Source organism: Archangium sp. (assembly GCF_057119385.1).
The window spans coordinates 114235-227363 of sequence record NZ_DBNGVP010000001.1 but is presented as its reverse complement, the minus strand read 5'-3'; the positions used below and the strand labels follow the sequence as shown (position 1 = coordinate 227363).

The window sequence follows — 113129 nt, the reverse complement described above, 5'->3', positions numbered from 1 at the left end:
CCTTCCTCAACCCGTCCCAAATCACCCGGCAGTACTCGATGATGCCGGACGGCACCTCGTACTTCTGCTTCGCCAAGGTGCAGCTGCAGCCCATTGAAGGCTCCATCGTGCGCGGCACGGCCTACTCCATCGGCCTGGGGACGCACGCGGAGAACGCCAAGTACCTGGCGTACGGGCTGCCCACCACGGATCTGCGCAAGGACGCGGTGCCCAGCGGCATCTCCTGCCGCTTCTGCGAGCGCACCGACTGCAACCAGCGCGCGGCGGCCAGCTACCGCTTCGCCTTCTCCTTCGACGAATACACCAAGAAGGATTGCTTCTTCTCGCCCCTGCTGGTGCACGAGGCCGGGCGCGGCAATGGCGAGCACCGCAACGGAAACGGGGACCCGGGCCGTGCGGATTCGCTGGACAAGCAGTCCCGCCGACGCAACAAGGGCGAGGAACACTGAGCCCCCACATGAGCCTCTCCGATTCCGAACGCGCCCACATCCAAGAAGCCCTGCAGAACCAGCGCAACGCGCTCGCCGTGACGCGCATCACCGGAGACCCCGCGGAGATCGGCAAGGGGCTGGTGCACCTGGCCGAGCTGCACGGCATGCTCGAGGACCACGCCGAGAGCCGCCGCCACTACGAGGAGGCGCTGAGCAGCTTCCAGACGGCCGGGGACAAGTACGGCCAGGCGCAGGCGCTCTTCGGGCTCGGGGTGGTGAGCGCCCACTTCGAGGACCATCGGCGCGCCATCGAGCACATCTCCGGAGCCACGGCGCTCTTCAACGAGCTGAAGGATCAGGAGAACGAGGCGCTGTGCCGGGCGGCCATCGGCGAGTCGCTGCGCTCGCTGGGCCATGCCAAGGCGGCCGAGGAGAAGTACCAGGAGGCGCTGCTGCTGTACCGGCAGGCGAAGAACGGGCCGCGGGTTGCCCAGCTGCTGCTGGACATCGGCGACATCCGCATGGAGGCGGGCGAGTACGAGGCGGCGCGCAAGCGCTTCTCCGAGGCACTGCCCCTGCTGGAGAAGGAAGAGGATCCGGAGCCGCTGGCGCTGTGCCGGCTGCTGCTGGGCGAGGCCGAGGGCCTGCTGGGCAACCACGAGGCGGCGCGTCCGCACCTGCACGCGGCGGCGGAGCTGTACGAGCAGCTGCACGATCATGCCTACGAGGCGCGGGCGCGGTGGGACCTGAGCATCGCGTGCACCTTCGTGCAGGACTGGAAGACCGCGCGCGCCGAGCTCGAGACGGTGATTCCGCTCTTCGAGGAGCAGGGACGCGCCGACGACGTGGCCAAGGCCCGGAAGGTGCTGGCCCACTTCGACGCGCGCGGGGTGTGAGGGAATCCACTTCTACGTACGTAGAAGTGAAAGCGGTGCTCGACCGTCAGGCGTGGAGTCCCGCGCCCACGGCCACCGCGAGCAGTCCCAGGACTCCGGCGGCGTAGAGCGCGTACTTCCACTCGCCCCGGAGACCCAGGCTGGTGCCGGCCACCACCAGCCGCACCACGGGGGTCACCAGCAGCGCCGAGGCCGCGCCCTTGCGCAGCACGTCGATGCCCACGTGGACGGTCTCGGAGCGGGGCAGGAACTCCAGTCCCAGCGAGGCGAGGAAGAGCGCTCCACTGCAGAGGGCGCCTCCCCGGAGGAGCCGGGAGATCCACTGCTCGCCCGCATCCGCGCGCCCGGCGGTCTCCGGACTGCCCGCCACGTCCGGGATGACGGGCACCTCGGAGGCCGTCCGGGGCAAGGGAGGTGCCGTCTTCGCTCGGACAGCACCCTCCAGGTTGATGGGAATGGCCCCCGTCACCACGGGGGATGCTGCACTCGTCGTCATTTCGGCAGGCTCGGCCACAGTCCCTCCCCTCCCTTCCACAGCATCTGTGCCGCCACCACCAGCAGCACCAGAGCGAACAACCGCCGCAACACCGAGGTGGGCACGCGCGGCATCAGCCGGCTGCCCACGGACGCGCCCGCCAGCACCCCCACCACCAGCGGCGCCACCAGGTCGAGCTTCACGTGCCCGCGCCAGGCGTAGGCGGCCACGCTCGCCGCCCCCGTCACGCCGATCATCAGGTTGCTGGTGGCGCTGGCCACCTTGAAGGGCACCCCCATGCCGTAGCTCATCAGGGGCACCTTGAGCGGACCCCCGCCCACCCCCAGCAGCGCCGACAGGCTCCCGGCCACGAAGGAGCCGGAGATGCCCAGCGGGTAGTTGGTGGGCACGTACGTCTCGGTGCACTGCTCCGGCCGCGGGCTGGACAGCAGCATCTGCGCCGACACGTAGAGGGTGAAGAGACCGAACACCAGGGCCACCCACGCCGGCGCCAGCAGGCCCGCCACCATCCCTCCAGCGATGGCCCCCATCACCGTGGCCAGCTCCAGCGTCAACCCGAGGCGGATGTCACTGAGCCGGCGCTCCACGTAGCTGGCGGCCGCCCCACAGGAGCTGGCCACCACACACATGAGGCTCGCGGGGACGGCGTCCTCCAGCGGAACCTTGAAGCCCAATACCAGGGCGGGGACGAGGATGACCCCTCCACCTACACCCAGCAGTGCGCCCGTGAGTCCCGCGAGGACACCGGCGGATATCAAGAGGAGAAGCGTCATACCCACGAAGAGGATAGGGGCCGCCTCGCGGATCGGATAGCGGCATTCCCCTTGACGTCCGGTGCTCGATCGGCCGGTTGCTCTTCGTGCGGGGAATGCTCATGCGGCGCATGCACCGATGGTGCCTTCGGGGAACTCCTCGAGGAAACGCGCGCGGGCACGCGGAGTGAAGATGCCGCGCGCCATGTACGCCAGCAGACGCCGCAAGACGGCGCGGGACTGATCCACCGCGAGCTCCACCTCGGCGGCGAAGTCGAACGAGTCGTTGCGGTACAGCTCCTGGAAGCTGAGCTGTGACCAGGCAGGCAGGGCACGCATCCGCCCCAGGGGGCTGGAGAGATAGAGGCCCGCGAGGTAGAGGCCCCGCGCCCACCCGTCCACCTGTTGTTTGGTGGGCGCTTGCTGCAGCGTCTCCTGCGAGGCCAGCCGCACCAGCTCGTAGATGCCGCGGCCGATGCCCTTCACCGGGAAGCCGGAGCTCTTCACCACCTCGAACTTCGAGCGCAGGCGCGGGCTGCCCACCAGATCCACCCCGTGCAGCTCGCGCAGGTAGAAGAGCGTCTGCGTCCATTCTATCTGCCGGTGCGCCGCGAGCGCGTGCTCGCCCCGGCGCCGGTGGCGCACCACCAGGCGGTCCACCCGTGGATGGAGCGCGCGATCCAGGGACAGGTGGGTGAAGTAGCCGGCCAGCAGCGCCAGTCCGGCCTCGGTGCCCACCAGGGCTCCGGCGGCGACCAGCTCGGCCATCTTCAGCCCCATGCCCACGGGCGCCTTCTCGTGGTACAGCCGCGCGAAGTGGGGCCAGTCCTGCCCCGAGTAGCAGGCGCGCAGCCCGCCTCGGACGCCCTCGCACAGGGGCAGGTCGGGCAGCGCCGCGCCGAAGCGCGCGTAGGCCAGGTCCTCGGCCAGGGCGCGCACGAAGTCCTCGGGCAGGTCTCCCGGGTTGGCCGCCAGTCTTTCGATCGCCGTCAGGTGCAGCAGCAACGAAGGCATGGGCCACCACGTAGCCGCCGGGCGGCGTCCATGCAATGACGGAACGCTCGACCGTTCTTGCCTGAAACATTCGTGGCGCTACAGTCGCCACCCCCTATTTCCAGGAGCCCGTGTCCCTCATGAACTACAGCTTCATCTCCGGCGAGGCCGCCCGCGCGAGCGGCGAGCTGCTCGTGATTCCCCTCTTCGAAGGCGAGACCGGGGACAAGCCGCCCGCGCCGCTGGCCGGTGTCGACACGGCCTTCGAGGGCCGGCTGCTCACCGCCGCCACCCAGGAGGGCTTCAAGGGCAAGGGCGAGCAGACCTTCGTGATGCACGCCCACGGCAAGCTCGAGGCCGAGCGCGTGCTGCTGCTGGGCCTGGGCTCGCGCAACAAGTACAACCCCGAGGTGCTGCGTCTGGCGGCCGGCCGTGCCGCGAAGACGGCCCAGCGCCTCAAGGTGCGCACGCTCGTGTTCACCGTGCCCGAGACCCAGGACGCCATCGCCGCCCTGCGCGCCGTGGTGGAGGGCCTGGAGCTGGGCGCCTACCGCTTCGAGCGCTACAAGTCCTCGGCGAAGGAGGAGAAGAACGCGCCCAAGCTGACCACGGTGCGGCTGGCGCTGCCCGGCGGCGTGGACAAGACGAAGGAGCATGATCAGGCGGTGGCGCTCGCGCAGCGCGTGGCCGAGGCCACCAACTGGGCGAGAGACCTGGTCAACGAGCCGCCCAACGTCGTCAACCCCGAGGCGCTCGCCCGCGCCGCGCAGGACATGGCGAAGGAGGCCGGCATCAAGGCCACCGTGGTCGGCCGCAAGGAGATCGAGCGGCTGAAGATGGGGATGTTCCTCGGGGTGGCGCAGGGCAGCATCAACGAGCCCAAGCTCATCCACGTGGAGTACACGCCGAAGAACGCGAAGCACGCCAAGAACGCCCCGGTGGCGCTGGTGGGCAAGGCGATCACCTTCGACTCGGGCGGCCTGTCGCTCAAGCCCACCGACTCCATGGTGGAGATGAAGACGGACATGGCCGGCTCGGCCGCGGTGCTGGGCGCCATGCGCGTCATCGCCACGCTCAAGCCGCCCTTCCCCGTGCACGCCTTCATCGGCGCGTGCGAGAACATGCCCTCGGGCACCTCCTACCGGCCCAGCGACATCCTCACGTCGCGCCTGGGCAAGACGGTGGAGATCACCAACACGGACGCCGAGGGCCGCCTGGTGCTCGGGGACGTGATGACGTGGGCCAACGAGCACAAGCCGGCGGTGATGATCGACCTGGCCACGCTCACGGGCGCGTGCGTCATCGCCCTGGGCAACTACATCGTGGGCGCCTTCGGCGAGCACGACGGCGCGGTGAACGACGTGCTGGACGCGGCGCGCGCGGCGGGCGAGGACATGTGGCGCCTGCCGGTGAGCGAGCTGCAGAAGGACGTGCTGCGCTCGGAGGTGGCGGACATGAAGAACTCCGGCGAGCGCTGGGGCGGCGCCATCAACGCGGCCCTGTTCCTCAAGGAGTTCGTCGGTGACACGCCGTGGGTGCACCTGGACATCGCCGGCCCGTCGGTGAGCCCCAAGGAGCGGGGTTACCTGGGCAAGGGCGGCACGGGCGTGGGCGTGCGCACGCTGGTGGAGTACGTCCGCCGCCGCGCCAGCCAGCAGGAGGGAAGCGAGGCCACCGAGGCTCCCGCTTCCAAGCCGGCGCGCGGCGGCAAGCCGAAGGCCTGAGCCTTCTTCAGGTCTGCTCGGGCGAGACGGGCAGCGGGCGGACGCTCTCGAAGAGGGCGTTCACCGTCTGCGCCACGTCCTCCGGTGCGGAGGCCGGCCAGGTGGCGAGCATCAGGAAGACGCGATCGGCACCGCCGTCGCGCACCACCACCCGGCCCCGCACGTTGTCCCCCACGGCGAAGTAGAAGCCCACGGCGCTGTCGGACATGGGCAGCGGCTCGATGTCGCTGGTGACGAAGCCCGGCTGGCTGCGCAGGCCCATCGTCAGACGCTCGGCGAACTGGACGGGCGAGGCCACCGCGGGCGCCACCTGCAGCACCACCTGCGCCTGGGTGGTGGGATCTCGCAGGACGACGGGAATGGCGAGCCCCTCGGGGGTCTGCTCGTCCGTCTGATCCAACTGCCACGTCCCACCGGGCTGGATGAGCTCGAAGCCCATCGACTCGTCCACGTAGCGGCGGGAAGCCAGCTCCTCGGAGTGCATGGACTGCCGACGGGCCGACACACCCGAACCACCCGTCCCCGGCTCCGAGGGCTCACGCACCGCCTGCTTCGCCCCGCTGCATGCCGTGCACAGCGCGAGCAAGCCCCACCCCAACAACCGCCTTGCGTCCATGTGTTCTCCCCGACCGGATGGCCTTGGGAGCAACCTGGGGACGGGGCCCCCCCATGGCCAGGGGAGTGTCAAATCCCGAAAGCGCCGCTGTCAGGCGGTGGAAACTTCCTCGGCGATGGAACGCGCGGCGCTCAACGGATCCACCGCGGTGTGGATGGGACGTCCCACCACGAGCAGATCCGCGCCCGCACGCACCGCGAAGGCGGGCGTCTCCGCGCGGCTCTGGTCTCCCTTGGCCGCACCCGCGGGGCGGATGCCGGGCGTGCACAGGAAGGGCGTGGGGCCCAGCTCGCGGCGGAAGGCCTCGGCCTCGCGGGGCGAGCACACCAGCCCGTCCACGCCCGCGCCCACGGCCAGCCTCGCCAGCCGCAGCGCCGCCACGTCCGGAGCGCCGGAGAGGCCCACCGCCGTCACGTCCTCGGCGGACATGGAGGTGAGCACCGTCACCGCGAGCACCCGGGGCGCCTCGTGGCCCTTCGCCCGGGCTCCCTCGCGCGCACCCTTCACGGCGGCCTTCAGCATGGCCTCGCCCCCGGCGGCGTGCACGGTGAGCAGGGACACCCCCAGGGCTCCGGCGCGCGCGGCCGCCAGCTCCACGGTGTTGGGGATGTCGTGCAGCTTCAGATCGAGGAACACCCGGGCGCCCAGCTTCTGGAAGGCGGCCACGGCGGCGGGGCCGTGCTCGACGAAGAGCGAGAGGCCCACCTTCGCGTAGCCCACGTGGGGCGCCACCTGCTGGTAGAGGCGCAGGCCTTCTTCCAGCGGGAGATCTGCGGCGAGCGCGAGCTTGTCGCGCGCCTGGGAAGCGTCCGTCACGAGAGTCCCTCCTGGAGCTCGCGGTAGCTGCGGTAGAGCCGCTCGGACATCTCGCCCGGCAGCACGTTGCGCGCGGAGAACAGCGCATAGGAGACGAAGGCGTCGAGCGCCTCGAGCGTCATGGCGCGCGCGAGCGCCTCCCCGCCACTGGAGACGTTCTGGCGGATGCGCGCCACGTCCACCCGGCCGTCCGGGCCGAGCGTCACGCCCTCGTAGGCCGACTCCAGGCCCTGCTGGGGCGACTCGAGGAAGCCCTTCATCAGGTCCGGGTTGGCGCCCGCGAGGCGCAGCGCGGTGTGGATTTGAGCGAGCAGCGCGTTGAAGCGATCCTCGGGGCCCAGGGGCGCCACGGGCGGCGGGGGCACCGCCAGGAAGGTGCCCGAGGCCCGCCGCATGGGCGGCGCCGTGGCGCTCTTCTTCTGCACGAGCAGCGCCCCATCCCGCGTGCGCTCCTCCACCCAGGTGAGGAAGGAGTAGAGGCTGCCCTCCCAGACGGAGCGCAGCGAGCCCAGCGTGGTGCCGTGGGCGGCCGTGGCGAAGAGGGCCTCCTCGCCGGGAGGCGGAGCCTCGGGGCCGGCCACCACGGACGTGTCGTCCGGGAAGTGCTTGCGCAGGCGCGCCACCACCTCGCCGCGCTTCATGCCCTGGAGGACCAGGTCTCGGGTGCGCTCCTGGAGCTTCACCGAGTCGCCCTCGGGCGGACGGCCCTCGAGGAAGAGGAAGCTGCCCTCGGACATCTCGAAGAGGTTGAGCACCACCTCGCGCACCAGGTACGTCATGGCGCTGTAGAGGTTGGCCTCGGAGAGGAAACCCTCGCGGGTGAGCACCGCGCCGATGCGCAGGGTGGGCGTCACCTTGCCGAGCGCCTGGTGCAGCTGCTCGGGCGTGACGAGCCCCAGCTGCACCACCACGGCGCCGAGCCGCTCATGGTGCACGCTGGAGACGGCGAAGATGGGCTGCCCGTCGCGGAAGCTGACGGTGCGCTGCACCAGGCCGTGTTGAAGGATGAGCTGGCCGCTGCGGATGCCGGAGAGGATGTGGCTGAGCACCTCTTCCACGGACAGGGAGCTGAGGCTGCCGGCGAAGAAGCCGGTGAGCGCGGCGGGCTCCCGCAACAGCACCATCCCCTCGGGTGCATGGAAGTGCGCCACGAGGGGACGGCCGGGGGACAGGCTGGCGGCGAGGGGGCGCTCCAACTCGAGCACGCCCGGCTCACCGCTCAACCCGACACGAGGCGTGGCCTTGGGTCGTTGCGCCACGCGGAGGGGTCCTACTTCTTCGCCTGGAGCTCGGAGTCGATGACGCTCTTGAACTCGTCGAAGGGCTGCGCGCCGGACAGCAGCACGCCGTTGATGAAGAAGGCCGGGGTGCCGTTGACGCCCACCTTCTTGCCGTCGGCCATGTCGGCCTGCACGATGGCGGCCTTCTCACCCGAGTCCAGGCACTTGTCGAACTTGCCGGTGTCCAGGCCCAGCTCCTTGGCGTAGCCCTTGAGCGCCGGCACCTCGAGCGCCTTCTGGTTGGCGAAGAGCTTGTCGTGCATCTCCCAGAACTTGCCCTGGTCCTGCGCGCACAGCGCGGCCTCGGAGGCCTTGGGCGCCTGCGCGTGGAAGTCCAGCGGGAAGTGGCGGAACACCAGGCGCACCTGGTTGGGGTAGGCCTTCAGCACCTGGTCCACCGTCTCGATGGCGCGGCTGCAGTACGGGCACTGGAAGTCGCTGAACTCCACGATGGTGATGGGCGCGTTCTCCGGGCCCTTGGCGGCGCCCGTGGCGGCCACCGTCTTCCGCTCGCGCGGCGGCTCGGGCAGGGTGATCTGCACGTTGGCGCCCTTCTTCAGCTCGGCGAAGAACTCCCGCGCGCGCTCCTGCTTCTTGGAGCCGCTGAGGAAGTCGACGATCTGCGGCTTCACCTGCTCGAAGGTGGTGCCCGGGGGCAGCCGCTCCTTGGCCTCGTCGTACATCTTCTTCAGCTCCGCCTCGGGCGGCTGCGGAACCTTGTCGTCGACCTCGGCCTTGATCAGCTGCTCCTCGGTCATGTTGCGCTTCTTGGCCTCGGCCTGCACCAGGCGCTCCACCACGAGCCCGTCGATGCCCTGCTTGCGCAGCTGGTACTTCTGCTTGTCCAGGTTGGCCAGCTGGTCCTTGATGCGATCGTTGAGATCACCGTAGGTGATCTTCTGACCGTCACCGTAGGTGGCCACGACCGTGTCCGGGCTGGGCTCGCCAGCGGCGGCGGGGGTGGGAGTGGTCGCCGTGGCAGCGGCGGCCGGGGCCTTCTCCTTGTTGCATCCGGAGAAGAGGGAGACCGCCAACAAGGCGGCCAGAAGCGTGGAAGTGGAGCGCATGAGCATGGGTACGGGTCCTTAGTCGAGAAAACCCCGTATCCGCAAAGAAATTTCTCATGCCCTCGCGGGCGCGCTTCTTGTCAGGCGACCAGCGGCTCGAGGCCGATCTCCGGCAGGCGCAGCTCGGGCAGCTCCAGGTGCTTGCGGGCCGGGACGATCTCGTAGCTGGAGGGGTCCGCCAGCACGGCCTTCACCAGCTTCTGGTTGAGCGCATGGCCCGTCTTGAAGGCCTTCAGGTGGCCCACCACCGGACGGCCGAACAGGGAGATGTCTCCCACGGCGTCCAGGATCTTGTGGCGCACGAACTCGTCCGGGAAGCGCAGGCCGTCCGGGTTGAGGATGGAGAACTCGTCCACGACGATGGCGTTCTCCAGCGAGCCGCCGCGCGCCAGGCCCATCTTCTTGAGCATCTCCACGTCCCGGAGGAAGCCGAAGGTGCGCGCGCGGGAGATCTCCCGGTGGAAGCAGCGATCGGAGAACTCCAGATCGAAGGACTGCCCGGTGATGAGCGGGTGCTTGAAGTCGACGGTGCAGGAGATGCGGAAGCGGTTGGCGGGCGAGAAGCTCGCCTCCTTGTCACCGTCCGTCACGGAGACCGTCTTCTTGATGACGAGCAGGCGGCGGGGCTCCTCCTGCTCGCGCAGGCCGGCCTCGGCGATCAGCGCGGCGAAGGGCGCGGCGCTGCCGTCCATGATGGGCACCTCGGGCCCGTCCAGCTCCACGCGCACGTTGTCCAGCCCCATGCCGGCCAGCGCCGACATCAGGTGCTCCACCGTGCTCACCTTCACGCCGTCCTTGCCCAGGGTGGTGGCCAGCGACGTGTCCACCACGTACTCGGTGAGGGCGGGGATGGAGACCGGGCGAGGCGTATCCGTACGCACGAAGACGATGCCGTGATTCACCGGCGCCGGCAGCAACGAGAGGTTCACCGGCGCGCCGGAGTGGAGCCCCACGCCCTGGCAACGGACGGGGTGCGAAAGGGTGCGCTGGTTGTACGAGGTGTAAGCCATGTTCGGTGTCGCCTCTGAATCGATGCGGGTGCTGCTCCGCCCTCCCCTACCCAGGGAGAGGCCCGTCAATGTTCACTGCCCATCTGACGCGCCGCGTATCGATGCAAACCACACGCCACTGAAGCCATGCTCCGGAGGGTCACCGCTGGGGTGCCCGGGGCTCTCCAAGTGTTGGAATCCACTGGAGTTTCTGGCTGGTTCGCCGGGGTGACCCGAGCTGCCCGTCACCCTTCCCCCCTCGACTCGCTGTGCACCTACCCCGTCACCGTGACAAATGTGTCAGAACTTCCACACGCCGCACCCCGTCATGGCGCATCATTGACGCGACCCCATAACGCAAGCAGATGCCTGGAATCAAACGGTTGACGAACGAATCCGTGACACAAGGCGTACTTACGGTGACGGATTCACGACAACGGTTTCACCGGGTGGCGGCGAGGAAGCGGTCCCGGAGCAGTTCGGCCTCGGCCCGGTCGAAGTTGAAACCCCGGAGCTGGGCGCGGCGGCTGACGGCGGCGAAGGTGTTCTCCAGCACCATGGAGAAGCCGCGCAGGTCCTCGATGAGGCGGGTGCGCACGGCGGGGCCCTCGGGCGGCCAGGGCAGCTCGGTGAGGAGCGCGCTGAACCGGTCGAAGGCCTCGTAGTCCACGTAGCGCAGCAGCTGGTAGCTGCCGTCCTGGAAGTAGCCGAGGAAGGCCACGATGCTGGAGATGACGGCCTCGGCGGAGGGGACGTCGTCGTTGCGCAGGTGCCCCTCGGCGGCGCGGCACAGCTGGGCGAAGACCCACAGATCCTTGCGCAGACGCTCGGCGGCCTCCATGGACGAGGAGAGCTGCTCGAAGGGGGCCTCGCCGGAGGCGGCGCCGGGAGAGAGCGCCTCGGTGAGGGCCACCACCTGGGTCTGGAAGAGCTGGGTGAAGGCGTAGGAGGCGCGGGCGGCGGCGGCGCGATCCCGGTCCAGCTCCACGAGCACGTCCCGGGCGATGCGCTCCGTCTCGCGGGCGATGTCACGGGCGGCGCGCAGGCACGCGGCCTGGAGGGGCTTGGGGCCGGCCTTGGGGGCCAGCTCGTTCTTCAGGTAGCCCACGAGCCCGATCGCCTCGCTGCGCACCAGGGCGAGCAGCACGCGCACACGGCGGGGGATGGGGCCCTGAGAGTCCTGGCTCACGTAGGCCAGGTAGTGCAGCAGGCGGAACAGGCCCAGGTAGGCGGTGGTGAAGAGGGGCCGCGTCTCCGGGGGCACCGTGGAGAGCAGCGACAGCAGGCGCACCGAGCGCAGCCGGTCATACTCCAGGCGGAACTCGGTGAGCCGGAAGGGCCGGAAGTAGCGGTTGAGGACGATCTCCCGCAGGACGAGGTTGCCCACGTCGTTGAAGAGGCTCAGTCCGCACACCGGCAGCTGCAGCAGGTGATCGATGAGGTTGCGCAGCGACTCGAAGGACTGGCGCAGGACGAAGAGGCTCTCCTGGGGCGTCTCCTGGTCCAGCTCGCCTTCGATGCGCGTGCGGCGCATGTTGTCGTCGGCGAGCTGCGTCTCGACGTAGCGGCGGAACTGGAGCTTCTGGTCCGAGTCCGGATCCAACAGGTGCCGGGCGAGGCGGATGGCCTGGCTGAGGGTGGCGCGGACGTCCTTGAGCTCCTCGCGGAAGTCGCGGGTGACGAGCGGCTTGTCCTGGGGATCGATGACGCCGTTGTCGTAGAGGTGGACGTAGCGCTCCACGGCGCGCAGGAGCATCTCGAACTCGAAGAGGAGCTCCTCGCGGGCCTCCACGGGCAGGGCGCGCAGCCAGCGCTCGCGCTCGGAGAGGAAACCGGCGCGGTTGCCCTGCGAGGCGCGGACGAGCTCCTCGTAGAAGTCACGGGGAACGCGGGACATGGAAGGAGCCGGGACGGCGGTGGCGGTGGTGCTCACCAGAGGGACCCCTGCCCACCAGAAGTGGGCGCCTTCTTGTTGAAATAGCTGTACGCATGGTGCGTGGCCGTGCGGCCCCGCGGCGTGCGCTGGAGGAAGCCTTCCTGGAGGAGGAAGGGCTCGTACACGTCCTCGATGGTATCGCGCTGCTCGCCCACGGCGGCGGCGATGGTCTCCACGCCCACCGGGCCCCCGCCGAACTTCTCGAGGATGGTGAGGAGGATTTTGCGGTCCATCGCGTCCAGGCCGGAGGCGTCCACGCCCAGGCGGGTGAGCGCCGTGGAGGCCAGCTCCTGGGTGATGCTGCCATCGCCCTCGACCTGGGCGAAGTCGCGCAGGCGGCGCAGCAGCCGGTTGGCGATGCGGGGCGTGCCGCGGGCGCGGGTGGCGATCTCCCGGGAACCATCGCGGTCCAACTTCACCCCGAGGATGCGCGCCGAGCGGTTGAGGATGAGTTCCAGGTGCTTGGGCTCGTAGTACTCGAGCCGCTCCTGGATCTGGAAACGGTCGCGCAGCGGCGAGGTGAGCAGGCCCGTGCGGGTGGTGGCGCCGATGAGGGTGAAGGGCGGCAGATCGATCTTCATCGCCCGGGCGGCGGGCCCGGTGTCGATGGTGATGTCCAGCCGGAAGTCCTCCATGGCCGGGTAGAGGTACTCCTCGATGGCGGCGTTGAGGCGGTGGACCTCGTCGATGAAGAGGATGTCGCGCTCGTTGAGGTTGGTGAGCAGGCCGGCCAGGTCGCCCTTGCGCTCGAGCGCGGGGCCACTGGTGACATGGATGCCCACGCCCAGCTCGTTGGCCATGATGTAGGCCAGCGACGTCTTGCCCAGACCCGGAGGCCCGGAGAAGAGGCAGTGATCGAGCGCCTCGCCGCGGGACTTGGCCGCCTGGACGTACACCTTGAGCTTCTCGACGACAGCGCTCTGGCCCACGTACTCGTCGAACGAGCGCGGACGCAGGGAGGCCTCGACGCGGACCTCGTCGTTGAGCGCCTCCTCGGAGAGTGTGTCGTCGGATTTCCGCTTCGCCTTCGCCATACCCCTCGTTCCTCTGCCGTCACCCTACCAGAACGGCCCCGGTGTCGCGGCTCCTCTCGTGGGGCTAGACTCGATGCCCCCCGCCGTCAGCCCGCCTGCCCAGGGAGCTTGCCCCGTGAAGGGACTCGTTTTCGACCTCTCCATCCCCCGGTACGTCCTCGCCAAGGGGGTGGGAGGCATGTACCCGAAGCTGCACTACGGACGCGGGAGCTGCCTCTCCCTGCGGGAGCTGGCCTCCCCCACCCTGCCCGGACCGGATTGGGTGCGGCTGCGGCCCCTGCTGACGGGGCTGTGCGGCTCGGACATGGGGACGATCTTCTTCAAGATGAGCCCCCAGATGGAGCCCTTCAATAGCTTCCCCGCGGTGCTGGGGCACGAGGTGCTCGCCGAGGTGACGGAGCTGGGGCCCGAGGCGCGCGGCGTGGAGGTGGGGCAGAAGGTGGCGGTGAATCCGCTGCTGCCCTGCCGCCTGCGGGGCATCCAGCCGCCGTGCAAGGCGTGCGCGGCCGGGCAGGAGAACGGCTGCGAGCACACGGCCGAGGGCTGCCTGGCGGCGGGGCAGATGCTGGGCTACCAGAAGGACCTGCCCGGGGGCATGGGGACGGAGATGGTGGCGCACCCCTCGCAGCTGCACCCGCTGCCGGAGGGGGTGGGCGACAAGGCGGGCGTGCTGGTGGAGCCGCTGGCGGTGAGCCTGCACGCGGTGCTGAAGGTGCCGCTGCGGGACGAGGACAAGGTGCTGGTGATTGGCGGCGGGCCGGTGGCCTTCGCGTGCCTGTGGGCGATTCGAGCGCTGGGCTCGCGCTGCCACGTGACGCTGCTGGCGGCCGAGGAGTACCAGCTGCGGCTGGCGAAGCAGCTCGGAGCGGACGAGGCCTTCCGGGTGATGCGGGACGACACCGCCGAGGCCGAGGAGGTGGCGCGGCGCACGGGGGCGAAGGTGTACCGCCCCATCCTGGGCCCGCCGGCGCTCACGGGCGGCTACGAGGTGACATTCGACTGCATCGGCAGCGCGGGCTCGGTGCAGGACGCGCTGCGCTACACGCGCTCGCTGGGGAAGGTGGTGCTGGTGGGGGCGGCGGGGATTCTCGAGCGGGTGGACTGGACGACGGTGTGGCGCAACGAGCTGACGCTGCTCGGCTCCTACGTGTACGGGCTGGAGAGCTTCCGGGGCGTTCGCCAGCACACCTTCGACGCGGTGCTGGAGTTGCTCGCCCGCCGGGAAGGCCCGGACCCGAGCATGCTGGTGACACATACCTTTCCGCTCGCGCGTTACCAGGAGGCCATCGAGGCCAACCTGGCCCGCGCGCGCCATCAGTCAGTGAAGACCGTCTTCGAGCTCACGGTGAACCCATGAACACGCCCTTCCGTCCCCTCCCCTTCCTCAACGAGGCCCGTGCCGAGCCGGTGTCCGGCGTGCGCCTGCAGAAGCTCCGCCGGGCAGCGCAGGAGGCGCGAGACGCCTTCACGGCCGGAGGCCCGGTGGCGGCGGTGGCCACGTGCGACCTGGTGACGTTCCCCTACCCGTCGCTGTTCGCCTTCAGCGGAGGGGCGCTGTCTCCGGCGCCCTACGTGATGATGACGAACCGGATGCAGGTGGTGCAGTACCTGGAGGACGGGGCGACGCGCACCCTGCTCTTCAACCCGAGCGACTACGAGCGCGGCCAGGAGGCGCCCTTCTTCAAGTCGCTGCGCGAGAAGTACGGCGACTTCGTCTCGGACAAGGTGATGACGCGGCGGTACGGGACGGTGCAGAGCCACCTGACGGCGCTGGGGTTGAAGCCGGAGGACGTGGACTACATCGCGTTCGATCACCTGCACGTGCAGGACGTGCGGCGGTGGCTGGGCGGGGATGGGGAGCCGGCGTACTTCCCGAGGGCGAAGCTGCTGGTGCAGCGGGCCGAGTGGGAGTCGGTGAAGAACCTGCACCCGATGGAGAAGGTCTGGTACGTGCCGGGAGGGACGGACGGGGTGCCGGAGGAGCGCGTGGTGCTGCTGGACGGGGACACGTGGCTGGGCCGGGGAGCGGCGATCCTGTCGACGCCGGGGCACACGATGGGGAACATGTCGCTGGCCGTGGCCACGGACAAGGAAGTGTTCGTGGTGAGCGAGAACGGTGTGGCGTCGGAGAGCTACACGCCGCTGCAGTCGAGGATTCCGGGAGTGCGCGCCTTCGCCGAGCAGATGGGCTGGGAGGTGGTGCTCAACGGCAACACCCGGGAGAGCTCGCTGGAGCAGTACACGTCGATGGTGGTGGAGAAGGTGTTCGCGGGCCCGTCGCGAGTGGAGGGGGCATTCGTGAACTTCCACCCGTCGTCGCTGCTGACGGGCTCTCTGGTGGCGCCAGGCTTGTCACCGACCATCACCCTGCCCGCGCCGAACCACGGGGACATCCGCCCGACTGCTGCCGCCCGCCGCGCGGCCTGAGTCCCCAGGTCACATTTCGCCCGAGTCCCCTGACCCGAGGCACTCTCCTTCCCACCGCGTCACAACCCCTCGCCCTCCGGGAGAGGGACAGGGTGAGGGTGCCACGGGCTTCAGGTTGCACCCGTGTCCTCATGGCCCGGTCCTCGCAGACCTCCACCAGTGCCAGCATCATGGTGGGGCAGATGAAATCCTGCCCATGCGTGGCCATCCACCGCACGCTCCAGCGCGAACACCGCGCACCGATATGGTAGCGGACGCACGGATTCTGGTCCGGGCCCCAATCCCCCCGCGGCCCGTCAGGACGCCTGATGGCCGGGCCGTGCGCGCAGCCAGGCCACGAGTTCGTAGGCCTCGGCCTGGGTGGAGACGAACTGGACCTTGGACAAGTGCGCCTCCTCCGAGCGTCCGGTCAGGTGAGACGCGAGGAAGATGCCCCGGGCCACCGCCTTGTTCCCGAGCCGGGCTCCGATGATGATGTTGGCATGGAGCCACGCGGGATCCGCGTGCTCGCTGAAGTAGCGCTGGACCTCCGCGTCCACCAGGGGGATTCCACTCAAGTCCACCAGCAGGAAGAAGCGCACCGATCTGCTCAGCTCCCGGTAGACGTCCACCACCCGCGTCGCATCCTCCAGGGAGATCTTCTCCCGGTACTCCACCCACAGAACGTCAGGAGGCTCGAAGCGAAGTCGATGCGTGCCGAGAGTCCACTCGCGCTGGCTCTCCATGAGAAGGTCTCCGCTCCGGCGCCTCCTGGCGTCCGCGAGCACGGTGACGAGAGCACGGACCCGTCGCTCTGGCAACCGGGTTGCATGAGTGTGCCGGGACACCGCTCCGAGCTGCGAGTCCTCGAGCGGGCGTCCCGGCTCGACCTCGGCGCCCCATCCCAAACGTTCTGCCGGAACGTGAAGCGTGCGAGCGGACAGGCGGGGCGGGGCCCGATCTCACGGGTCATCCCGGAGAGGCAGCCTTTCCCTCTCACTTCCGGCATCGGCGCTCCAGTGGGATGGGGTTCTCCCGCTTCTGACTGGCCATGGGCATGCATCCGCCAACCCAATGCATTGCATCCCTGCGAGGAATTTCCCTTCCAACCGGTGCCCGGCATGTCGTGGATCCGACACGCGACCTCGACTATGGTCACGGCCCCTCACCGCAGCACCTTCCCCAGGAGGATGAAGATGTTCGGAAAAATCGCCGCCGACGCCCTCGGACTCAGTGACATCGGCTCGGTCATCGCCCCGGCCGACTATGACAAGGTGGACGCCGATGACTACGTGATGCACGAGGACCAGGAGAAGATCTACTTCCTCATCAAGTCCAAGTCGGACGAGTACTGCTTCACCAACAAGGCACTCATCCACCTCGACGGCACCAGCGCCGCCAGCAAGAAGCGCATGCTGCGCCGCTACAACTACAGCACCCACCCCATCTCCAACGTGCTGCTCGAGACCGCTGGCAACATCGACATGGACGTGGAGATCAAGTTCCGCCTGGGCGCCAAAGACTACTCCATCGACGTGCACAAGAAGCACCTCGAGCAGGTCAAGGACCTCTACAAGGCCCTCATCCGCATCTCCGAGCTGATGCACGAGAACGAAGTGGCGCTCGGCCATGCCAAGGCCAGCATCGAGGTCGCCTCCACCACCCTCGGCCGCGGCCAGGCGGGATCCACCCCCATCGTCGAGTCCTTCAAGGAGCTCAATCAGGCCGCCTTCGCCTGGCTCACCGGCGCTCAGCAGAAGTACTGGGTGAAGGATTTCGGTTTCGTGTTCGAGCGCTACATCAAGGCATGACGGGGTGAAACCCAGACGGGTGGCGACCGTTCGCTGCCCGTCTTCCTGTCTGGGTTTTCTGAACCTTCGCTCGACTGGGGCCGTGTCGAGCCCGGCTCCACCCCCTTCCGAAAGATATCGGGACGCTGGAAGGGCCGTGTCTCGGCGGGCCCGCGCGACCGGTTTCTCAAAAACCAAGGCGCAGCCTGTGTGCCTGTACGGTGAGCATGTGTGCACCTGGGCACACTGAAAACGCTACTTTTCAGTTCAAGGCTCTTCGGGTATTCCTGTCTGTCTTGAGTAATCCCATCACAAGGAGGTCAGGTGCTTCGACGACTCATTCTGGGGGCCGCCCTGTGTCTGTCGGGGGAGGCTTTGGCCAAACCACCCGCGGGCAACGTTTTCTGCGCCACCTATCCCACGGCGCCCGCGTGTACCGGGCAGCAGCCGGCCTGTACCTACTGCCACGTCGCGCCGCCGCAGCGTAACGCCTTCGGCACCGCGCTCGAGGCCCAGCTGGCTCCCGGTGCGCCGCGCCCGCTGTCCGACGCGGATTTCACGTACGCACTTCCCACCGCGCTGAGGGCCGTCGAGTCGCAGGACTCCGACGGCGATGGCGTGTCCAACCTCGTGGAGCACCAGCGCGGCACCCAGCCGGCCGACCCCAACAGCGTCCCCGTGGAGACGGGTGGCTGCGTGGCGGGCTCCGACCCCCACAATCCCCAGTATGACGTGTGCCGCTATGACACACGCTTCGCCTACCGGCGCGTGCTGCTCGACTTCTGCGGACGGTCCCCCACCTATGCGCAGCTCAAGGAGTTCGCCGCGTTGAACGCCGATGAGCAGCGCTCTCGGATCGACGCAGAGCTCGACCGGTGCACCACCACCGAGTTCTGGCGTGGCAAGAACGGGCAATTGTGGAAGCTCGCGCACCCGAAGATCCGCCCGGTCGGCTCGCTCAAGGCCGGCGAGGACAAGGGCGCCATCCCCCTCGCGGACTACTACGACGACTACAACCTCTTCGCCTGGTCGCAGCTCGACGACCACGACGCGCGCGAGGTGATGACGGCGAAGTACTACGTGCGCCGCGACATCAACCCCACCCGCTACTCCGTCGTCCCGACGCTGCCCACGCAGTTCGTCGACGAGGCGCACCGCGCGGGCAACATCACCTCCTCGTGGAGCCTCATCTACTTCGTGATGTTCACCGCGCTCCCGCGCAACGCCGCGTCCCAGGCCTACCGCGCGTACCTCGGCCTCGACATCGCCAAACAGGAGGGCCTCTACAGCATCGCCGGCGAGCCCCGTGACTACGACGCCAAGGGCGTGAAGGCGCCCACCTGCGCGGCCTGCCACGCGACGCTGGATCCCCTGAGCTACCCCTTCCGCAACTACCAGGGCCTGTCTCTCACGGCCCGCAACACCTCGGCCCGCTACGTCCCCAGCCGCCTCGAGACGTACTTCCGTGACGTCGCGCCGGACATCACCCAGGTCCCCGAGTCCGGCTACCTCCTCGGCAAGCCGGTGGCGGACCTCGTGGAGTGGGCGCAGGTGGGCGCCAACAGCGACGCCTTCGCCATCGCCACCGTCACCGACTACTGGAAGCTGCTCATCGGCCACGCCCCCAAGCCCGAGGAGCAGGCCGAGTTCGTCTCCACCTGGCAGCGCTTCAAGGGCACGCATGGCTACCGCGTGCAGCGCATGCTTCACGATCTGATCCGCACGGAGGCCTACGGTGCGCCCTGACACTCTTCGCGTGTTGCTCCTGTCCGCTGCCTGCACCCTCACCGCCTGCCCGTCGCCCACCCCCTCGGTGCCCGACGCCGGCACGCCGCCTCCCGCCGACTCCGGGACTCCCCCGGAGGTGACGCGCTCCTCGCGCAACAACCTGCGCTTCAAGGGCCCGGAGCGGCTGGCGCTCGACTTCGCGACGGCACTGTCGCTCCCCGTCGAGCAGGTGTGCAACGAGCTGGGCCAGTACCCCTGCACCACCTCCGTGCACACCGTGGCCCTGGGCGGCGTCGAGCCCTACGGCCTGGGCTTCTACGAGCCCCTGCCCTTCACCGGCGTCACCACCCCCATCGCCGTGGACCGCGTGGCGCTGGCGGCCTGTGGCCAGCGCGTCACGCTCGACCTCACCACCCCCTCCACGGCCGTCATCTTCGGAGGCATCGAGCTGGACGCCCAGGGCCGCCTGGCGAACCGCGAGGGCGAGCCGGTGAAGAACGCCATCACCGCGCTCTACCAGCGCGCCCTGCTGAGAGATCCCACGGAGGCCGAGGTGGGCACGTGGGTGCAACTGGCCACCGGCATCGAGTCCACGGGCAGCACCACGCCCGGCCGCGACTGGATGAAGGCCGCCTGCTTCGCCGTCCTCTCTTCCGCCGAGTCCGTCTTCTTCTAAAGGGAAACGCCATGTCACTCCGCAACAATGGCCGGCTCTCGCGCCGGGAGATGTTGAAGGCGCTGTCTCTGTGCGCCGCGGGCTCCTCAATGGGCACCCTGCTGACGGGCTGCCGCGATTCGCTCCACACCCCCGAGTCCCTCGAGCGGCTCGGCGGCCTTCGCCGCGATCGCCTCGATGGCAAGCCCCGCTTCCTCATCGTGATCGGCGCCGCCGGTGGCGCCTCCATCGTCGACAGCTTCCTGGCCGTGCGCGCCTCGGAGGCCGGCGCCAACGCCTCGAAGCTCAACACCTTCGCCGACGAGCAGGTGCAGGGCGTGGACGGCTCCCCGTTCCGCGCCGTGAAGGTGAGCAGCCCGCGGCTGGGCAACATCCCCCAGGCGGTGAACACGGATCAGCTCCCCTTCGTGCGCAAGCACAAGGACTCCATGCTGGTGGCCACCTCGGTGGGCACCTCGGTGAACCACGTCATCGCCCAGAAGCGCAGCCTCACCGGCAACGCCGCCTGGCGCGGCCGCACGCTGCAGGAGTGCGTGGCCCTCCAGTACGGCGCGGGCTTCCCCATTCCCAACGTCAACATGGCCATGGGCGGCTACTCCGAGCGCGGCACCGATCACTCACTGCCCTCGTATTGCTACGGCGAGGTGGTGAGCAACGCCTCGCTCTGGCCGCTGGGGCTCGATGGCAGCAAGGGCCTCAAGGACGCGCCCCCGCGCGACGTGGTGGAGCTGGCCCGGCGCACGCGCAACACGCTCGACTCCCGGTCCGTCTTCGGGAAGACCTTCGAGAATGCTCCGGCGCTCCAGCGCTGGAACGAGCAGCGCATCGTGGGCCAGCCCGCGCTCGAGGCGAGGGATCTCATCAACCGCCTCAACGTGCTGCCCAACCAGCCGCCCTCGCTGCCGCTCTCCGAGTACGGCCTGTCCAGCTCGCCCGATGGGGACCGGCTGCGCGCGCTCTTCCCGGACTACCTGACGGACCCCGTGCAGAGCCAGGCGGCCCTGGCCTTCCTGCTGCTCAAGTACCGGGTGTCGGTGACGGTGACGCTGGGCCCGTCCTTCAACGTGGCGGTGGGCAGCACGCGCGAGCAGTTCATCGCCAGCCCTCCCCTCGCCTTCGACTTCAGCCACACCGAGCACCGCTCCGGCCAGGCCTTCATGTGGTCACGGGTGCTGGGCGTGGTGGACAAGCTCGTCGATCTGCTCAAGGCCGAGCCCTTCGATGAGACGAGCGGCGAGAGCATGTGGGACCGCACGTTGATCTACGTGGCGACCGAGTTCGGCCGCACGCGCAATCGGCCCAACGACGCCGTGGAGTTCAGCTCCGGGCATGACCTCAACAACGGCTTCCTGATGATGTCCCCGATGATCAAGGGCAACACGGTGCTGGGAGGCATGGACCCGCTCACCGGGCTGACCTACGGCTTCGACCCGCGCACCGGAGCGCCCGAGCCCGGCAAGATGACGACGAACGAGCCGGACATCTTCTCGGGAATCCTGACCGCGATGGGCGTGGACACCTCGGGCAGCGGGCTCCCCGACGCGAGCGGCTTCCTGCGCACCTGAGCCGCACACCCGAGCCGCTTCATCGTCCATACGTAGCGCCTCCTACTATCGCCCACCGGCGGCGTGCTCCATAACTCCCCAGGCCACACCCGCGTGCCCTCCTTGTTGCTCCACTGTCGACAGGCACGGGGAGCCGCGGTGCGGTCACACTCTCCGAGAAGACAGCGACGACAGCTCCGCCCGCGCTGGTACGCACCGTGCAATCGCCGCGTCTCATCCACCCCCGGAGAACCCGATGATGAGACGCTCTTCACTGCTGATGATCCCGGTCCTGTTTGGCCTCGCCTGTGGCGAGAACAGCACTCCTCCCCTTCCCGCCGAGGAGCTCGAAACCCGCTCCGCCGCGCTGTCGGCGGTCTTCTCGGGCACGGTCCTGGATGCCTTCAACCGGCCCGTCGCCAATGCCCGCGTCACGGTGAATGGCATCACCCGCCTCACCAGCAGCACCGGGGCGTACTCCCTCTCGGTAACGGAGTCGAAGACGGGCTACGTGCTCGACATCCGCAAGGATGGCTACGGGCCTGTGAACAAGCTCCAGATGTCGGGCCAGCTCAGCCAGGTGCACGTGCTCGGCAAGGCCTACACGCAGCAGGTCAGCCCCACCGTCAACACCGTCATCCAGGATCCGGCCTCCGGCATCCGCGTGGAGCTGCTCGCGAACACCCTGCGCACCGCGGCGGGCGCCCTGCCCTCGGGCGGCGTGCTGTTCTCCATCGTGCCGCACGGCCCGGACACGATGCCCGGTGACTTCACCGCCCGCAACGCGCTCGGCCAGACGGTGGCGCTCGAGACCGTGGGCGCGGTGACGCTGTCGGCCGTGGACGGCCTGGGCAACACGCTCGGACTGGCCGCTGGCACCTCGATGACCGTGCGCCTGCCCGTGCCCGCCTCGCTCGGGGGCACCATGCCGGCCTGCGTGCTCAACGCGACCTGCCGCACCGTCATGTGGCGGTTCAGCCCCTCCACGGGCCTGTGGGTCGAGCAGAGCGCGAGCCCCCAGTTCTCCACCACGGCCACGACGTTCCGCATCCAGGCCGCGCGGCAGGGCGGCGTCATCGACCCCGCGGATGGGTTGGGCACCTGGAACACCGACATCGAGAAGGTCAACCCGGCCTGCTCCATCGTCGAGTTCGTGAACATCCCCCTGGATTGCTACAACCCGCCGCCGGTCACGAGCCCCGAGCCCGGGCTGACCGTGGGCCTCTCGCAGACGTCCTCGGGCGGCGCGGTGTGGACGAGCAACGGGAACGTGCGCTCCACCGCGACGTTCATCGCGCAGTACAACCTCCCCCCGAATGCCCCCCTGCAGATCGCCGTGACGTTCCCGCCGGGTGCCCCCGCCTACTGCGCCGGCAACCTGACCCTGACCGCGGCCCCGGGGCCGTACACGGTCACGGGTAACGCCATCCAGTACAACTCGGGCGCGCCCGCTGGAGCGGCGGGCTTCCCGAAGGACTCGGGCGGCAACCCGATCGACTTCACGGACGTGGCCACCGGCGACCATCCGTGCAGCTCGCACATCTACATCGAGACGCACCCGTAAGGACGCGCTCGTGGCACCCGGCCCCCACCTGCCTCAGCGCTCGAAGCGGATGATGCGCTCGACGCGGTAGGTGGAGGGCTTCTCCAGGGGCTCGAGCAGCATCAGCTCCGCGGGCTGGCCGGGCAGCACGGTGTGTTGCTTTGGCTGAGCCAGCTGGAGGGGGTCCCCCACCTTCGCCGAGGCGGACAGCGGCACGGCGAACAGCCCGCTTCCCTCCACCGTCTCCAGCGCGCCCAGGACGCGCAGATCGCCCAGCTCGTCCACCTTGCCCACGAGGGCGATGGCAGGCCCCTGGCCGTTGTCGCGCACCGCGCGGGTGATGGAGAGGCCCACGTCCGCGGTGAAGGGCTTTCCATCCGCGCCGAACAAGCCCACGCCCTTGAGCATGAGGTAGACGAGGCCCGAGGAGTCGTTCTCCGGGATGGACTCGTAGCGCGCCACCTCCGCCTTCTCGGCCTTGCCGCTCGCCAGTGCATCCAGCGCGGTGGCGAGCGCGACGAAGTTGAGCTGGACCAGCGGCGCGTCCGGAGCCCGCGACGCCCAGGGTCCCGTCTCGATGAGGACGGAGGGCGTGCCCCAGCGCGTCATGTTGTCGCCGAAGGCGCGCGAAGTGAACGCGGAGCCCTCCTTTTTGGTGGTACGAGGAAGCGATACCCGCAGCGGGAGGAAACCAGCCATGACCCACCGTATCGTCGTGCTCCCCGTGGTGTTGACCCTGCTCTTCACCGGTGCATGCGGCAGTAAAGAACCCGCCCCATCCGCCGCCCCCCCTCCATCCGTCGCAGCCGCCCCGTCCTCCGTCACCGCCCCCCACGTCCCGCATGCTCCGATGCCTGTGAGTCCTGGCACCGGCCGCATTTGCACTCTGATCGGCTGCGAATCCGGATTCTGGCTGAAGGTTCCCGTCAACCTGCACTTCGAGCAACTGCGAGCGAGCACCGTGACCGTGTGCCGCAACGCGCTCTGCTACTCGAGCAGCCTCGCGACACTCGCGGAGCCCTCGGGTCCGGACTCCGGCAACCGCGTCACCTTCCCCGATCCGGCCCAGCGAGACACCCTCCATACTCCGCTGATCCATGCCGAGGTCCGGCGGGCCGCGAGTGGCGGGTACCAGCTCCATGTCTCGTACAGCCCCTGGGCGTCGGGGGAGCTTCGGAATGGAGACGTGTACGACGTGACCCTCACGGACAAGCGCGGCAGAAAGCCTCTCAAGGTGCACGAGACGGTCTCGTACGAGGTCAACCAACCCAATGGTCCTGAATGCCCGTCCACGTGCCTCGGTATCGAGATCGACAAGACGTAAGACCCGCAGTTTCTTCGCATGGCGCCCGTCTCCGTGCATGATGCGCCGCATCGGAGGAGTCGATGAAGAACCAGATTGTGATGGCAGTGGCGGCCCTGGGCCTCGCGATGACCCTGGCCGGTTGCAAGAGCGAGTGCCGTGTCGCGTGCGAGAAGAAGCAGGAGTGCGTGTCCTCTGGCCTCGACGTGGCGAAGTGCACGGACACGTGCGAGCAGAAGGTCAAGAAGGACAAGGACTTCTCGGCCCAGGCGCAGGAGTGCTCGCAATGCGTCAAGGGCCGGACCTGCTCCGAGACCATGAAGCAGTGCCTGGACGACTGCATCACCGTCGTGGGCTTCTGAGCCTCCGTCCACCACGGGAGCGGCCTGCGCCCCGGCTCGAAGTGGATCGCCCGTCCGCTCCAGAGTGAAGCGGCGGGCGCCACCTGGGAGCGCCCGGCTGCTCAGGTTCCCGGCGGCTTGCGCGGCAGGTCCACGCTGAGCGCGGCCTGCATCAGGTCCATCAGGCCCGGCCACGCCTCGGCCGACAGCCACACGCCGTCGGCGTCGTGCTCGGCGTTCACCACCAGCGAGGAGGACTCGAAGAGCCGCGCAGACACCGCGCCCTCCTTCGGCAGCGCCCCGGACACCTGGAAGCGCTGCCCGTCCCAGCTCAGCCCCTTGGGCATGACCTGATCCAACAGGGCGCGCAGCGCGGCCTTGCCTCCGCCCAGGCGCAACACGCCCTGCACCAGCGCCGAGGCCGCCCTCGACTCCTCCAGGTCCACCCGGCCTGGCGTCAGCAGCGTCAGGTGGTAGCGGCCCGAGGCGAGCTCCAACCGCTCCAGGGCCACCTCCACGCGCAGCTTCCAGCCGGAGACCTCCAGGCGCACGTCATAGGCACGGGGCCCGTACGCCCACTCGCCCACCGAGAGCGCCTTCACGTCCTTCAACGCCTTGCGCGCCAGCGCCTCCACCCGGGCGTGCGACAACCGCACCCGCTTCCGGGCCACGTCCACCGTCACCTGGCCGGACAGGCCCGAGGGCAACTTGCCCACCCACTCCCGCGCGCTCTCCCACCATCTCGAAGCACCGGACATCCCAGAGCCCTCCTGGCATTACACCGAGTCCCGTATCTGGCCCCGGACATGCCCTGGATTCAAGCGCACTGAACGGCCAGGCCGGTGTGCCCCCCAGGCCCCGTGTGATTAGATGTCCCCCAGGCATGACGATTGGTTCCAAAGAAGGCCCCCCGCCCCCGTGGCCGGACATCCACCGGACGGTCCTCTCCACGCTCGATGCGCTGGCTTCGTCCACTGGATGGATTCCCACCGCCGCCACGGTCGGCATCGAGCCCGTCTTCGAGCGCGTGCTCCAGCAGATCTGCCAGCCCCAGGGCTTCAGCCCCGAGGCCTACATCGACGTCATCACCCGGGACGCCGGGATGCGGCGGGAGGTCCAGAAGCGTCTGGCGCGGCTGATGGAGACCCCGGCGCTGGTGAACATGCGCCGCGAGGCCCAGCGCCGCGAGGCCGAGCACCAGCTCCACGTGCTGCACTTCGTCCTGTCCGGCCAGGAGCCGCCCGAGTGGGTGCTGTCGACGATCGACGAGGAGCAGCAGGCGCAGCTCCGGGACGCGGCGGAGTCGGGCGAGGAGAGGGATCCAGTGCTCCTCCCGCGGGTGCAGCGGGCGCTGCGGAAACTGGCCGCGAACCCCACGACGTACGGACAGTGCGAGGACTGCGGTACCACCATCCTGCTCGAGCGCCTGCAGCTCGTGCCGTGGGCCGAGTGCTGCGCGGCCTGCCAGCGCAAGCGCGAGGGCGTTCCGGACGTGGCGCCGGAGCCCCCGGTGGCCGTCACCTACTTCTGACCGCGGTGACGACCCCCGCCCTCTTCAGAGGGAGAGGGCGCATGCGTCAGGCTCCGGTGCGCAAGGACTTGAGGGCCTCGCGGAAGAGGGCCTGGAAGGCGGCCTCGGCGCCGAGCCGCTCGCTGGCGGACTCCGCGGCCTTCTCCGCCTGGGGCTGCTTGTAACCGAGGTTGATGAGCGCGGAGACGAGGTCCGCCCTCTGCGCGGACTCGGGGGCGGCGGGCTTCGCCTGGGCGGCCACCTGCTCCAGGTGCAGCGTCTTCACCTTGTCCCTGAGCTCCAGCACGAGCCGCTCGGCGGTCTTCTTCCCCACCCCGTGAATCTTGGTGAGGCGCGCCACCTCGCCCCGGCCCAGCGCGGCCACCAGCTCCGGCACCTCCATGCCGGAGAGCACCGCCAGCGCGAGCCTCGGCCCCACGTGCGACACCGAGTTGAGCAGGAGGAACAGCTCCTCCTCGGCGCGGCTGAGGAAGCCGAACAGCTCGAAAGCGTCCTCGCGCACCACGGTGCGCACCCGCACCTGCACGGGCTGGCCCTCCGCGGGCAGGCGCCCCAACGTGAGCGAGGAGAAGAACACGCGGTAGCCCACCCCTCCCACGTCGATGGTGGCCTCCTCGAGGCTCTTCTCCAGAACGTTGCCACGCAGTGCGGCGATCATCGCGCTTCCGGCCTCCTGTAGGACGGCGTCAGCTTGTCCGCGAGCTGCGCCTGCGCCGACTTGCGGCGCGTCTTCGAGGGCCTGGCGCCCGATACCGGCACGCCGGACCGGCCCTGGTTGAGGTGGCAGATCGCCACCGCCAGTGCGTCACTGGCATCCGCGCGATCCAACACCTCGACCTCGAGGAAGGTACATACCATGCGCGCCACGGCGTCCTTGCCGGCGGCGCCACCGGCGCCCACCGCGCGCTTCACCCGGGCGGGCGGGTACTCGTGCACGGAGAGCCCGGCCTGGGCGGCGGCCAGCAGCGCCACCCCGCGGGCGTGCCCGAGGATGAGCGCACTGCGCGCGTTGCGGAAGGTGAACACGCCTTCCACCGCCACGGACTGGGGCTTGTAGAGCTTCACGGCCGTCAGCAGCGCGCCGTGCAGCTCCTTGAGCCGCAGCTCCAGGGGGGCGCCGGGGTCCACCTTGATGACGCCATGGCCCACGTGGACCAGCCGGCCTCGCCGCTCCTCCACCACGCCATACCCCATGAAGCGGCTGCCGGGGTCGATGCCTAGGACGCGCAAATTCCTCTCCGGGGACAACGGAACAGGGGTTCAGCCTGCCCTATAACGCGCGGGCCGCCTCCGTGTCGATGTGCCCGTCTCCCCCACTACGCGGAGAGCGACTCCATGAGGGCCTCGTCCATCTCGAAGTTGGCGTGCACGTTCTGCACGTCGTCGTTGTCCTCGAGCAGCTCCATCAACTTGAGCAGCTTCTTGGCGTTGTCGCCCTCGACGCGCACGGTGGTCTGCGGGAAGTACGTCCACTTCTGCTCGCCCAGCTTCAGGCCGGACTGCTCCAGGCTGGAGGCCACCGCGTGCAGGTCCGCCGGGGCGGTGCGCACCTCGAAGCCCTCGGCGCCGTGATTGAGGACGTCCTCGGCGCCGGCTTCAATGGCCTTCTCCATGACCTCGTCCTCGGAGGGGCCGGGCTTCACGGTGATGAGGCCCTTCTTGTGGAACATCCAGTTCACCGAGCCTTCGGCCCCCAGGTTGCCGTCCTCCTTGGAGAACATGGAGCGCATGTCGCTGGCGGTGCGGTTGCGGTTGTCGGTGAGGCACTCCACGAGCATGGCCACGCCGCCGGGGCCGTAGCCCTCGTAGACGATCTCCTCGTAGCTCTCGCCCTCCAGCTCGCCGGTGCCCTTCTTGATGGCGCGCTGGATGTTGTCGTTGGGCATGTTGGCCTCGCGGGCCGCGAGGATGGCCACGCGCAACCGGGCGTTGTTGTCCGGGCTGCCGCCCCCCAACCGCGCCGCGACGGTGAGCTCCTTGATGAGCTTGCTGTAGAGCTTGCCCTTGCTCGCGCCCATCACGGCCTTGTACCGCTTGAGCTTCGACCACCGATTGTGACCGGACATGGCGCGTCTTCTAACCTCCGGCGTGGGACCGGTCCAGGCCCGCTTCAGGCCGCCCGGGAGGAGCCCGGCACCTCGAACGCCTCGGAGAAGGGCGCCTCCTCTTCCTCGAGGGCCCCGGAAGAGAGCACCGGCTCGAAGAAGGGCGGAATGGACTGGGGCACCGGCTCGCGCTCGGCGATGAGGTTGGCGGGCACCAGCACGCCCTGGGCGTAGAGGCACGTCACCACCTCCAGGGTGGTGACCTCGGGCAGGGAGCACTCCAGCAGGGCGGTGTGCACGGTGCGCTGGCCATCGAAGAGGCGGAGCACCGGGCCCACGTCATCGGGCAGGGACTTGAGGACGTCCGCCAGCCGCTTGAAGTCCACCACGAGCCGCGCGGACAGGGGGATGCCCAGGGCACAGAGGGCGGCGAAGCGCTCGGCGGCGGGCAGGAGCAGCGAGGCGTAGATCTTCAGGGTGAGCAGGAGCTTCCCCTCGGCGAGCACCTCGGCGAAGGAGACGGCGTAGGCGCCCGAGCCGAAGAGGAGCAGGCGGCGGATGGCGGTGAGGCCGCGCTCGCCCTCGAAGGAGGCGTCCACCACGTGGCCCTGGTGGAAGGAGAGCCAGCCCTCGTTGTCGCGCAGCTCGATGCGGCCGGAGCGCGAGCCACACAGCAGGGCGTGGAGCACCTGGGCCAGGGGCATGCGGACGGTATGGGCCTCGTAGGCGGGGGCGAAGGCGCTGCGGCCGGCCTTCAGACGCGCGAGGGACACCACCACCCGCGGAGGCAGGGGCTGCAGGAGGTAGTCATCCGCGCGCACGGCCTCGGCGCGGGGGCGGTGGTGGGGCTCCTCGTGGCGCGAGAGGAGGTACACCGGGAGGTGCTCGGTGCGGGCGTCGGCGCGCAGCCGCTCGCAGAAGGTGAAGCCGTCCAGCCCGTCGCCGAGGGGCACCACGGGAGCGATGACGAGGTGGGGCAACGGGCGGCCCTCGCCCAGCTCCCCGAGGATGTCCTCGAGGGCGGGGGCGGCGAGCACCTCGAAGCCGGCACTGACGAGGCCCAGGGCGAGGGAGGCGCGCGCGTCCTTGTCGGGCTCGACGAGCAGGACGCGGGGGCGGAAACGGGTGGAGCGCCGCCGGGGGCTGACGTCGGCGGAGACGGAGGAAGGGGCGGGCTCGAGGATGGTGGCGCGGTGCGAGCTGTCGGCCATGGGGAACTCCTGGAGCGGCGATCCTGGGAGAAGCCGGGCATCCACTACGGACAAAAAACTACGATACTCTGAGAAATAAGACTATCACGAAACGAGAGTACACCCGGTCCTATCTGACACGAGCCCGTGACGGGAAGCCAAGGGCTTGAAATTGTTGGGTAAGCGGCAGCAGGAGGGGCAGGAAACGCTCGACGGGCCGGGGGGCGAGGAGCCAGAGTGGGCGGCCTATGACGCGACTGATGCTGGTGTGTGTGCTCACGCCGCTGATGGCGGCGGCGCAAGAGACGACGGCCCCGACGGCGGAGGCGGTGAGGCTGGAGGAGAAGCGGGAGAACTTCGGAGCGGTGGTGGCGCCGGCGGCGTTGCCCGATGGGGCGACGGCGCTCTCCGGGTGGGTGGGGGTGCCGGAGGTGGGAGCGGCGTACCGGCAGGGGACGGGGGGCTGGGAGGTGGGGGGACGGGCGCGGTTCGACTATCTGCGGCTGGCGGTGACGGCGGAGGGGGTGGCGAGGCGGCAGGTGTGGACGAGCGGAGCGTGGGCGGTGGCGCCGGAGCTGGGGTTGGGGGTGACGGGGAACACGGGGAGCCGGTACTTCGACGAGCAGAACCTGGAGGGGTGGTTCCTGCGGTTGAACCCGGCGGTGGTGGCGAGCTGGAAGGTGGCGGAGACGGTGACGGCGGTGGGGCTGGTGGAGGTGCCGTACGAGCTGGGGCTGAGCCCTGCGGGGACGTGGAGGGTGAAGCCGATGGCGGGGGGCGGAGCGGAGATCTACCTGGGCGAGGACCTGTCGCTGTCGGCGGTGGGCGAGCTGGGGGTGGACGTGTTCAAGGAGCTGCGAGGGGTGCCGCAGACGAGGCTGGGCTACGGAGTGCGCCTGGGCCTGGGCGTGCGCCTGTTCTGAAACCGTAGCGAGGAGCAGTCCCCATCCCCTGGCTACCCACAATTCGCCGCCAACAATTTCCCCTCTCCCCTCGGGAGAGGGACGGGGTGAGGGTATCGAGCCCAACCGGGTTGGCTCGGAGGGCCTACTGAGGCTTCACCGCGCCCCCGTGCTCACCACTCCGGAATGGGGGTGACGCGGGGAGTGCCCAGAATCTCCAGCGTGCGCAGGGCCACGCGGATCAACGTCTGGGCACAAGGCTCACAACCCCCGGCACAGCACCGGGGCCAATGGCCCTCGGGGTTGCGCAGGAGGGGCCGGACACAGGGCTCGTAGTACGAGGGGAAGGACAGCTCCTGGCTGGCGAGGTGGAGCGCGGAATCCATCTGCTCTTCGGTGAAGTCGGCCACGAGCCTATTCAAGCATACCCAGGCCACGGGGCTCACCAGCGGCCCGCGCACGGAGGAGCGGACCTTCTCGCTCCGTTCGCGGAATCTCAGCGCACCGGGACGGTGAGTCGAAGGGCCAGAGGGCGGCAGCTGTCGCCGGGCTCGGGCCTGTCTCCACCATGAGCGCCGCATCGCGCTCGATGCGCACCTGGGCCTGGGCGCTGCTCTCCGAGCGGGTGTTGTAGAGCGTCACCTGCCGGCCCGCGGTGGCGAACTCGAGCGCGATGCCGCAGCCCATGGCACCACCGCCCACCATGCCGATTCTCTTGATTCTCCTGGATTCCATGGACGGAAGAATCCCCTCCCCAGGGTATGAAAGGCAACGCCCACGGCAGAGTTCAGGTATGCCGTCATTCCACTCCCTCTAGGCTCTCCATCTCCGGGCATCAAAGGGATGCTTGGAACACCACACCGGGAATCCTGCATGTCCACCCAAACGCTCGGACAGAAGCTCATCGCGTCGAGCCTCGGTCTTCTCCTTGTTGCCTGCAGCGTGACCCAACCCCTTGTCGCGGCCCAGGGACCCACCGGCCCGCATGACCTGGCCAGGTACGCGCTCATCATCCAGGAGACGCCGGATGGACGAATCACTCACGACTGGAAGCCGCTCAAGGACTTCGATCTGGCGAAATTCCAATCCGCCCTGAGCGCGATGAACTCAAACCGAGCAATGGTGCGCGTCTCCTCAATGGGGTTGGAGACGTACTGCGAAGGCCGACGAGTCCAGTGCGAGCAGGACTGCCTTGCGAGCAGCAGACCGATCCAGGTCGGCCAATGGAAGTACGATGATGTCAAAACCCAGCCGTGGCGCATCGCCAGAAGCTGGTGGTGTCCGAGGCATTGCCTGCAACAAGCGGTTCTATGTAACAAGGGAAGAGGCAGTTGGGCCGAAGAATACGCTGCGGAGTTCCATGCAATAGAGCCCGCGCTTGATTGGCTCAAGACCCACCGCGAGGAGATTCTCGCCGGCTCAGTCATCATCATCGCCGGAGTGGCCTTCGTTGCCGTAAGCACCGCTGCGGGAGCAGCGGCCCTCATTCTGATGCCGTTCGTGTTGTTCGCGGAGAACTCCTCGGGGTTCCCCTCCACCAGCGTCGCGGAGGTGGCCCCGTGAGCATCCATGATTCTCTCAATGACGCTGCACGCTTCGCCTCATCTCGGTGGCGCGCTGCGGGGCTCCAAGGCAAGAAAGAAGAACAGCGGCTCTGGGTCCAGGTGAAGGCGTACAGGGACTTCATCAGCGCAACGGGCCAGGCCTACCTGTTTGAGGACTACCTCAAGCAAACAGCCCCCCTGCCGCGCCCCCATGTGAGCACCGCGCTTGAAGAACGAAAGGATGCGGCGATCTCGCAAAGGGTCATGGAACTTCTCCTGAAGGCTTTCGACGAGACCCTCGAGCCCGAACAGAAGCAGGCGGCGCGCCTCATCATCCATCAGGTCAACTTCATCGCCGATACGGGACAGCTCGATGCTTGCGAGGACTACATCAACAACCGCCTCGATCATGCCCCGCTTGCCATTGCCTACTTCAAGACGCGCGACGAAGCAGAGGCATGGCTGAAGGGGCCCGCGGAACCACCCAGCCCGGCGAACATACTCATTGGCGATGAGTATTATCAGGCCGTGTATACTCGTGAGGACAACACCCGCTTCATCTACCGTGACTACATCATCGAGCCATACATCGGAGAACTGGCGGCAAGAGGAATACCTCCGACGACGCCATCATTTGAAACCCGTGCGGACGCAGAAACGTGGTTGAAGGAACACCCGGCCTCACCTTTCGACTTCGTGTCAATCGCCGGGGAGCACTACTTCGCGGTGCATCACAAGAGGTTGAAGAGACACACGCTCCACCATGTGGCCTCCGCCCTGAAGAAGTGGGAAGAGATGAAGAGCACTGCTGCTCAAGAGAAGGCGCAGGATGCAGCGGCGGAGACCGAGGACGAGGACGCGTAACCACCCGACGCCTGGGCCCAGCAGCAGACCCCTTCCGGCTTGTGCACCGCGCGGGGATACGCCTACGGTGGCCTCGTACCACTCCCCAATCGGAGGAACACGCATGCCAGCTGCGCTCGAAGAACTCGCCAGGCCTGTCATCATCGGCCGCTCGAGTTCACACTTCACGCGCGTCACGCGGATCTTCGCCGCGGAGATGCGCGTCGACTACTCCCTGCGAGTGGTGCGAGACCTCATGTCCTCCAATTCGGAGGATTACGGAGGCAACCCCGCGCTCAAAATCCCGAGCTTGCAGACGCCCCAGGGAGTCTGGTTCGGCTCTCTCAATGTCTGTCGCGAGCTATGGCGCCGGTCGAACCCCAGACCTCGCGTGGTCTGGCCGGAGGACCTCGATCAACCGCTGCTTGCCAATGCACAGGAGCTCGTTCTTCAGGCCATGTCGACGGAAGTGTCCCTGATCATGGGCAAGGCCGCCGGCACCGACAGCAGTACCCACCACGCGAAAATGCGGCAGTCGCTGGTCAACATGATGTCGTGGCTGGAGGAGAACGCGAGGCCCATCCTCTCCGCACTCCCGCCTCGGGACCTGAGCTATCTGGAGGTCACGCTCTTCTGCCTCGTGACCCATCTGGAGTTCCGAGACGTTCTGCCGACCGCCCCCTACTCCGCGCTGAACGAGTTCTGCCGGCAGTTCGCAACACGCGCCTCCGCCGGCGAGACCTCCTTCCGCTTCGACACGTGAAGGCAGACACGAGAGCGCTCACCGCACCGAGACCTCTCTCACCTGCTGTGACACCTCCTCGACCGAGACCTTCACGTCGAGGAAATGGGCGAACGTCTCGATCTGCGTCTGCGCATGCCCATCGAGAGGCAGCGTCCGGAACGAGCCCCCTCGGGCCAGCGCCAGCAGCAGCATGAGCTGGTCCGCCAGGTGTTCCCCCACGGGCACACCGGCCTCCAGGTAGACCCGCGCCTCCTCCGACACGGCCTCCGCGATGTCCTCCGCTCGCACGCCCCGCTCACCGAACCCGGTGAACACCTCCGTGACGTGCTCGCTCTCCACCTCCAGCCACACCACGTTCCCCGGCCCCGCCGAGCGCTTCAGCTCCTCCACCCGCCGCTCCTCGACCAGCCACCCGAGCTTCCTCCCCACCGTCTCCAGCTCCCGCTTCGCCACGTCGTACGGCACCTGCGCGATCATCGCCGTCGCCTGCCGCCGCACCACGTTCCCCCGCTCCATCAGATGCAACGGCTTCAGCGGCGCCGGCTGCACCAGCACCTCGAACCTCCCTCCCCCCGCCGGGAAGAAGCCATGCCGCTCCAGCGTGGCCTCCACGCCCGGCCCCATCCGCCGCACCAACGGCAGGTACGCCTTCGTCAGGAAGTCGAACGGCGGCGCCGCCGGGTTGTGCGTCCCTCCCTCGAGCACCAGCGTCGACGGCCCGCTCGCCGCCAGCAGCGCCGGCAGCACCGTCTGCAGCACCAGCGTCGCGCTCCCCGCCGTCCCCACCGCGAAGTGGTAGTCCCCGGACTGAAGGGCCTTCGGCCGGAACGTCAGCTCCTTCGAGTGCAGCGCCGCCCCCTCCAGCTCCGCCTCCCCCACCGCCGCCGCCGCCTTCACCGCCGTCAGGTGCTGCCGCAACAGCCCCGGCTTCGAGCGCCCCGCCCGGATATTCACCATCTGGAAGGGCTTCCCCGTCACCAGCGACAGCGCCAGCGACGTGCGCAGCACCTGTCCTCCGCCCTCTCCCTTCGAACCGTCGATGCGAATCATCTCGAAATCTCCCAGAACCCACTGCGACCCACGCAGCGTAGACCCTCACCCCAGCCCTCTCCCAGAGGGAGAGGGGGCTCCCGCACGTAGCGATGCCCGCTCCCTCATCCTGGCGACCGAAGTCTCGGAGAGAGCGGGCATCTCGATGTCTCTATCCCCTCATGTGGCCCTCCTTCGTCGGGAACCCCCTTCGTGCACTCCCCTCAACCCTTCACGCACACCACCTGACGCAGCGTGTGGACCACTTCCACCAGGTCCGCCTGCGCCGTCATCACCGCGTCGATCGGCTTGTACGCACCCGGCGTCTCGTCGATGACCTCCGCGTCCTTGCGGCACTCGATACCCGCCGTCGCCTTCGCGTGGTCCTCCAGCGTGAACCGCCGCTTCGCCGCCTCACGCGACATCACCCGCCCCGCCCCGTGGCTGCACGAGTGGAAGGCCTCCGCGTTCCCCTTCCCTCGCACGATGTACGAACGCGCCCCCATGCTGCCGGGGATGATCCCGAGGTCCCCCTCGCGCGCACGCACCGCACCCTTCCGCGTCACGAACACGTTCTTCCCGTAGTGGTGCTCACGCGCCACGTAGTTGTGGTGGCAGTTCACCGCCGCCTCGGTGAGCTCGAACTCCGGCAGCTCACCGCTCGCCTTCAGCGCCTCCACCACCGAGCGCAACATCAGCTCGCGGTTCATCGCCGCGTACTCCTGCGCCCAGCTCACCGCGTGCAGGTAGTCCTCGAAGTACTCCGTCCCCTCGGGCAGGTACGCCAGGTCCTTCTCCGGCAGGTGGATGAAGAAGCGCTGCATGTCCTCCTTCGCCAGCTCGATGAAGTGGCTTCCAATCCGGTTCCCCACCCCGCGCGAGCCGCTGTGCAGCATCAGCCACACCTGGCCGGACTCATCCAGGCACACCTCGATGAAGTGGTTCCCCGTCCCCAGCGTCCCGAGGTGACCCAGGTCCGGGCCACGGCCCAGGCGCGGGTGCTTCTCCAGGATGGCGTCATAGCCGGGCTTCAGGCGCGCCCACGCCTCGCGGTGCATCGCGGGCGCGTCCTGCCACGCACCCCGGTCATTGCGGCCGCCGTTGTCCGTGCGGCCGTGCGGCACCGCCTTCTCGATGGCCGAGCGCACCTTCCCCAGCGAGTCCGGGAGCTGCTCCGCGCGCAGCGTCGTGCGCACGGCGATCATCCCGCAGCCGATGTCCACGCCCACCGCCGCCGGAATCACCGCGCCCGCCGTCGCCACCACGCTCCCCACCGTCGCGCCGAAGCCGCGGTGCACGTCCGGCATCACGGCGACCCACTTGTGGATGAACGGCAGGGACGCCATCGCGCGCAGCTGCTTCTTCGCCTCGTCCTCGAACGGCACGCCCACCGTCCACGCCTTGATGGGAACCCCACCCGCCTCGTTCGACAGAACCTCGTAGTTGCGCTGCGTCTGCATGACCGTCTCCTTCAGTCCGTTCGCCCGGGCCGTCCCGGGCACGCGAGGAGGTAGAGCAGGGCGCGTGCCAGCCCCTTTCCGAGGGAGGGCCACCCTTCCCCGCCCCTTTTCCTATCCATTGGGATAAAGTCCTATCCGTATGGCGAAGACGCGGACGCGCGAGACGGTGGTACTCGGGATGCTGGGCACGACGCTGGACGCGGGGCGGGGGCCCAGGCGGTGGGAGAAGTGGCGCCCCACCGTGGGGCTGTGCCAGCAGGAGGACCTGCTGGTGCACCGGTTCGAACTGCTCTCGCTGCCGGGATATGCCGAGCTCGTCCGGACGGTGGTGGAGGACATCGCCCAGGTGTCACCGGAGACGCGGGTGCGCACCACCGAGTTGAACATCCGCAACCCGTGGGACCTGGAGGAGACGTACGGCGCGCTGCTCGACTACGCGAAGGCCTACCCCTTCCACCCCGAGCACGAGGACTACCTCGTCCACATCACCACCGGGACGCACATCGTGCAGATCTCCATGTTCCTCCTGGTGGAGAGCCGGCACATCCCCGGGCGGCTGATTCAGACCTCACCGCCCCAGGGCGTCCGGGACCAGGGGAGACCGGGCGTGCATGCCATCATCGACCTGGACCTCTCCCAGTACGACACGCTGGCCCGGCGCTTCGAGCAGGAGCAGCGCGAGGGCCTGTCCTTCCTCAAGGCGGGCATCGACACGCTCAACCCGGCCTTCAACCGGCTCATCGAGCGGATTGAACAGGTGGCCACGAGCTCGCGCGCACCGCTGCTGCTCACGGGGCCCACGGGGGCGGGCAAGTCGCAGCTCGCCAGACGCATCTACCAGTTGAAGAAGACACGGCGGCACGTGAGCGGCCCGTTCGTGGACATCAACTGCGCCACGCTGCGCGGGGATGGGGCCATGTCCGCGCTCTTCGGCCACGTGAAGGGTGCCTTCACCGGAGCGGTGGGGGACCGGCCCGGGTTGCTGCGCCAGGCGAACGGCGGCGTGCTGTTCCTGGATGAGATTGGCGAGCTGGGCGCGGACGAGCAGGCCATGCTGCTGCGGGCGCTCGAGGACAAGCGCTTCCTGCCGGTGGGCTCGGACAAGGAGGCGGAGAGTGACTTCCAGCTGATCGCCGGCACCAACCGGGACTTGCAGGCCGAGGTGGAGCGCGGGCGCTTCCGGGAGGACCTGTTGGCGCGCATCAACCTGTGGACCTTCCGGCTGCCGCCCCTGCGCGAGCGGCCCGAGGACATCCCGCCCAACCTCCTCTACGAGCTGGACCAGGCCTCACGGGTGCTGGAGACGCGGGTGACGATGAACAAGGAGGCACAGGAGCACTTCCTGCGCTTCGCCACCTCGCCCGAGGCGCGCTGGAGCGGCAACTTCCGGGATCTCAACGCGGCGGTGCTGCGAATGGCGACGCTCGCGCCCGGCGGTCGCATCACCCGTGAGGGCGTTGACGAGGAAATCGAACGGCTGCGCGCCGCCTGGGCGAAGAGCGGGCCGAAGCAGCAGGCGGCGGCGGTGAACCTCGTGGTGGAGGTGCTCGGGGAGGAGCGCACCGAGGCGCTGGACCGGTTCGACAGGGCGCAGCTCGCGGAGGTGCTCGCCGTGTGCCGGCAGGCGCGAACCCTGTCCGACGCGGGGCGGTCCCTGTTCGCGCAGTCACGGGCGCAGAAGAAGAGCGTCAACGACGCGGACCGGCTGCGGAAATATCTCACCCGCTTCGGACTGAGCTGGGCCGACGTGGCGGGACGCGGGGCCGCCGCGGTGGAGTGAGCAACCCGGCGGACAAGCGCCTATTGCGCACTCGACGCCGGGGCGCGGTCATGAGAAACGCCCGCGCGTGACGAACGAGACGGCCGTACACCCTGGGACGCCATCGGGACAACCCGCTCTGGGGCTGTTGCAGCTGACGTGGCCCATCTTCCTCGAGTTCCTGCTGTTCATGATGATGGGCACGGCGGACACGCTGATGCTCAGCGGTGTCTCCGACGATGCCGTCTCCGCCGTCGGCGTCGTCAATCAGTACATCTTCCTGTGCATCCTCATCATGGAGGTCATCAGCAACGGTGCCTCCATCGTCGTGGCCCAGTACATCGGCGCCCGGAGGGCTCAGGAGGCCGCACGGATCTCCGCCGTCGCCATCACGCTCAACTTCCTGCTCGGGCTCGCCGTCAGCGCGGGCCTGCTGCTGTTCGGCGACGCCATCCTGACCCACATGAACCTGCAGGGTCCGGTGCTCGCCCATGCGCGCACGTACATGGGCATCGCGGGTGGATTCCTCTTCATCCAGGCGCTCATCAACGTCTTCTCCAGCCTGATCCGCACCTACGGCTTCACCCGGCAGTCCATGTACGTCTCGCTGGGCATGAACGTGGTGCACGTGCTCGGCAACTCCCTGCTCATCTTCGGCAAGGCCGGCTTCCCGGAGCTGGGCGTGGCCGGCGCCGCCATCTCCACCGTGCTGAGCCGCTCCGTCGCGCTCGCCGTCTTCATCTGGATGCTCTACCGGGTGATGGATGTCCGGATGGCGCCTCGGGATTACGTGACCTTCCCCGGCGACTACATCCGGAAGATCCTCAAGGTGGGCGTCCCCTCCGCCGTCGAGCAGATGACCTACCACGCGTGCCAGACGGTGTTCCTGTACTACGTCACCTGGCTCGGCTCCGCGGCCCTGGCGTCCCGGCAGTACGCCCACGCCATCTCCCAGTATGTCTTCCTGTTCAGCCTCGCCATCGGCATCGGGACGTCCATCCTCATCGGGCGGCTGGTGGGGGCCAACCGCCGGGACGAGGCGTACCGGCAGGCCCTGCGCAGCCTGAAGTGGGCCGTGGCCATCACCGTCCTGGTGGACGTGGTCGCCATCTTGCTGCGCAAGCCCCTCGTCGGGCTGTTCACGGTCAATGACGACATCCTCCGGCTGACGTCCCAGGTCATCGTCCTGGGCCTCCTCCTGGAGACGGGGCGCTCCTTCAACCTCGTCCTGGTGAATGCCCTCCGGGCCGCCGGGGACGCCACCTTCACCGTGTACATGGGCTTCCTGTCCATGGCCTGCCTGAGCCTGTCCCTGGGCTACTTCTTCGTCTTCAAACTGAACCTGGGACTGGCCGGCGTCTGGCTCGCCGTGGCGGCGGACGAGTGGACGCGGGGCATCGTCTTCTGGTTCCGCTGGAGGAGCCGGGCCTGGGAGCGGAAGTCGCTCGTCGGACCGGCGGTCGAGCAGCCCGCCACGGTGGCCGCGGCCGGTTGAGGACCCCTTCCGTTTTGTGGGGGAACTCCCTCCGGCCTGTCTAGAATGGGTTTCCGATGCGAACGCGCAGGCCCCTGGTCGTCATCGATGCTCTCGCCTCGCTGGCCACCGCCTTCAAGGACATCTTCCCCGGCAGCACCACGTCCTCGCTCTCGTCGGACGAGCTCGCCGCGCACGTGGAAGAGCTCGGCCCGCGCGCCGCGCTCAAGCCCAAGGTGCTCCCGCTCGACGAGCGCCGCCTCGCCGCGCTCCTCTACTTCGATCAGCCCACGCCCCAGGCCGGACTCCTCATCGACCTGCGCCGCCCCGTGCGCGTGAGCGACAGCCACTTCGCCCGCTCCTTCTGCCGCGTCTTCAATGACGACCTGACCCACGTCAGCTCCGCGCGCTCCCTCGACGAGCACTGGGCCGCGCTCGAGCAGACGCGTCTGCGCCGCGCCGTGGCCCGCTACCTCAACTACCGGCCCCACAAGATGTCCAACTGGGTGCGCGCCATGGAGGACTCCATGGCCCTCACCTACGAGGGCCGCAACGTCCGCCACTGCCTCATCATCGCCCGCAAGGCCAACCGGCTCGTCCAGAAGCTCCAGAACAAGTTCATCCCCCTGCCCGGCGGCCTCTCCATCGAGAACGCCCTGCTGAAGGAGAAGTGGATCCGCACCGTCGTGGACGGCCGCCGCGTTGGCCTGCTCGCCAGCATGCAGTCCGGCTCCATCATCGGCTTCATCTCGCTGGCCGAGGTGGACCGCAATGACGCCGCCCTGCGCTACGCCCCCCACGAGACGCTCGTCCCCGTCCAGGCCGTGCTCGCCCATGCCGCCCACGACGTGGCGCTGGTGACCTCGCCCCAGAACGACCTCTTCATCCTCAGTGGCAAGGGCTCCGTCTTCCAGAAGTCCCACGGCCACTGGCGCGTGCTCGACTACGAGGCCCTCCACGAGCGCATCTCCGCGCGCTTCCGCGAGGACGTCGTCATCGGCGTGCTCCGCGCCGCCATGGACCTGGCCTACGAGCGCACCGGCGCCCTCTTCTGTCTGCTCGACTCGCGCCAGGAGCTCACCGATCTCATCCCCGACCACGGCCACCCCCTGGCCGCCAACAGCCACCTGCGGCGCAGTCTCCGCGGGCAGAACATCTCCATCTGGGCCCAGCGCCAGGTCATCACCGCCGCCGCCGCCACCGATGGCGCCGTCGTGCTCGACCAGGACGGCAGCGTGCTCGACATCGCCTGCATGGTCTCCAGTCCCAAGGAGATCGCCCGGCTCGGCGTGCGCGAGCCCAGCATGCCCGGGGCCCGTGCCCTCGCCGCCTGGCGCGCCAGCTTCCGCGGCGTGGCCATCAACGTCTCCGAGGACGGCCCCATCACCGTCTACGAGCGCGGCGCGGAGATCGGCCGCATCGGCTGAGCCGCCCCGCCCGCTCCCCGGGCTTCCGGCCAGGGGCCGTGTCCGTTCCGTCCGCGCGTCCCACCGGCGGCTCGGTTACGCTCCGCGCCCGCCTCGGGGCCCGTGCGCCCCCACCCGTCTGGAGCCGTCGTGAAGTCCTTCGTCATGGTCGCCCTGGGGACCCTCCTCTGGGGATGCTGGCCGCTCGTCCTGCGGCCCGCGGGGCTCTCCGGCCCTCAGAGCGCCCTGCTCGTCATGGCCGTCATGGCCCTGCCCGCCCCCTTCGTCTTCCGCCGCGAGGCCTTCCGCGACCGCCGCGCCACCCTCGCGCTCGGCGTCCTCGCGGTGTGCGATGCCGCCAACGCCGCCCTCTACTTCGCCGCCGTCCAGCGCGGGCCCGTCACCGTCGCCGTCCTCACCCACTACCTCGCCCCCCTCCTCATCGCCCTCGCCTCCCCCTGGATCCTCCACGAGCGCCGCTCCCCCCGCGCCCTGCTGGGGGCGCCGCTGACCCTCGTGGGGCTCGCCCTCATCCTCGGCACTCCCCAGGGCGGCCTCGCCGACCCCTGGACCGCCCTCCTCGGCGGCGCCAGCGCCTTCTTCTTCATGGCCAACGTCCTCGCCTCCAAGGAGGCCGCCCGCTCCTTCTCTCCCCTGGCCATCAACTCCCTCCACTCCGTCCCCTCCGGCCTCCTCCTGTTGCTCTTCTTCGGACGCGGCGCATTGCCTCCCGCACTCGACGCCCGTGCGCTTCAGGTCGCCGCCGGTACCCTTTTGTGCGGCATCGCCGGCAACAGCCTGTTCTATGCCGGACTCCGCCACGTCCCCACCGCCACCGCCGGCGCCCTCACCTACCTGGAGCCCCTCACCGCCGCCCTCGTCGGCGTGCTCGTCTTCGGCGAGGCCCTCGGACCCCTCGGGCTGCTGGGTGGGGTGATTGTCCTCGCCTCCGGCGCCTGGGTCGCCAGTGAGGCACGGACTCCTGTGCAACCTGTTGCGGCTCCCACGGGTACGGGGTGACCCGTGAGGTTCGGGGAAACGGAGTGAGGCACGGAGTGGAGAACGGGGACGCATACCCTCACCCCGACCCTCTCCCGGGGGGAGAGGGAGGAGTTGTTGAGTGGGGGTCTTGGGTGGGGATTCCTACTTCTTCAGTTGCTTCTCCAGCGCGGCCCGGACCTCCGCGGTGAAGCCCCCCAACAGCTGGCTCCCCGTGTCGATCAACGGTCTGCGCACGTGGTTCGGGTTCGCCGCCAGGTGCTTCACCAGCTCCTCCTCCCCCAGCGCCGCCAGCTCCCCCTTCCTCTTGGGGGCGATCAGCTCCCGGACCCCTCCCATCCTCGCCGCCAGCGCCCGGACCTCGGCCTCGCTCAACGGCTTCTTCACCAACTCCCGGACTTCCGCCCGCACTTCTTTCTGCGCGAGAAACTCCCGCGCTGACTTACAACCCGTTCAACCGTTCTTGATATAGAGCGTGATGGACATGCCTCCCGTGTAGCAGTCCCCTCGCACTCCCTCAATTCCCCGCTTGCGCTCCAGGCCGGGGGAGTGGTCCTCTTTGGCTGGCCCCGTCCGTGCCCGCGGGAGCAGTACCCTCATGGAACCCTCCGTCGATAGCCGCGAGTACCGCGTCGTCTTCTTCTGCCCGACCTCGAGCGCCCAGCTCGAGCACATCGAGGCTCCCGTGCGCCGCGTCCTCACGCGCATCTCCGCCCCACCCGCCGAGCTCGCGCCCCTCGAGGCCGCCGGCACGCTCGGAGAGGCCGGCTGGCGCGTCTACCTGGTGCGTTCCATGACCGAGCGCTCCGCCGCGCACGCCCTGGCCGCCCATGTCACCGAGGCCGCCTCCGCCATCGCCACCGAGCTCGACACCGAGGTGCTCGGCCTCTACGTGGACGTGGGCAGCGACTCGGCCCGCATCTGCCGCTGCCTCCCCGACGAGAGCCCCGAGACCTTCGCCGGCCGCCGCCGCAACGTGCTCGACCGCACCGCCGAGTGGCTCGACGTCAACCCGGCCAGCCTCTCGGCCCTCTTCCACCTCGGCCTGGAAGCCGACGAGGAGATGGACGCCGAGGACCGCTTCGTCGAGTCCAAGCTGCGCGAGGCCCGCGAGTTGATGCAGCGTTATCGTCAGGGCAAATGAGGTCCCGTACCCCGGCGGATCTCGCCGGCCGCTGTCCCGGTTGCTACCTGCCCACCGCCCTCTGCCTCTGCGCCGAGGTGCCCCGGTTGGAGACGCGCACCCGCTTCCTCGTCATCCGTCACAACAAGGAAGCCAACAAGTCCACCAACACGGCGCGGCTGGCGGGGCTCGCCCTCACGCAGTGCCACATCCTCACCTATGGGGCCCCGGGCCAGCCCCCCTTCGACGTCTCGGTGCTCACCGCGCCGGGCACCTGGCTGCTCTTCCCGGATGCCCAGCCGCCCCCTCCCGGCACGCCTCCGCCCGAGCGGCTGGTGGTGCTGGATGGCAACTGGACCCAGGCCCGGCGCATGTACCAGCGCCTCCCCGAGCTGCGCCGCCTGCCGGGGCTCTCCCTGCCTCCTCCCCGCCCGGAGTCCCGGCGCCTGCGCCGCTCGCCCCACCCCTATGGCATGTCCACCGTGGAGGCCATCGCCGGGGCCCTCTCCGTCCTCGAGGGCGAGGAGGTGGCCCGCCCCCTCTACGCCCTCCACGAGCTGATGATCGACCGGGTGCTCACCGCCCGGGGCCGGCTCGACGACGACGAGGAGTGAGCCTCGCCGCGGTGCGCCATGGCCGGCGCGGCCAGTTGACCGAGTGTCGAGTAGACGTCACGGACACACTCCCAGTGGTAGTGTGGGCGGCGCGATGCAGAAGCTCATCTTCGATTACACGGTGCAGAGCAATCTCCGGGTGCTGGGACAACCCGTACCGCCCGAGCACCTCTCCGGGCTGACGGCGCTGGGAGTCGATCCGCGCAAGCCGCTGCTGCCCGCGTACCCGGTGGAGACGTACACCGCGCTCATCGACTTCATCACCGGGCGGCTCTGGCCGGACATGCCCCAGGAGGAGGCGGGCTTCGAGCTGGGCCGGGCCTTCATGCGCGCCTACCAGGAGACGCTGATGGGCAAGGCGGTGTTCTCGGTGACGAAGCTGCTCGGGCCGCACCGCACGCTCGAGCGCATGAGCCGCAACTTCCGCAGCGCCAACAACTACACCGAGACGCGCCTGCGCAAGGTGGGGCCGAGCACCTACGAGCTGTGGTTCAACTACGCCCTGCGCACCGCCTACTTCCGGGGCCTGCTCACCGAGGCCCTGGAGCGGGCGGGTGCGAAGGGGATCTTGGTGACGCTCGCCGCCAGCGGTCCCAGCGGCGAGGCCACGTTCCGGATCTCCTGGACGGAGTAGGCCCGGCGACCTCCAGCCAGGAGACCCTCCGGGCCCGAGCGCGAGCAACTGGTCCGACTGTCGGACCAGTTGGTGAAGCGCGCGACCGGAGGGCGGGCTGGCTCAGAAGCGGAAGTTGCCGTCGTTGAGCGTGGTGGTGCTGCCGCAGGCCGCCGTGGTGGCCTCGCGGTTGCCGCTGGAGGTGGGCGCGTTGCTCTCCCACACCACGGCTCCCGTGCTGGCGTTGTACTTGATGTACTTGTACTGGATGGCGGTGGAGGGGCCGAGGTTCACCGTGCCGGTCCAGGTGGCGTTGGCGCCCGTGCCCTGGATGGTCAGCTTGAAGCTGTTGGCCGCAGTCCAGTTGCCGAGCTGCGTCTGGTTGCCCACCACGTAGAGATCCTGCCCGAAGGTGGTGTTGGCGTTGGCGATGCTGAAGGTCACCGGCACCGTGGTGCACGTGCCGCCACCGCCCGTGGTACCCTTGGTCCACACCGCGTAGCCCGAGCCCGAGGCGGCCAGCGTCCAACCCGTGCCCGGATCCCAGGCCGTGCCGCCGATCTTCATCGCCGTGTTGCCATTGATGATGGCCGCGTACAGGCCGTTCTCCGCGCGCTGGATGGCCACCGTGGACGTCGAGGTGATGCCCTGCGCCTTGCGCACGTCCATCAGCGCCTTGATGGCGGCCTTGAGGTTCCAGTCGTAGATGTGCGCGTAGTACACCGAGGGGATGCCCGGGTGCGTGAGCACGTAGGCATAGCCCTGCATCACCTTGTCACAGGGCACCGGCCAGTGGTTCTGCCCGTTGCCACAGGACTCGCTCGGGCCGGTGTCGTGGTTGTCCACGAACGTCACCATCTTCTGCGCCCACCAGCCGATGCCGCCCGCCGGCTTGCCCGCGGAGTCCTTGAGCCGGCCGTACTCGTTGTAGGTCAGCGCCTGGTTGAGCAGGCCCTTGGTGGTGAAGTCGAACGCGCCGCACGCGCCCTGCGTGCCGTCCACCCAGTTCACCAGCAGCTGCCGGTGCGCATCCACGTTGGCGTAGTTGAGGTCCGTCCAGATCTCCCCCACGCAGAAGTCCGGCTGCATGGCGTCGTGGTAGAGCTTCGCGTAGCTGGCGCCGTAGCCCTTGGAATAGTCGTAGCGGATGCCGGTGAAGCCCACGCCCTTGAGCCGGGTGCTCAGCCAGTTCTTGATGTCCGTCTGGACGACGGAGTTGGTGTGGTCGATGTCGCGCGCGGCGCCGTAGCTGTCGCCCGTGTCCGCGGCGCCCGTGGAGCAGTTGCACTCGTCACCGGCGGCGACGGCGTACGTGCCCCAGGAGGGGTTGGTGAAGTCGTACCAGCCGGTCGTCCCCACGCGGTGGTTGATGACCACGTCCGCCACCGACTTGATGCCCGCGTTGGTGAAGGCGGTAATGGCGTTCTTCAGATCGGTCTCGCTGCCATAGCGCGAGTTGAGGACGTTGAGCTGGCGCGGCAGGTAGCCCTGCGTGGAGCTCGCGTCGGAGGGCGGCGGGAGCCACACGTGGGTGAAGCCCATGGCGCCCAGGTCGCCCGCCTTGCCCTGCAGGACGTTGTACCAGTTGGGGCTGGTGGCGTTGGCCGAGTTCCAGTGGAACCCCTGGACCATGATGGCCGTACTGGCCTGGGCCTGCTGGGTGGCCGCGGTGGCTTGTTCCGCCGGAGCCAGCAGGGCAAGCGCCAGCGCGGCGCACGACGACAACGTGGAGCGGTTCATCGCGAGTCTCGAATGTCGGGGAGGGGGGGGAGCGAGGGCGAGCGGTCCCCGTTCACCACTTTCGCCGGGCGCCACTTGATAGGCGCACCCTGCGTGAAGTCAAGCGAGCCCCGGAATCTCGAGACCCCCAAAAAAGACCGCGGCCCGCTCCCCGATGCCCCCCGGCATCAAGAAGCGGGCCACGTAGAATCCCGCGTGCCCCCCCGGACCTCGCGGGAATCCGGAGGCGCCTCCCCCCTTTGTACTGAAAGGCGCCTCTGGGGTATGTCCGGCTCCGCAGTGCAAGCCCCCTCGCTCGGCGAAACCGCCCCCCGTTTCTGAAAGCACCTTCTCACGGCCCTACTTCCCGCGCTGTGAGTTGGCTCACTCCAACGGTGTGAAGCATTTCACACCCCCCTCCCCGGCCCACACCCCCGGTACGGGCAGGCAGGGGCCCGGCGGCGGAGACAACCCCCCGGAATCACACTCCCCACTTCGGTGGAAGGAGGCAGGTGCGATACCGTTGGGCTCCCGGACGGTCTTTTCCCCCAGGAAGGTACATGCTGCGCCCCCTTCTCACGAGTCTCGCGCTGGCCCTCGGCCTCGTCGCATTCACCGCGTCGGCGGCGGAGCCCACCCCCCAAGCCCTGCCCTCCCGGGAGGAGCGCCTGGAGAGCCTGGCCCGTTTGTGGGGTCAGGTGCGCTACCGCCATCCCGCCCTGGCCTACAAGAACATCGACTGGGATGCCGCGCTCGTGGCCGCCATTCCGAGGGTGGAGGCAGCAAAGGATCGCGCCGCCTACGCCGCGGCCGTGCAGGACATGCTGGACGCGCTGAAGGATCCCGCCACGCGCATCCTCCGCCCCGACGAGCAGCAGGAGGGCACGCAGAAGGCCCCCTCGGCCCCGGTGCGGGAGCTGCGCAGTTGGGAGTCCAAGGATGTGCTCGTGCTGGACCTGCGCGCCGTGAAGGACGCGGCCGTCGATTTGCGCCCGGACATCTCCAAGGCCAAGGCCGTCATCGTCGACCTGCGCGCCCGCGGCCTGGAGCCCAACACTGTCTGGTCCATGTCCGCGGCGCTCGGCAGGCTCCTGCCGTACCTGCTGAGCGAGGAGCTGCAGGTGCCCGGGGAGCGCACGGTGTTCCACTCGGGCTTCCGTCCCCAGTCGCTCGGCGGGACGAGCGGCGGCTACACCACCTCGTTCCTCACCACGGCGGGCGAGGAGCTCTCCCCCAAGGGCGATGGCAAGGCGCGCCCGGTCATCTTCCTGCTGGATGACAAGTCGTACCTGGACCCGCGCGCCCTGACGATGAAGGCCCAGGGGCTGGCGCAGCTCGTCACCGAGGGCCGGCTGGACGACGGCGCGGTGGTGGAGCAGACGCAGGTGGAGCTGGGCGCGGGGCTGACGGCCTCGGTGCGCCTGAGCGAGCTGGGCATCCCCATGCGCGCGGACGCGGTGCTGCCCAAGCGCGCGCGCTCGGACAAGGACGAGACGCTCCAGAAGGCGCTGGACCTGGCGAAGAAGCCGGCGAAGAAGGGCAAGGCGGCGCGCGAGGCGGAGCTGCCCCCCGCCCGGTGGCAGCCGGACCGCAAGTACGAGGAGATGCTCTACCCGAGCCGCGAGTACCGCCTGCTCGCGCTCTTCCGGGCCTGGAACGTCATCCACTTCTTCTACCCGTACAAGCACCTGCTCTCGCGGGACTGGGACGGCGCGCTGAGCACGTTCATCCCGAAGTTCGAGAAGGCCAAGGACGCGGCGGAGTACGCGCTCGCGGTGGCGGAGCTGAGCACGCTGGTGCAGGACGGGCACACCCACCTGCGCGGCCACCCCGAGCTGGAGAAGCGGGGCATCACCGGTGTGAACGCTCCCTTCGAGGCGATGGAGATCGACGGCGTGGCGGTGGTGATGAACGTGTGGAACGCCGAGGCGGCGCCGGGGCTGGCGCGGGGCCAGGTCATCGACACGATCGACGGCAAGCCGGTGGCGGAGCGGATGAAGGCGCTGGAGCCCTATGTGACGGCCTCGCACCCGGTGCACCTGCGGCACCGCCTGCTGGCCAAGGCGCTGGCGGGGCCCGAGGGCTCCCAGGCGACGCTGGGCGTACATGACGCCAGCGGGCAGGCGAAGCAGGTGCGCTTCACCCGGAGCATCCAGTCGCTGCAGAAGCCCAAGCAGGGCGAGCCGTACCGGATGCTGGCGGACAACACCGGCTACGTGGACCTCACGCGCCTGCAGACGTCCGAGGTGGCGGCCATGTTCGAGAAGCTCAAGGGCACGCGGGCCATCATCTTCGACATGCGCGGCTACCCGAACGGGACGGCCTGGTCCATCGCGCCGTACCTCAACACGCGCAAGGCGCGCCACGCGGCGGTGTTCGAGCGCAACGTCGTCTCGGCGTCCGAGACGAATGGCCGGTACAAGTTCATCCAGGAGCTGCCCAAGGCGGACGTGCCCCTGTACCGCGGCCGGACGGTGATGCTCATCGACGAGCGCGCCATCAGCCAGTCCGAGCACACGGGCCTGTTCTTCGAGGCGGCCAACGGCACCACGTTCATCGGCAGCCCCAGCGCGGGCGCCAACGGCGACATCACGGACATGGTGCTGCCCGGCGGCATCTCGATGATCTTCACCGGCCACGACGTGCGGCACGTGGACGGCCGCCAGTTGCAGCGCGTGGGCCTGAGGCCCCAGGTCTACGTGCGGCCGACGCTCGCGGGCATCCAGTCCGGCAAGGACGAGGTGCTGGACAAGGCGCTCGAGTACCTGAAGGGCAACAGCGCCGCGGTGGCTGGCGACTCGTTCCGGTAGCGGCACCGGCGCACCAATCCCCCAACCCCGGAGAGAGACATGCCGACCCTCATCCCCGCTCCCACGCGCGTCACCGCCGCGGGCAACAAGCCCAAGCTGATCGACGAGTACGTGGGGCGGGTGAACACGAAGCAGGCCGAGCTCAGCGTCGCCCACATGCGCAGCCCCGGCGGGTGGCTGGAGCCCGGTCAGACGCCCGAGTTCCGGGAGATCACCGTCGTCATCAGGGGCGTGCTGCGCGTGGAGCACAAGGGTGGCCAGCTGGACGTGCGCGCGGGCCAGGCCGTCATCACCGAGCCCGGCGAGTGGGTCCGCTACAGCACCCCCGAGGCCGATGGCGCCGAGTACATCGCCATCTGCCTGCCGGCCTTCTCGCCGGACACGGTCCACCGCGACAGCTGAGCCCGTTCACCCAGGTGCCCGAAGGGACCCATATCCCCTCTCCCCTCGGGAGAGGGGAAATTGGGCGCGGCTCAGCGCATGGGCCCACGCGCATTCCCCGCCATCAGTCGACCTTCTTCATCTCCACGACGAAGGAGCGCGGCTCGAGGAAGCCCGTCACCCTCGGGGCGCGCAGCATCTGCCCGTTGGACGAGATGAACGCCACCGTGGGCAGGCCCTCCACCCCGAAGCGCTCCATCAGCGCGTCCAGCGCGTCATCGCTGTTCGTCGCGTCCACCTTCACGTTGATGAAGCGCCCCGACTCGCTGATGACCTCGACGGCCGGGTAGGTCTCGCGATCCAGCTCCTTGCAGGCCGCGCACCACTCCGCGAAGAAGTCGATCATCACCGGCCGGCCCTCGCTCTTCGCACGGACCAGCACCTGCTCGAGCGCCTCGGGCGAGAAGCTCGCGCCCTTGGCCGGCAGCACCGCGTGCCACTCGAAGGTGGGCGCCTTGGGCGCCTCCATCAGCCCGAGCGACACCCACAGCGCGCCTCCCGACTTCGCGTCCATGGCGCCACCGCGCAGCACCAGCGCCACCACCACCAGCGCCACGCCGAAGCCCTTGAGGGTGAAGTCCCGCGCGCCCTCCTTGAAGGACAGGTGGATGGCCCCCACCAGCACGCCCACCACCGCCAGCACCGCCGCGATGAGCGCGCCCGGCGTCCGGCCCAGCTGCTCGGCCACGCCCTTCACCGCCCCACCCACCGTGGGGAAGCCGTCCCGGAGATACGAGATGGCGAGCGCCACCAGCACGATGCCCAGCACGCTCTTCACCCACTCCATCCACACCCCGCCGCGGGGCAGGCGCACGGTGAAGACGCCGATGAGGAAGAAGGGCACGCCAATGCCGAGCGCGTAGATGAAGAGCAGCGCCGCGCCGAGCCCCGTGCTCTGCGATTTGGCCACGAAGGCCAGCAGGCCCGTCAGCACCGGCCCGGTGCACGGAGCCGCGAGGAAGCCGGACACGCTGCCCATGAGGAAGGCGCCCGTGAGGCCCGAGCCGCCCACCGAGTTGAGCCGCTGCTGCAGCCCACCCGGCAGCGCCAGCTCGAAGGCGCCGAACATGGACGTGGCCAGCAGCAGGAGGAAGAGCGCCAGGCCCGTCACCACCACCGGACTGCCCAGCATCGAGCCAAAGGCCTGTCCCGTCTTCGCCGCCAGCACGCCCAACCCGCTGAACACCACCCCCATGCCGATGATGTAGGAGCTGGTCAGCACGAGCGCCTTGCCCCGGCCCTCGGCCTTGCGCGCCCCGAAGACGGACACGGTGATGGGGATGAGCGGGTAGACGCAGGGCGTCATCGCGGTGAGCAGACCCCCGGCGAACACCGCGGCCGCGCCGAGCGCGAAGCTGCCGGCCTCGAGGAAGCGCGCCGCGTCCAGCCCCGAGCTCGGGCCCGTGGGCAGAAGCAAGGGCACCACGGCCACGGCCAGCCCGAATACCGCCGCAATGAGTCCCACCTTCTTCTTCGCGTCCATGTCGCTCCTGTCGCCTCGCGCGGCCCCCTATATACGCGCGAGCGGCCGGTGGTTACACCCGAGGTTGCTCCCCAGGTGCGTGCCACCGCTCCTTCGTCCTACCCCCGCCCAGGCGGGCGGGCATCCCGAGGGGGCACGGCTCCTACACCCCCACGGGGGCCTACCCCTCCTTGCGCAGCACCAGCAGCTTCGACATGTACCAGCGCTCCGTCTTCACCGTCCGCAAACCGTGGCGCGCGAAGAGCTCCGGCAGGTTCAACCGCGTGTAGTCCTGGAAGTAGGGCTCGTTGAAGTACGTCTCGAAGTGCTCGAACGAGCCCTTCTCCTCGGCGTTGGCCTCCCCCTGCTGGATGGCATCCATGAACACAAGCGTCCCTCCGGGCTCCAGCACCCGCGCCATCTCCGCGGTGACCCGCTCGATGGCCGGCCGGGGCAGCTCGTGGAACAGCCAGATGCAGGTGACCAGGTCGAAACGGTCCGTCCACTCCGGCAGCATCTGCTCGGCGTTCATCTGCAGGAGCGTGGCCTTGCGGCGCAACAGCCGGGCCGCCTCCAGGTAGGACGGGGAGAGATCGATCCCCGTGTAGCGGTGCCGCCGGTTCTGCAACCACGCCTGGCTCATCCACGTCGCCGGGCCACACGCCACGTCGAGGATGTCCAGGTGGCTCCCCTCGGGAATCTGATCGATGACGCCCTGGCGCATGAGCCGGTTGGCGCCCATGAAGAGCAGGCGGATCTGCCACTCGTACGTCAGCGCCGCGCGCAGCGACAGGCCCCCGTTGGCCTGGTTGTGGAAGTCCGTGAGGTAGTAGTCCGGATAGGGGAACGCATCCTCCGGCTCCACCCGCAGCTCCTGCAGCCCGTAGCGCTGCTTGTGCCGCACGCGCCCGATGTCCGAGAGGATGGACCCGACGAACAGCGGCAGCGTGAAGAGATCCTCGCGCTCGGCCCGGGCCAGCGCCTCCCGCTTGCCGGGATCCGACAGCACGCGCTCGTGCAGCTCCAGGGCCCCGTTGAAGCTGTTCTTGAAGAAGGAGAGATCCACGCCATCGATGGGCAGCGCGGTGGCCCAGCCGGACATCAGCCCGCTCGCGTGAAGCCCCACCCGTCCCGCCGTGCGCAGGCGGGGCAGCACCTCCGCGAGCGGAGCTCCGAATTGCCCGAGTTGCGCCAATGAACGAGAAAGCGTGGAAATCGCGGTAGTCATGTGCCCCCAGTAACATTCCGGACTGACACGTCCAAGACAAACGTCACGGTCGCATGGAATGAGAAGAAGGGAGGAGCGCATGGGGCCAGAGAGGCGCTCGAGAGGCGCCTCGGTGCCAGGGGCTTGGAGCACCGAACGGTTCGAAGGCGATGTTCTGGATGGCGCATCGAGCTCCACGACAGCCCCAGGAGTTCCGGCTCGGGTCCACACCCATGGACAGAAATTTCCGATGGAGAACCGTCTTTGACGATTCCTGTGACGCTCGTGTGATGGTGTTCTTGAGATTGAGAGGAATTGCGAGAACGCGGTCCCGCGAAACGCAACTCCTCACACGGCCATCCGATAAGTCATTCAAGAAAGGACATCACCCACCATGAAGACATACGACTCGATCCCCCCCCCCTCCTGTCGCCGAAGGCGCCTGCCCCACCACGGCGCCTCTCCCCCCCACCACCGAGGCGCCCCTTCCACCGGAGTGGCGCCCTCCGCGGTGCAGCAGGCGCGCAACACCGATGCCTTCATCACCACGCCCGCCGAGGCGGTCCAGACGCCAGCCGCCACGCAGCGGCAGTGGACGTTGGCCCCCACCCTGGACAGCGTGCGCAAGGGCGGCGGGCTCGTCACCCTGAGACAGGGCATGGCGGGCGACAGTGTGATGGAGCTGCAGCGCATGCTCGGACTGCCCGCGGCGCAGCAGGACGGGAAGTTCGGCGAGGGGATGCGCGCGGCCGTGGACTCCTTCCAGAAGTCCGCTGGCCTCAAGGTGCCGCCCGGCCTGGAAGGTCAGGTGGGTGCCACCACCCTGCAGGCGCTGGAGAAGGCCGCCGTCGACCTGGACCAGGAGCTCGCCAGTCCCCGCTCCCTCATCTCCCGGGCCATCGGCCATGCCGAGGGCAACCTCGACGTCAAGGGCAACACCACCGGCGCCTACGACGGCCACACGGACGCGGGTAACGGCAAGCTGAACAAGGGAACCTTCTCCTACCAGCACGCAGCCACCACTCCGGAGCAGGCGGATCAGGCCCAGCTGGCCAAGTTCCGCGCCCAGCGGCCCACCTACGAGGCCGCCGCGCGCAACGCGGGCCTGGATCCCCACAACCCGCTGCTGGCCGCCGCCTACTTCGACACCTTCACCCAGTCCGAGGCCGCCGCCAACCTCCCCGGTGGCTTCCTGGATCAGCTGCCCGAGCTGGCACGCAAGGGCGTGACGCCGGAGAACATCATCGACATCCGCGTGCAGTCCTACGTGGACCCGTCCACCGGCCGGCTGGACGCGCCCGCTTTCGGCAATGATCCGGTGGATCTGCGCCGGGACCAGACGCGGCGCATGGACGCCATCGTTTCGGTGCTCCAGGGCGAGGGCAAGGGCGGCACCACCGGCCCCACCTCCCCGGCGCCGACGGGCTCGCCCTCGGCCTCCGGCCCGCTGTTGAAGAACGGTGCCACGGGCCCCGCGGTGGAGTCGTTGCAGAAGCAGCTCCAGCAGGCGGGCTTCGAGCCGGGCGGCACCGACGGCGTCTTCGGTCCGAGGACCGAGGCGGCGGTGAAGGCCTTCCAGAAGGCCAAGGGCCTCGACGCGGACGGCGTGGTGGGGCCGAGGACGAAGGCGGCGCTCGGCATGGCCCCCCAGGCGCCGTCCACCCCGTCCACCGGCGCCCCCTCGGCGGGTGGCACCACCCCGTGGACCCCGGCGCCGTCGCTGGCCGACGTGGCCAACGGCAAGGCCGTGCTCAAGCAGGGCATGCAGGGTGACAGCGTGAAGGACCTCCAGAAGCTGCTCGGCATCGAGGCGGACGGCAAGTTCGGCAAGGGGACGGCGGACGCCGTGGCGGCTTTCCAGAAGTCCCGCCTCCAAGTACCGCCGGGCATGGAGGGGCAGGTGGGCGGGACGACCCTGGAGACGCTCGAGAAGGCGGCGGCCTCCGGCCAGGTGGGAGCGGGACAGGGCTCCGTCAACGCCAACCACCCGCTCCTCCAGAAGCTGGCGACGGGCGCTCTGGACAACGGCCCCTACGGCATGTGCGTGGCGACGACGATCGGGAACATGGACAAGCTCGGGGTGCCGAACTTCCCGGGCGGCACCTCGGATGACCCCAACAACCCGCGCGGCGCGATGGTCCGGATGATGCGGGAGGGCGGCTGGACGTCGGTCCCGCTGCCCGGCTCGGAGCCCCGCAGAATCTCCAGCCCGGCGTTCGGCGACGTCACCGCCCATGTCATCCCGGCCGACGCGTACGAGCGGATGGCGCAGGCGGGACAGATTCCGAGCGGCGCCCTCATCTTCCAGACGCGGCATGGCTGGGACTACGACGGTGGCTCCACCGGCAACGACATGGGCATCGTGCGTGACAACGGCCGGGTGACGCACAACTTCGAGTCGATGGGCCCCATCATCTACGGCGACGCGAAGGAGGTCGTGCTCCTGGTTCCCAAGGACGCCCTCCAGTAGCACGCGGGCCGCCCACACGGAGCTCCAACACACCTCACCCGCCAGGGCCGCACCTGCAATGCAACCTTGCAGCTACCGCGTATGACGGACCGGCCCCACAGTCGAGGCATGGACGACCACACGCGCGCTCCTCGCCGTCTGCTCATGTTCCTGTCCACGGCCGTCGTGGCCATCGTGGTGCTCACGGGGCTCGTTCTCTCCACCCGCTCCACACCCAAGGCCTCGAGCGCCCCTGCTGGCCCCGGTGATCCGGTGCTGCGCGGCGAGACCGTCCGGCTGCTGATCGTCGGAGATCCCTTCGCGTCGGCGTTGGAGGAGGCGTCCACCGAGCTGGAGCAGCTCGCCGGGGGCAAGCTCGAGCTCGAGGTGGTCGGTTACGACGACGTGCGGCGGCTGACCCTTCGTAACGCCCAGGACAAGGTGAGCGCGTACGACCTGGTCAGCTTCGACGTGGTGTGGGCGGGCGAGTACGGCGAGCTGGGCGTGCTCCTGCCGCTGGAGGCGCTGATCGCCGGCTCGCGCACGCTGGTGGAGCCGGAGGACTTCCTGGACATCGCGTATGCCCAGAGCCGCTACCACGAGCACCAGCTCGGCCTGCCCATCCAGCCGCACCCGGAGCTGCTGTGGTACCGCGAGGATCTGCTCGCCGAGGACGGGCTGCGGCCGCCGCGTACCACCGAGGAGCTCCTCCAGGTGGCGCGGCACTACCACAAGCCGGAGGCCGGGCAGTACGGCATCGTCTGGAACGGACAGAGGGGCCAGGCCTTCGGCCAGCAGATGGCCCACTTCTATGCCGCCTTCGGCCAGCCGCTGCTGGACGGGTCGGGCCGGCCCACGCTGGACACGCCCCAGGGTGTGGCCGCGGCCCGTTTCGCACTCGAGCTGCTGAAGGTGTCACCGCCCGATGTCGTCAACACCGCCTGGGACCAGCGCCCACGGCGCATCGCGCAGGGCGCAGTGGCCATGACCTACGAGTGGGGTGCCCGTGCATTCCTCGTCGAGGAGTCAGCCGCCTCGACCGTGGCCGGGAAGATCGGCTACGTGGCGGCGCCCCATGCCCCCGGGGTGGACCCGGTGACGCCCATCGGCACCTGGAGCCTGGGCATCCCCGCCAACATCGGCCCCCGCGGGGAGCTGGCCTGGCGAATGCTCTCCTGGCTCACCTCGCGACAGGTGCTGAAGGTGCTGGCCCGGTATGGCAACGGCGGCATGCCGCGCAAGAGCCTGCTGCGCGACCCCCAGCTCGTCCGCCGCTACCCGGTGTTCTCCGTCGTGGACCAACTCTCCCAGGCCGGTCAGCTCCAGGACTGGATGCGTCCCGCCGTGCCCCAGTGGCCTCGGCTCGCGGAGCTCCTCGGGACCACCTACCACGACATGCTCCTGGGCCGGCTCACACCCGAGCAGGCGGCCGCCCAGGCCCAACAGCAGGCGGAGGCGCTGTTCACCCTCCGCGCCACGGGGCACTGAGATGACCCAGGGCCCTGCTGCTTCGCCCCGACCCGAAGGGCCCCCCCTCCCAGGACGTGCTCGAGCTCTTCCACACCCTGCTGCGCCGCTCGGGGGGGCTCTATGACGGCGTCAGCGTGCTGGAGCGCACCGGACAGGGGGAGCATCGAGTCGATGAACCGCTCGTCCAAGGGGTTGCCGCCGTAGAAAAAAGAAATACCGCTGGCGTCGTGACGATCCCCGTGACGCTCCCGTTGACGCGGGGGGGAGACAACGTTTTCCAGAGTGACGGACCTGTCCTGGCTGTAGCGCCTGGTACGGCTCTGGGCTCTGTCCCGCTGATGCGGCGGGGCCCCCCAACCACGGAGCGGAGAGCACATGAAGAAGATGACGAGACACATGACGATGGGCCTGGCGGCCACGAGGGAGCTCATCATGCACATGAAGAAGGGGTTGCTTTACGCGGCAGCGCTGATGTGTGTGTCCCAGGCGCTCGTTGGCTGCGGGACCGAGCCTGGCATCGAGGCGCAGCCCGCCACGGCCAGCGAGGTCCAGCAGCCGCAGCCCGAGGAGCTGGGCCAGCAGGAGTCAGGGCTGGCCGTGTCCGTGGGGGGCTGCGCCGGCAACCTGAAGTCGATCTATCGCTTCTACTCGTCGAGGCTCAACAAACACAATCACCCCACCACCGCCCTCCAGGATCCCTTTTACTGGGCTTACGAGTTCGTCATGGGTGCGCTCTTCGATGCGAACTTCGCGCCCTGCGGGGCCGTGCCGCTGTACAGCTCCTACGCGTACAGCAGAACTGACCAGCTGCTCACAACGAATTCGAGCGAGGGCGGCAGCTTCTACAGCACTCCAACGGTTGCTGGTTACTGCTTCCCGTTTCAGGCGCCGGGCACCATTCCCCTCTACCGCTACTTCAGCCCACAGGCGGCGGAGCACCTCTACACGATGAACTTCAACGAGTTGGGATACGGGAACGGCTACTACAATTACGAGGGTGTCACGTGCTATATCTACCCGCGTTACCAGTGCCCCACGACCGCGGATATCTGGCGGGGTGCAGGGCCCCAGGCCTGCGCGTGCAGCCCCTCCCAGGTCGCCGCCCATACCATCTGGGGGACCAACACCTACCTGGACTACTCCAACCCCTGCCAGGCGGCGGTGCACGCGGGCCAGCTGAGCAGCACCTACAGGCAAGGCACCATCCGCGTCACGCCCACCCCCGCGCAGTCGTCGTACCAGAGCTCGACGCAGAACGGCATCACCTCGAACGGCCATGGCTGGTATTACGGCAGCTTCACCGTCGCCGCTGAGCAGTGACACGCCGTCACGGCCTGGGGGAGGACTGGCCCGGTAGGGTGTCCTCCCCTGGGGTGTCCGCTCCGGGAAGGAGTCTGGAAGGTGTCGTCGGGAAGGTGTCGTCTGGAAGGTGTCAGGGGATTGCACAGTACACGCAAGCCATTGAACTCAATGGACAGGCGGAGTCCTCTGACACCTTCTTGCGGACTCAGCCGCGCCGCGGGGGGAGCTGGCTCTTGAGGGCCTCGAGCTGCTTGCGGTTCTCGATGGCCAGGGTGCGCAGCCGCACCGCCGTCTCCAGCGTGTCCAACAGCCGCCGCACGCCGCTGTCCTTGGAGAGGTAGCCAAACGGGCGGTGCTCGTTGATGACCTCGTACGGATCCTTCACGTCCTGGTAGGCGGAGTAGAAGATGACGGGCATGTCCGGCTGGCTCTTGCGTATCTCATTGCAGGCCCAGAAGCCGTCATGCCCCTTCATCTTGATGTCGAGGATGACGGCGCACACCTCGTCATCCACCGCGGCCACGCCCTCCAGGGCCGAGGCGAACAGCCGCACCTGGTAGCTGCCGGAGAGCAGCAGCGCCAGCGAGCGGCGGATGCCCGGGTCATCATCGATGATGACGACGCGGGGCAACTCGGAGGCGGCCGGCGTCTCGCGTGCTACATCCTGCCGTAGCAGCGCATCGAAGTCGTCGAAAGCCAAGGTTGCTCTCCAGGGGCGCCCCTCACGAGGGCCGTGAGCAACTCGTGACTTAACGTCCTCTCCCGGTACACGCAAGCCACAGGGGCTCGGCGCACCGCATCATCCCGCCAGCGCCTCGAGCACCTGCGAGACGAGCATGGGCAACTCGGGGGACCCGCCCGGCGGGCCAGACGCGCGCTCCCCCCCGAGCCGTCGCAGGACTCGCTCTCGGGTGACCGCGCTGGCCAGGGGGTGGGAGTGGATGGAGCGCAGGGCCTGCTCGAGCGGGGGCAGCGGCTCGGGCCGCGGGGACAGCTCCGCCAGGGCCACCAGCACCTCCAACACCAGCGGCACCGCGCCCACCTCCATGGCGGTGCGCAGCGCCCCGTCCAGGTGCGCCCGGGCCGCCGCCGGCTCGCCGCGCGCCAGGGCCACCCGCCCCAGTCCCAGCCGGGCCTCGGCCAGCCCCCGCCGCTCATTGAGCCGCTCGCACACCGCCCACGCCTCGGCGAAGCAGCCCCGGGCCCGCTCGGCCTCGCCGCGCAGCAGGGACACGGTGCCCTGGCCGCACAGCGCCGCCACCAGCGTGCCCGGGTGCCCCGTCTCCCGCCCCGCCCGCAGACAGGACTCGAAGCACGCCGCCGCCTCCTCCAGCCGCCCCTGCGCGGTGAGCACCCGGCCCAGCTCGGCCCGCGGGGGCACGCTGCCGCCCCCCGGCTGCTCCAACACCGCCAGCCCCTCGCGCAGGGCCCCCTCGGCGTCCTCCCACCGGCCCTCGAAGGCGAGCACCCCGCCCAGCCGCCCCAGGCAGGCGGCCAGCTCCCGCTCCTCGCCCAGGCGGCGGAAGGCCACCAGGCCGCGCGAGAGCAGGTGGCGGGCCTGGCGAGGCTCCCCGGAGAGGAAGAGCACCTCCGCCAGGTGGCGCCGGGCCACCGCCGCCCCGCGTGCCTCCCCCCGTGCCCGCGCCAGGGCCAGGCTGGTGCGCAGGCTCCAGCGCGCGGTGCCCAGCAGCCCCTGCGCCAGCGCCAGCCGTCCCGCGGTGACGAGCGCCGCCCCCAGCGCCGGGCTCGCGCCCCGCTCGCGCACCAGGCGCAGGCCCTCTTCCAGGAGGGCCGCCGCCCGCGCGTGCCCCGCCGACTCCAGGGCGAAGCGCCCCCGCCACACGAGCAGCCGCCCCCGGAGGAAGCGCTCCTCGGTGCCGCCCTCGGGCCGCACCCTCGCGGCCAGCTCCGCCAGCAACGCCTCGGCCTGTTGGAAGTGGCCCAGCTGCTCCTCCGCGGTGCACAGGCCCTCCAGCGCCCGGTCCACCAGCTCCAGCCGGCCCGCCTGGGCCGCCCAGGCCAGCGCCGCGCGCGCGTTCTCCAGCTCCACCGCCAGCGCCGCGAGCGCCTCGCCCCGCCCCCTGCCGTGCAGCTCCCCGCCCAGCCGCTCCAGCAGCGCGCTGTAGTGCTCGGCGTGCCGCTCCTGGGCGCGCCGCTCCTCCTCGGGTGCCGCCCGCAGGGCCTCTCCGGCATAGCGGCGCAGCAGCTCGTGCAGCACGTAGCGCCGCGTGGGCGTGCGCCGCACGAGGAAGCGCGCCGCCAGCGAGGAGAGCAGCGGCAGCGAGGCCTGCGCCACCTCCAGCGCCGCCGCCCGCGAGGCCCCACCGCGGAAGACGCTCAGCCTCCCCAACACCCCCTGCTCCTGGGGGGAGAGCCGCTCCCAGGCATGGAGGAAGACGGCGCGCAGGCTGCGGTGGCGCTCGGGGCCCGCCCGCGCGCCGGCCAGGAAGTCCAGGTCCCGCTCCACCTCCGCCGCTATCTCCTCCACCCCCAGGTGGCGCACCCAGGCCGCCGCCAGCTCCAGGGCCAGGGGCAGCCCCTCCAGCCGCCGGCACAGGCGCACCACGGTGGGCTCCTGCCCGGGCTCCAGACGGAAGCCGGCATTCACCCGGGTGGCGATCCGGACGAAGAGCTCCAGCGCGGCCCGGCCGGGCTCACCGGGCGCGGCGCCCTCCACGCACGGCAGGCCCTCGAGCTCCAGCTCCCACTCGCCCCGCACGCCCAGCCGCTCCTGGGAGGTGACGAGCAGCTCGAGCCCGGGGGCGCGCTCGGCCAGCTCCACCAGCAGCGGCGCCGCCCCGAGCAGGTGCTCCATGCCGTCGAGCACCAGCAGCAGGTGGCGCTCGCGCAGGTGCTCGAGGAGCTGGCCGAGGGTGTCTCCGTCACTGGCGGACTGAAGCCCGAGCGCCTCGGCGATGGCCGGCGCCAGCAGCTCGGCCGAGGTGACGGGCGACAGTGGCACCAGCCAGGCGCCGTCCTTGAAGCGGGGCGCCTGACGGCGGGCGGCCTCCAGGGCGAGGACGGACTTGCCCACGCCGCCGGGGCCGGTGAGGGTGAGCAGGCGGCAGTGCGGATCCTCCAGGCGCTGGGCGAGGGCGGCCAGCTCGGCCTCGCGGCCGACGAAGGAGGCCAGCGGGGCGGGCAGCGGGGAGGCGCGCGAGGGGCCTGGGGGCCTGGGCGGGAGGGGGCGGGAAGGGCCGCGGCCGGAGCGCAGCAGGGCGGCCAGCTCCTGCGTCTCCTGCTGGGGGTGCACGCCGAGCTCGGAGGCGAGCAGCGTGGCACAGGCCTCGTACTGTGCGAGGGCCCGCTCGTGCTGGCCGCACCCGGCATACAGGCGCATGAGGTGACAGTGGGCCTGCTCGTCCAGCGGCTCCACGTCCACCAGCCGCTGGGCGTAGGGCAGGGCCTCGCGAGGCTGCTCCGCCTGGACGTGGCGGGCGATGAGCTGCCGCAGGGCGTGGACGAGCCGGGTGTGCAGGTGCTCGGCCTGGGCGGCGTGCCACTCGAGGAAGGAGGAGCACCCGTCCAACTCCCGCTCGAAGCCCTGGAGGAAGTCGCCGCGCCAGAGGGCCACGGCCTCGGCGAGCTCCCGCGGGGAGGCGCTGGAGGCGCCGGTGAGCCGCTCGAAGCGCTCCACGTCCACCTCGACGGATTCACGGGCGGCGAGCTCCACGCTGGAGCCGTCCACGTCCAGCCAGTGCCCGCCCAGGGAGAGGTGGAGCTGCGACAGGGCGCCGCGCAGCGAGTCCATCCGCTGGGGGGCCTCGGTCTCGGGCCAGAGCAGGAGCGCCAGGGCCTCGCGGGTGTGGCGGCGGCGCGTGAGGGCCAGGTACGCCAGCAGCGCGACCGCCTTGTGAGGCACCCCCTCCACCGGGGTCCCTTTCAGCCGGAGCTCCAGCGGGCCGAGCAGGCGCAGGGCGAGGGAAGGCTGGCCCGCGTGGGCCTCCGCTCCTTGCGAGACAGCGGAGGGGGGAGGCGGGGCCACGGGCTCACGCCGCTCCCGGGCCACGGGCGCGGGGGGGGTACGGCCCTGGCTCAGCTCCGAGTGGAGGCGCCGGCACTCCTCTCCGGGGCGCACGCCCAGTTCCTCGGCGAGCGTGGTGCACAGCCGCTCGTACTGGCGCAGCGCCTCGGTGCGTTGTCCACTCCAGGCCAGCAGGCGCATGACGAGTGCATGGGCCTGCTCGTCGAAGGGCTCGAGGGCCACCAGCCGCCGGGCGAAGGGCAGGGCCCGCGCGAAGTGGCCTCGCGCGGCGTGGGCCGCGGCGAGCCGGCGCAGCACATCTCCCAGCCCACCGCGCAGATGCTCGGCCTGGGCCTGCTTCCACGCCTCGAAGTCCTCGCACCCCTTGAGCCGCACCCCCTGCAGCAGCTCGCCACGGTAGAGGGTGGCGGCCTCGGCCAGCTCCTCCAGCCCTTCCTCTGGCCCTGCTCCCTCCCGGAGCGAGCAGGCCGCGCGCAGTTGCTCGAAGCGGTGCACGTCCACCCAGGCCGTGGAGCCCACCGGCAGGGCCACCGTGTCGCGCTCCACCTCCAGCACCTCGGTTCCCAGCGCCTGGGCGAGCTCCCACAGCGCGGTGCGCAGCGAGGCGCGGGCCCGGGCCGGCTCGTGCTCGGGCCACAGCAGTCCCGCGAGCAGGGCGCGCTCCTGGCGCCGGCGCGTCAGCGCCACGTACGTCAGCAGCGCGAGGGCCTTGTGGCGGACGAGGGCAACCGGGGCGCCATCGCGCTCGATCCGGGGAAGCCCCAGCAGGTGAAACATGACAGCGGTCATTTCGGGACAATCTAATCGAGTCTCTCCCGGAAATCCCGGGAAGAGTCCCGAAAGGCGCCCATCCTGGTTTCCACTGGCGAATCCCTCACCGGGGTGGGGTGCTCAGTAGGTCCAGATTTCGTGGTCGCGCAGTTCCACCTCGGCCCAGCCACCGACGGGGCCCCAGAACTCGATGCCGCCGATGATGCCGCCCGAGTACCGCATGTCCGCGGGCAGCGGGGTGGGCAGGCGGCCCTCCTGCTGCAGGCGGCTGAGGACGGCGGGGAGGTTGATGGAGAAGTCGAGCCAGGGCGCGTCGTGGATGGAGTTGTAGCACCACAGCTGCGACGAGCTGTAATTGTTGGGCTTCACCCCCCAGGAGGCGCCGTTGACCTCGAAGGTGCGCTTCATCTCCTCCTTGATGACCGTCACCCCCGCGCGGGTGGCCAGGTACTCCTCGGTCTGCGAAGGGCCGGGATCCGGCATGCCCAGGGCGGGCGGCGCGCCGACGTACGTCAGCAGATCGATGGACACCTGGCCGTCGAGGCTGGGATTGGAGGGCACGACCCAGGCGAAGTAATACGGCATGCGGGCGTTGGAGTTCTGGTTGCAGTAGCGGGCGCGCACCTGGAGGTGCACGGAATGAACCCAGGAGACGTAGGGCCAGTGGTTGGTGTTGGAGAAGTCCCAGGAGGGGAAGCTCCGGGTGTTGTTGATGTACTGCTCGAGCCCCACGTACTGGTACCCGTTCTGGCCCGCTACCGGAACGGAGATGATGTGGGCCTTCCAGCGGCCGACGGACGCATCCCACTCCCAGTTGAACCAGTTGGGGCACAAGCCACCGGTCCCGTAGGTGTCGTAGCCCACGCCCCGCACGGCGCAGGTGCTCTCGCTGCTGCTGGCGACCGCGTAGCCCAGGGTGCTGGAGCAACCGCTTCCCTGACAGAAGCGGTGCTGCTCGGGGCTCTTCGTCCACGCGTTGGGAATGTTCAGGAAGGGGTCCCAGCCACGCGCGGTCAACGCCTGCGCGGCGCTGCCCAATGGCTCCTGGGGCTTCTCACCTTCGGGGACCCCGCACGCGCCAAGCGCGAGCAGGAGGGAGACGGCGGTCTTCGATGCGAGGCGATTCATCTGCATGGGGGTTCCATGAGGTACGGCCGTCACGGAAACCGTCACACCCGGCGCCGGCTTCGTGCGGCCGTCCGTCACGGGAGTTGACGGTTTGCGTGACGCTCTGGAGACGGCGGTGCGGCTGCGTTGACACGGCGCACCAATGCCGCGGGGGCGAAAAAAGAACCACTGCTGTCCTTTTGACGCTCCTGGTGACGCTCCCGTTGACGCTGGGGGGAGACAAGGTTTCCCGGAGTGACGGACCTGGCCCGGTTGTAGCGCCTGGCATGTTTCTTCGGACTGGCCCGTTCATGGGGCGGGCATGGACACAATGGGAGACACCGGCACATGAAGAAGATGATGCGACGTATGACGATGGGCCTGGCGGCCGTGGCGGGCCTGATGATGGCGGGCTGTGGTGGCGCCGAAGAGCCGCAAGCCCAGGAGGGCATGGGTGTGGACCCGCCTTCCGAGGAGACCACGGTGAGAGCTGCCGCGCTCTCGTGTGTCATGTTCAAGGGTCTGGACTTCAACGCTCAGCCTCACGGTTTCCAGCAGTGCGGCTCCTATGGGCAGTGGGCCCCCTCGACCTACTCGGGTTACCAGCAGCCCATGGTGGACGGCACCCTGCCCATGAATGGCATCTGGGGCTCCTACAACAACGACATCGTCCGCTACACCACCTCGGCGGCCACCCGGAACTCCTACTTCTCCAATGTCCCGAGCGGGCGGCTCTTCGGAAGCTGCACCGGTTGCGCCTTCTGAGGACGCAGGCCTGGTCCCGGTAGCGGCTCGCTCACCCACAGCCACAGCGGCCCGAGCACCGGGGCCGTTCGCGGACCCCCGGACCCGCCACACAGGATTCAACCCTGCTGCACCGCGAAACCTTCAAAGTGAAGTGAAGCCGTTCGCATCCGTTCATACACACGAGGACTGAACAACATGGCACACAGCAATTCTCCGTATTGGAAATGGACGTACAAGGCTGCCGGGCTCGCGGTGGCGCTCACGCTGGCAGGGTGGGGCACTGGAGCCGAGGCGATGGAGCCCGCGGCCCCTGGCCTCCAGGGCGCAGGGGCTGGTGAGGCTCCCGCGGTTCCCGGCCGCGGCAACTCGCCCAAGGTGCTCGATGACTTGCTGCTCGATGTGGGCGCTCAGGTGAGCTCTTTTGGTGGCATGTACCATGACGAGCAGGGGCGGCTGGTCGTGCGCCTCACCCGCGCCGAGGACAAGCCCGCGGCCCAGCGTGCCATTGCCGCCATCTTCGGTGTGGAGCGTATCCCCGCCGAGGGAATCGTGGCCGCCCCCGCCCAGCATAGCTTTGCCAGGCTCAAGGAGCTCCAGCAGCGCATCACCCCGGATGTCCTGTCTCTCAGGGGAGCCGTGTTGACGGACGTGGACGAAAAGACCAACCGGGTGACCATCGGTGTGTCTGATCTGGAGGCGCGGGGGAACATGGAGCAGCGTCTGAAGGCACTCGGGGTGCCCTCGGACATGGTGGAGGTTGTCGACGTCAATCCCATCTACCCCGCCTCCGTACAGGGGGGCTGGCGGCCGGTGCCGGGCGGAGTGCAGATCGAGTGGACGCCGGGCCGCTACTGCACGCTCGGTTTTACCGCCCTCTGGGGCGGTACGCTGGGCTATGTGACCAATTCGCACTGCTCGACGACGATGGGCAGCTTGGACTATGGCGCGTCTGGGCAACCCGCCCTGTCCTCGGTGGCGGGCTACGAGGCCGTTGATCCGGCTTTCCAGACCGGCGGGAGTTGTCCCGCTGGCCGCCTCTGCCGCAACAGCGACAGCGCCTTCTTCAGTGCCGCCGGCGGCGTTGGCGTCACCCCCCTCATCGCCGCGACCCCGGGTCCCAACCAGCTCAGCATCAACGCATGGCTGGAGGTGCCTGCCAAGGTGGACTACCCGGCTCAGGGGCAGTTCGTCTACAAGACGGGCCGTACGACTGGCACCACCGGTGGCACCATCAATTTTGCGTGCGCCACCGTCAACGCGGGAGGGGCGGTGCACACCTACTACTGCAACTACATCGCATCCAACTCCTACCAGGTGGCAGCCGGTGGCGACAGCGGCTCGCCGGTCTACATCCGCTCCGGCAACAACGCGACACTGGTAGGGCTCATGTGGGGTGCTGGCCCCACGGACTTCGCCTTCAGCCCGGTGGGCGGAGTGCGCGCGGATCTGGGTATCGTCCCCTACTGCCAGGGCTACAAGGGCTGCTGAGGGGTTGATGTGACGAGGGGCAGTTCCTCCTGAGGGCCCCTGTACCCCGTTTGCTTGCGGCGCATGCGCTCGCAGGCAAACGGAGTGCAGGGGCCCACGCCGTTGACGGTTTCCCGTGATGCCCTGGTGCGGGCGGACAGGGAGCGTCACGGTTTTCGCTGTCGCCCAGGCGCGGGCCGTGACGAATGGCGTGACGGTCCTCCGGCAGATTGCATTCCGCTCGAAATCACCGAGTCGTGGTGAGCAGCACCTCGCGCCACGAACCCTTCACCCCGAAGCACGAAAGTCCATCATGAACACGTCCCGTCTCTCGCCCCGTCTGCTGATGGCCGCGACTCTCTCCCTCGCGGTCTCCGCGTGCGGCGCTCCGGAAGAGGAAACGCCGGCGCCCGTCTCCGCCGACATCAACAGCCCCGCCCTCCCCACCACCTTCGAAATCGATGAGAACGGCCAGGTGGTGCAGCCCGTGGAGTCGGTGTGCACGCTGTGCTACACGAGGGGCTTTTACGACATGCAGGTCAACGGTGTCGCCAGTGGCTGGGTCTGCGGGCCCTCGCGCCCCAACAACATCTACAACGTCAACATCTACAAGTATGAGTACTACGGCTGGCGCCTCGTCGGCGCGGGCTACGCGAACCAGCCGCGTGATGCCGCCGTGGCCGCGAACTGTGGCGGCAACCCGAACCATGGTTTCTGGATCCAGTTCGCCCCGCAGGGCGCCGGCACGTACATGATGCACGCGACCGCGTCCGGCCAGTACGATATGCAGGCTACGCTCAGCGGCACCTGAGCCCTCCCCAGCGGAACGTCTCACGTTGGGTCTTGGGCGCCCGGTCCGCGGTGTCTCAGCCGCTGGACCGGGCGCCGCATCGCGGCAGGGTGAGGACGAAGCGCGAGCCTTGCCGCACCCGATGTTGAGCGGGCCCCACGGTGTCATGAATGCACTGGGGGCTGCCGCGTCATCTGTCTCAGTAGAGGTAGTACAGCGCAGTGAGGTCGGTGCTGGTGAACTCACCGGTCTCGACTTGCCGGTAGCAGGAGTTCATGAGCGACCCACCCCAGGTGGCCACGGCTGGCGTGCCGGGGATGAGGACGGAGCCCACGCCCTCGTCACCTTCGTTGATGGCGGCGCCGGTGCAGCTGATGGACCGATTGTAGCAGTCCGAGTGGCGGAAGCCGATGGTGTGGCCCAGCTCGTGGGTGATGACGTGCTCGACCGTGTCCACGGGGTAGTAGTTGTCGTTCATGAGGGTGCCGATGAAGAAGATCCCGTAGGGGTAGCCGCCCGAGGGGTAGCCCGCGTCTCCGCCGTCGCCGCTCCTGACCTCCGCGGTGATGTTCGCGGTGCACCCGGTGGTCGGGCCGCGCACGAAGTAGATCCGGCGGCCGTGCTCATTGTAGTTCTGGATGGCCAGATCCAGGCCATAGATGAATTTGGGGTAGCTGTTGAACGCGGCGGTAGGGTTGATGCAGATCTTCGACACGTGGAAGCCGACGAGGTTGTTGGTCCGGTACTGCTCCTGGCTCCCGCTGGTCTGCAGCATCTCACGGGACGCCTCGAGGGTGACGTGCGCGTCGCGCCCCACGTACACGGCCCCCTCGTGGATCATGATGTCGTCGGCCGGATAACCGGACTCGATCAGGTTGGAGATGATCTCCTGGTTCTCGGCCTCGCGGTCGACACCGCAACCCACGAGGGCAATACCGGCCAGCAACGCCATGGAAAGAGGACGACGGGACGAGAGACGGGACGTCTTCATGAGGAACTTTCGTGCTTCAGTGTGACGGTTTCGCGGTGCAAGGTGCTGCCCACCACGGCTCGGTGACTTCGAACGGAACTCAACCTGCCGGAGGACCGTCACACCATTCGTCACGGCCCGCCCCAGAGCCTCGCGAAAGCCGTCAATTCCCGTGACGCTCCTCCGGTGCGTGTGGCGGGGACGTTCGCTTCACTCGTTGGACCGGGCGCCGCCTCGCGGCAGGGTGAGGACGAAGCGCGTGCCCTGTCCCACCTCACTGTGCACCTGCACCGTGCCGCCGTAGAGCAGCACCAGCTTGCGCACCACGCCCAGCCCCAGCCCCACCCCCGTCTCCGGCTTGGTGGAGAAGAAGGGCTCGAAGATGCGCTCCAGGTTCTCTGGCGCGATGCCCGGGCCCGTGTCCTCCACCTCCAGCCGCAGGTGCTCGCCCTGCTCCACGGCGGAGATGCGGATGCACCGCGCGCGCTCGCCCGCCGTGTCCACCAGCGCGTCCCTCGCGTTGGACACCAGGTTCTTGAGCACCGAGTAGAAGTGCTCCTCCCGCCCGGTGAGCACCGCCTGCTCCGGCACGGCCAGCTCGGTGCGTATCGCGTGGGCGCGCAGCTCCTCCTGCATCTCGGCGGTGATGGAGCGCGCCAGGGCCGCCAGGGGCACGGGCTCTCGGCCGGGGCTCTCCCGGCCCAGCCGGGAGTACTCCAGCAGCAGCCGGGTGATGGCCAGTCCCCGGTCCACCTGCGCCACCGTGCCGCGCAGCGCCGTGTCCAACAGCGCCTCGTTGCCGTTGAGCTGCTGGAGCAGCATGGCCACCCGGGGACGCTCCTCCGGCGTCAGCCGCTCGCGCACCTCCAGGTACAGCTCCTTGAGCTTCTGGCTGTTGTCCGCGCACAGGGTGGAGTCGGCGGCGTCCGAGCCCAGCACACGCGAGAGCATCAGCCGGGCGCCCGCCAGGGCGTTGCGCATCTCATGGGCGAAGCCCCCCGCCATGCGCTGCTCGGTGGACTCGCGCTCCAGCTCCACCACGCGCGCCTGGGCCCGCGCGAGCGCCTCGGTGCGCTCGGCCACCAGGTGCTCGAGCTGGGCGTTGCGCCGCCGCAGCGCCATCTGGCGCACGCGCCCCACCAGCGCCAGCGCTCCCACCAGCGCCAGCACCGCCCCCAGGCGCGCCCACCACGTCTGCCACCAGGCGGGCCGCACGGCGAAGGCGAACCGCGTCACGGGCCCATACTCCCCATGCGGGTAGCGGGCGCGCGCGAGCAGCTCGTAGTCGCCGGGAGGCAGGCCCACGTAGCGCAGCCGCCCCTGCTCCGGCTCGGGGTGGAACTCCTCGTCCACCCCCACCAGCCGCACCTGCCGCTCCACGCTCCCGGGGTGCAGGAAGCCCATGGGGGCCACATCGAACTCGAGCGTGCCGTGCTGGTAGGGCAGCTCCAGCGGCCGTGGCGCCCGCAGCAGGTCCACCCCCCCCGCGGTGGCGGACGTGAGCAGCATGGGAGGGGCGGGCGGAGGGCCCCTGTAGCGCGCCCCCAGGAAGCGCCCCAGGCCGCCGCTGGTGCCCACCCACACGTCCCCGTCCGGCTCGGCCAGGAACGCCCGGGCGTTGCAGTCGTCCCCCGGCAGCCCGTCGGCGCTCGTGAAGCGCTCCACCACCCGGCCTCCCTCGATGAGGTCCATCCCCTTGCCAGAGCCCGCCCACAGCCGGCCCGCCGCGTCCTCGCCGAGCTGGTACAGGGTGTTGCTGGAGAGGCCGGAGTCGCGGTCCAGGTGCGTCCACCCGGAGGTGCGCTCCCCCTCATAGCGGAAGCAGCTCAGGCCCGAGCCCATGCGGTAGGCCACGCACAGCTCGCCATTGCGCCGCTCCATCACCAACAACACCTGGCCGGTGCGCAGGCCCTCGGCCGTCCCCAGGTAGCGCACCTCGCCGCGCTCGGGCCGCACCTGCACCAGCCCCATGTTCCCCGCGGCCCACAGCCGCTGCTGGCTGTCCACCAGCAGATCGTCCACCTGCCAGCGCCCCTCGTGCGGCGACCCCAGGGGCGGCCGGGTGAACCGGGGCACCACCGCCGAGGCCTCGCCGGCGAAGAGCCCCTCACTGGAGCCCACCCACAGCCGGCCCCGCGCATCCAGGGCCAGGTCGAAGATGGCGGCGTCGCGCGAGGCCCCCTCCAGGGCGAAGCGCTCCAGCCTCCGGGTGCGCGGCTCATAGCGGAACAACTCGGAGGTCACGCCCGCCAGCCACAGCCGCCCATCGGCCATCGGCTGCACGGCCATCAGGTGGATGGAGGGCACCTCCGGCTCCATGTGGAAGCCTGCCTCGGTGGCGCGTGCCAGCCCCCGTTTGGTGGCCGCCCAGAGCGTGCCGCCCCTGTCGCGCCCCACGGACCAGACCGTGCGATGGCCCAGCCCCTCCTCGGCCCCGTAGTGCCGCCAGAGCCCGCGGCCCACCAGCCGGTACAGCCCCAGCGAGCCCACCCAGAGCGAGCCCTCCCGGTCCACGAAGAGGCTCTGGAGCGGCTCCGAGGGCAGGCCCGCCAGGTTTCGCGGCCGGCCCTGCTCCAACGCGAGCAGCCCCTGGGTGGAGCCCACCCAGATGGTACCGCTCAGGTTGGCGGTGATGCCCGCGATCCACCGCTCCCTCACGAGCGCGGAGAAGTCCTCCACGCGCCGCGACCGAGGGTGGTAGGCGACGAGCTGTTGCTGGCCTCCGAACCAGAGCCGGCCGCTGCCGTCCGGGTGCAGGGCGTGGAGCCAGGTCAGCGGCGGCAGCCCCTCGGCCTGACTCAAGGTCCGCCAGCGCCCCTGCGCGGTCCGCTGGTGCAGCAACAGGCCTTCATGCGAGTACAGCTCGCCCTGGGGGGTGGAGAAGAGCACCTGCAGCGGCTGGCCGGGGGCGTCGGTGACGCGCTCGAAGTGGTCCGCCTCCCGCTCGCGGAAGAGGCCGGCATGAGAGGAGACCCAGGCCGTGCCCGCCGTGTCCGTCACCAGGGAGATCAGGGGGCCTCCCAGCTCGCGAGCCTCGTCCAGCACACGCCAGCGCCCCTGGTGCCAGTGCGCGGTGCCCCGCTGCATCACGCACCACATGCCGCCCTCGCGCCCTGGAGCCAGCCGCTGCACGAAGTCCGAGGTGAGCCCCGGTGGCAGCGGCACCGGCTGGAAGCGGTGCCCGTCATGGCGGTAGAGCCCATCATCCGTCCCCACCCAGAGCAATCCGGTGGAGTCCTGGGAGATGGCGCGGATGTTCCACTGGCCCAGCCCCACCTCCGCGCCATACGGAACGAAGGGCAGCCGGCCCGGAGGGGTCTGCGCCGCCGCCGGCGGGCACAGCAGCAGCCCCCACAGGAGCAGGCCCAGCAACGACCCCGTCAGCGAGCGCTCCAGGGGGGAGTGCGTTGCTTCGTGGCGGCACGCGGCGCCAGGCGAGGGCTGGTCAGGACCCATTGAGGGAGACAGTGTACAGGAGCTCCTGGACGCCGAGGGAGCCGTCCTCACCACCTCCCTGTCCGAGGCGGCGAAGTGGGCGGCGGCCTGTCTGGAGCGCGCGGGCCGGCCCCGCCCATGGAACAGCACGTGGGCTGAGCCGTGGCTCAGCGCGCGCCGAACGTCTTCACCATCTTGTTGTAGACGCCCATGATGAGCAGCGGGCCCACCCACATGCCCACGAAGTGGCTGGCCCGGTTCTTCCGTGACAGCTCCGCCACCAGCGAGAAGCCCATCGCGCACAGGCTGGCGAAGAGGAAGAAGTCCGAGGGAATCTTCGCGGTCTGCTGCTCCAGCAGCCGGGTGAGCGAGCTCTCGGTGTGCTCGGCGCGCATGACCGTCGCGGCCTGGTAGTCCTGGATCGATCGCCTGCTCGCGGGATTGATGTCCTGCTGCATGCCGCCCTCCTGTCCTCGGGTGGAGGCCCGTCCCCTGGCCCCGTGCGCCCCTCGTTGCGCCCAGCACCATATTGAGGACGTCCGATGGAGGAGGCGAGATGGGGGAGGCAGGCACAGCGGCGGGCGACGGCTTGTTCGGCGGGCTGCTCCACGCGACGAAGGGCAGCGGCCCGCTGCTGCAACGCGATTACTGGGCCATCATCGAGCGCTGCGGGTGCTCGCCCTCGGAGGTGATGGAGCTGGTGGCCTGCCGCTTCCCGGAGTTCGCCCCGAGGGAGCTGGTCATCTTCGAGCCCGAGCACGAACGGGACGGGCCGCTGGAGCCGGGCGATGAGCTGCGGGTGCAGATCCGCGGGGCGGGGACGTTCCGCGTACGCATCATCCACCGGGATCGCCAGAGCCTCACCCTGGCCACCCTGCCCGGGCACCCGGAAGCGGGACGCATCACCTTTGGCGCCTACCGCAACGAGCGGGGCGACGTCATCTTCCACATCCGCAGCCGGGCCCGCTCCGGCTCGCGGGTGAAGTACCTGGGGTTCCGCACCGGCGGCGAGGCCATGCAGACCAACACCTGGACCGACTTCGTGAACGCCGTGGCCCTCACCGTGGGCGAGGGCGTCATCGGCTTCCTCCACGCGGAGACCACCCTCATGCTCGAGGCGCACGAGAGCGCGGATGACATCCGGGGCCCCACCTTCCTCGCTCGCGGAGACGAGACATGACCCACGTCGATTGGCGCTTCCTGCGCGGCTGGTCGGCCGACGAGGTGCTGGCGCGGCTCGAGCAGGCCTCCACCCTCCCCCTCAACTTCGAGGCGGCCGAGGAGGAGATGACGCTCGACAACGGCTGGAACCAGGTGGAGTCGCGGGCCGTCATCGCGAGGGATCGCCCGGGTACGCCCACCGCGGAGGACGCGTTCGACAAGCTGAAGCACGCCCTCGTCTATTACGGGTTCTCCGACCCGCGCGTCGTGTACGGGCACTTCGACGCCGCCATGCCGATGGAGAACCGGCCGGTGCTGCTCGAGCTCAAGTCCATGGGCCTGCACTACCTCTGCCCGGTGCGCATCGGCGCCATCCGCTCCGAACAGGGGGAAGAGCGGACCCTGTACGGCTTCCGCATCGACACGCTGCGGGGCCACATCGAGGCCGGGCGGGAGTGGTTCCTGCTCACCAAGGACCACCGCAGTGGCGAGCTGCGCTTCCACATCCAGGCCTCCTGGCGCGAGGGCCAGTTCCCCAACTGGTGGAGCCGGCTGGGCTTCGCGCTGATGGGACGGCGCTACCAGCGCGCCTGGCACCACCTGGCCCACGCCCGGATGAGGGAGCTGCTGCGCACCGGCCACCTGGAGCGCCACCCCGATGCCGAGCAGCTGGTGCATGCGCACCTCGAAGTGGATGGGAAACCGGTGCAGTTCTACTCGCAGAAGAGCCTGGGCCGCCGGCTCGGCGGCATCGAGCAGGAGAGTGAGCACATGAGACGGGACGCGCTGTTGAACACCGTGGGCTTCGGAGTGCTGGCCGGAATGCGGAGCTTCAGCGCCCCCGCCTTCCTCAGCCACCAGCTGGCGCAACAGCCCGTCGACGCTCCCAAGGGGCGCGTGCATGCGCTCGCGTCCGAGCGGAACTCGCGCGTGCTGGCCGTGCTGGCCGCTGGCGAGCTCGTCGCCGACAAGCTGCCGTGGACTCCCGCGCGCACCGCACCGCCGTCCCTGGTGGCGAGGGCCCTCTCGGGGGCACTGGCGGGCGCCGCCGTGGCGGCTCCGCACCGGCGGATGACCGTGGGCCGGGCCCTGCTCGGCGCGGCGGCGGCCGTGGCCTCGTCCTTCGCCTTCTACAAGCTGCGGCAACTGGCGACCCGTGAGTGGGGCGTCCCCAACGTGGTGGCGGGGCTGGTGGAGGACGCCGTGGCCCTCGCGCTCGGGAACAGGCTGCTCGCCCGTATCGGATGAGCGGCCTGGAGTGAAACGACTTCATGCGAAGGAGGCGGTGATGGTGCGGCAGGGATGGAAGCGCCTCGCGCTGGCGGGGCTGCTCGGGGTGCTCGGCCTGGGCGTGGGCTGTAACGAGCGCGGGAACCGCACGGTGCGCGAGGAGGCTCGCAAGGCCGGGCAAGCCGTGGACCAGGCGGCCGAGGATGCGCGCAAGAGCGCGGAGGAGGCGCGCGAGACGACCCACGAGGCCGTGGAGGGCTTCAAGGAAGGCATGGGCGGCTCGGGACAGCAGCAGGAGCACGACGGCGAGCGGCAGGGTGGAGACAACGAGCGCCGCTGACACGGGCGCCGTGAGTCCTTCAGGGCCTTCCTCCTCGACCTCGACCCGGACCCACCGGGCGTGGCCGCTGGGAACGCCGAGCCAGGGAGTAAGCGGTTGCTCTGATCTCCCCCGGGCTCACGCGGGCCATGCGCAAATGGCATGAGCCCTCGGGTTTCCGGAGGTGTAGATAGGGGGTGCGCCAGCGGCACCTGACGGAAGGAAGCACGGACATGAACACGACCAGCACGACACTCGCTCCCCCCGCGAAGCTGCCCGGACCCAACGAGCCCTGCTGGTGCGGCAGCGGGAACAAGTACAAGAAGTGTCACCGCGGCGAGGACTCGCAGGCCCGCGCGCCCGCCCCCGCCGCCCGGCGTGTGCGTCCCGGCGCGGTGAGCCCCCGCAGGCCCGTGCCCGCTCATATCCCCCGGCCCGATTACGCGGACACCGGCCGCCCCGGCCCCGGTGCGAAGGGAGATCCCTCCACCCGCGTGGAGCGCATGCGCCGGGCCTGCCGCGCCGCCGCCGAGGTCCTCCAGGTCACTGGCGCCGCCGTGAAGCCCGGCATCACCACCGACGCGCTCGATGCCATCTGCCACGAGGAATACATCCGCCGCGGGGGCTACCCGAGCACCCTGAACTACCACGGGTTCCCCAAGTCCCTCTGCACCTCCGTCAACGAGGTCATCCTCCACGGCATCCCCGATAGCCGGCCCCTCGAGGATGGCGACATCGTCAACCTCGACGTCACCATCTACCTCGATGGCATGCACGGGGACTGCTCCGCCACCTTCCCTGTCGGGAAGATTGATGCTGCTTCCGAACAGCTGCTCCGCGTGACTCGCGAGTGCATGATGCTCGGGATTGAAGCCGTCAAGCCGGGGCTTCCCATCAACGTCATCGGCCGCGCCATCGAGGCTCATGCCAAGCGCTACGGCTATGGCGTGGTCCAGTCGTACTGCGGCCACGGCATCGGGGAGATCTTCCACCTCGAGCCGCAGGTGTCTCATACGTTCGACTACCACGCGACCGACATCATCCAGGAAGGCATGTTCTTCACCATCGAGCCCATGCTCACCATGGGCTCCACCCGCCACCTGGACTGGGATGATGGGTGGACCGTGGTGACAGCAGATGGGAAGCGGTCCGCGCAGTTCGAACACACCATCTATGTGACCCGGGATGGCGCGGAGATTCTGACCCAGGTGTCACCGTAGTGGCGGGATGACCCTCACCCTGACCCTCTCCCAGGGGGGAGAGGGGATTGACGCGGATTCAACCCAGGGGCCGGATACCCTCACCCCGACCCTCTCCCGAGGGGAGAGGGAGAGGCTCCTTCTCAGACGGCCTGGTCCTTCTTGACCGCCGGCACCTGCAGGCCCGCCGAGCGCGCCAGGCCCATGACGCCCTCCACCGCCGCCGCGATGTAGCCGAACGGGTTGGCTCCATCCACCGCCGTCACGTGCACCTCCCCCATCTTCTGCTGGAACGCCGCCGCCACCTGCGGCAACTGCTGCGCCAGCACCAGCTGGATCGCCTCCGGCGACAGCGTGTTGTCGATCTCCTTCAGCGCCCTCACCTTCGCCAGCTCCGGATCCTGCGTGATCCGCGCCTTGCGCGCATCCATCTCCGCCATCGCCAGCTCCGCCTCGGCGATCGCGCACCGCGCCTCCGCCACCTTCGCCTGCGCCCTCGCCCGCTCCGCCTCCTGCTGCAGCACCGCCATCATCGCCCCGTGCCGCGCCGTCTGCGCCTGCTGCTCCTGGTGCAGCTTCTCCAGCTCCGCCTCCGCCTTCACCGCCGCCATCTGACGCTCGTGCGCCAGCCGCGCCGCCTCCGCCTCCTGCTCCAGCTTCAGCCGCTCCAGCTCCGCCTGCGCCTTCGCCGCCGCCAACGCCCGCTCGTTCGTCAGCTTCGCCGTCTGCGCCTGCTGCTCCAGCTTCAGCTTCTCCAGCTCCGCCTGCGCCTTCGACGCCGCCAGGGCCCGCTCCTGCGCCAGCTTCGCCTCCGACATCCTCCGCTCCGCCTCCAGCTGCGCCAGCTTCTGCCCTTCCTCCGCCTTCGCCTTCTGCTCCCTCACCTCCAGCTCGGCGTTCAGCTTCGCCAGCGCCGTCTCGCGCTCCAGCGACACCTGCGCCTGCCGCGTGCTCCGCTCCTTCGCGACCCGCGCCTCCTCCACCCTCGACTCGACCGCCAGCGCCTCCAGCTTCGCCTGCTCCTCCGCCTCCTGCCGCTTGTGACGGACCTCCTCCTCCGTCGCCAGCCGCGTCAGCGCGGTCTGCCGCTCCGCCTCCGCCTCCTCCCGCTGGATGAAGCGCTCCTTCGCCAGCTCCGCCTCGCGCGCCACCCGCTCCTGCTCCTCGCGGAAGCGCGCCTGCATGTTCGCGAACACCGTCTCCGACAGCACCCGCACGTCCTGGATCTCAATCGTGTCCAGGACCACGCCCCATCCCGAGTCCGTCCGGTCCTCCGGCCGCCCCTTCCCCGACACCACCGGAGCGATCTCCTTCATCAGCTCCGTGGCGATCCCCTCCTTGCGCTTGGAGAGGCATTCCTCCACCGACAGGTTCGCCACCAGCCGGCGCACCGCGCCCACGAACATCTCCCGCAGCAGCTCCGCCAGCTTCTGCTGCGCCCGCTCCGGGAAGGAGAAGTTCAGCATCCGGAAAGCCACCAGCGGATCGACGATCCGGTACACCGCCAGGCCCGTCACCTGCACGCCGACCTTCTCGTTCGTCACCTGGTCCGCGGTGAACTGCAGCCGCTGCACGCTCGTCGGGACGATGGCCACCGCGTCGCCCGGCAGCTTGAAGCACGAGGCGCCCTGCCCGCTCACGTCCCGTACGCGGCCCCGCCGCATGTGGATGAGGAACTCGCTCGGCCTCGCCGTCACCAGTCCCCACTTCTTCATCTTCTCCGGGTCCTCCTCCGGCTTGCCCGCCCTCCACCCCGCCTGCGAGTACCGGCGCGGCTCGTCCCCCTGCGGCGGCTCGCCCCCTCCGCTCCGCACCAGCTCGTTCCTCCCGCCCACCGACAGCTCCATGGCCCCCACGGCGTTCAGCTTCACGGCCCGCTTCTCGTTCGTGCTCATCGGCGCTCCCTCCGAAATCTCTCGGAGTCCCCGAATTGCAGTCTGTCGGCCAACCCCTCGCTGCCCTGAAATCGCCCACTTGGCCGCACGGGGTGTTCCACCCTGGCGCACCTGTTCCGAAGTGGGGCGCTCCAGACCGGCTCACTGCATGAGGGCCAGACCGGCGCGGGTCACGCTCTGCCGGCTCACGCCTCGCTGGGCCAGCTCACTTCTTCTGGGCGTCGTACCAGAATAATCGGACCGGCTCGTTCGACACGAGCTCGTCCACCTCGCCCCATGGGTTCTGGTCCGCGTCGACCCATACACTCGAGCCGAGAATCATCACTTGTACCCAATCGTCCCCGGTACCGGTCACCTTGAACGTGACCAGGGCGGCGAGACGCTTGCCTCCCAATATCGTGAGCAACGGCTTCGTCAGCGTCGAGCCGGTCTCGAGCTCGTTTCTTTTCGACTCGAAGTAGAGCGTGCCCTCCTCCACCCGCGAGTAGTCGCCGAGGCGCACGACGGAGGCCAGTGTCGCCATCAGTTCCTTGGACGATTCCCGTGAATCCGGCGGCGCGGCACCCGTGCCAATCGTGCCATCGGTGACGGCCTCCGGCAGCTTCGCTCCCGTATCCGGCAACCGCAGTTCCGCCACAGCCGTCGTCAGGCCCGCCAGCACGTCGGCGACGGAGCCGCCCACCCAAGGCTGAAGCCGAGAGACGAGCACCGAAACCTCGCCGTCGCTCAGGTCGGGCGGAACAATGGAGAGAAACAGGTTCAGCGCGTCATCGGTGAGAACGGGACGATCCTTGCTGGTGCGGCTGAACAGGGCATCGAAGACCTTGCGCTTCGCCTCTGGGGCATCATCGATCTTCGCCTTCGCCGCCGTGCTCAATCCACCGCTCCTGCCGCGGTCCGCGTTGTTCCCGCTGCCGGACTTGCCGGCCTTCTTGGCCTCGAGCGCATTCTGGAGTGTCTGGACCGTCACGTCCGACGCGGGCAGGGCCGACCCCGCCAACCGCGTCATGCCCAGCAGCAGGGAGAGGTCTTCCGCACTGGAACGCTCCTGGTTGTCCTTGATGATTTGAAGGACCCTGCCGTTCAGTTCCTTCTGCGCCCGCGTCAGACCCTTCTTGCCGGTCATGGCGTCTTCGACCGCCCTCTTCAGCGTTGGCTCGTTCTCGAGCATCTGGCGGATCTCGGGCGGTACGGGTGTGCCCTTGTGCTCGAGCAACTTGAACAGCGCGGCCAGCGGCTCGTCGCCACCGAAGCCCACCCTCGCTTCCGCCCGTCCCGACTCGAGCAGGATGATCACCGCCATCGCCGACGCCACCGCATAGCCCGGTACCACCCTGCTGCCGAGCCTCTGCCCGAGCGCCCCGGCGAACCGTTGCAGGAGACCACTCTTCAAGAGCGCCGCGAGTGTCGTGAGGGTGGTGGCGAGGGCCGCCTCCTTCGTCCCGTCCATGAGCGCGTGATAGACCAGGACGCCACTGACGTTCTCGACGCGCATGTACAGAGCGCCGCCCAATGCATAACAGGGCCCCTTGGGAAACCAGCTCCCCGGACGAAAGGTGACGCCGCCGCACTCCATCTTCGAGCAGATGTCATTGGCGAGCTCGAGCTGCACCGCGAGCTTGCCCTTGCGGAAGGCCACACCCGAAGGAGTCGTGATTTCGTACATGGTCCTCTCGGTGAAATCCCACAGGTCCGGCTCGCCCGCGGCCATGCCCGATTTGCCCGTGAATCCCTCCTTCTTCAGACAGCGCAGTGCGCGGATCTGTTCCGGTCGTATTCCGGTGTAAGAAAGCCATTCCTTGTTGCGGCTGACCACATTCTCCTGATGCTCATCATTATAAATCTCCTGGATGCACAGCTCCGCCTGCCGCCACACAGGGAAGAGCGCGCCGACTGGAAGTGCGACCAGGGGGCACTGCACCGCGGAACACGTCCTCTGGCCGTCCCTTCCGCTCCATGAAGGCGGCCCGGACGCCCACACCCTGCCAGAGCCCATCAAGGAAGCGAGCACCAGGGCCAGGCTGGCGGCACGCACCCGTGCGCCCGGCACCATGAAGAGGCAAGTCAGGCGCACCGCCAACACCAGCGCATGAGGGAACTGCAACCGGGTTTGAGACATAACACCTCCGAGGACCCTGGTGGGCTTGCGCAGCCGGCACAACTGACTCCCATTCGTTGCCAATGAAGCCCCTGGATGAAGCTGCTCGTGCGTTTGGCACAATGGCGAAAGTCGAGTTGGCTGCTGGAGCCGTCTCCGGCCGTGCCGCTATGTTGAGGTGTATGTTCCCCGGACCCAACGACTGCTTCGAGAGCACCTTCGTTCCCGTCGCCGGAGAGACCGTGCTCCTGCTCGCCCGTCGCAGTGGTCTTGGCAGCGAGACCCGCCTCTACCGCAGCGACGACGCTGGCGCCACATTCACACCGCTCACCGCACCTGAGTGTATTCATACTGTCGTGGCTCGCCCGAACCGATGGCTCGCGGTGACTGGCGACATGCTGTACGAATCACGTGACGAAGGTGCCCGGTGGACCGCCATACCCCTTCCCGGCGAACGGGTCGGGGGAGCCGCCATCTTGCTGGGAGAGGAACTCTTGATTTCGGCCAGGAATCACGTGGTGGCCGTCACCTCGAGCACCCCGGTGGTCAAATGGCGGCTCCCCCACACCGGCTCCGAGCTCATCGCCAGACTGTTTCCCATGGGCACCAACGAGGTACTCGTCACCACCAACCGCATGCGCATCTACCGCGGCCATGCGGGCGAACCACTGCTGGAGGATTGGAGCCAGGGCTTTCCGCCACTCCTGGCCGGCTCCGGCGCGCCCATCATCAGCCGCGTCGGCGACGCATGGCTGGCCTTCCACGGCGGCCTGTACGCACGTCGCGAGGCCGATGCGGCCTGGACCCCGCTGCCGCCCGATGAGGCGCCCGACGGCTCCTGGCTCGACACCCTGCGCTGGTTGGCGCCGACAGAGGGTTCGCAGTGGGAGCCCCTGCCCTGGGCGCCCGGCGCATGGCTCGGCACCGATGGCATGACCCTGTTCATCGCCGGCCCCGAACGGCCTATTTCCCCTGTCTGGCGCCGCCCCATCGGCAACGTCTCCATCAAACACCTGAGTGCTGGCGCCACCGCCGTCTACATGTCGCAATACAACGCGACCCTCACCGCCACTGGCGTCGCCGTACGCCTGGACGGTGCGCACCTGCTGCACCTCGCCTGAGCGAAGGGCCTGTAGCCAGACCTGCCACCTGACGCCTCCCAGGCCCCAAGGGGCTCGGGAGCCCCTCGGACAGGTGCCAGGTGGGGGCAACCGTGTATAGTGGACTGAATCGGTCCGATTCGTGGTTGAAGAGGGCTGGAGCGCCTTCCCCTTATGTCGTCTTGACCGGGGGGGGCCCTCTTTTATATTTGACCGGTCCAGTCCACATTAGGTGTGTCCATGTAGGAGCACCTAGAGAGCACGCGGGGTTATCCGGCCCCCGCGGCGAGCGGCCGGACAGCCGCCCGGAAGGTTTACCGAGATGCTGAAGCTGCCCATCTACATGGACAACCACGCCACCACCCCGATGGATCCGCGGGTGCTGGAGGCGATGATGCCGTACCTCCGTGAGGACTTCGGCAATGCCGCGTCGCGCAACCACCCCTTCGGCTGGAAGGCCGAGGCGGCGGTGGAGCAGGCGCGCAAGCAGGTGGCGGCGCTCATCGGCGCGTCCGACAAGGAGCTCGTCTTCACCTCCGGCGCCACCGAGTCCGACAACCTCGCCATCAAGGGCGTGGTCGAGTTCTACAAGGAGAAGGGTGATCACATCATCACCCTGAAGACCGAGCACAAGGCGGTGCTCGACACCTGCAAGCGCCTGGAGCGCATCCGCCAGGAGCGGCTGGACGAGCTGAAGCTGATGCGGCTGGCCCAGCTCACCGGCGCGCCCGTGTCGCGCGACCACCTCGCCGAGCTGTCCATCAAGCACGACCTGGACAACGACGCCGTGTACCGGCAGTGGGCGGAGATGCCCACCGGCGGCGCGCGCGTCACCTACCTGGACGTGGAGAAGGACGGCCGGGTGGACATGAAGAAGCTCGAGGCGGCCATGACGGACAAGACCATCCTGGTCTCCATCATGCTCGCCAACAACGAGATCGGCACCGTGCAGCCGGTGGCGGAGATCGGCAAGCTGTGCCGCCAGAAGGGCATCCTCTTCCACTGCGACGCGGTGCAGGGCATCGGCAAGGTGCCCTTCAACGTGGAGGAGATGAACGTCGACCTGGCGTCCATCACCTCGCACAAGATGTACGGCCCCAAGGGCGTGGGCGCGCTCTACGTGCGCCGCAAGCCGCGCGTGCGCATCGCCCCCATCATCGACGGCGGTGGCCATGAGCGTGGTATGCGCTCGGGCACGCTGAACGTGGCGGCCATCGTGGGCTTCGGCAAGGCGGCGGAGCTCGCCCGCCTGGAGATGGCCGACGAGTCCGCGCGCCTGCTCCGCCTGCGCGAGAAGCTGCGCAAGGGCATTACGGACCAGCTGGACATGGTGACGGTGAACGGCTCGCTGGAGCACCGGCTGCCGGGCAACCTCAACATCTCGTTCGCCTACGTCGAGGGCGAGGCGCTGATGATGGCCATCAAGGACGTGGCGGTGTCCTCCGGCTCGGCGTGCACCTCGGCGTCGCTGGAGCCCTCGTACGTGCTGCGCGCGTGCGGCGTGGAGGAGGAGCTGGCGCACAGCTCCATCCGCTTCGGCCTGGGCCGCTTCAACACCGAGGAAGAGGTCGACTACGTCATCAAGCTCATGGTGGACAAGGTGAACCGCCTGCGCGAGATGAGCCCCCTGTACGAGATGGCCAAGGAGGGCATCGACCTGAAGAGCATCGAGTGGACGGCGCACTAGCCCCGTTTTGAGCCCTCCCCCGCTTGGAGGGCGAGCGGGCCCCCAGCCCCGGCACGGTCGCCGGGTAACGGACCCGGTGACACGGCTTCATATAGGTAGGGAAACACCATGGCTTACAGCGACAAAGTCATCGACCACTACGAGAACCCCCGCAATGTCGGCACGCTCGACAAGGCCGACCCGAACGTGGGCACGGGCCTGGTGGGCGCTCCGGCGTGCGGCGACGTGATGCGCCTGCAGCTGAAGATCAGCGACGAGGGCATCATCGAGGACGCCAGGTTCAAGACGTTCGGGTGCGGCTCGGCCATCGCGTCCAGCTCGCTGGTGACCGAGTGGGTGAAGGGCAAGACGGTGGACCAGGCGATGACCATCTCCAACAAGGACGTGGCCCGCGAGCTGGCGCTGCCGCCGGTGAAGATCCACTGCTCGGTGCTGGCCGAGGACGCCATCAAGGCGGCCATCGAGGACTTCAAGAAGAAGCGCGAGGCGCGGCAGCAGAAGGCCTGAGCAGGACGGGTTGAAGGAGGAGGCACGTGATGAACGAGCAGGCGACGACACAGACGAGCCAGACGCCGACGGCGCCTGCCGCGGCCGCGAAGCCGGCGCGGGGCATCACGCTGCACGAGAGCGCGGTGGAGCAGCTGAAGAAGCTGCTGGCGGAGCGGCAGACGCCCGAGGCGGGGCTGCGCATCGCGGTGCGGGGTGGAGGGTGCTCGGGGCTGGCGTACGTGATGGAGTGGGCGGAGAAGCCGCGCGAGAAGGACAAGATCTTCGAGCGGGACGGGGTGCGGGTGTTCGTGGATCCGAAGAGCTACCTGTATCTGCTCGGCACGGAGATCGTGTACGAGTCGACGCTGATGGCCTCGGGGTTCAAGCTGAACAACCCGAACGTGAAGGGCTCGTGCGGCTGCGGCGAGAGCTTCTCCGTCTGACCGCCCTCCCCTCTCCCCTCGGGAGAGGGACGGGGTGAGGGTATCGAGCATCCCGGGTTGAACCTCGGGATGAGAGAGTCACTGGGGGCTCGGCCGCGCAAAGCCGGGCCCTTTGATTTTCCCCCGGAAAGGGGCCACCGAAGTGAAGTGCTGGAACTGTGAGAAGGACACGCGGGGACGCCCCTTCTGTCCGGAGTGCGGGAAGATCGCCGCCCGGCCACCGGGAGCGACCCACTTCGACGTCTTCGGTCTTCCCCGGGCGTACGACGTGGACGTGGCGGCGCTGGAGCGCCAGTACCGGGAGCTGTCGCTGAAGCTGCACCCGGACCGCTTCGCCCAGGCCGAGGCGCGCGAGCGCCGGCTGTCCCTGGAGCAGACGACGGCGCTCAACGAGGCGACGAAGACGCTCAAGGACCCCACCCGGCGGGCCTTCTACCTGTTGAAGCTGCTCGGGGTGGACCTGGAGCGGGAGGACGCCGGAGCGCAGAAGGACATGCCCCTCGAGTTCCTCGAGGAGGTCATGGAGCTGCGCGAGGCGCTCGACGAGGCGATGGAAGCGAAGAATCTGGACCGGGCCCAGAAGATGGCCGCGGACGTGGAGACGCGCCGCAAGGCCGCCCTCCAGGAGGCCGTGGACACGCTGCGCACCCTGGAAAAGGGCCCCCCGGCCGAGTCATCGGTGAAAAAGGCGTCGCACGCGCTGGGACGGGTGAGGTACTTCACGCGCTTCCTCGAGCAGGTGGAGACGTTCGAGGAGGAGATGCTGTCGTGAGCAAGAACGGCTACCTGCAGATTCACGATCCCCTCAAGCCCAAGGGGCACGCGGTGGGGATCGACCTGGGAACGACGAACTCGCTGGTGGCGAGCGTCATCCAGGGCAAGCCCCGGTGCCTGGCGGCGGACGAGGGGGAGTCCAACCTCCTGCCCTCGGTGGTGCACTACGGGAAGGACGGGGGCGTGGTGGTGGGGGCGCGGGCGAAGACGCTCGCGGCCGAGCACCCCACGGACACCATCCTCTCCGTGAAGCGCTTCATGGGCCGCAGCCCGGAGGACGCGGAGACGCGCAAGCTGGGGGCCTACAAGTTCGCCAGCGGCGGCAAGGTGGTGCGCTTCGAGGTGTCCGGTGGCCAGCCGGTGACGCCCATCGAGGTGTCCGGCGAAATCCTGCGCGCCCTCAAGCGCCGCGCGGAGAGCTACTTCTCGGGCCGGGTGGAGCAGGCCGTCATCACCGTGCCCGCCTACTTCGACGACGCCCAGCGCCAGGCCACCAAGGACGCGGGCCGGCTCGCGGGCCTCGAGGTGCTGCGCCTGCTCAACGAGCCCACCGCGGCGGCGCTCGCCTACGGGCTCGACAAGGGCAGCCAGGGCACCTACGCGGTGTACGACCTCGGCGGCGGCACCTTCGACGTCTCCCTCCTCAAGCTGGTGGACGGCGTCTTCGAGGTGAAGTCCACCGGCGGTGACTCGGCCCTGGGCGGCGATGACTTCGACCGGGCCATCGCCCAGCGCGTGCTGGAGGCCCTGGGCCAGACCTCCCCCTCCCCGTCGCTGGTGGCCGAGGTGCTGGCAGCCTCACGCAAGGCCAAGGAGGCCCTCACCGGCGCGCCCGAGGTGGAGCTCACCGTGGGCTCGCACCGGCAGACGCTGAAGCGCTCGGACTTCGAGGAGTGGATCCGCCCGCTCATCCAGAAGACGGGCGTGGTGTGCCGCCGGGCCCTCAAGGACGCGGGCGTGACGGCCTCGGAGCTGGATGGCGTCATCCTCGTGGGCGGCGCCACCCGCGTGCCCGCCGTGCGCCGCTTCGTCGCCGAGCTCTTCGGCCGCGAGCCGCTCAGTGACATCGACCCGGACCAGGTGGTGGCCCTCGGGGCCGCCGTGCAGGCGGACCTGCTCACCAACGTGGACCGGCAGGACGAGGTGCTCCTGCTGGACGTCATCCCCCTGTCGCTCGGCCTGGAGACGATGGGCGGCCTGGTGGAGAAGCTGATTCAGCGCAACTCCACCATCCCCACCGCCGCGGCCCAGGTCTTCACCACCTTCAAGGATGGCCAGACGGGTCTGGACGTCCACGTGCTCCAGGGCGAGCGCGAGCTGGTGGAGGACTGCCGCAGCCTCGCCCGTTTCACGCTGAGTGGCATTCCTCCCCTGCCCGCCGGTATGGCTCGCGTGGAGGTGCGCTTCCAGGTGGACGCGGACGGCATCCTCGCCGTCACGGCCAAGGAGCAGAGCACCGGCACCACCCAGTCCATCACGGTGAAGCCCAGCCACGGCCTCACGGACGAGGAGATCGAGAACATGCTGCTCGACTCCATCGACCACGCCGAGGACGACGTGCAGGTGCGCCAGCTGCGCGAGCAGCGGGTGGAGGCCGAGCGTGTCCTCACCGAGGCTCAGCGGCAGCTCGGCGAGCACGGGGAGCTGCTGGCGGACGGGGAGCGGGCCTCCATCGAGGCGGCCATGGCGAAGGTGCGCGAGATGGCCCAGGGGAACGACCACCACGCCCTCAAGGAAGCCATCCATGCCCTGGACGACGTGTGCAAGCCGTTCGTCGAGCGGGTGATGAACCAGGCCCTGACGAAGGTCGTCGCGGGCCATTCGGTCGAGGAGTTCTGACGTGCCCAAGGTCCACTTCAAGAGCCCCCTGCAAGACGTCACCGTGGACGTGTCCACGGGGACCACCCTGCTGGATGCCGCCGAGAAGGCCGGCGCCCAGGTGGGTCACTCGTGCGGCGGGGTCTGCGCCTGTTCCACCTGCCACATCTGGGTGCGCAAGGGCCTCGAGTCCCTCTCCGAACAGACGGACCAGGAGATGGACCGGCTGGACATGGGGTTCGACGTGCGCCCGTACTCCCGCCTGTCCTGCCAGACCGAGCTGGGGAATGAGGACATCTCCGTGGAGATCACGGAGGAGTCCCTCACGGCCTACATGGATGAGAACCCCGCCGTCCGGCGCCGGCTCGAGTCCGAGGGGAAATGGCCGTTGAAGAAGTGATGTTGAAACATGTGCTTGACGGGGACGGTTCAGGCATCTATACACCGCTCCCGTCAACGCGACGCAACGCACCGCCGAGCGAGACGCACCGCCTGCCCAGGTGGTGGAATTGGTAGACACACTAGATTCAGGGTCTAGCGCCTGCAAGGGCATGGAGGTTCGAGTCCTCTCCTGGGCACTGAAGAAGGCCCCGACTGAAAAGTCGGGGCCTTTTTCTTTTTCAGCACTCCCCCGCGTCAGCCCGGGGTGTGGACGGGCTGCACGGCCTCGTGGGCCACGTGGCTGGTGGCCTCGCGTGCCAGGCTTCCGCCCTTGCGGAGGTCCTTCAGCCGGATGCCCCGGAAGCGGACGGAGATCGCCCCCACCGCCACCTGGCTCAGCACGGTGCCCAGCCAGGTGAGGATGGAGAAGGCCGCCGCGTCCTCGGGTGTGGCCCCCAGCAGGCCTCTCGTCACCCCGCTCGTCACCCCGAAGTAGATGCCCGTGCCCGCCGGCACCCCGGGGGCCTGGCCGAGCGCGATGGCGCCCAGGATGACGGCACCAGCGAAGAGGCCCCCGCGCACGCCGATGCCCCGAAGGGCCAACCCATAGGCCAGGGCGGGCGCCAGCACCGGCCCCACGGAGAAGACCAGCGCCTTGGCCATGCCCCGGAAGCTGCGCGCGGTGCCCAGCCCCTCGGACACGTGCCCCAGCAGGTGCCGGGCCCGCGGCAGCCGGTGCTTGCGCTCCAACCAGCGGGCCAGCGGCAGCGCGTAGTGGGCCAGCAGCACCACCAGCACCACCAGTCCCACGCACACCCCCACGGCGATCCGCAGCGGACCGGCGAACCCGGACATCGTCTCGCCCAAGGGCCCGAGGAAGGACACGGCCAACAGCCCCATCAGCGCGGCGAACTCCAGCAGCTTGCACACCAGCACCGAGCCGAGCGACTGCAGGAAGGGGATGCGCTGGGTGCGCGACATCAGGAACGAGCGCATGACGTCCCCGAGCTTCCCGGGCACCGCGTTGTGGGTGAAGGCGCCAATGGCCACCAGGTGGTAGCGCTCGAGCAGGGGGACGGGCTTGCTCAGCGTCCTCTGCCACTGCACCGCCCGCAGCGGGATGATGGCCGCGGAGAGCAGCATGAAGGGGATGAGCCACCGCAAGTGGCCCGGCAGGTCGCGGACGAACTTCTCCAGCGGGAAGCGTGGGACGAGCAGGGGCCCGGCCCCACGCGGGTTCAACTGGAAGAAGACGCTGGTGATGAGGGCGGCGGACAACGCCACCCCCACCCCCACCGCCAGTGCCTTGAGGAACGTCCGGCCCGCGGGGCGTTTCATGTCGCCTCCGCCCACCTCTCCTCCGAGTCCTCCGGCGAGTCCTCCGGACGCACCAGGGGCCGGGCGCCGTCGCGGTACACCTCGGACAGCCGGTCGTGCAACTGCGTGACGTGGCTCAGTCCGGACAGGTCCACCGGGAGGCTCGTGGGCCAGCAGATGACGCTGTTGGTCTCCGTGCGGGTGAGGCCGCCGTGCGAGCCGAACTCCCAGGCGAAGCCCACCGTGCCGCCCTTGGAGACCGCCTGGCCGTAGAGCACCAGGTCTCCCGCGGTGGGCATGTGGGGCAGCTCGCGCAGGAAGTCCGCCACCGCGCGGCGCGAGAACTCCGCGTCCAGCGGCGCGCTGTCGATCTCGTCCGGCCCGTACACCCCGCCGCCGATGATGGCCACCGCCGAGTCACCCCGGCGCAGCGCCACGATGGCGATGTCCGGATGGCCCATGGCCCTCGCGAGCACCTCCGGGTGGCGCGCCACCAGCTGCGTGGCCTCGAGCGGCTCGCGCTCGCGCGTCAGGTAGACATGGGAGAAGTTGCCGGACTCGATGACCACCGGCTCCTGCGGCGCATGGGGCGCGTCCACCGGGTGCGGGCGGCCGTCGAGCAGCGCCCGCGCGATGTCCTCGGACAGGGGCAGCGGCGCGCCGCGCAGGAGGATGTCCTCCAGGCGCTGGCGGCCTCCGCGCTGCTCGATGGGGTGGCTGTCCACGTGGCCGTGGTCCGTGAGGAAGACGAGGTCGTAGCCGGGCTCCACCGCCTGGGCCACGGCGTAGAGCTCGGCGAGGTAGGCGTCCACGCGCCGCAGCTCCGCCATGGCCTGTTCCGAGCGCGGACCGCGGCGGTGGGCCACCTCGTCGTAGTTGCCGTAGACGAGGTAGACGGAGGGCACGCCGCGCACCATGTCCACCAGGGCCTTGGTGTGGGCGAAGCTCCACCCGAGCCGCTGCAGCAGGACGCGGCTCATGAGGAAGCCGCTCTCATGGCGCCAGTCGCGGAGCGCGCGGGCCCAGCGGTAGATCTCCGTGAAGGAGCTCCACGCGTCGCGCCCGAGCGAGCGGATGTACGAGAACGGCGTCTGCGTGCGGGCCGCGAGGATGCCCTCCATCTCGTACTTGAAGCCGCGGACCATGACCTTGTAGCTGGCCAGCGAGCTCATGCAGAGACGATTGTTGGCCTCGGCCTGGAAGAGCGAGAAGTACGTGTGCCCGCCGCCGGACAGCAGACTGGAGCCGGGGCGGCAACCCAGCCGCGACTCCACGGCGATCGTGTCCGTGGGGGTGTTCATCTGCACCCTGCGGCCGAGCTCCCGGTCGAACCAGGTGTAGGCCGGCAGGTTGGGATGGCGCAGGCCGTAGAGGAAGCCCGCCTGGAAGAAGGGCGTGGAGGCAGGCGAGCCCCAGAACGCTCCGTCCAACGCATAGGTCCCCGAGGTCACCAGCCTGGACAGGAAGGGCATGCGTCCGGTGCGGACGGCCTCGTCCAGATGCGCCTTGGGCACGCCGTCCAGATGGACGACGAGCAACTTGCGACGGCGTGAAGACGACAATGGGCCGACCTTCGACCCCACACGCCACACGTAGTCTCGAGCCCACGCCTGCAACTGCGGGTTGATGACTTCTTTCACGGTCTCGTCTCCCCTCCCCCCAGCACCACGATGCGCCCCAGATATGCGCACGCGGGCGGACACCAGCCGGGTATTCCGGGGCGGTCCGCTGGAGAGCAGCCAGACGGGCATGGCCCCCGAACGTGAAGATGGTCCCATCCCTTCTTCGCGTGGCACCTTGGGCTGTGATGCTCACGACCGCGCTGCTGTTGACGACGCTGGCCACCGCCACGGCTGCTCCGCCGGATGCCCTTCCCGCTGCTCCCACGGCTACCGCTCCCGCGGAGCAGCCGGCGAAGAAGGAGAAGGGCATCGACGCCATCGCGATCCCCTTGTTGAGCTACAACTCGGACCAGGGCTTCACGTACGGCGGCGTGGCCGGCGCCTACCTGTATTCACCCGGCTACATCCCCTACCGGCACGCCATCTCCCTCCAGGCGATGTTCACCAGCCGGGGCCAGCAGAGCCACTACCTGCGCTACGACGGGCCGCGGCTCATCGGCCCCATGCGCCTGGAGTTCCGCCTGGAGTACCGGCGCGAGCTGCGCAGCCCCTTCTACGGAGCGGGCAACGTGTCCGCGCAGGACTTCAACGGCGATGAGACGCAGGAGCGCTTCAACTACACGAAGAACGCGCCGGGCGCGTGGGTACGCCTGCGCGGCCGGCCCTGGGGAGAGAACCACCCCTTCCAGTCCTACGTGGGTTACTCGTGGCGGTACACGGAGGTGGATCCGTTCGAGGCCTCGGTGCTGGCGCAGCTCAAGCCCGAGGGCATCCAGGGAGGAGCCACGGGGCAGATCACCGCGGGTGTGCTGTGGGACACGCGTGACAACGAGTCGGATCCGGTGCGCGGAGGCGTGGAGGAGGTGAGCCTGCGCGTGTCGGGCACCGCCACCGGCAGCCGCTACCAGTACGCGGGCGTGACGCTGAGCGAGCGGCGTTACTGGCAGCTGGGCCCGCGCTTCATCCTGGCGCAGCGGGTGACGCTGGACATGCTGTTCGGCCAGGTGCCCTTCTTCGAGTGGGTGAACACGGGGGGCGTGAGCTCCTCCGAGGGCATTGGCGGCATGAGCAGCGTGCGCGGCATCGAGCGCAACCGGTTCGCGGGCAACATCAAGGCGTTCACGAACACGGAGCTGCGGTACCGGGCCTTCGACTTCAACCTGTTCGGCTCGCCGGTGATCGCGGGTGCGGTGGGCTTCGTGGACCTGGGGCGGGTGTGGCACCCGGGCGTGGAGAACGGGCCGTGGTGGAAGTGGCACCCGGGAGTGGGCGCGGGGCTGCGGCTGGCGCGGCGAGCCGCGGTGGTGCGCTTCGACTGGGCCATGTCCCCGGAGACGGGCCGCCAGCGCATCTACCTGAACTTCGGCCACATGTTCTGAAGCACCAGACCCCTGAGGTTCCGAGCCCCAATATCCCCTCGCCCTCCGGGAGAGGGACGGGGTGAGGGTGCCACGCGTCCCGGGTTCACACCCGAGCCTCGTGCTCCTGTCCAACCTGCTGTGCCAACGCGAGGCTGAACGAGAAGATCGACCCCTTCCCCACTTCACTCTCGAACCAGATGCGGCCACCGTGCCGCTGGACGATCTGCTCGCACAGGTGCAGGCCGATCCCCATGCCTCCGCGGTCCGACTCGAGCCCGGCATGGGCGCGATAGAAGCGCTCGAAGAGTTGTCCCTGGCGCTCCTTGGGGATACCCATCCCCGGGTCGCGAATCGACACCACGCCCGAGCCCTCGCGGACCTCCACCCGGGCCTCGATGTCTCCGCCCTCGGGCGAGTACTTGATGGCGTTGTCGAACAGGTTGACGAGCACCTGCTCGATCCGCTCCCGGTCCGCGTCCACGAACACGTGGCCCTCCTGGTGCAACACGAGCCGGTGCCGGGAGGACACGCCCTGCATGCGCTCGAGCACATCCGCCACCAGCTCGCCCAGCTCGAAGCGCTGGCGCCGCAACGCGAGCCGGCCGAGCTGGAGCCGGGACACCTCGAGCAGCTCCTGCACCAGCTGCGTGAGCCGATCACTCTGGCGGTTGAGGATCCGGAAGGCCTTACCCTCACGAGGCTCGTGCCCGCCCGGCGTCCAGCGATCCAGGAGCTGGGCGTAGCCCTTGATGGTGGTGATGGGCGTGCGCAGCTCGTGGGCGGCGGTGGAGAGGAACTCATCGCGCATCCGCTCCAGGCGCTTGAGCCCGGTCAGATCGCGCAGCACCACCACCGCCAGCTCCGGCGCCCGTCCCGCTTCCGTGGCGACCGGGGAGGCCGTCGCGCTGATGTGGAGCAGCGCTCCGTTGGAATGCCGGGACAACAGCTCCTGCTCGCGGACCGTCTCGCCTCTCAAGGCCCGCTGACTGGGCAGCGCGTCCCAGGCGATCGGGCTTCCGTCGGGATGGCGGAGATCGAGCAGCTCGATGAAGCGCCGGAGCTCCGCCGGCATCCCGGGCGCCTCCAGTCCGAACAGTGTCAGCACGGCCTTGTTCGCCTCCACGATCCGCCCGTGGGAATCGACCAGGATGAGGGCGTCGGCCATGCTCTCCAGACTCGCGCGGTGGCGGGCCTCGGACTCGCGGAGGGCGGCGGTGTCCTTGCGGATGAGGGCGTACAGGAGGACCGAGGTGGCGGCGACGTAGAACCAGCCCTTGAGGATCTGCACCTGGACGAACGTGCCCAGGCCCCGCACCACCCCCGCGAGCAGGACGTCGGAGAGGATGATCCACGACCCGGCGACCACGGCGTAGATGGCCACGGGCCGCCAAGGAGTGGATGCACGCCCTGCTTTCAGCCCGGTGGACATGACACCTTGAAGCTAAACGGTGTACCGGAGCACGGTGAGGCAGGGACGGTCGCTCGCTCGGAGAGCGTGCGGGGGTCAGAGCCCCGGGAACCGCCGAAGCGAGGACCAGGGGAAGGGCTTCCAGAAGGGCGTCGCCACCTCGTCTCCTTCCAGTGAGAACCAGGGGCCGTCCTCACCCGGCGACAGGACGTGGAAGTCCTGAGCCGGGATGAAGCCCTGGCCGAGCAGCGCCACCCGCTCGCCCTTCGCGTTGCGCGCCACGTCCAGCACCAGCACCGCATGGCCCGGGCTGCCGCCCAGCACGAAGAAGTCGCCCGGCCGCACGTCGGCGCGCTTGGGGCGCTGCCGCTCGTTGGCCAGGGACAGCGTGCCCGCGTAGGTGAAGACCAGGTCCAGGTAAGCGCGGAACGAGGCCCGCGAGCCATCCACCGGCCCGCTCTTCACCCACGACACCTTGGAGCCGGACACCCGGGCGCGCTCGCCCGCCGCGTAGCGCGACCAGGAGGCCAGGTCTCCGCTGGTGAAGCGGTAGCCGATGCGCTCCTTCTGGCCGCGCGACCACTGCCACTCGGCGTGGAGGCGGATGATGGAGTCCGCGCACTGCTGGAGGTTGGCCGAGCCCACATCCAACTCGGCCACGGCCGCGAGGGCGGCATGGTCCCCGGCCAGGATCTCCTGTCCTCCGAAGTCATTCACCGGGGTGCCCGGGGGACGCAGCGGAAGGCCGCGCAACCACGCGCCGAAGGACCCGTCCTCGACAGCCACCCGCGTGTAGCCGGACGGAGGTGGAAGGGCCTCGGCGAGCGGGCGGATGGAGCGCTCCGCGGAGAGCCACGGGTAGCGGACCCGCTCCTCCTTCGTGGGCGAACGGGGCTCGGGGGAACCCGCCACCGCCCCACCCGGGAACCCCAGAAGGGCGGCGAATGACACGAGCAGCAACAGGCGATGGGGCAGAGTCCTCATGGGGTGCCCATCATCGCCCGGCGCGCTCCTCACCGCGAGGCGTCGAGCCATGCGCGCAGCCGCGCGTCCGGCTGGGCCTCGCCGCGCACGCCGGGCTCCACGTCGAGCTCCAGCGTGTGGAAGCCCCGCGCGCGGATGCCCTCGAGCAGCGCGGCCCGCTTCTCCGCGTCCGGGGCGAACAGGATGCAACCGTCCCCGCCTCCGGCACCGGACTGCTTGCCCACGCACCCGTACGCCGACGCCATCGCCAGCACCCGGTGCATCGGCTCGGTCTCCAGCGGACCCAACTCCTGGAGCAGCGCGTGCTGCTCGCGCACGGCCTCGGAGAAGGCGCGGAAGTCCCCGCCCCCGAGTCCTACTTCAATCTCGTGCCCCAGCGCGTCCGAGCGCTCCACGAAGGCCCGCCGCCCCGCCTCGCCCATCTTCGCCTCCACCTGCGAGATGAGCACCCGCGTCGAGGCGCTCTCCCCCGTGAAGGCATAGCCCAGCGACACCTTGGGCACTGGCAGCCGCCACACGTCCACCGTGGGCGCCGCGTCCAGCGCCGCGCGATAGCCTCCCGCGCTCGACGCCTCGATGAGCCCCGACACCTCGTAGCGCCGGTAGCGCACCACACCGCCCGCGTAGCTCGCGGCCACGTCACCGCCGCTGCCCTTCCCGCCCTGCGCCGCCGCGTGCGAGACGAGCGCCACCTTCAGCGCGTCGAACTTCTCCTCCAGCACGAAGCGCACCGCGTCCGCCGCCAGCACCGTGGCGCACGCGCTGCCGCCCATGCCCAGCTTGCGCCCGTTGGCATCCACCGCCGACGGCGACACCGCCAGGTCGAAGCCCACCGACTCGCGCCCGTGCAGCCGCAGCGCCTCGTCCAGCGTGCGCGCCACGAAGGAGAAGCCCGCCGGCACCTCCCGGTCCCACTTCACGCCCCGAGGCGTCGTCCGCCCCGACAGCGTCCCCTCCTCCACGCACACGTGCACCCGGCTGTCCGCCCGCCGGCTCACCAGCGCCGCCGTCCGCGGGCCCACCGCCGCCACGCGCGACACGCCGCCCCACAGCACGGCGTACTCGCCAGACACGAACAGCTTCCCCGGGGCCGAGAGCGCGCGCTCCATCAGAAGAGGTGCTCCGTCAGCAGCGTCGCGTCACCGCCCGGCACGCACCGCACCACCTCGGTGGCGCCGCAGGCCATCGCCGCCGCCTCGGCCGCCAGCTCGTGCGCCGCGTCCGTCAGGATGCAGGGGTTGGGGCCCGCGTCCAGCGTGAACCACACCGGCACGCCCTTCTTCCGCTGCTCGCGCAACGAGTGGATCAGCTCCAGCGTCTTCGGCATCAGGTAGCAGAGGGGCGGATCCGCCGCGAGCGACGTGGCGTGCATCCTCCACGCGTTGCGCTCGCACATCTCGCCCAGCGCCTGCAGGTCCTTCTTCGCGAGGTACTCGCGGGCGCGCACCACCTCGGCCTCGGCGTCCTTCACCCACGCCGGGTAGTACGGGCTCGTCTCCACGGCGTTCTTCATGCCGTCGCGCGACTTCACTTCCTTCTCGTCGCGGCTGACGATGGCCACCACCATGCGCAGCTCCGGCCAGTGCTTCTCGTCGAAGCGCTGCACCGCGTAGCTGTCCGTGCCGTCCGGGCGCTCGCCGCGCATCCACTCGCAGAAGCCGCCCTGCACGCTGCGGCACGCCGAGCCACTGCCCAGCCGGGCCAGCATGCTCGCCGCCTGGGGGTCCGCCGGCAGCCCCGCCGCCGAGCGCGCCGCCACCGCCAGCGCCGCGAAGCCCGCCGCGCTGCTCGCCAGGCCCGCCGACGCCGGGAAGTCCCCGCGCGACACCATCTTCGCCGGGCCCAGCTTCGCGCCCTTCGCCTCGGCGCGCACCGCGTCCAGCACGCGCAGCACGCGGTCGCGCTCGCTGCCCTTGGCCACGTACCCGTTGAGCTCCACCTCGTCCGCCGAGCCCACGCCGAAGGCCACCGTCGTCCGCACCGACAAGGGCGACAGCGTCATCGAGAGGCTCGACTGGTGGGGGAGGATGAGCGCGTCATCCCGCTTGCCCCAGTACTTCACCAGCGCGAGGTTGGGGTGTGCCCGGACGGTGGCCTTCATGCCGCCCCCCGGGTTCCCTCGGCGCGCGGGCCCGCGAGCTGGCTGTCGAAGCACCGGATGCCGAGCCGCGTCAGCTCGTGCACCACCGGCTCCGTCTCCGTGAACAGGCCGATGACGGCGCCACCGTCTCCACCGGCGCCCGTGAGCTTGGCGCCCAGCGCGCCCATGTTGCGCAGCCGGTGCACCATGTCGTCCAGGCCCGGCGAGGACAGGCCCAGCGCCGCGAGCAGGCCGTGGTTGACGTTCATCACGTCACCCAGCGCCTCCAGGTCCCCCTCCTCCACCGCCTCGGCGCCCTCGGACGCCAGCAGGCCGATCTCCCGGAAGATGCGCTGGTAGCGCTCGGACCAGCGCTTCTGGCGCTCGCGCAGCGCGCCCACCGTCTGCTTCGTCGGGCTGCGCGCGCCCGCCATCACCACCACCAGCTTCAGCGGCTTGGGGCTGTCCACCACCTTGGCCCGGCCATGCTCCGCGCCCGGCTTGCGGCGGTAGAGGATGAGCTGCTCCATGGCGCTCGTCGTGTGGTCCACGCCCGACGGCGTCCCGTGGAACTCCTGCTCCATCTCCCACGCCACGGCCGCCACCTCGGAGGCCGACGCCTTGCGCCCCGCCGCCTGCAGCAGCACCCGCGAGCACGCCACCGACAGCGCCCCGGAGCTGCCCAGTCCCATGGACAGCGGCAGATCCGTGTCGAACGACACCTTCACCCCGGGCTCGCCGCACGCCGCCATGGCCCGCGCGAAGGCCGCCTTCAGCACCTTGCGCTGCTCGGGCATGAGGGCATCCGGAATGACGAGCTGGCACTTGTTGGACGGCTCGCCCTTCGCCGTCACGCCACGTGACAGCGGGCCCGCGAGCGCCGGGTAGCCGTACACCACGCTGTGCTCGCCCAGCAGGATGACCTTGCCCGCGCCGAAGCCGGTCAGGGAGGAAGTGTTGTTCGTGTCCATGATGTCCTGTCATGACCAGGGCGAGAGGAACCCCTCGCCCCGGCCCTCTCCCGGTGGGAGAGGATGTTGTCACCCGTCGGTGCCGGTGGCAGCGCGGAAGTCCGACTCCGACAGTGATTCGATGATCTCCCGGGCCTTCTCCACCTTCACGTGGCCCGCCGTCACCAGCAGCTCGGCGATCTTCTCCACCCAGTCACCGCGCGCGCCCGCCGTCACCGCCACGCACCGCGCGTGCATCGCCATGTGGCCCTTCTGGATGCCCACCGAGCCCAGCGCGCGCACCGCCGCGAAGTTCTGCGCCAGTCCCACCGCCGCGAAGACCATGGACAGCTCGCGCGCCGACTCCACGCGGAGGATCCTCATGGCCACCTGCACGCCCGGGTGGATCTTGATGGGACCGCCCACCAGGCCCAGCGCCATGGGCAGCTCGATGCGGCCAATCAGGTGCCCGTCCTCCACGTGCCACGTCGACAGCGGCCGGTACTGCCCATCCCGGCAGGCGAAGGCATGCGCACCCGCCTCGATGGCGCGCCAGTCCTGGCCCGCGGCGATGGCCGCCGAGTCGATGCCATTCATGATGCCCTTGTTGTGCGTGGCCGCCCGGTAGGGATCCGCCAGCGCGAACCGGCTCGCCTGGTAGATGCCCTCGGCGATGCTCTCTCCCGGCATGTCGAAGTCCGCCAGCAGCGCCACGGGAATCCGGCACGTGGCGCGCGCCAGCCGGCGATCCGCCAGGTTGGAGAGGATGCGCAGGAACACCTTGCCGCCCGTGAGCTGCTCGAGCAGCGGGGCCACGCCCTCGGCCATGGTGTTGATGAGGTTGGCCCCCATGGCCTCCTGCGTGTCGATGATCAGGTGGACCACGAGCAGCGGCTCACCGCGCGGACCCTCGGGGGCCGGCAGCACGCGCACCTCGATGTCCTTGCAGCCACCGCCCCGCTTCACCATGGACGGGTGGAAGCTGTTGGCCAGCGCGAGGATGGCCTCCTTGGCGGCCATGATGCGCTTGGTGGCCTCGGTGGGGTCCCCGTAGCGGGTGAGCTGCACCTGGCCGATCATGATCGGATCATCGGCCTCGGCGGTGAAGCCACCCGCCTCGCGGACGATCTTCGAGGCGAACGACACCGCCGCCACCACGGACGGCTCCTCCACCGCCATGGGCACCAGGTAGTCGCGGCCGTTGATCTGCAGGTTCAACCCCAGACCCAGCGGCAGCGAGAACGTGCCCACGGCGTTCTCGATCATCTTGTTCGCAAGGCCCGGCTGCAGCGCGCTGATGCCCTGGAGCTGCGCCAGGTCCATCTCGTCCAGGCCCAGCATCTGGGAGAGCTTCTCGTGGCGCTCGACCATCGACAGCTTGTGGAAGCCAGACAACCGGGACGTCAGCGATTCGGACATTCGTTTCTCCACGACGGAAGGCAATTCGGAGCCGCGGGAATAATCCCTACAGTGCCGCGAGCCAGTCCTTCAACTCCCCCACGATGATACGGGGCTTCTGGCGCAGCTCCGCGCAGGTGCGGCTGCCGGTGAGCACGAGCGCCTGTCTCAAGCTGGTGAGGATGGTGGCGAGTGCCTGCTCGGCCGCTGGCAGTCCGCCCTGCTGCTGCGCGCGGAAGAGGGGCAGGGCCATGCCGCCCACGTCCGCGCCCAGGGTGAGCACCTTGGCCACGTCCAGGCCCGTGCGCAGTCCGCCCGAGGCCACCAGGCGGGCGTCCGGGCCCACGGCCCTGCGCACGGTGGCGATGGCCGCCGCCGTGGGGATGCCCCAGCTGGAGAACTCGGCGCCCACCTGGGCCTGCACGCCCGAGGCGCGCAGCTGCTCCACCCGCACCCACGAGGTGCCGCCCAGCCCGGAGACATCCAGGTTGCGCACGCCCAGCTCCACCAGCCGGCGCGCCACCTCGGGGCCGATGCCGCACCCCGTCTCCTTCACCAGCAGGCGCGCGCCGAAGACGCGCACCAGCCCCTCCACCACCTTGTAGCCGCCGCGGAAGTCCCGGTCGCCCTCGGGCTGGGTGAGCTCCTGGCCGGCGTTGAGGTGCAGCGCCATGCCGTCCGCGCCAATGGCCTCGGCCAGCCGCCGCACCCCGTCCACGCCCAGCCCCACCGCCTGGTACAGGCCGATGTTGCCCAGCACGGGAATCGTGGGCGCCACCTGCCGCACCTGGAACGTCGCTCCCAGCTGGGGGTTCTCCGCCATGGCGCGCTGACTGCCCACGCCAAAGGCCAGCCCGTGCCGCTCGGCCAGCAGCGCCATGTCCCGGTTCACCGCCCCGGCCCGCTCCGTGCCACCGGTCATGCCGGTGATCAGCAGCGGGTAGCGCAGCTTCTTGCCGAGGAACTCCGTGGAGAGATCCACCTCGTCCACGGAGAGCTCCGGCATCGCGCAGTGCACCAGCCGGACGCACTCCAACAGCGTGCTGTTCTGTGCCGGCTCGACGTCTCCGGTCGCGCACAGGTCGAGGTGATCGTCCTTGCGCTTCGCCGTCGACTCCTCACCCATGACGTCTCGCCTGCCCTGTGTAGGAACCATGTGCCTGGAAATTTACAAAAACGCGGAGAGTGTCCGATATCCCCGATTCCCTAGCAAGTAGGGCAAGCAGGCGCAAGCCACGGCTGTTCAACGGGAGCGGACGGGGAGTGCGGGTGGACGGGTGGGAGGGTGGACGGTATGAGGGCCGCGTGAGTACTCCCGCGCCCAAGGTGGTCGTCTTCCTGCACAGCGGCGATTACGACCGCGTGCACCAGGGGCTGGCCATCGCGGCGGCGGCGGTGGCGTCGGGCCGGAAGGCGGAGGTGTACCTCTTCTGGTGGGCACTGGAGCGCTTCCTCGAGGGCCGGCTGGATGACCCGGACTTCGAGCCACCGCGCGAGGACGTGGCGGACCGCTTCGAGACGCGCCGCATCCCGACGCTGCGCCAGCTGCTGGAGCACGTGCGCGAGTCCGGGCTGGGCACGGTGCAGGGCTGCACGGGCTCTCTGGGCGCGCTGGGGGCCGAGCACCTGGCGGACAAGGGGCCGATCGACGGCTGGGTCGGCTGGAGCGCCATCCTGCAGAGGACCGCGGGCGTCGTGGACCGCTTCTACCTCTGACGAGCGCCGGGGGTTCCGGGTGCGTTTGACGCGCCCCGCCGCCTGCTTAGGTTGATCCAGAACCCGAGAGGGGAAAGGAAAGGCAAGGCAACGTCATGAGTGCTGGCGGGAGGTATGGCTCGTCGATGCCCCAGGGGGGCGTGCGCGGGAGCGGCTGGGGACACCGGCTGGGCAACGCGCTGAAGACGACGGTGCTGCTGGCGGGACTCACGGCGCTGATGTTGTTCGTCGGCGAGCGCCTGGGCGGCCCGCAGGGGCTCGTCGTGGCGGGCTTCTTCGTCGTGGTGATGAACTTCGGCTCGTACTGGTTCAGCGATCGGATCGCCCTGGCGATGCACGGGGCGCAGCCGCTGGAGTACGCGGAGGCGCCGTGGCTGCACCAGATGGTGGAGCGGCTGGCGGCCCGGGCGGGGATGCCCAAGCCGAAGCTGTACCTGCTGCCCACCCGGACGCCCAACGCGTTCGCCACGGGCCGCAACCCGGAGCACGCCGCGGTGGCGGTGACGGCCGGCATCCTGGACATCCTGGATCAGCGGGAGCTCGAGGGCGTGCTGGCGCACGAGCTGGCGCACGTGAAGAACCGCGACACGCTGATTGGCACGGTGGCGGCCACGCTGGCGGGCGTCATCAGCTACGCGGCGCAGATGCTCTTCTGGTTCGGCGGCTCGCTGCTCAGCCGCGATGACGACGAGGAGGGGCTGGGGCACGCGCTGGGCAACCTGGGCGTGCTGCTGGTGGCGCCCATCGCCGCCACGCTGCTGCAGCTGGCGGTGAGCCGCTCGCGCGAGTACGGCGCGGACGCGACGGGGGCGGAGCTGTGTGGGGATCCGGATGCGCTGGCCAATGCGCTGCTGAAGCTGGAGCGCGGCGCGGAGCTGATGCCCTATGACCGGGCGCCGGCCACCTCGCACCTGTTCATCGTGAACCCGCTGTCCGGCGGCGCCATCATGGGCCTGTTCTCCACCCACCCGCCCATCCCCGAGCGGGTGCGGCGCCTGCGCGAGATGGGGGCCAGCATGGGCTCCCGCGCCTGGCGCAACGCCTGGGCGTAGCGGGAACCCGGGGGGACTACCCCGCGGCGGACACCGGCGGCTTGACGTCCGCCGGCACCGCGGGGGCCACCTCGTCGAGCTTGTCGAAGTGCTCGAAGGGGTTCTCCAGCATCTCGCGGAACGTGTTGGCGAGGATGCTGGCGTGGAAGCCGTCGATGAAGCGGTGATCGAACGAGGCATTCACGTTCATCAGCTTGCCGGGCACCACCTTGCCGTTCTCCACCACGGGGGCGTCCTTGATGGCGCCCGGGGCGATGAAGATGGGCACGCGCGTGTAGGGCACCAGCGGCACGTACGCCGTGTCCAGCCCCAGCGAGCCCACGTTGGTGATGATGGCCGAGCCGAACGCGTCCCGGGGCATGCCCGCCCACGTCATGTCCCAGTTCAGCGTGTACATGAAGAAGGAGATGAGCCAGGTGAAGAAGTTGAGGAAGGCGTAGGGCAGCGCGTGGATGGTGCCCTTGCTCTTCTCCAGCGCCTCGTCCCTGCGCTGGCGGACCTTCTGCACGGCGGCCTCGAGCTCGGCGGAGATCTCCCGGAGGGACTTCTGCTCGGCGTCGTCGATCTTCGCCGAGGTCAGGTCCACCTTGCCGCCGTCCGTCTGCACCACGAGGGTGGAGATGGTGATGCGCTTGCGCAGGTAGATGCGGTTGAAGCGGAGGATGGCGTTGGCGTCCGGGCAGCGGCGCAGCGCCTCGGCCATGGCCTTGGCCAGCAGGTGGGTGACGGTGAGCCGGATGCCCGTCTTCACACGGAAGGCCTCGATGTAGGCCAGGGCCTTGTCCATGCGCAGCGTCATCGTCCCGTAGACGGTCGGGTCGTACGCCGTCTTCCAGCTGCCGATGGCCAGCTTGCGGAAGCTGGAAACGTTCTCCTTGGGGATGAGCTCCAGGTGAGCCATGACGCGGGGTTCCTCCAGGACGGTGCGCGAGCCCCCACCTTTACGTTTTTCCCGGTCCCGGAGAAAGCCCCCCTACCCTGCGCGCCACCGTACGGGCTTTCCGGCACCCCGGCACCCTGGCCCCTAACTTGAGCAGCGGGTCCCCACCTCGCAGGAGGGAGCGGGCGGGGTGGGGCCTGTCCTGACGGCCGGAGGGCGGGCAACGAGACCTATTGACGTGCCGCCGCCGGACGCTAGGCTGCGCCGCTTTTTGCATCATCCCCGGAGGTCACCCCCGTGTTGGAAGTTCTGCTCGTCGTCGTGTCGGTGCTCTTCCTCGCCACGCTCGCCTACGTGTTCTTCGGCCAGAAGTCGGCCGCGGCGCTCCCCTCGTCGTCCTCGCCCACGGCGCGGGCCGAGCTGGAGTCGGACAGCAAGGCGCGCGCGAAGCTGGAGGCGGAGCTGGATCGCAGGCGCAAGGAGATGGATGAACAGCGTGCGCAGCTGCAGGAGGTGAAGGAGCAGCTCAAGCAGGCCAAGCGCAAGCTCTACGAGCAGAAGGAGGGGGAGAAGGGCGAGAAGGATCTGGCCAAGGCCCGCGCCGAGGTGGAGCGCAGCGCGTCCCTGCAGCTGGAGGTGGTCCGGGGCGAGCTGGCCCAGGCCGAGGCGGAGATCGCCCGCCTGAAGTCCGAGGTGGAGATGGGCGGCAAGGGAGGCCGCCGTGGCGGCGCTCCGGCGCCCGCTGCCGCTCCGGCGGTGACGGCCCCGGCGCAGGCGCAGCAGCTGTCGGCCCCGGCGCAGCCGGAGGAGCGGGTGGTGAACACGAGCACGACGGTGGTGCCCGCCGCCGCCGCCGAGCCCGCCGCGGAGAAGGCCCAGCGCCGTTACCGGGACCTGAACGACGCCGACCGCGAGAAGATGGAGCGGCTGGAGCAGACGGCGAACAAGGAGCGCAGCCGGGCGGCCGATCTGGAGCGCGAGCTGAAGCGCGTGAAGGGCCGGGCGGACTCGCAGCAGCGCATCTTCGCGGCCAGCAAGAACGAGCTGGAGCTGGTGAAGGACAAGTACAAGGCGCTGGAGAAGCGCCTGAACCGCACGCTGCTGGAGCGGGATCTGCTGCGCCGGGCGATCAAGGACCTGGAGAAGAAGACGGGCATGCTGGCCGAGCGCACGGAGCTGACGCCGGACGAGATGGCGGCGAGCGACCGGAAGGTGGAGGAGGCCGCGCAGGCCCGTGCCACGGCGGAGGCGGCGCAGCAGCAGGCGGTGGCGGCGGCGAGCGAGCCGGCGGCGTCGGGCGAGCAGCCGGCGAAGACCGAGCCTCAGCAGGACGAGAAGGCCCAGACGCCCACCGCGTAACGACGCTCCCGAGGCACGCCGCCTCCCACTGGGAGGCGTAGCGTGCCTGGGTTCTGCACCTGGGCGCAGGCGACGCCATTGCCCTCGGCCCTGGGCCTCAGCCGCCCAAAATACGCGGGAAGGCAGAGGCCGACAGACGTCCGCGCATCTCCCGGGCCTGCGCCAGCCCGGCGTGCTGTCGCTGAGTGAAGGCCCGCGTCTGGAGTTGGCACGCCCCCTGGCTCCGCAGGAAGAGCTCCAGCGCGAGCATGTGCCGTCGCCGCATGGGGCCTCGCTCCAGCTCATCCAGCAGCCCATCCAGACTGAACGCGCGTCCGCGCAGGTAGCGGGTACCGCGGGCGAAGTCCTTCCGGGCTTCCTTCCACCACGCGGCCACCGCCTCTCTTGCTGGCACCGGGAGCGCATCCTCCGGCTGAGGCTCCAGCTCCCGTGAGAGGTCCTCCTCCAGCGGGGGCAGCGGCTCTTCTTCCTCCTCCCCCCCTACGAAGGTGCCCTCCAGCTTCAGCCCGGTGATGGCGCTGAAGGACTCGCCCGCCAGTGCCGCCACGGGTCCAGGCCCCATGAACTCCAGACATGCCTCGGCAGCCTCCACCCGGCCACTGAAGCCCAGGGCCCAGAGGGAGTCCTCGCGCATCGCCTCCACCCCAGTGCACGCCAGCAGCCGCACCAGGTCACGCTCGTCTCCCCCGAGCGCCAGCAACACCAGCGACGTCCGGTCCACCCTCGTGCGTGAATCCACCACCTTGCGGCATGCATCCCAGGCGGCGTTTATTCCAGACATCATCCCCGCCGTGATGACGGCTTCCCGCACGCCAGGACGGGCGTCCACCAGCAACCGGGGCAGTTCGCGCGAGGCCACGTCCCGGGGCAAGGACGGCATTGCGCGAAGCACGGCCACCACTACCCGGGCGTCCGGGGAGCCGAGCACCTCCACTTCGATACCGCGAGGGAGCTGTCCCCTGGCGGCGAGGACCTTTGGCGGCGAGGACCTTGAGCGCCCAGGCTTGAAGCAGGGGCTCCTGCGCCTTCAACAATGGCAGCAGGGCCTCGCCCACCTCCGGCCGTCCGTTCAGTTCCAGCGCCCGCCGGAGGGCGGCGAGCGGCCCTTCGGGAGCGGCGGCCCGCACCTGCTTCACCAGTTCCGCCAGTTCCATGCGCACGGGTTCGGCCAGCAGCGCCCAGAGCGCGGCGGAGATGCGCGGCGGGTCCTCCGAGTCCAGCGCGGGCAACAGCAGTTCCCTGGCCACGGGCTCGCCGCCCACCACCAGTCCGTCCAGGTGCGCCAGAAGCCGCTCATCCAGCGTGGCCGCGTCCTCCAAGTTGTAATCCGGCGCCACCAGGGCGCGCTCCCACTGCACCCAGAGGAAGCTCGCCTCGTCCAGGTGCTCCTCGTAGATGTCCATCAGCAGGGAGGCCATGGGTCAGTTCACCTGCACCGCGCCACCCTTGATGCGGTGAGTGCCCGAGGCGTGGCTCTCGAGCTGGATGCCCTTGATGACGACCCGGCCATTGCGCCGCAGGGTGATACTGGCCTGGCCACACCTCAGGACGATCTCATCCTGGCCCTCAATGACGACCCGTTTGCCATCGACATGGGCCTCCATGGGTTGTTCCTCGGTGGGAGCAGGCTGCGCGAGCACCGCGTCCAGTAACGGCGTGGGACTGGGTGTCTGCTCCAGCCCCACCACCAGCGGCATCAAGGGGTCTCCATTTTCGACGAGCAATACCGCGCGCTGACGGGTAGCAATGGCATCCTGTAGCGTCTCGGGCTCCAGCGGAACTGTCCGCCGGGCGGCCAACGGGCGGCCCGCGCTGTTTCCCTCGAAATCCACCAGCACCCATCCCGCCTCGTCCATCCCAACAATCCACCCCAGCCTGCTTCCCCAGATGGGCTCGCGCATTCCGTCGTCCGACCCTGCTCCCAACGAATTCATGGGCATCTTCATCCGGTACATCCTCCGATTGTGGTGGAGCCCAGCCCTCACCTCGTCTGGTTGGAACCAGCCCAACAGGCGGGACGCCTTCTCCAGCAGGCCCTACCATCCGCCATCTGAGCAACTGGAACGCTGGGAGCCCACACCTACAACGTTTGACACATTCGTCTGAATTTACCTAACGTCGCTGCTCCGGTGTGGGGTGTTGAATCAATGTGGGCACTGAAGAATCGCACAGCTTACGCTGCGGAGCGGAACTGGACGCGCGACAAGGACGGGGTCCACTGGTGGCTCGTCGCGGTCAAGGCAACGTTCGACATCGCTCCCGGGGGACGGCTCATGCTAGCGGACGAGCAACTGCCCCCGGTGCTGGCGCCAGAGTATTTCGGCGAACCAGGCCGGTCGAGCTTGCGCTACGACTCGGATCTTCTCGCGGCGAAGCCGGGCACGGACGTGTTGGTCATCGCGCACGCGCACGCCCCTCATGACAAGCCCGCTCCGACAGTGCCAGTCTCTCTGCATGTCGAACGGCTCCACAAGGAACTGCTCGTCCATGGGGATCGCCTCTACGACCGGGGGTTGCTCAGCGTGACGGTGACCCGGCCGCAGCCGTTCACCAGACGCCCCATCCGATACGAGTTCGCGTTCGGTGGCGGCGATCTGACCGACCCCGCTCCCCAGAAGCATCGCATCGACGAGCGGAACCCGATCGGGCGCGGCTTCGCACGGCGGGCAGCTCACGTCGTTGGGCAAGTGGCCCACGCGATAGAGTATCCACGTGGCGAGCCAGCGGAGATGGGTCCGGCGGGGTTCGGCCCGATCGATTCCTCATGGATGCCGCGGCGCAAGCTCGCGGGGACATATGACGCACGGTGGGAGCAATCGAAGAAGCCCTTGCTGCCTGATGACTTCCATCCCTCCTTCGCGTTGAGTGCCCCCACGGACCAGCGGACCGAGAAGCCCCTTGTCGGCGGAGAGCGTGTCGAGCTCCTGAACATGACCCCCGACGGTGTCCTGCGCTTCGAGCTCCCGCGTATTTCGCTTGGCTTCACCACACGCATCGGCACGCGGCGCGAGCAGCACGGCCCGCGCGTGGTGACGGTGCTCGTGGAGCCCGAGGAGAGGCGCCTCTGCCTAGTGTGGCAGAGCGTGCTGCGAGTTCCCGCCCCTGAGGCAGACTATCTCGACGAAACGGAGATCGTCGAACGAAGGAGCACGACGTGAACGCCCAGGTCGATCTGGTAGCCGTCGGCGCGCGAACCCCGGTCGGGCTCACCGCCGAGAGCAGCGCGGCGGCCGTGCGCGCTGGCATCACGCGGTACGCCGAGTATCCCTTCATCGACCCTCGCGGCGAGCCGGTCGTGGTCGCCGCCGACGGGCTGCTCGCGCCCAGACTCGAGGGACGAGACCGTCTGGTGCCCATGGCCCAGAGTGTTCTCGAGGAGATTGAAGCCAAGATCGATCAGAGGATCCTTTACGGAGGCAGGCTCCGTGTGTTGCTCGCACTGCCAGAAACCCGCCCGGGGTTCTCCGAGAACGACGCGGCCTGGGTGACGGACTCCCTGGCCGTGCACTTGCGAGCGAAGACGTCCAACACGCACGTCGAGATTGCCGGACGCGGGCACGCCGGGGCAATCCGGGCGGTCGAGCAGGTGAGGCGGGAGTGCTCCGAGAGCCATGACGAGCTGTTCCTGGTCGTTGGCGTGGATAGCTATCACCACGCGGACACGTTCGCATGGTTGGAGCGCGACCGCCGGTTCGCACAGCCGGGTATTCGCAACGGGTTCACCCCTGGAGAGGGAGCTGGATGTCTCGCACTGCTCAGCGCGGGACTGCGCCGTCGCTTGCGCCTCCCCCAACTGGCTGTCGTACGAGGGGCGAGCACCGCACAGGAGCGACTCCTGCGTGACAGTGACACGGGCTCGTTCGGCGCCGCAATGACCCAGGCCGTCGAGGGCGCCATCGCCAGGCTCGACCGTCCCCGCGAGAGCGTCGATGTTGTGTACACGGATATCAACGGTGAGCGTTACCGCAGCGAGGAGTGGGGTTTCACCGCGTTGCGTGCGCCGTCGGTTTGGAAGACACCTGGGTACAAGGCTCCGAGCGACTGCTGGGGTGACGTGGGCGCCGCGTCTGGGGCGCTCGGAAGCATCCTGGCGGTCCAAGCGTTCGCACGGGGCTATGCGCGGGGCCCGCGGGCGCTGGTGATGGCCGGTTCCGATGGCGGACTGAGAGGGGCCATGCTCCTGCAAGCTCCGCAGGCATCATGAGGAGACAATCCGAATGTCGAAAGTCACTGTGAATACGCCGAAGACCCCGGTGACCGAGGGGAGCAACGGAGTCGCCGCGGCGACGGTCCCCAACGTGTGCAAGATGCCGGGGCCTCCGGCGCCGTTTGTCCCCACCCCGCTGCCCAACATCGGCAAGAGCGGAACAGACCCGAAAAACTACTCCAAGAGTGTCACCATCGAAGGAAAGAAGGTGGCGATCAGGGGCGCCACCTTCGGTTCCATGGGTGACGTGGCCAGCAAGGGAACAGGCGGAGGAATCGTCTCCTCGAACGTGGAAGGGCCCACGAGCTTCGTGGGTCCCGGGTCCATCGACGTGAAGATCGAGGGGAAGAACGTCCAGTTGCTCGGCGACCCGATGCTCAACAACTGTGGACCGAGCGGGAGTCCAGCCAACGCAGCGACGATGATGGGCGTGCTCCAAGCGACCGGGTTCGTCACAGCCGTCACTGGAAAGGACGCTTGCCCCCTGTGCGGCAAGCAACATGACGCACTGGAAGAGACGGAAAAGACGAAGGTCGGCGCTTCAGAATTGGCATCGAAGCTCGACACGATGGTGGGAGCCAAGAAGGGGCGCCGCCTGGTGACGATGCTGGGTGTGGTCCAGTGCAAGTGTGGACAAAAGTATGCAGACCAGTCGGCCGTGACGCTCCTGGAGGTCTGCGATGTCATCAAGCACCTCGGGTGGCACGCACCTACAGGTTCTCTATCAATCGATGCCAGAGATGAAGACGACAAGACCTACACCGCCACGCGAGAACGGGTTCACTCACACCTTCTAAAACGCCTCGGAGAAACGAACGTGAATCCGATATGGGACAGAGCCGATCGCCGAGCCAAAAAGAGTGACCGCGACCGAACAGGACCCGCCGCCTATCCGCCGGGAACATGTGCTGCCCAAAAAACGCTCTTGCTCGCTCTGGATGGGGGCGCCTACCCAGGTGGCCTCACAGAACAGTTCTTCCACAGCAAGGGCAAGCCGACCGGGGCGCCGATCCAGTTCTTCGATGAGAGCCAAGGGCAGGTGGTTGTCAGAACGTTTGAACACGGCACGACCGTCCCACCGTGTAGGACCTGCGAGCTCATCATTCCGTTGATGCTTTGCCCTGGAGACAAGGAGGAGAAGTGCCAGCACAAGGACTAGAACTTGAGATGGAGGAGTTACTCCTGAGAAGCGTACCCGGGCTCGCCGAGCAGTGGAAGGGCAGCACGCCAGACGAGATCGCGCAGATCGAGCGGCTTGCAGGCCGCCCCTTGCCTCCATTCTATAATTGGTTTCTGACCCGCATGGGCCAGAGCATGGGCCCTCTGGCCTATCCGAGCCTGGACTTCTCAGCCCAGCGCGTGCTCGCCTGTTATGCCGAGAAGCTGGTCGTGCCTCATCCCCGATTCCTGCTCATCGCACATGAGTCCGACGAGATGATGCCTCTGCATGTCTTCTACGATCTCGACGCGCCGGCTCGATCGGATGCGAGAGTAACCAAGCGGCATGCGCGAGGCGGTGAGCTTCATGACCAATTCGAGACTTTGCGCGAGATGTTGGCGTGGGGTGCATTCTTGAGCTTTCGACTTGGCAAGATGCCGCAGCAGTGCGAGGGCATTTTCGCCAGCGACGAACCCGACGTTCTCTCTCGCCTCGACCCGTTGATGAGCAGTTTTGGGTTCACGAAGCCGATTCCCACCGGGCCCTTCTGCGGACTGTATGAACGCTCCGATGCGGCAATGATTTGCAATAGCACCCTGAGGGAAAAACCCGCGGGCATCCAGACCTTCACGCTCGGGGGGGAAAACGCGGGAACGCTCAGGAAGCTCCTGGGTGAAATCGCAACGACGTCCTCGCTGAAGGTCGAAGTCGACGAGTGGACTCCGGCGCTTGAGTGACATGCCAGGGCCGGTGAGTGTCAACGAAGCCCAAGGGCGAGCTGAAAGAGAGGTGAAGAGGACTTGTCAGCCCACGAGAGCGCGCCGCGAAGCACGGTTCGGGGCCGGATTGTCGGCCTCCGAGGCGATTGCTGGGTCCTCCATCCACCTCACCCATCGGGTGCGTGGTGACCCCGTGCCGAAACCACCGCTGAGGCGGAAGATCCGGCCTCTGAGCGCCGTAGGCGGGATGCTTCGTGAATCAAGGTGGGGTCAGTCCAGCGGAGCCGGCATGTAGATGACCAGGTCGTCCAGCGTGGTGCGCTGGGTGCCGGTGTCCTCCACGCCGCCCGCGATGAGCACCGAGCCATCCCGCAGCACCGTGCACGAGTGCTGGTGACGCGGACGGTCTAGGGGCTTCAACCCGAGCAGAGCCGGAGCGGCGCCGTCCTTCCCGGGAACGAGCATCTCCGCGTGCGAGTCGCTCACGAACGCCCCCGCGTCGTACCGCAACCCCCCGAAGGTCAGCACGCGGCCATCCGGGAGCGTCACCGCGCACAGCCCGCTCCGGGCGAACACCTGGGGACCCGGGGACACCTGCGTCGCCGCGCCCGGGGAGAGGACCTCCGAGGAGGCCAGGAAGCGCGCGTCCTCCCCTCCACCCGGCGAGGCATTCCCTCCCACGTACAGCAGCCGCTCCGGCCCGCCGAACGGCACGAGCGCCGCATCGCGCCGGGGCTCGCGCAACCGCGCGCCCTCGCCCACCGGGACGAAGGAGCCAGCCTGGAAGGAGAAGAACAGCACCTCGGGCCGCAGCGACGTCCCGTCCGAGCCGCCCACCACCGCGATGTTCCGGCCATCCCGCACCGGCATCACCGACATGCCCACGCGAGGCACCGGCGTGCTCACGGGGAGCACCTGGCCCGTGGAGGGATCATACCCCTCGGCCTCGGCCACCACCTCGCCGCCGGCCCCCACTCCGCCGACGAACAGCACCCGTCCGCCCGAGTCCACCGCCGCCGCGTGATGGCTGCGCGCCGCCTTCAACTCCACCTCGGTGGACGTGTTCGAGACCAGGTCCAGCACCTGGGCGCTCCGCAGGGGCAACGAGCCCTCCACCGACTCCACCTGACCGCCCGCCAGCAGCACCTTGTCGCCCGGCAGCAACGTCGCGGTGTGGAACGCACGCGGCGCCCACAGAGGCGCGCTCTCAACCACCGCCTCCACCAGGCCTGACAGCGACCCGACCTGCGGCCTATAGGGCCCTGGAGGGGCTGGCAGCGGAGTGAAGATCTCCACCTGGGACACCGAGGTGTCGCGGCCGTCCGGGCTGGACTGGAAGCCTCCGGCCAGCAGCACCCGGCCGTCCTCCAGCAGCGTCGCGGTGTGCGCCGCACGAGGCTGAGCGAGCGAGAGTGACGCGCACTCGCCATCCTCGACGCCCTGCCGCCCATACCGCACGTACTCATCCACCCGACGGACGGCGACGTGGACGCCCGGGAAGCCCTCCCCGGCCTGCCGCGCCTGGACCTGGAAGGGCGCTGAGCGTCCCAGGGCCACCACACGGCCCCCCGAGCGAGGCAGATCCGTATAGCCACGCACCTCCAGGACACGACCCTTCCCAAGGGGGACGGGGGGCAGCAGCGGCTGACGCCGCCTGAGATACTCGGACACGTCGTCCCCCTCCCTCAGGACGTAGCGCTCCACGGGCTCGTAGCGCTCCACGGGCTCCATGTCCTCGCCGGTCACGCGCAAGCGCAGGTAGCGGACGCCCTCCAGGGCCGGAGTGCCGCTACACGTCCTGAGGTGGTTGATCTCCACCGCGTAGATCTCCTCCTTCGGCCCGCAGGCACTCAGGAGACCCAGCGCCACCATCCAGGCCTTCCCACCTGATGACCGGGCCCTGCCCTGTCCCCTGCCCCGGCGGGCGGACGAGGTCCACCCGTTGATACTCCGCCTCATCGTGTTCCCCTTTTGCGGTCTCAGGTCCCGGCGAAGGCTAAAGATGGGCTTGCGCTCGGACCGTCCCGAGCGTAGCGATGGGCTCCGTCCGTGGTCAACGCGGCCCCCGCCCCCTGAATGAAGCTCTCGCTCGCCACCCGCATCTTCCTTGGTTACGCGGTGGTGCTCGCCACCTTCGGCGCGGTGTCGCTCTTCAGCGTGGCCGAGCTGCACCGCAACCGGCTGGAGATCCGCCTGGTGAGCCAGGGCTACCTCCAGCTGTCGCAGGACGCGGCCGCGCTCGAGTCCTTCCACACCAACCAGGAGAAGGACACCGAGCGCCTGCTCGAGGAGGGCAGCGTGGAGACACGGCGGGCCCTCATCCGGCTGGCCCGGCTGTACTTTCCCTCGCTCATGGCGGAGCGGCTGCAGGCGGCCAAGGCGAGGGCCAGCGAGGTGCGCACCCTGGCGCCTGGCGGCGAGGTGCACTTCGTCCAGGACCTGGAGTCGCGCCTGGGGGAGCTCGCCAACCGCTACCAGGCCTACGGGCGGGCGGCGGAGGCCGTCTTCACGGTGCTCTCCAACGAGCAGCCCCTGGCGGAGGAGGTGGCACGGGCCACCGCCGAGCTGCGCCAACAGGAGTCCTCCATCGGCCGGGACATCCGCTTCCTGCGCGCCGCGCTGAGCAACCGCATCCGCGAGCGCGTGGACGGGGCCGAGGACCGCGAGCGGCGCACGGGCCTGGCCATCATCACCCTGTCCGTGCTGGCCATCGGCGTGGGCCTGGGCGCCACCGCCTGGTCGGCCCGCACGCTGCGCCCGGTGCGCACCCTCATCGAGGGCGTGTCGCGCATCGGCCGCGGCGACTACAGCGCCCAGCTGGGCGTGCGCGGTGACGACGAGGTGGCGGTGCTCGCCCGCGAGTTCGACGCCATGGCCCGCTCGCTCCAGGCGCGCGAGGCCCAGCTCAAGGCCCAGGCCGAGGCCCTCATGCGCGCCGAGCAGCTGGCGGCCGTGGGCCGCATCTCCGCCCAGGTGGCCCACGAGGTGCGCAACCCCCTGTCCTCCATCGGCCTCAACGTGGAGCTGATGCAGGACGCCTTCGAGCGCGCCACCTTCGAGTCCCCGGTGGATGCCCGCGAGGCGCGCGAGCTGCTCGCCGCCGTCACCCGCGAGGTGGACCGGCTCACCGAGGTGACGGAGCAGTACCTGCGCATGGCGCGCCCGCCCCGGCCCAGCCTCGAGCCCACCGACGTCACCGACGTGCTGGCCAGCGTGCTGGACTTCTCCCGCGAGGAGCTGGAGCGCGCCCACGTGGAGGTGGCGAGCGAGCTCGCCGAGACTCCGCCCCAGGCCCTGGCCGACGAGGGCCAGCTGCGCCAGGTGTTCCTCAACCTGCTGCGCAACGCCCGCGAGGCCATGCCCGATGGCGGCCGGCTCACCATCTCCACGCGCGTGCACGAGCGCGAGGTGGAGGTGCGCATCCAGGACACCGGCCGCGGCATGACCGAGGCCGTGCGCTCGCGCATCTTCGAACCCTTCTTCACCACCAAGGAAGACGGCACGGGCCTGGGGCTCGCCGTCTGCCAGCAGATCCTCAAGGCCCATGGCGGCTCGCTCGGGTGCCAGAGCGAGTCCGGCCAGGGCACCACCTTCTCCGTCAGGCTTCCCCGCGCATGAGCTTCAGCTACCACCGCGATGTCCTGCCCAACGGGCTGCGCGTCGTCACCATCGAGACCCCGCACCTGCACACCGCCCTGCTCGCGGTGTACGTGCGCACCGGCAGCCGCCACGAGACGGCCGCCAACAATGGCGTCAGCCACTTCCTCGAGCACCTCTTCTTCCGCGGCAGCGAGGGCTGGCCGGACACCGTGAAGATGAACTCCGCCGTGGAGGAGGTGGGCGGCAACCTCAACGGCGTCACCACGCGCGACCACGGCTACTACTACACGCCCCTGCACCCGGCGCACCTCGACGTGGGCCTCGAGGTGCTCGGGGACATGCTCACCCGCCCCAAGCTCACCGACATGGAGGTGGAGCGGAACATCATCCTCGAGGAGATGCTCGACGAGGTGGACGAGAAGGGCCGGGACATCGACATCGACAACCTGTCCAAGCGGGTGCTCTTCCGCGACCACCCGCTGGCCTTCAAGATCGCCGGCACGAAGGAGTCCGTCTCGCTGCTCTCCCACGAGCAGATCCGCGAGCACTTCGCGCGCCACTACGTCACCGGCAACATGGTGGTGACGGCGGCGGGCCGGGTGAAGCACGACGAGGTGCTCGCGCTGGTGGAGCGCCACTTCGCGCGGCTGCCCCGGGGCGCCGAGAGCATCGACCTGCCGCCGCCGCCCACACCCGCCGGGCCGCACCTGCACGTCGTCACCCACGACGAGTCGCAGACGGAGTTCCGCATCAGCTTCCGCACCGTCCCCGAGCACCACGAGGACTGGCCCGCCCTGCAGTTGCTGCGTCGCTTCCTGGATGACGGGCTGTCCTCGCGGCTGCCCTTCGAGATCGTCGAGAAGCGGGGGCTGGCGTACTCGGTGCACGCCTCGCTGGAGGCCTTCCACGACGCGGGCATCTTCGAGATCGAAGCCGCGAGCGCGCCGGACCGGGCCTCGCTGGTGGTGGCGGAGGTGTTCCGGGTGCTGGGCGAGCTGAGCACCACGCCGGTGGGCGAGGAGGAGCTGGCTCGGGCCAAGCGGCGGCACCGGATGCTGCTGGAGTTCTCCCAGGACTCGCCGGGCGAGCTGGCCGGGTGGTTCGGCGGCACGGAGCTGTTCCGCCGGCCCGAGTCCTTCGGCCGCCGGGCGGACCTGGTGGACGCGGCCAGCGCGGCGCACGTGCGCGACGTGGCCCGGCGCTACTTCGCCCGGGAGAACCTCACCGTGGTGGCCGTGGGCCAGCGCAAGGGCATCAAGGCCCTGGAGAAGGTCGTGGAGACCGCCGAGGGCCTGCCCTCCTCCAAGTGAGGAGGCGCCACCTACCCGGCGAGCGCGTAGTTTGGCTGAGCCAAGTCAACGCAAGTGACGCCGCGCGGGTAACCGGCTCGACACGAGCCAGAACGCCCTCCCGGTGAGCGCCCCGGGGCTTCCCCCAGGAGACCGGTATCTTCGGCTCCATGAGAACCCCCGCCCGGCTCACGCTCCTCGCCGTCCTCTGCCTGTGCACCGCCTGCGGACTTCGCTCCGCTCGACAGGCAGACTCCTCGAACATGACCGACCAGGCGCAGCTGCTCCAGCTCGAGAAGGACATGTTCACCGCCATCCGCACCCGGGATCGCCAGATGCTCGAGCGCATCCTGGACGAGCGCTTCGAGCTCCGCGTCCCGGGCAATCCCCCGGTGGATCGCGCCGGCTTCATCGCCGCCATCCTCGCCATCCCCGGCACCATCCTGTCCGTCGAGTCCGAGGACCTCGAAGCCCGCATCTATGGTGACGTCGGGGTCCTCCTCGGCCGGCAGCGCGCCCGAGTCCAGATGGAGGACGGCACCACCGTGGCCGACCTGGGCGCCTTCACCGACATCGCCCTCAAGCGCGGCGGCCAATGGCGCATGGTGCTCGCCCACAGCGTCACCCTGCCCCAGTAACCCCCACCCCCATCCACTATTTTCCCTGAATCCGGGAATCAGCAGTTGACACCTGAATCATGATTCATGAAGGCTCCCCGGCCGTACCGTCCCAGGAGGACGGCACTTGCCCCGGAGGAGCACCATGGAGATGAAGCGGCTGTCGAGCGCAGTGCGTTGTCTGTCCGTTCTCGTCGTCGGGTTCGCCGCGGCCTCCGCCAGCGCGCAGACGTGCCGGGACGCGGTGGTGCTGGTGCACGGCAACACCTCCTATCCCTCGGACTACAACAACACCTACAACACGCTGATCTCCCGCGGGTACGCCGCCGCGGACATCTTCCGCCCCAGCTGGGGCTCCAAGACGTGCGCCGCCTGTAACGACCACTCCGGCTCCGAGGAGACCCCCGTCCGCGACGCCATCACCCAGGCCCTCGCCCGCTCGTGCACCGGGAAGATCGACGTCATCGGCCACTCCATGGGCGTGACGCTCGCCATCAAGGCCATCCTCGACCTGGGCGTGCAGAGCCGCGTGGATGCCTTCGTGGGGCTCGCCGCCGGCTACCGCGGACTGTGGACCTGCGGCACCTACCCCTTCAACGTCGTCACCTCCACCTGCGGCTACTGGGGCCTGTCCGTGAAGAGCCCCTTCCTCACCGGCATCCAAGGCAAGCGCATGGCCACCCGCATCTACTCCCTCAAGAGCAACTCGGATGAGATCGTCTGCGCCACCGGCGTGTGCACCGTGGACGGCGTCCACTCCAGCCAGCTCACCAACGAGACCGCCTCCTACACCCTCTCCGAGAGCCACTTCGGCCTCGTCCGCAACACCGCCACCCGCCAGGCGGACCTCATCCAGTAGCTCTCCTCACAGGCAGGACAATGTCCTACCTTGGGACACAACTCCGGAAACCAAATCCCTGGAGATGGTGGTAGAGGCCACCACGTAGGGGGTACCCTGCCGCGGGGCTGGGTACCCATTCGTCCCAGGGATGCTCGATGATGACCGCTGCCGTACCCCGGAAGGAACCCGTCATCTTCAGTCAGGTG

The 113129-nt window shown here is 69.2% G+C and carries 102 protein-coding genes and 1 tRNA gene (2 of these 103 only partly in view); 57 read left to right on the top strand and 46 right to left on the bottom strand.

What is annotated here, in order from left to right:
* A protein-coding gene (locus AC16DP_RS01020; RefSeq protein WP_329727731.1) for a helix-turn-helix domain-containing protein crosses the window boundary here: on the top strand, positions 1-449 show its 3' portion. It extends 1138 nt beyond the left edge of the window; the window shows 449 of its 1587 coding nt (coding positions 1139-1587); the start codon falls outside the window, past its left edge; its stop codon occupies positions 447-449.
* Between the two features lie 8 nt (positions 450-457).
* Positions 458-1327 carry a tetratricopeptide repeat protein gene (locus AC16DP_RS01015; RefSeq protein WP_329727730.1) on the top strand — a complete coding sequence of 290 codons (870 nt, stop codon included), beginning with the start codon at positions 458-460 and terminating at the stop codon, positions 1325-1327.
* 46 nt (positions 1328-1373) lie between these two features.
* Here AC16DP_RS01015 and AC16DP_RS01010 read toward each other — a convergent pair whose 3' ends face one another.
* The 3 genes from AC16DP_RS01010 to AC16DP_RS01000 form a co-directional block, all read right to left on the bottom strand.
* Positions 1374-1823, bottom strand: coding sequence for a hypothetical protein (locus tag AC16DP_RS01010; RefSeq protein WP_329727729.1), 450 nt, complete (start codon positions 1821-1823; stop codon positions 1374-1376).
* Positions 1820-2596: a sulfite exporter TauE/SafE family protein gene (locus tag AC16DP_RS01005; protein ID WP_329727728.1), complete on the bottom strand. Its 777-nt coding sequence runs from the start codon at positions 2594-2596 to the stop codon at positions 1820-1822. Before AC16DP_RS01005 ends, AC16DP_RS01010 begins: the two co-directional genes overlap by 4 nt.
* A gap of 99 nt (positions 2597-2695) precedes the next feature.
* Positions 2696-3589: a hypothetical protein gene (locus AC16DP_RS01000; RefSeq protein ID WP_329727727.1), complete on the bottom strand. Its 894-nt coding sequence runs from the start codon at positions 3587-3589 to the stop codon at positions 2696-2698.
* Positions 3590-3708: 119 nt separating this feature from the next.
* Here AC16DP_RS01000 and AC16DP_RS00995 point away from each other — a divergent pair, with 119 nt between their 5' ends.
* On the top strand, positions 3709-5292 hold the full coding sequence (locus AC16DP_RS00995) for a leucyl aminopeptidase (RefSeq protein ID WP_329727726.1): 1584 nt from the start codon (positions 3709-3711) through the stop codon (positions 5290-5292).
* Positions 5293-5299: 7 nt separating this feature from the next.
* Here AC16DP_RS00995 and AC16DP_RS00990 read toward each other — a convergent pair whose 3' ends face one another.
* The 7 genes from AC16DP_RS00990 to ruvB all read right to left on the bottom strand — a co-directional run bounded on the left by AC16DP_RS00990 (position 5300) and on the right by ruvB (position 13030).
* The gene (locus tag AC16DP_RS00990; protein ID WP_329727725.1) at positions 5300-5908 is read right to left on the bottom strand and encodes a hypothetical protein; all 609 of its coding nucleotides are present in this window, start codon (positions 5906-5908) and stop codon (positions 5300-5302) included.
* A 90-nt stretch (positions 5909-5998) separates the two neighbouring features.
* Positions 5999-6724: an orotidine-5'-phosphate decarboxylase gene (gene pyrF, locus AC16DP_RS00985; RefSeq protein ID WP_329727724.1), complete on the bottom strand. Its 726-nt coding sequence runs from the start codon at positions 6722-6724 to the stop codon at positions 5999-6001.
* Positions 6721-7983, bottom strand: a complete 1263-nt coding sequence (locus AC16DP_RS00980; RefSeq protein ID WP_329727723.1) for a DUF4388 domain-containing protein — start codon at positions 7981-7983, stop codon at positions 6721-6723. The genes pyrF and AC16DP_RS00980 overlap by 4 nt, the downstream gene beginning before the upstream one ends.
* 11 nt (positions 7984-7994) lie before the next feature.
* Entirely contained in the window at positions 7995-9077 is a 1083-nt protein-coding gene (locus tag AC16DP_RS00975; protein WP_329727722.1) for a thioredoxin domain-containing protein, read from the bottom strand.
* Between the two features lie 74 nt (positions 9078-9151).
* Positions 9152-10081, bottom strand: a complete 930-nt coding sequence (lpxC, locus tag AC16DP_RS00970) for a UDP-3-O-acyl-N-acetylglucosamine deacetylase (RefSeq protein WP_329727721.1) — start codon at positions 10079-10081, stop codon at positions 9152-9154.
* Between the two features lie 421 nt (positions 10082-10502).
* Positions 10503-11957: a hypothetical protein gene (locus AC16DP_RS00965; RefSeq protein ID WP_329727776.1), complete on the bottom strand. Its 1455-nt coding sequence runs from the start codon at positions 11955-11957 to the stop codon at positions 10503-10505.
* A 32-nt stretch (positions 11958-11989) separates the two neighbouring features.
* Entirely contained in the window at positions 11990-13030 is a 1041-nt protein-coding gene (gene ruvB, locus AC16DP_RS00960) for a Holliday junction branch migration DNA helicase RuvB (RefSeq protein ID WP_047856636.1), read from the bottom strand.
* A 115-nt stretch (positions 13031-13145) separates the two neighbouring features.
* Between ruvB and AC16DP_RS00955 the strand changes: the two genes are divergently transcribed.
* Entirely contained in the window at positions 13146-14387 is a 1242-nt protein-coding gene (locus AC16DP_RS00955) for a zinc-dependent alcohol dehydrogenase (protein ID WP_329727720.1), read from the top strand.
* A complete protein-coding gene (locus AC16DP_RS00950; protein ID WP_329727719.1) occupies positions 14384-15457 on the top strand; it encodes an MBL fold metallo-hydrolase in 1074 nt (357 codons plus the stop codon). The genes AC16DP_RS00955 and AC16DP_RS00950 overlap by 4 nt, the downstream gene beginning before the upstream one ends.
* A gap of 296 nt (positions 15458-15753) precedes the next feature.
* Here AC16DP_RS00950 and AC16DP_RS00945 read toward each other — a convergent pair whose 3' ends face one another.
* Complete coding sequence (locus AC16DP_RS00945) at positions 15754-16182, bottom strand: hypothetical protein (RefSeq protein WP_329727718.1); 429 nt, start codon at positions 16180-16182, stop codon at positions 15754-15756.
* A 450-nt stretch (positions 16183-16632) separates the two neighbouring features.
* Between AC16DP_RS00945 and AC16DP_RS00940 the strand changes: the two genes are divergently transcribed.
* The 5 genes from AC16DP_RS00940 to AC16DP_RS00920 all read left to right on the top strand — a co-directional run bounded on the left by AC16DP_RS00940 (position 16633) and on the right by AC16DP_RS00920 (position 22738).
* Positions 16633-17247, top strand: coding sequence for a PH domain-containing protein (locus AC16DP_RS00940; protein WP_329727717.1), 615 nt, complete (start codon positions 16633-16635; stop codon positions 17245-17247).
* Between the two features lie 303 nt (positions 17248-17550).
* The gene (locus AC16DP_RS00935) at positions 17551-18972 is read left to right on the top strand and encodes a hypothetical protein (RefSeq protein ID WP_329727716.1); all 1422 of its coding nucleotides are present in this window, start codon (positions 17551-17553) and stop codon (positions 18970-18972) included.
* Positions 18962-19630, top strand: coding sequence for a hypothetical protein (locus tag AC16DP_RS00930; protein ID WP_329727715.1), 669 nt, complete (start codon positions 18962-18964; stop codon positions 19628-19630). Before AC16DP_RS00935 ends, AC16DP_RS00930 begins: the two co-directional genes overlap by 11 nt.
* 11 nt (positions 19631-19641) lie before the next feature.
* Positions 19642-21195 (top strand): DUF1501 domain-containing protein, encoded by a 1554-nt coding sequence (locus AC16DP_RS00925; protein WP_329727714.1) that lies wholly within the window; start codon positions 19642-19644, stop codon positions 21193-21195.
* A 235-nt stretch (positions 21196-21430) separates the two neighbouring features.
* On the top strand, positions 21431-22738 hold the full coding sequence (locus AC16DP_RS00920; protein WP_329727713.1) for a carboxypeptidase-like regulatory domain-containing protein: 1308 nt from the start codon (positions 21431-21433) through the stop codon (positions 22736-22738).
* Between the two features lie 33 nt (positions 22739-22771).
* On the opposite strand, the gene AC16DP_RS00915 is transcribed toward AC16DP_RS00920, so the two are convergent.
* Entirely contained in the window at positions 22772-23416 is a 645-nt protein-coding gene (locus AC16DP_RS00915) for a hypothetical protein (RefSeq protein ID WP_329727712.1), read from the bottom strand.
* Between the two features lie 151 nt (positions 23417-23567).
* Between AC16DP_RS00915 and AC16DP_RS00910 the strand changes: the two genes are divergently transcribed.
* Both AC16DP_RS00910 and AC16DP_RS00905 read left to right on the top strand, forming a co-directional pair.
* Positions 23568-24041, top strand: a complete 474-nt coding sequence (locus AC16DP_RS00910) for a hypothetical protein (protein WP_329727711.1) — start codon at positions 23568-23570, stop codon at positions 24039-24041.
* Positions 24042-24103: 62 nt separating this feature from the next.
* On the top strand, positions 24104-24382 hold the full coding sequence (locus tag AC16DP_RS00905) for a hypothetical protein (protein ID WP_329727710.1): 279 nt from the start codon (positions 24104-24106) through the stop codon (positions 24380-24382).
* A gap of 101 nt (positions 24383-24483) precedes the next feature.
* Here the strand turns inward: AC16DP_RS00905 and AC16DP_RS00900 are convergent, their stop codons facing one another.
* Complete coding sequence (locus tag AC16DP_RS00900) at positions 24484-25119, bottom strand: hypothetical protein (RefSeq protein ID WP_329727709.1); 636 nt, start codon at positions 25117-25119, stop codon at positions 24484-24486.
* A 125-nt stretch (positions 25120-25244) separates the two neighbouring features.
* On the opposite strand from AC16DP_RS00900, the gene AC16DP_RS00895 reads away from it, so the two are divergent.
* The gene (locus tag AC16DP_RS00895) at positions 25245-25892 is read left to right on the top strand and encodes a TraR/DksA family transcriptional regulator (protein ID WP_329727708.1); all 648 of its coding nucleotides are present in this window, start codon (positions 25245-25247) and stop codon (positions 25890-25892) included.
* Between the two features lie 46 nt (positions 25893-25938).
* Here AC16DP_RS00895 and ruvA read toward each other — a convergent pair whose 3' ends face one another.
* The 4 genes from ruvA to AC16DP_RS00875 form a co-directional block, all read right to left on the bottom strand.
* Positions 25939-26550 carry a Holliday junction branch migration protein RuvA gene (ruvA, locus tag AC16DP_RS00890; protein WP_329727707.1) on the bottom strand — a complete coding sequence of 204 codons (612 nt, stop codon included), beginning with the start codon at positions 26548-26550 and terminating at the stop codon, positions 25939-25941.
* Positions 26547-27122, bottom strand: a complete 576-nt coding sequence (ruvC, locus tag AC16DP_RS00885) for a crossover junction endodeoxyribonuclease RuvC (protein WP_329727706.1) — start codon at positions 27120-27122, stop codon at positions 26547-26549. Before ruvC ends, ruvA begins: the two co-directional genes overlap by 4 nt.
* An 86-nt stretch (positions 27123-27208) precedes the next feature.
* Entirely contained in the window at positions 27209-27958 is a 750-nt protein-coding gene (locus tag AC16DP_RS00880) for a YebC/PmpR family DNA-binding transcriptional regulator (RefSeq protein ID WP_329727705.1), read from the bottom strand.
* A 44-nt stretch (positions 27959-28002) separates the two neighbouring features.
* Positions 28003-29148, bottom strand: coding sequence for a response regulator (locus tag AC16DP_RS00875; RefSeq protein ID WP_329727704.1), 1146 nt, complete (start codon positions 29146-29148; stop codon positions 28003-28005).
* 227 nt (positions 29149-29375) lie between these two features.
* Between AC16DP_RS00875 and AC16DP_RS00870 the strand changes: the two genes are divergently transcribed.
* Complete coding sequence (locus tag AC16DP_RS00870; RefSeq protein ID WP_329727703.1) at positions 29376-30050, top strand: hypothetical protein; 675 nt, start codon at positions 29376-29378, stop codon at positions 30048-30050.
* A 152-nt stretch (positions 30051-30202) separates the two neighbouring features.
* Here AC16DP_RS00870 and AC16DP_RS00865 read toward each other — a convergent pair whose 3' ends face one another.
* Both AC16DP_RS00865 and AC16DP_RS00860 read right to left on the bottom strand, forming a co-directional pair.
* Complete coding sequence (locus tag AC16DP_RS00865) at positions 30203-30415, bottom strand: hypothetical protein (RefSeq protein WP_329727775.1); 213 nt, start codon at positions 30413-30415, stop codon at positions 30203-30205.
* A 28-nt stretch (positions 30416-30443) separates the two neighbouring features.
* Positions 30444-30764, bottom strand: a complete 321-nt coding sequence (locus AC16DP_RS00860; protein ID WP_329727702.1) for a 3-hydroxyacyl-CoA dehydrogenase NAD-binding domain-containing protein — start codon at positions 30762-30764, stop codon at positions 30444-30446.
* A gap of 138 nt (positions 30765-30902) precedes the next feature.
* Between AC16DP_RS00860 and AC16DP_RS00855 the strand changes: the two genes are divergently transcribed.
* The 3 genes from AC16DP_RS00855 to AC16DP_RS00845 all read left to right on the top strand — a co-directional run bounded on the left by AC16DP_RS00855 (position 30903) and on the right by AC16DP_RS00845 (position 33179).
* Complete coding sequence (locus tag AC16DP_RS00855; RefSeq protein ID WP_329727701.1) at positions 30903-31592, top strand: hypothetical protein; 690 nt, start codon at positions 30903-30905, stop codon at positions 31590-31592.
* Complete coding sequence (locus tag AC16DP_RS00850; RefSeq protein WP_329727700.1) at positions 31589-32437, top strand: hypothetical protein; 849 nt, start codon at positions 31589-31591, stop codon at positions 32435-32437. The genes AC16DP_RS00855 and AC16DP_RS00850 overlap by 4 nt, the downstream gene beginning before the upstream one ends.
* A 103-nt stretch (positions 32438-32540) precedes the next feature.
* A complete protein-coding gene (locus AC16DP_RS00845) occupies positions 32541-33179 on the top strand; it encodes a glutathione S-transferase N-terminal domain-containing protein (RefSeq protein ID WP_329727699.1) in 639 nt (212 codons plus the stop codon).
* A gap of 18 nt (positions 33180-33197) precedes the next feature.
* Here the strand turns inward: AC16DP_RS00845 and rtcA are convergent, their stop codons facing one another.
* Positions 33198-34211 carry an RNA 3'-terminal phosphate cyclase gene (gene rtcA, locus AC16DP_RS00840; RefSeq protein WP_329727698.1) on the bottom strand — a complete coding sequence of 338 codons (1014 nt, stop codon included), beginning with the start codon at positions 34209-34211 and terminating at the stop codon, positions 33198-33200.
* Positions 34212-34414: 203 nt separating this feature from the next.
* The gene (locus AC16DP_RS00835) at positions 34415-35650 is read right to left on the bottom strand and encodes an RtcB family protein (protein WP_329727697.1); all 1236 of its coding nucleotides are present in this window, start codon (positions 35648-35650) and stop codon (positions 34415-34417) included.
* A gap of 139 nt (positions 35651-35789) precedes the next feature.
* On the opposite strand from AC16DP_RS00835, the gene rtcR reads away from it, so the two are divergent.
* The 4 genes from rtcR (at position 35790) to AC16DP_RS00815 (ending at position 41309) form a co-directional block, all read left to right on the top strand.
* Positions 35790-37430 (top strand): RNA repair transcriptional activator RtcR, encoded by a 1641-nt coding sequence (gene rtcR / locus AC16DP_RS00830; protein ID WP_329727696.1) that lies wholly within the window; start codon positions 35790-35792, stop codon positions 37428-37430.
* A gap of 67 nt (positions 37431-37497) precedes the next feature.
* On the top strand, positions 37498-38904 hold the full coding sequence (locus tag AC16DP_RS00825) for an MATE family efflux transporter (protein WP_329727695.1): 1407 nt from the start codon (positions 37498-37500) through the stop codon (positions 38902-38904).
* Positions 38905-38960: 56 nt separating this feature from the next.
* Positions 38961-40310, top strand: coding sequence for a hypothetical protein (locus AC16DP_RS00820; protein ID WP_329727694.1), 1350 nt, complete (start codon positions 38961-38963; stop codon positions 40308-40310).
* A gap of 129 nt (positions 40311-40439) precedes the next feature.
* Positions 40440-41309: a DMT family transporter gene (locus AC16DP_RS00815; RefSeq protein WP_329727693.1), complete on the top strand. Its 870-nt coding sequence runs from the start codon at positions 40440-40442 to the stop codon at positions 41307-41309.
* A 123-nt stretch (positions 41310-41432) separates the two neighbouring features.
* Here the strand turns inward: AC16DP_RS00815 and AC16DP_RS00810 are convergent, their stop codons facing one another.
* Positions 41433-41675, bottom strand: coding sequence for an arsenate reductase family protein (locus tag AC16DP_RS00810; protein ID WP_329727692.1), 243 nt, complete (start codon positions 41673-41675; stop codon positions 41433-41435).
* Positions 41676-41886: 211 nt separating this feature from the next.
* On the opposite strand from AC16DP_RS00810, the gene AC16DP_RS00805 reads away from it, so the two are divergent.
* The 3 genes from AC16DP_RS00805 (at position 41887) to AC16DP_RS00795 (ending at position 43659) form a co-directional block, all read left to right on the top strand.
* Positions 41887-42432 (top strand): hypothetical protein, encoded by a 546-nt coding sequence (locus tag AC16DP_RS00805; protein WP_329727691.1) that lies wholly within the window; start codon positions 41887-41889, stop codon positions 42430-42432.
* On the top strand, positions 42429-43025 hold the full coding sequence (locus AC16DP_RS00800) for a tRNA-uridine aminocarboxypropyltransferase (protein WP_329727690.1): 597 nt from the start codon (positions 42429-42431) through the stop codon (positions 43023-43025). Before AC16DP_RS00805 ends, AC16DP_RS00800 begins: the two co-directional genes overlap by 4 nt.
* Before the next feature lie 94 nt (positions 43026-43119).
* Entirely contained in the window at positions 43120-43659 is a 540-nt protein-coding gene (locus AC16DP_RS00795) for a DUF2378 family protein (RefSeq protein ID WP_329727689.1), read from the top strand.
* A 102-nt stretch (positions 43660-43761) separates the two neighbouring features.
* Here AC16DP_RS00795 and AC16DP_RS00790 read toward each other — a convergent pair whose 3' ends face one another.
* Positions 43762-45378 carry a carbohydrate-binding module family 20 domain-containing protein gene (locus AC16DP_RS00790; RefSeq protein ID WP_329727688.1) on the bottom strand — a complete coding sequence of 539 codons (1617 nt, stop codon included), beginning with the start codon at positions 45376-45378 and terminating at the stop codon, positions 43762-43764.
* Between the two features lie 539 nt (positions 45379-45917).
* Here AC16DP_RS00790 and AC16DP_RS00785 point away from each other — a divergent pair.
* Positions 45918-48167, top strand: coding sequence for a S41 family peptidase (locus tag AC16DP_RS00785; RefSeq protein ID WP_329727687.1), 2250 nt, complete (start codon positions 45918-45920; stop codon positions 48165-48167).
* A gap of 39 nt (positions 48168-48206) precedes the next feature.
* On the top strand, positions 48207-48569 hold the full coding sequence (locus tag AC16DP_RS00780; protein ID WP_329727686.1) for a cupin domain-containing protein: 363 nt from the start codon (positions 48207-48209) through the stop codon (positions 48567-48569).
* A gap of 103 nt (positions 48570-48672) precedes the next feature.
* Here the strand turns inward: AC16DP_RS00780 and AC16DP_RS00775 are convergent, their stop codons facing one another.
* Together AC16DP_RS00775 and AC16DP_RS00770 are read right to left on the bottom strand one after the other, a co-directional pair.
* Positions 48673-50091: a protein-disulfide reductase DsbD family protein gene (locus AC16DP_RS00775; RefSeq protein ID WP_329727685.1), complete on the bottom strand. Its 1419-nt coding sequence runs from the start codon at positions 50089-50091 to the stop codon at positions 48673-48675.
* Between the two features lie 160 nt (positions 50092-50251).
* Positions 50252-51298, bottom strand: coding sequence for a class I SAM-dependent methyltransferase (locus tag AC16DP_RS00770; RefSeq protein WP_329727684.1), 1047 nt, complete (start codon positions 51296-51298; stop codon positions 50252-50254).
* Between the two features lie 475 nt (positions 51299-51773).
* Between AC16DP_RS00770 and AC16DP_RS00765 the strand changes: the two genes are divergently transcribed.
* From AC16DP_RS00765 to AC16DP_RS00755, 3 genes are all read left to right on the top strand, one after another.
* Positions 51774-53747 carry a peptidoglycan-binding domain-containing protein gene (locus tag AC16DP_RS00765; RefSeq protein WP_329727683.1) on the top strand — a complete coding sequence of 658 codons (1974 nt, stop codon included), beginning with the start codon at positions 51774-51776 and terminating at the stop codon, positions 53745-53747.
* A 108-nt stretch (positions 53748-53855) separates the two neighbouring features.
* The gene (locus tag AC16DP_RS00760) at positions 53856-55214 is read left to right on the top strand and encodes an ABC transporter substrate-binding protein (protein WP_329727682.1); all 1359 of its coding nucleotides are present in this window, start codon (positions 53856-53858) and stop codon (positions 55212-55214) included.
* A gap of 357 nt (positions 55215-55571) precedes the next feature.
* Positions 55572-56516, top strand: a complete 945-nt coding sequence (locus AC16DP_RS00755; RefSeq protein WP_329727681.1) for an LCCL domain-containing protein — start codon at positions 55572-55574, stop codon at positions 56514-56516.
* 187 nt (positions 56517-56703) lie between these two features.
* Here the strand turns inward: AC16DP_RS00755 and AC16DP_RS00750 are convergent, their stop codons facing one another.
* The 3 genes from AC16DP_RS00750 to AC16DP_RS00740 all read right to left on the bottom strand — a co-directional run bounded on the left by AC16DP_RS00750 (position 56704) and on the right by AC16DP_RS00740 (position 62388).
* Positions 56704-57198 carry a response regulator gene (locus tag AC16DP_RS00750; RefSeq protein ID WP_329727680.1) on the bottom strand — a complete coding sequence of 165 codons (495 nt, stop codon included), beginning with the start codon at positions 57196-57198 and terminating at the stop codon, positions 56704-56706.
* Positions 57199-57297: 99 nt separating this feature from the next.
* Positions 57298-61272 carry an AfsR/SARP family transcriptional regulator gene (locus tag AC16DP_RS00745; RefSeq protein WP_329727679.1) on the bottom strand — a complete coding sequence of 1325 codons (3975 nt, stop codon included), beginning with the start codon at positions 61270-61272 and terminating at the stop codon, positions 57298-57300.
* 102 nt (positions 61273-61374) lie between these two features.
* Positions 61375-62388: a hypothetical protein gene (locus AC16DP_RS00740; RefSeq protein WP_329727678.1), complete on the bottom strand. Its 1014-nt coding sequence runs from the start codon at positions 62386-62388 to the stop codon at positions 61375-61377.
* A gap of 321 nt (positions 62389-62709) precedes the next feature.
* Here AC16DP_RS00740 and AC16DP_RS00735 point away from each other — a divergent pair, with 321 nt between their 5' ends.
* The 3 genes from AC16DP_RS00735 (at position 62710) to AC16DP_RS00725 (ending at position 65386) form a co-directional block, all read left to right on the top strand.
* Positions 62710-63126, top strand: a complete 417-nt coding sequence (locus tag AC16DP_RS00735; protein WP_329727677.1) for a hypothetical protein — start codon at positions 62710-62712, stop codon at positions 63124-63126.
* 177 nt (positions 63127-63303) lie between these two features.
* The gene (locus tag AC16DP_RS00730) at positions 63304-64596 is read left to right on the top strand and encodes a hypothetical protein (protein WP_329727676.1); all 1293 of its coding nucleotides are present in this window, start codon (positions 63304-63306) and stop codon (positions 64594-64596) included.
* 292 nt (positions 64597-64888) lie between these two features.
* The gene (locus AC16DP_RS00725) at positions 64889-65386 is read left to right on the top strand and encodes a hypothetical protein (RefSeq protein ID WP_329727675.1); all 498 of its coding nucleotides are present in this window, start codon (positions 64889-64891) and stop codon (positions 65384-65386) included.
* A 178-nt stretch (positions 65387-65564) separates the two neighbouring features.
* On the opposite strand, the gene AC16DP_RS00720 is transcribed toward AC16DP_RS00725, so the two are convergent.
* The 3 genes from AC16DP_RS00720 to AC16DP_RS00710 form a co-directional block, all read right to left on the bottom strand.
* Positions 65565-66356, bottom strand: a complete 792-nt coding sequence (locus AC16DP_RS00720; protein ID WP_329727674.1) for a M57 family metalloprotease — start codon at positions 66354-66356, stop codon at positions 65565-65567.
* A 189-nt stretch (positions 66357-66545) separates the two neighbouring features.
* On the bottom strand, positions 66546-69791 hold the full coding sequence (locus AC16DP_RS00715) for a sensor histidine kinase (RefSeq protein ID WP_329727673.1): 3246 nt from the start codon (positions 69789-69791) through the stop codon (positions 66546-66548).
* Positions 69792-69937: 146 nt separating this feature from the next.
* Positions 69938-70228 (bottom strand): hypothetical protein, encoded by a 291-nt coding sequence (locus AC16DP_RS00710; RefSeq protein ID WP_329727672.1) that lies wholly within the window; start codon positions 70226-70228, stop codon positions 69938-69940.
* A gap of 98 nt (positions 70229-70326) precedes the next feature.
* Here AC16DP_RS00710 and AC16DP_RS00705 point away from each other — a divergent pair, with 98 nt between their 5' ends.
* From AC16DP_RS00705 to map, 4 genes are all read left to right on the top strand, one after another.
* Positions 70327-70950: a DUF1990 family protein gene (locus AC16DP_RS00705; RefSeq protein ID WP_329727671.1), complete on the top strand. Its 624-nt coding sequence runs from the start codon at positions 70327-70329 to the stop codon at positions 70948-70950.
* Positions 70947-72179, top strand: coding sequence for a DUF1990 family protein (locus AC16DP_RS00700; RefSeq protein WP_329727670.1), 1233 nt, complete (start codon positions 70947-70949; stop codon positions 72177-72179). Before AC16DP_RS00705 ends, AC16DP_RS00700 begins: the two co-directional genes overlap by 4 nt.
* Before the next feature lie 10 nt (positions 72180-72189).
* Positions 72190-72501 carry a hypothetical protein gene (locus AC16DP_RS00695; RefSeq protein ID WP_329727669.1) on the top strand — a complete coding sequence of 104 codons (312 nt, stop codon included), beginning with the start codon at positions 72190-72192 and terminating at the stop codon, positions 72499-72501.
* A 212-nt stretch (positions 72502-72713) separates the two neighbouring features.
* Entirely contained in the window at positions 72714-73700 is a 987-nt protein-coding gene (gene map / locus AC16DP_RS00690; RefSeq protein WP_329727668.1) for a type I methionyl aminopeptidase, read from the top strand.
* Between the two features lie 122 nt (positions 73701-73822).
* Here the strand turns inward: map and AC16DP_RS00685 are convergent, their stop codons facing one another.
* Both AC16DP_RS00685 and AC16DP_RS00680 read right to left on the bottom strand, forming a co-directional pair.
* Positions 73823-75574, bottom strand: coding sequence for an SPFH domain-containing protein (locus tag AC16DP_RS00685; RefSeq protein ID WP_329727667.1), 1752 nt, complete (start codon positions 75572-75574; stop codon positions 73823-73825).
* Between the two features lie 205 nt (positions 75575-75779).
* Positions 75780-77693: a hypothetical protein gene (locus tag AC16DP_RS00680; RefSeq protein ID WP_329727666.1), complete on the bottom strand. Its 1914-nt coding sequence runs from the start codon at positions 77691-77693 to the stop codon at positions 75780-75782.
* 221 nt (positions 77694-77914) lie between these two features.
* Between AC16DP_RS00680 and AC16DP_RS00675 the strand changes: the two genes are divergently transcribed.
* The 8 genes from AC16DP_RS00675 (at position 77915) to AC16DP_RS00640 (ending at position 84561) form a co-directional block, all read left to right on the top strand.
* Positions 77915-78793, top strand: a complete 879-nt coding sequence (locus AC16DP_RS00675; RefSeq protein WP_329727665.1) for a beta propeller repeat protein — start codon at positions 77915-77917, stop codon at positions 78791-78793.
* A 304-nt stretch (positions 78794-79097) separates the two neighbouring features.
* Entirely contained in the window at positions 79098-80459 is a 1362-nt protein-coding gene (locus tag AC16DP_RS00670) for an IscS subfamily cysteine desulfurase (RefSeq protein ID WP_329727774.1), read from the top strand.
* A 108-nt stretch (positions 80460-80567) separates the two neighbouring features.
* Positions 80568-80966 (top strand): Fe-S cluster assembly scaffold IscU, encoded by a 399-nt coding sequence (gene iscU / locus AC16DP_RS00665; RefSeq protein ID WP_329727664.1) that lies wholly within the window; start codon positions 80568-80570, stop codon positions 80964-80966.
* A 29-nt stretch (positions 80967-80995) separates the two neighbouring features.
* Entirely contained in the window at positions 80996-81391 is a 396-nt protein-coding gene (locus AC16DP_RS00660; protein WP_329727773.1) for a HesB/IscA family protein, read from the top strand.
* Between the two features lie 205 nt (positions 81392-81596).
* Positions 81597-82163, top strand: coding sequence for a Fe-S protein assembly co-chaperone HscB (gene hscB / locus AC16DP_RS00655; RefSeq protein WP_329727772.1), 567 nt, complete (start codon positions 81597-81599; stop codon positions 82161-82163).
* Positions 82160-84004, top strand: a complete 1845-nt coding sequence (gene hscA, locus AC16DP_RS00650) for a Fe-S protein assembly chaperone HscA (RefSeq protein ID WP_329727663.1) — start codon at positions 82160-82162, stop codon at positions 84002-84004. Before hscB ends, hscA begins: the two co-directional genes overlap by 4 nt.
* Before the next feature lies 1 nt (position 84005).
* Positions 84006-84383 carry a 2Fe-2S iron-sulfur cluster-binding protein gene (locus AC16DP_RS00645; protein ID WP_329727662.1) on the top strand — a complete coding sequence of 126 codons (378 nt, stop codon included), beginning with the start codon at positions 84006-84008 and terminating at the stop codon, positions 84381-84383.
* Positions 84384-84477: 94 nt separating this feature from the next.
* Positions 84478-84561: transfer RNA gene (locus AC16DP_RS00640), tRNA-Leu, on the top strand.
* 58 nt (positions 84562-84619) lie between these two features.
* On the opposite strand, the gene AC16DP_RS00635 is transcribed toward AC16DP_RS00640, so the two are convergent.
* Positions 84620-85702: a lysylphosphatidylglycerol synthase transmembrane domain-containing protein gene (locus AC16DP_RS00635; protein ID WP_329727661.1), complete on the bottom strand. Its 1083-nt coding sequence runs from the start codon at positions 85700-85702 to the stop codon at positions 84620-84622.
* Positions 85699-87321, bottom strand: a complete 1623-nt coding sequence (locus AC16DP_RS00630) for an alkaline phosphatase family protein (protein ID WP_329727660.1) — start codon at positions 87319-87321, stop codon at positions 85699-85701. The genes AC16DP_RS00635 and AC16DP_RS00630 overlap by 4 nt, the downstream gene beginning before the upstream one ends.
* Positions 87322-87488: 167 nt before the next feature.
* On the opposite strand from AC16DP_RS00630, the gene omp85 reads away from it, so the two are divergent.
* Positions 87489-88682: an Omp85 family outer membrane protein gene (gene omp85 / locus AC16DP_RS00625; RefSeq protein ID WP_329727659.1), complete on the top strand. Its 1194-nt coding sequence runs from the start codon at positions 87489-87491 to the stop codon at positions 88680-88682.
* A gap of 85 nt (positions 88683-88767) precedes the next feature.
* On the opposite strand, the gene AC16DP_RS00620 is transcribed toward omp85, so the two are convergent.
* The 7 genes from AC16DP_RS00620 to fni all read right to left on the bottom strand — a co-directional run bounded on the left by AC16DP_RS00620 (position 88768) and on the right by fni (position 96610).
* Complete coding sequence (locus tag AC16DP_RS00620) at positions 88768-90045, bottom strand: sensor histidine kinase (RefSeq protein ID WP_329727658.1); 1278 nt, start codon at positions 90043-90045, stop codon at positions 88768-88770.
* Between the two features lie 123 nt (positions 90046-90168).
* Positions 90169-91056, bottom strand: coding sequence for a DUF4846 domain-containing protein (locus tag AC16DP_RS00615; protein ID WP_329727657.1), 888 nt, complete (start codon positions 91054-91056; stop codon positions 90169-90171).
* Positions 91057-91085: 29 nt separating this feature from the next.
* A complete protein-coding gene (locus AC16DP_RS00610) occupies positions 91086-92165 on the bottom strand; it encodes a mevalonate kinase family protein (protein WP_329727656.1) in 1080 nt (359 codons plus the stop codon).
* The gene (gene mvaD / locus AC16DP_RS00605; RefSeq protein ID WP_329727655.1) at positions 92165-93157 is read right to left on the bottom strand and encodes a diphosphomevalonate decarboxylase; all 993 of its coding nucleotides are present in this window, start codon (positions 93155-93157) and stop codon (positions 92165-92167) included. Before mvaD ends, AC16DP_RS00610 begins: the two co-directional genes overlap by 1 nt.
* The gene (gene mvk, locus AC16DP_RS00600; RefSeq protein ID WP_329727654.1) at positions 93154-94107 is read right to left on the bottom strand and encodes a mevalonate kinase; all 954 of its coding nucleotides are present in this window, start codon (positions 94105-94107) and stop codon (positions 93154-93156) included. The genes mvaD and mvk overlap by 4 nt, the downstream gene beginning before the upstream one ends.
* A gap of 69 nt (positions 94108-94176) precedes the next feature.
* Entirely contained in the window at positions 94177-95505 is a 1329-nt protein-coding gene (locus AC16DP_RS00595) for a hydroxymethylglutaryl-CoA reductase, degradative (RefSeq protein WP_329727653.1), read from the bottom strand.
* Between the two features lie 46 nt (positions 95506-95551).
* Positions 95552-96610, bottom strand: coding sequence for a type 2 isopentenyl-diphosphate Delta-isomerase (fni, locus tag AC16DP_RS00590; protein WP_329727652.1), 1059 nt, complete (start codon positions 96608-96610; stop codon positions 95552-95554).
* 179 nt (positions 96611-96789) lie between these two features.
* Between fni and AC16DP_RS00585 the strand changes: the two genes are divergently transcribed.
* Complete coding sequence (locus AC16DP_RS00585) at positions 96790-97200, top strand: hypothetical protein (RefSeq protein ID WP_329727651.1); 411 nt, start codon at positions 96790-96792, stop codon at positions 97198-97200.
* Positions 97201-97295: 95 nt separating this feature from the next.
* Positions 97296-98252, top strand: a complete 957-nt coding sequence (locus AC16DP_RS00580) for a zinc metalloprotease HtpX (RefSeq protein WP_414640694.1) — start codon at positions 97296-97298, stop codon at positions 98250-98252.
* Between the two features lie 16 nt (positions 98253-98268).
* Here AC16DP_RS00580 and AC16DP_RS00575 read toward each other — a convergent pair whose 3' ends face one another.
* On the bottom strand, positions 98269-99153 hold the full coding sequence (locus tag AC16DP_RS00575) for a 2-oxo acid dehydrogenase subunit E2 (protein WP_329727650.1): 885 nt from the start codon (positions 99151-99153) through the stop codon (positions 98269-98271).
* A gap of 279 nt (positions 99154-99432) precedes the next feature.
* Here AC16DP_RS00575 and AC16DP_RS00570 point away from each other — a divergent pair, with 279 nt between their 5' ends.
* A complete protein-coding gene (locus tag AC16DP_RS00570) occupies positions 99433-100491 on the top strand; it encodes a coiled-coil domain-containing protein (RefSeq protein WP_329727770.1) in 1059 nt (352 codons plus the stop codon).
* A 97-nt stretch (positions 100492-100588) separates the two neighbouring features.
* On the opposite strand, the gene AC16DP_RS00565 is transcribed toward AC16DP_RS00570, so the two are convergent.
* Together AC16DP_RS00565 and AC16DP_RS00560 are read right to left on the bottom strand one after the other, a co-directional pair.
* Positions 100589-101419, bottom strand: coding sequence for a hypothetical protein (locus AC16DP_RS00565; RefSeq protein WP_329727649.1), 831 nt, complete (start codon positions 101417-101419; stop codon positions 100589-100591).
* Between the two features lie 493 nt (positions 101420-101912).
* Positions 101913-102437, bottom strand: coding sequence for a DUF6484 domain-containing protein (locus tag AC16DP_RS00560; protein WP_329727648.1), 525 nt, complete (start codon positions 102435-102437; stop codon positions 101913-101915).
* Positions 102438-102638: 201 nt separating this feature from the next.
* On the opposite strand from AC16DP_RS00560, the gene AC16DP_RS00555 reads away from it, so the two are divergent.
* From AC16DP_RS00555 to AC16DP_RS00540, 4 genes are read left to right on the top strand one after another with little or no spacing between them, the layout of a single operon-like run.
* Positions 102639-103649 carry a DUF2169 family type VI secretion system accessory protein gene (locus AC16DP_RS00555; protein ID WP_329727647.1) on the top strand — a complete coding sequence of 337 codons (1011 nt, stop codon included), beginning with the start codon at positions 102639-102641 and terminating at the stop codon, positions 103647-103649.
* Positions 103646-104695 (top strand): hypothetical protein, encoded by a 1050-nt coding sequence (locus AC16DP_RS00550; protein ID WP_329727646.1) that lies wholly within the window; start codon positions 103646-103648, stop codon positions 104693-104695. Before AC16DP_RS00555 ends, AC16DP_RS00550 begins: the two co-directional genes overlap by 4 nt.
* 13 nt (positions 104696-104708) lie before the next feature.
* Complete coding sequence (locus AC16DP_RS00545) at positions 104709-105857, top strand: PAAR-like domain-containing protein (protein WP_329727645.1); 1149 nt, start codon at positions 104709-104711, stop codon at positions 105855-105857.
* Positions 105839-106594 carry an SMI1/KNR4 family protein gene (locus AC16DP_RS00540; protein WP_329727644.1) on the top strand — a complete coding sequence of 252 codons (756 nt, stop codon included), beginning with the start codon at positions 105839-105841 and terminating at the stop codon, positions 106592-106594. The genes AC16DP_RS00545 and AC16DP_RS00540 overlap by 19 nt, the downstream gene beginning before the upstream one ends.
* Positions 106595-106846: 252 nt before the next feature.
* Here the strand turns inward: AC16DP_RS00540 and AC16DP_RS00535 are convergent, their stop codons facing one another.
* Positions 106847-108448 carry a Kelch repeat-containing protein gene (locus tag AC16DP_RS00535; protein ID WP_329727643.1) on the bottom strand — a complete coding sequence of 534 codons (1602 nt, stop codon included), beginning with the start codon at positions 108446-108448 and terminating at the stop codon, positions 106847-106849.
* Between the two features lie 204 nt (positions 108449-108652).
* On the opposite strand from AC16DP_RS00535, the gene AC16DP_RS00530 reads away from it, so the two are divergent.
* The 5 genes from AC16DP_RS00530 to AC16DP_RS00510 form a co-directional block, all read left to right on the top strand.
* Entirely contained in the window at positions 108653-110194 is a 1542-nt protein-coding gene (locus AC16DP_RS00530) for a sensor histidine kinase (protein WP_329727642.1), read from the top strand.
* Positions 110191-111486: a M16 family metallopeptidase gene (locus AC16DP_RS00525; RefSeq protein WP_329727641.1), complete on the top strand. Its 1296-nt coding sequence runs from the start codon at positions 110191-110193 to the stop codon at positions 111484-111486. The genes AC16DP_RS00530 and AC16DP_RS00525 overlap by 4 nt, the downstream gene beginning before the upstream one ends.
* 242 nt (positions 111487-111728) lie before the next feature.
* Positions 111729-112103, top strand: coding sequence for a nuclear transport factor 2 family protein (locus tag AC16DP_RS00520; protein WP_329727640.1), 375 nt, complete (start codon positions 111729-111731; stop codon positions 112101-112103).
* A gap of 124 nt (positions 112104-112227) precedes the next feature.
* The gene (locus tag AC16DP_RS00515; protein WP_329727639.1) at positions 112228-112941 is read left to right on the top strand and encodes an alpha/beta hydrolase family protein; all 714 of its coding nucleotides are present in this window, start codon (positions 112228-112230) and stop codon (positions 112939-112941) included.
* 137 nt (positions 112942-113078) lie between these two features.
* A protein-coding gene (locus AC16DP_RS00510; protein ID WP_329727638.1) for a DUF2378 family protein crosses the window boundary here: on the top strand, positions 113079-113129 show its 5' end (the start). The gene runs 558 nt beyond the window's last position; only the first 51 of its 609 coding nucleotides appear in the window; it begins with the start codon at positions 113079-113081; the stop codon falls past the right edge of the window.

Excerpts from the sequence above, each read along its gene's own strand:
- omp85 (WP_329727659.1), top strand. The coding sequence starts at position 87,489 with ATGCTCACGACCGCGCTGCTGTTGACGACGCTGGCCACCGCCACGGCT.
- AC16DP_RS00715 (WP_329727673.1), bottom strand. The coding sequence starts at position 69,791 with ATGGGTCCTGACCAGCCCTCGCCTGGCGCCGCGTGCCGCCACGAAGCA.
- AC16DP_RS00580 (WP_414640694.1), top strand. The coding sequence starts at position 97,296 with ATGAGTGCTGGCGGGAGGTATGGCTCGTCGATGCCCCAGGGGGGCGTG.
- AC16DP_RS00855 (WP_329727701.1), top strand. The coding sequence starts at position 30,903 with ATGTCCACCCAAACGCTCGGACAGAAGCTCATCGCGTCGAGCCTCGGT.
- AC16DP_RS00880 (WP_329727705.1), bottom strand. The coding sequence starts at position 27,958 with ATGTCCGGTCACAATCGGTGGTCGAAGCTCAAGCGGTACAAGGCCGTG.
- AC16DP_RS00735 (WP_329727677.1), top strand. The coding sequence starts at position 62,710 with ATGAAGAAGATGATGCGACGTATGACGATGGGCCTGGCGGCCGTGGCG.
- AC16DP_RS00790 (WP_329727688.1), bottom strand. The coding sequence starts at position 45,378 with ATGAACCGCTCCACGTTGTCGTCGTGCGCCGCGCTGGCGCTTGCCCTG.
- AC16DP_RS00845 (WP_329727699.1), top strand. The coding sequence starts at position 32,541 with ATGCCAGCTGCGCTCGAAGAACTCGCCAGGCCTGTCATCATCGGCCGC.
- fni (WP_329727652.1), bottom strand. The coding sequence starts at position 96,610 with ATGGGTGAGGAGTCGACGGCGAAGCGCAAGGACGATCACCTCGACCTG.
- AC16DP_RS00705 (WP_329727671.1), top strand. The coding sequence starts at position 70,327 with ATGGGGGAGGCAGGCACAGCGGCGGGCGACGGCTTGTTCGGCGGGCTG.
- rtcR (WP_329727696.1), top strand. The coding sequence starts at position 35,790 with ATGGCGAAGACGCGGACGCGCGAGACGGTGGTACTCGGGATGCTGGGC.
- AC16DP_RS00740 (WP_329727678.1), bottom strand. The coding sequence starts at position 62,388 with ATGCAGATGAATCGCCTCGCATCGAAGACCGCCGTCTCCCTCCTGCTC.
- AC16DP_RS00530 (WP_329727642.1), top strand. The coding sequence starts at position 108,653 with ATGAAGCTCTCGCTCGCCACCCGCATCTTCCTTGGTTACGCGGTGGTG.
- rtcA (WP_329727698.1), bottom strand. The coding sequence starts at position 34,211 with ATGATTCGCATCGACGGTTCGAAGGGAGAGGGCGGAGGACAGGTGCTG.
- AC16DP_RS00730 (WP_329727676.1), top strand. The coding sequence starts at position 63,304 with ATGGCACACAGCAATTCTCCGTATTGGAAATGGACGTACAAGGCTGCC.
- AC16DP_RS00595 (WP_329727653.1), bottom strand. The coding sequence starts at position 95,505 with ATGTCCGAATCGCTGACGTCCCGGTTGTCTGGCTTCCACAAGCTGTCG.
- AC16DP_RS00920 (WP_329727713.1), top strand. The coding sequence starts at position 21,431 with ATGATGAGACGCTCTTCACTGCTGATGATCCCGGTCCTGTTTGGCCTC.
- AC16DP_RS00775 (WP_329727685.1), bottom strand. The coding sequence starts at position 50,091 with ATGGACGCGAAGAAGAAGGTGGGACTCATTGCGGCGGTATTCGGGCTG.
- ruvA (WP_329727707.1), bottom strand. The coding sequence starts at position 26,550 with ATGATCGCCGCACTGCGTGGCAACGTTCTGGAGAAGAGCCTCGAGGAG.
- AC16DP_RS00805 (WP_329727691.1), top strand. The coding sequence starts at position 41,887 with ATGGAACCCTCCGTCGATAGCCGCGAGTACCGCGTCGTCTTCTTCTGC.
- AC16DP_RS00680 (WP_329727666.1), bottom strand. The coding sequence starts at position 77,693 with ATGTCTCAAACCCGGTTGCAGTTCCCTCATGCGCTGGTGTTGGCGGTG.
- AC16DP_RS00700 (WP_329727670.1), top strand. The coding sequence starts at position 70,947 with ATGACCCACGTCGATTGGCGCTTCCTGCGCGGCTGGTCGGCCGACGAG.
- AC16DP_RS00660 (WP_329727773.1), top strand. The coding sequence starts at position 80,996 with ATGAACGAGCAGGCGACGACACAGACGAGCCAGACGCCGACGGCGCCT.
- AC16DP_RS00905 (WP_329727710.1), top strand. The coding sequence starts at position 24,104 with ATGAAGAACCAGATTGTGATGGCAGTGGCGGCCCTGGGCCTCGCGATG.
- AC16DP_RS00520 (WP_329727640.1), top strand. The coding sequence starts at position 111,729 with ATGACCGACCAGGCGCAGCTGCTCCAGCTCGAGAAGGACATGTTCACC.
- AC16DP_RS00720 (WP_329727674.1), bottom strand. The coding sequence starts at position 66,356 with ATGAAGACGTCCCGTCTCTCGTCCCGTCGTCCTCTTTCCATGGCGTTG.
- AC16DP_RS00515 (WP_329727639.1), top strand. The coding sequence starts at position 112,228 with ATGGAGATGAAGCGGCTGTCGAGCGCAGTGCGTTGTCTGTCCGTTCTC.
- AC16DP_RS00835 (WP_329727697.1), bottom strand. The coding sequence starts at position 35,650 with ATGCAGACGCAGCGCAACTACGAGGTTCTGTCGAACGAGGCGGGTGGG.
- map (WP_329727668.1), top strand. The coding sequence starts at position 72,714 with ATGAACACGACCAGCACGACACTCGCTCCCCCCGCGAAGCTGCCCGGA.
- AC16DP_RS00575 (WP_329727650.1), bottom strand. The coding sequence starts at position 99,153 with ATGGCTCACCTGGAGCTCATCCCCAAGGAGAACGTTTCCAGCTTCCGC.
- AC16DP_RS01005 (WP_329727728.1), bottom strand. The coding sequence starts at position 2,596 with ATGACGCTTCTCCTCTTGATATCCGCCGGTGTCCTCGCGGGACTCACG.
- AC16DP_RS00710 (WP_329727672.1), bottom strand. The coding sequence starts at position 70,228 with ATGCAGCAGGACATCAATCCCGCGAGCAGGCGATCGATCCAGGACTAC.
- AC16DP_RS01015 (WP_329727730.1), top strand. The coding sequence starts at position 458 with ATGAGCCTCTCCGATTCCGAACGCGCCCACATCCAAGAAGCCCTGCAG.
- AC16DP_RS00560 (WP_329727648.1), bottom strand. The coding sequence starts at position 102,437 with ATGAAGATGCCCATGAATTCGTTGGGAGCAGGGTCGGACGACGGAATG.
- AC16DP_RS00800 (WP_329727690.1), top strand. The coding sequence starts at position 42,429 with ATGAGGTCCCGTACCCCGGCGGATCTCGCCGGCCGCTGTCCCGGTTGC.
- AC16DP_RS00755 (WP_329727681.1), top strand. The coding sequence starts at position 55,572 with ATGAAGAAGATGACGAGACACATGACGATGGGCCTGGCGGCCACGAGG.
- lpxC (WP_329727721.1), bottom strand. The coding sequence starts at position 10,081 with ATGGCTTACACCTCGTACAACCAGCGCACCCTTTCGCACCCCGTCCGT.
- AC16DP_RS00725 (WP_329727675.1), top strand. The coding sequence starts at position 64,889 with ATGAACACGTCCCGTCTCTCGCCCCGTCTGCTGATGGCCGCGACTCTC.
- AC16DP_RS00925 (WP_329727714.1), top strand. The coding sequence starts at position 19,642 with ATGTCACTCCGCAACAATGGCCGGCTCTCGCGCCGGGAGATGTTGAAG.
- AC16DP_RS00995 (WP_329727726.1), top strand. The coding sequence starts at position 3,709 with ATGAACTACAGCTTCATCTCCGGCGAGGCCGCCCGCGCGAGCGGCGAG.
- ruvB (WP_047856636.1), bottom strand. The coding sequence starts at position 13,030 with ATGGCGAAGGCGAAGCGGAAATCCGACGACACACTCTCCGAGGAGGCG.
- AC16DP_RS00615 (WP_329727657.1), bottom strand. The coding sequence starts at position 91,056 with ATGAGGACTCTGCCCCATCGCCTGTTGCTGCTCGTGTCATTCGCCGCC.
- AC16DP_RS00940 (WP_329727717.1), top strand. The coding sequence starts at position 16,633 with ATGTTCGGAAAAATCGCCGCCGACGCCCTCGGACTCAGTGACATCGGC.
- AC16DP_RS00865 (WP_329727775.1), bottom strand. The coding sequence starts at position 30,415 with ATGGATTCCGCGCTCCACCTCGCCAGCCAGGAGCTGTCCTTCCCCTCG.
- AC16DP_RS00860 (WP_329727702.1), bottom strand. The coding sequence starts at position 30,764 with ATGGAATCCAGGAGAATCAAGAGAATCGGCATGGTGGGCGGTGGTGCC.
- mvaD (WP_329727655.1), bottom strand. The coding sequence starts at position 93,157 with ATGAAGGCCACCGTCCGGGCACACCCCAACCTCGCGCTGGTGAAGTAC.
- AC16DP_RS00760 (WP_329727682.1), top strand. The coding sequence starts at position 53,856 with ATGGACGACCACACGCGCGCTCCTCGCCGTCTGCTCATGTTCCTGTCC.
- AC16DP_RS00685 (WP_329727667.1), bottom strand. The coding sequence starts at position 75,574 with ATGAGCACGAACGAGAAGCGGGCCGTGAAGCTGAACGCCGTGGGGGCC.
- AC16DP_RS00975 (WP_329727722.1), bottom strand. The coding sequence starts at position 9,077 with ATGCTCATGCGCTCCACTTCCACGCTTCTGGCCGCCTTGTTGGCGGTC.
- AC16DP_RS00950 (WP_329727719.1), top strand. The coding sequence starts at position 14,384 with ATGAACACGCCCTTCCGTCCCCTCCCCTTCCTCAACGAGGCCCGTGCC.
- AC16DP_RS00990 (WP_329727725.1), bottom strand. The coding sequence starts at position 5,908 with ATGGACGCAAGGCGGTTGTTGGGGTGGGGCTTGCTCGCGCTGTGCACG.
- AC16DP_RS00910 (WP_329727711.1), top strand. The coding sequence starts at position 23,568 with ATGCCTGTGAGTCCTGGCACCGGCCGCATTTGCACTCTGATCGGCTGC.
- AC16DP_RS00785 (WP_329727687.1), top strand. The coding sequence starts at position 45,918 with ATGCTGCGCCCCCTTCTCACGAGTCTCGCGCTGGCCCTCGGCCTCGTC.
- AC16DP_RS00915 (WP_329727712.1), bottom strand. The coding sequence starts at position 23,416 with ATGGCTGGTTTCCTCCCGCTGCGGGTATCGCTTCCTCGTACCACCAAA.
- AC16DP_RS01000 (WP_329727727.1), bottom strand. The coding sequence starts at position 3,589 with ATGCCTTCGTTGCTGCTGCACCTGACGGCGATCGAAAGACTGGCGGCC.
- AC16DP_RS00820 (WP_329727694.1), top strand. The coding sequence starts at position 38,961 with ATGCGAACGCGCAGGCCCCTGGTCGTCATCGATGCTCTCGCCTCGCTG.
- AC16DP_RS00635 (WP_329727661.1), bottom strand. The coding sequence starts at position 85,702 with ATGAAACGCCCCGCGGGCCGGACGTTCCTCAAGGCACTGGCGGTGGGG.
- AC16DP_RS00795 (WP_329727689.1), top strand. The coding sequence starts at position 43,120 with ATGCAGAAGCTCATCTTCGATTACACGGTGCAGAGCAATCTCCGGGTG.
- AC16DP_RS00780 (WP_329727686.1), top strand. The coding sequence starts at position 48,207 with ATGCCGACCCTCATCCCCGCTCCCACGCGCGTCACCGCCGCGGGCAAC.
- AC16DP_RS00525 (WP_329727641.1), top strand. The coding sequence starts at position 110,191 with ATGAGCTTCAGCTACCACCGCGATGTCCTGCCCAACGGGCTGCGCGTC.
- AC16DP_RS00555 (WP_329727647.1), top strand. The coding sequence starts at position 102,639 with ATGTGGGCACTGAAGAATCGCACAGCTTACGCTGCGGAGCGGAACTGG.
- AC16DP_RS01010 (WP_329727729.1), bottom strand. The coding sequence starts at position 1,823 with ATGACGACGAGTGCAGCATCCCCCGTGGTGACGGGGGCCATTCCCATC.
- AC16DP_RS00770 (WP_329727684.1), bottom strand. The coding sequence starts at position 51,298 with ATGACTACCGCGATTTCCACGCTTTCTCGTTCATTGGCGCAACTCGGG.
- AC16DP_RS00535 (WP_329727643.1), bottom strand. The coding sequence starts at position 108,448 with ATGGTGGCGCTGGGTCTCCTGAGTGCCTGCGGGCCGAAGGAGGAGATC.
- AC16DP_RS00895 (WP_329727708.1), top strand. The coding sequence starts at position 25,245 with ATGACGATTGGTTCCAAAGAAGGCCCCCCGCCCCCGTGGCCGGACATC.
- AC16DP_RS00945 (WP_329727718.1), bottom strand. The coding sequence starts at position 16,182 with ATGGAGAGCCAGCGCGAGTGGACTCTCGGCACGCATCGACTTCGCTTC.
- AC16DP_RS00965 (WP_329727776.1), bottom strand. The coding sequence starts at position 11,957 with ATGTCCCGCGTTCCCCGTGACTTCTACGAGGAGCTCGTCCGCGCCTCG.
- AC16DP_RS00870 (WP_329727703.1), top strand. The coding sequence starts at position 29,376 with ATGACGCGACTGATGCTGGTGTGTGTGCTCACGCCGCTGATGGCGGCG.
- AC16DP_RS00875 (WP_329727704.1), bottom strand. The coding sequence starts at position 29,148 with ATGGCCGACAGCTCGCACCGCGCCACCATCCTCGAGCCCGCCCCTTCC.
- mvk (WP_329727654.1), bottom strand. The coding sequence starts at position 94,107 with ATGGACACGAACAACACTTCCTCCCTGACCGGCTTCGGCGCGGGCAAG.
- AC16DP_RS00545 (WP_329727645.1), top strand. The coding sequence starts at position 104,709 with ATGTCGAAAGTCACTGTGAATACGCCGAAGACCCCGGTGACCGAGGGG.
- AC16DP_RS00900 (WP_329727709.1), bottom strand. The coding sequence starts at position 25,119 with ATGTCCGGTGCTTCGAGATGGTGGGAGAGCGCGCGGGAGTGGGTGGGC.
- AC16DP_RS00745 (WP_329727679.1), bottom strand. The coding sequence starts at position 61,272 with ATGACCGCTGTCATGTTTCACCTGCTGGGGCTTCCCCGGATCGAGCGC.
- AC16DP_RS00610 (WP_329727656.1), bottom strand. The coding sequence starts at position 92,165 with ATGGAGCGCGCGCTCTCGGCCCCGGGGAAGCTGTTCGTGTCTGGCGAG.
- iscU (WP_329727664.1), top strand. The coding sequence starts at position 80,568 with ATGGCTTACAGCGACAAAGTCATCGACCACTACGAGAACCCCCGCAAT.